Origin of the sequence: Bernardetia aquimarina (genome assembly GCF_042180575.1) — a bacterium.
Lineage (GTDB): Bacteria > Bacteroidota > Bacteroidia > Cytophagales > Bernardetiaceae > Bernardetia.
This window is the reverse complement of the sequence record NZ_CP170094.1, coordinates 5,649,727-5,765,069: the sequence shown is the minus strand read 5'-3', so window position 1 is coordinate 5,765,069 and position 115,343 is coordinate 5,649,727. Positions and strand designations below refer to the sequence as shown.

Genomic DNA, 115,343 nt, shown 5'->3' with positions numbered 1-115,343 from the left:
ACAAATCAATTTCTAAGTTTTTTCGTCCTCCTCCTGTATGGACTTCCCATTTTCCTGCGTTATTTTTTTTAGCATCAATCGCAATAACAATACATTGATTGCCAAAACGTTTAGAAGTTTCTTCAATGAGTTTTGGATTCAGAACGGCAGCCGAATTAATAGTTACTTTATCTGCTCCAGCTTCTAGCAAAACTGAAACATCTTCAACACTACTCACACCACCACCAACTGTAAAAGGAATATTTAGGTTTTTAGCAATGCGAAGAGCTAACTCTTTGAGTGTTTTTCGTTTTTCATGAGTAGCTGTTATGTCTAAAAAGACAAGTTCGTCAGCTCCTTCTTTTGCATATTTTTCGCCAAGTTCAACTGGGTCGCCAGCAAAACGAAGTTCTTCAAACTGAACTCCTTTTACGGTCTGACCGTCTTTTATATCTAAACAGGGAATTATTCTTTTGGATAACACTAATTTAATTTTTAATGAAATAAGAAAAATATGCTATAAGATAAATTCTCATTCCGTAATTCGTAATTTTTAATTCGTAATTGGTAATATTATTCGTTCTTCATAAATTGCCTTTCCTACGATTGCACCATCAACACCTAATTTATCAAGTTCTATTAAATCGTCTTGACTGGTTACACCACCACTTGCAATTACTGTAAGAGTAGGAAATTTAGTTTTTAATTCTCCATAAAAATCAGTATTTAAACCTTCTAATGCGCCATCTTTTGTAATATCAGTACAGAAAAACTGCGTAAGTCCTTTTTGTTTCCAATTTTCAATAAATTCAAAAATAGTAAACTCACTTTCATTTTTCCACGCATCGGTAAGTAGTTTTTCTCCACGAACATCAGCAGCCAATAAAATAGAGTTTCCACCAAATTCAGAAAGCCAACTTTCAAATAATTCTGGTTTTTTTACGGCTACACTTCCAGCACTTATCATCTTTGCTCCACTAGAAAGAATACTTTTAATAGAATCAGAATCACGAATACCACCCCCAAAATCAATAATTAAATCGGTCTGAGAAGCTATTTTTTCTAAAACTTGTAAATGTTGAGGTTTGCCAGCTTTTGCACCATCTAAGTCGACAATATGTAGTCTTTTTATTCCTTTGTCTTCGAAGATTTTAGCTTGGTCTAATGGATCTGAATTATATATCTTTTGTGTGTCGTAATCGCCATGGGTAAGACGAACACATTTGCCATCAATTAAATCAATGGCAGGAATGAGTTGAAGATTCATAGTTATTTTATCTAATTATAAATCGCAGCCTAAAGGCTACATTACATTTTCGCACCTTAAAAGGTATGCTACACTACAGATTTATTTTTTTGCTTTATCTACTACCAAACCTACTTCTAAAATCGGACTAAGTGGGTCAGCTTGTGGCAAAGCATGTTTAATCTTAAAAGTATAAGTTCCTTTTTCTAATTTAAAATTACTCATTACTTTTTGTTGTGTATCAAATGTATCCCCTACACCTTGTCCTAATGGTGCATTTTGTGCATCACGAAGTGCAAAATCTACTTTCTCTTCAGTCGCTTTTCCGTCTGGTGTTTCATAAGTAAGAGTCAGCAATACGTTTTGATAAGGAATACTAATTCCGTGACGAAGTTCGATAGAAATATCATACATTCCTTCTTCTTCTACATTGACTTTATAGGTTTTCTCGTCGCTCATATTCCACTTGAAACCTACTGAATTTACATCTTCGTGATTTCTATAAATATTATTTTCATCACAAGAAGTAGATAGAAATAAGACTGCTAAAGTAAGAATTGGAAAAATAGATTTGATAAATTTCATGATAATTTTGGGGTTTAATGTAGAACAGACATCTTGTCTGTTTTTGTGATTATAATTTTGTGTAGATTAATATTCGTGAGCAAATTCCACATCTGCATATTGGATTTCGATTTCGTTTAGAATATCAAATACTTCTGTCGAACTGCTAGATTGAACCAATCGCATTCTATATTGTTTGATTCCTCTCAATCCTTTAAAGTAAGCTGCATAATGACGTTTCATTTCATTAATAGCTACAATTTCGCTTTTTTTCCATTCTAAAGAAAATAAAAAATGTTTTCTACAAATATCTAAACGTTCGGCTAATGTTGGAGGAGGTAATAATTCGCCAGTAGCTAAATAATGCTTTATCTCTCTAAAAATCCAAGGATAACCAATGGCTGCACGTCCTATCATAATTCCATCAACGCCAAAACGATTTTTGTATTCTAATGCTTTTTGAGGCGAATCAATATCACCATTTCCAAAGATAGGAATATGAATATCAGGACTATTTTTGACTTCTGCAATATACGACCAATCAGCTTCCCCTGTGTACATTTGCTTGCGAGTACGTCCATGAATTGAAAGTGCCTGAACACCAACACCTTGCAAACGCTTTGCAACTTCCAAAATTTTGATAGAATCATGATCCCAACCCAAACGAGTTTTGACTGTTACAGGAAGATTCGAACGGTTTACAATTTCTTTTGATAACAATTCCATTTTAGGAATATCTTTCAAAATCCCTGCACCTGCACCTTTACAAACTACTTTTTTGACAGGGCAACCAAAATTTATATCCAAAACTTCTGGATTTTCTCGCTCTACAATTTCGGTAGCTTTGAGCATAGAATCTAATTCAGCTCCAAAAATTTGAATACCAACAGGACGTTCATAATCAAAAATATCTAATTTTTCTACACTTTTATCAGCATCTCTTATCAATCCTTCTACCGAAATAAATTCAGTGTACATCATATCTGCGCCACAGGCTTTACAGACGGCACGAAAAGGAGGGTCGCTTACATCTTCCATCGGTGCAAGCAACAGAGGAAAATCTCCTAACTCTACATTTCCAATCTTTACCATATTATTTATTTCTATATATTTTTTTATTTTTTCTCAAAATGAACTTTGATATGTTGAATATCTTGACAAATTTACGAAAAATACTATCTTAATTATAATCTTATAGAGTTTACCTCATAAAAAAACTACTTCTAAATGAATAGAAGTAGTCTTGTATGACTAAAGTCTTTTATTTGTATTATTTGCGAGTAATGGTATATTTGCCTTCTACAGAGATATTTCTTGGTGGTGCATTAGTAGTAGATTCTTCAACAATTATTCCTTCATTAGAAAGCTGAATTTCGTTTTCTGTTCTTGAAATAATTTGAAAATTTTCAAAACTTTCTGCAAAAACATCATTAAAGAAATCTGTATCAGCATCAAGACGATTTAATAATTGCTTATAAAAGCCTTTCAACTGAATAAAATCAGCTTGAAATTCATCATCTGATCTAAATTCCCAGTTACCTGTGATTATATACATACCACCTCCAATAATTCCGTTGGTAAATTTATAAGTACCATCAGCATTTAATTCCAATTCAGAGGCATTTACCTGTCCTACTGCTCCTAGTGTAGTTTTGATATCACGATAATCTGAGTCTTCTTCTGGAGCTAATGGGGTAGTAATTGTAGAGCTTGCAAAATCCCACGTACCAACTATTTCGTTTTTTCTTTGTTCTTCTATTTGTTCGGGTGTGAGTTCATTATCGTCATCACAAGAAGCAAAGAAAGCTATACAAAGTGTTAAGGTAAATAAAAGTTTTAACCATTTTGAAAATGGTTTAGTGTTTTTCTGAGTAAACATAAAAAAATGATTTAGATTAAAAAATAAAACTACTTCAAAAAATAGAGTTGAAATAATACATATTAAAACAATATATACTTACTCTTTAAGCAGTATTGAATTACACTTAATTAACATAGAATATAAATAAATGTTTTATTTTTCTCAAAATAGATGATTTATAGTGCAACTTGAAATAAGTTATAAATGAAATCAATAATTATTATATTTACATACTAAAAATCTATACCTCAACATTTTTTATGAACCTACAACAACTAGAATATATCATTGCTATTGATAAATACCGTCATTTTGTAAAAGCTGCCGAAACGTGTTTTGTAACGCAAGCAACACTTAGTATGATGATAAAAAAATTAGAAGAAGAGTTAGAAGTCAAGATTTTTGATAGAAGTAAACAGCCTGTTGTGCCGACAGATATAGGCGAAAAAATTATTTTACAAGCCAAAATTACACTTCAACACGCTCAAAAAATAAAAGAGTTGGTTAATGAAGAACAAGATAAAGTAAGTGGAAATCTTCGAATTGGAATCATTCCAACCCTTGCTCCTTATCTTTTACCATTATTTCTACCTTCGTTTCTCAAAAATTATCCTTTAGTAAAAGTTCAGATTAGCGAACTGACTACGGAGGAAATTGTACAACGATTAGAACGAAATGAAATTGATGCAGCAATTTTGGCAACGCCTTTAGAAAATAAAATGTTGATCGAAAAACCTCTTTTTTATGAACAATTTGTGGTTTATGCTTCTTCAACTGAAAAGTTTATGAATAAAAAATATCTTTTGGCAGAAGATATTGATGTAAATAGATTATGGCTTTTGGAAGAAGGACATTGTTTGCGTTCACAAGTCATTAATTTATGCGAACTAAAAAGTAAAGAAAAAGAAATTCATCAGTTAGATTTTGCAGCAGCAAGTATCGAAACGCTCAAGAAAATTATAGAAATAAATAATGGAATTACAATTATTCCGAGTCTTGCTTTGGCTGATATGACCGAAAAACAGATGCAAAACATTCGTTATTTCAAAAGTCCTGCACCTGTTCGTGAAATTGGTTTGGTAACTTACCGTCATTTTGTCAAAGAAAAATTATTACTTTCTTTAGAAAATGAAATCTTAAAAGCCATTCCTAATGAGATGAAAACAGCTCTAAAAAAAGAAGTTTTGAGTACAGTTATTAAGAAAAAATAAATTCTATTTACAAAAACTTTGTCAGTGGTTTTTTGGTAATCCAAAATAACTCTGACAATAGTTTCATATATTTTTATCAACTATTGACAGCCTTCTGAAAGGACTGTCAAAGTTGAAAAATGTTTTAAAACTTTATACACACATTTTTATCTTCTGTAAAAAAGCGAAGTGCTTCATAGCCACCTTCTCTGCCTACTCCAGATTGTTTTGCTCCACCAAAAGGCGTTCTCAAATCACGCAATAACCACGTATTTATCCAAACAATTCCTGTTTCTAATTTACTAGCTACTCGGTGCGCTTGGGTTACATTTTGTGTCCAAACAGATGCTGAAAGTCCGTAAGGTGTACAGTTGGCAAACTCTATGGCATCATTTTCACTTTCGAATGGAATAAGTGTTGCTACTGCTCCAAAAATTTCTTCTTGATTGGTTCGGCAGTAAGCTGAAAGTCCTTCAATTACTGTTGGTTCGATAAAAAAACCTTCTTTACATCTTTCTGGAAGATTTTCGGTAGCTACTTTATTTCCTCCTGTCAAAATAATTCCTCCTTCTTGTTTGGCAATTTCAATGTAAGACAAAACTTTTTGTTGATGTACTTTCGAAACTGTTGCGCCTTGCTGAGTAGCTTCCTCTAAAGGGTCGCCTAATTGTAATTTTTTTACTTTTTCTATAAATTTGGTTTTGAATTTCTCATAAATTTTATCTTCTATCAAAATCCTAGAACCACACAAACAAATTTGTCCTTGATTGGTAAAAGATGCTTTTACAGCAGTTTCAGCAGCTTCTTCTAAGTCTGAATCTGCAAAAACTATTGTTGCATTTTTTCCTCCTAATTCTAAAGAAAGTTTTTTAAACATCGGTGCAGCTACTGAAGCAATCGTTTTGCCTGTCTGTGTTCCTCCTGTAAAAGAAATCGCTTTTATATCTTCGTGTGCAACAATTTGCTCGCCTACTCTATGTCCATATCCGTGTACAATATTCAAAACTCCATCAGGAAAACCTATTGCATGACAGGCTTCTGAAAGCAAATAAGCCGTATAAGGAGTAAGTTCGGAAGGTTTGGCGACTACACAATTACCAGCAGCAAGCGCAGGCGCAATTTTCCAAGTGAATAAATACAAAGGCAAATTCCAAGGCGAAATACATCCTACGACACCCAAAGGCTGACGTAATGTGTAATTCAAAACACTTGTAGAAGTATGGTGTGCTTCATCTTTGTCATGTAGAATAGCTGTGGCAAAAAATGATAGATTTTGAATAGCACGAGGAATATCCATCGAACGAGAAAGTGAAATAGGCTTTCCGTTATCTTCAGTTTCTGCTTGTGCAAACTTTTCTAAATTTTCTTCTATATAATTAGCTAGTTTTAAAAGCCATTTCGAACGGTGTTCTGCCCCCTTAGAAGACCACTCTGGAAAAGCAGCTTTTGCAGCCTCAACGGCTAGATGTACATCATTTTCGTCAGAGTTAGCAGTTAGTGAAAATGCCTTTCCTGTTGCAGGATTTAAGTTTTCGATGTATTTATCTAAAAAAGGATTAATAAAATCTCCTCCTATGTAGTTGTTTAGTTTTTTCATGAATGCAAGATAATAATACGGATTTGTTTAGAAAAATAAATTAGTATTATTATCTGTGGTTTTGCAAATTTTGATATTAAAATCTTAAATTTGTACGAGTTTAGAATTATAAAATACACGACTGGAAACCGAATACATATTGCCCAATCGGCAAAGTCAAGCGATGGCAATCTTACGAGCCACAGCAGGGGATAATTTCTGACTATACAGTCCCTATAATTATTAACCAAACTTTAGAAGAAAAAAGAAAGAATCAAATAGGTAATATTATTCAAGGTATCAAGAACGTTATAAAAGGTACTATAGGAAAAGTATCTAATTAAATTTTACATCTGATGAAATTATCGAGCATCTTATTTTTATTAGTTTTATTCTCATGCAATAATGAGGAAACTAAAACAGAAGATCAACATGTTGTTGATAGTGGATATGAAAAATCTGTGAAAGATTATTCAATGCTCACTAAGAAAGTTTTTGATGGAGACACATCTGCATATAACGAACTAAAGTTTTTGTATGGGGAACAAAGCCCAAAAGACTTTTTGTACTGGGCAATGTTAATGGCTAATAAAAACAATTATGCTCAAGCTAATTTAGATGTCTTTGACATAATAGTTACTTCGTATGTTGGAAAGATTGAATATTTCAGAGAAATAGATAAAGAAACTCAAAAATTAGCTTTAGGTTTTTTGAAAAGAGCTATCAAATTAAAAGTACATGGTGCAAGAGATATTTTAAAAAAAATAGAGAATTTACCAAGTGAGATTCCAGATTCAGTTGGCTAAACATAAGAAATTTTTGGTTTTCTGTTTTCAGTAAAAGAGGTAATTTGTTTTTTACTTGATTTATCAAAAACATTAAACCAACGCTTTTGTTCCTGTGAAAAAAGAAACTCTAAAAGAGCTTTTACCAAAAGTAAATAATGTGAAATTGAAGAAGAAAAAGGTTAGAGTTTCAGTGGTTTAGAATATTTTCATTAATTGGATAACTTTAAAGTCTATCCAATTAATGAAAATCAAGTTTTATTTTTTTCTACTTACCTTCAATCTTCTCAATCATTTTTTCTGCATTCGAATTATTAGGATTTAATTCTAATGATTTTTTGTAGTTGAGAAGAGCCAAATCATTATTTCCATTGAGATAATAGGCTTCTCCCATACTGTCATACGGATTCGCTGAGTTTGGAAATTCAGAAATGAGTAGTTGAAATATTTTTATAGCATCTTCTATTTGTTCTTTTTCAATTAATTTATAGCCTAGTTGATTCAGCTCATTTTCATCAGAGAAATTATACGTTTCAAAATCATTCTTTTTTAAATCATTGTATAATTTGATTCCTTCCTCTACATTTTCATAACTTTTCTGACGTATAGCCAAATAAATTGATTTTTTAGGAATTTCAAAACTCTCACCTTTTGAAATATTTTCAACTGCTTGAGTAATGTCTTGTAATTTAGAATTCTTATTATTTGTCATCAAAATGACGATTAAATTCTCTTTTTTGTTGTAATGAACAAATGCTTCATAGTTGGACGATGAGCCGTGGTGTCGATGAATTACTACATCATTATTCTCAACCATTGCGTTTCCTAAAGCTGACTGACTATTTTCTGAATAAGATTCTGATAACGTAATTAGAGATTCTTTACTAATCAGTTTTTCTGAGTGCAAACTAACTATCCATTTTTGCATATCATTTATCGTAGGACAAACCCAGCCTGTAAATTCAATATCCATAGGTTCATCATTTACAAAATCATTACTAAATGAATTTACAAATTGAGAGTTTTGAGAGTTAGGGTCAATAATAGAATTATTCATCTCAATTGGAATCAGAATATTCTTCTTTACAAAGTCATTAAAACTCATTCCTGCTACTTTCTCAACAATTCTTCTTTGAAGAAAAACATTATTATTGTTATAAAAATAATCTGTTCCTGCTTCAAAATTTAATTTTTCAAAGTTTTTCAAGTCATTAAGAATATCTTGGTCATTTTTGACAGTTTTCCAATTTAGTCTTGGCAATCCACTTGTGTATTGTAGCAAATGACGAACAGTAACTGTTTCTGCCCATTTTGGTAATCCTAAGTCAAATTTTGAGATTTTATCATCCAAACTTAGCTTTTCTTGTTCCTTTAACATCATTATAGCAACAGCATTAAATTCTTTTGCAATAGAACCAATATTAAATACAGAATTTGGATTTAGTTTGGTTGTTTTAGAGGCATCTGTATATCCAAATTCATTCTGATAGAGTATTTCATCATTTTTAACAACCAAAATATTTCCATTGAAAATAGCACGTTCATAAGATATTTTCATTAAGGAGTCTATCTGAGGGCGATAAATATCTTCTTTTTTTACAATAGTGGCATCATTACTTTTGGAATCTGTATTTTTAGTGCAAGCAGTTTGAAAAAAAGCAAAAACAATTAAGAAAAGGATTGATTTATACATGTTTTTATTTATGAGAGTTTCAAATGAGTTAGGAGTTATTATACAAAGACAAGTCTATAATTCAATTAGTTGCATTTAGTGTTATTTAACATATATTTTTCATTGCTTAATTTCATTCTTAAATCTACTCATTTTTGAAATCTCAAATCCAATTGCAAGCTACTATTGAATGTTTTTCTATGAAATTCTGTCAATCCATGTTCTGCAATTCCTAATTTGTGTTTTTTGGTTGGATATCCAACATTTGTTTCCCAACCATAATGAGGATATTTTTCAGCTAATTGTATCATAAAATCATCTCTATAATTTTTTGCCAAAATAGAAGCTGCTGCAATGGATAGATATTTTGAATCGCCTTTTATGATACATTCAAAAGGAATTTTGAGGTCAGTTTTGAATCTATTTCCATCAATAATCAAAAATTCAGGCACAGGATTTAATTGAATAATAGCTCGTTGCATTGCTAAGAAAGAAGCATTGAGAATATTTATTTTATCAATTTCGGCAGGACTAGCTTCTGCAATAGCAAAAGAAAGGGCACTTTCTCGTATTTCAATATCTAATTCTTGTCTATCTTTTTTTGATAGTTTTTTAGAATCATTTAGAAATGAATTTTTGTAATCTTTTGGAAAAATAACGGCAGCAGCCACAACACTTCCAGCCAAACAACCACGTCCTACTTCATCAACACCAGCTTCTAAGGCAAATTCTGAAAAATAAAAAGAAAGAGGAGTTTTCATAAATAGTGATTAATTGTTAGTAATAAATGAATTAAATTTGTAAAAAACATCAAAACTTTGTCAGTAGTTTTTTGGTAATCTAAAATAACTCATAAAATAGTTAAGTATAAAAATTAAAACAAAATGAATCAAGATATAATTACTTCAAAAAATATAGAATCAAAATCAAATTTTGATTTACAAAAACTTATTCGTCCTAATATTCTGACTTTGAAAGCCTATTCTTCGGCAAGAGATGAATATAAAAAAAGTGATATAGAAGTTACAAAAATAGATGAAAATTTTGAAACACCTGCACCTATTTTTTTAGATGCCAATGAAAACGCACTTGGTTCGCCACTTTCAGAGATGGTTCAGATAGATTATAATCGCTACCCAGACCCACACCAAAGAGATATAAAAAAACAGCTTTCAAAGCTAAAAAATATAGATAAAAATCAGATTTTTGTAGGAAATGGAAGTGATGAAGCGATTGATTTATTGTTTAGAATTTTCTGTATCCCTCAAAAAAATAATATTATTGTTTGTCCTCCAACGTATGGAATGTATTCGGTTTCTGCAATGATAAACGATGTAGAAGTCAGAAAAACACTATTGACAGCAGACTTTCAATTAGATGTAGAAGGAATAAAAAAGCAGATTGATACAAATACAAAACTCATTTTTGTTTGTAGTCCAAATAATCCAACAGGAAATCTAATTGATAAAGATGATATTAAAGAATTATGTCAGTTTTTTGATGGAATTGTGGTAGTGGATGAAGCATATATTGATTTTGCTAAAAATTCAAAGGAAGCTAGTTTTATTAATGAACTTGATAAGTTCCCAAATCTTGTAGTTTTGCAAACACTTTCAAAGGCGTGGGGAATGGCTGGTATTCGTTTGGGAATGGCTTTTTCTTCTGCCGAAATTATGGAGTATTACAAAAGGACAAAACCACCCTATAATGTAAATATGCTTACTCAAAAAATTGCTTTGAAGGCGTTAAGTCTTCCTCAAAAAGTAAAACAGACTATTCAAGTTTTGAATTTTGAGCGTGAGAAATTGATTGAAGAACTAAAACAAGAAAACAAATTTAGTTTTATTGAAAAAGTATATCCATCTGATACAAACTTCATTTTAGTCAAATTAAAAGACCATTCTAAAGTAGAAGAGTTATATAATTTCTTGATAAGTCAGAATGAAATTGTGGTCAGAAATCGCTCAAAAGAACCTCTGTGTGAAGGCTGTTTAAGAATTACAATCGGAACACCAGAAGAAAACGAGTTGCTTTTAGCAACTTTGACTAGGTACAATAAATAATCATGAAAAGAATCGTCAGTGGGACACTGACAATGGATAAGCATTTATTGTAAAGTCACTTTTTTGCCACTTTTGGTGTCTCCACCATAACCGTACGGCTATGATGTTCCACCGACAACTCCCAGACAAAATAATTTAACAGAACATCAATAAATATCATAGAAGCTGTTTAAGAATGTTCATTTTTCCATAGAATTGGGTTTGCAAACCCCAATTCTATGGAAAAATAACACTGCCTTTGTTGGTGTTTTATGTATAGCGACACCAATAAAAATACATACAAAACTCATTCTTAAACAACCTCATACTTTGTATAATTACTACCAAATTTTCTATTTTAATATTAAATATTTTTTATCTCTAAACTTTTCAATCAAAGTTTTTACCTTTGCAGTTAAATTTATAATTCACTAGCTTAAAATTATAGCTCAACAAATGAATTCTGAAAAATCAACCATTTACTGGCTTTCTAAGGTAAAGATTATTGATACTAATTATAATCCAAATACAGAGTTTTGTATCGGAATTAATAATGGAAAAATTACTCATATTCAAGAGTATAACTCAGATATAATAATTCCTACAAATTACACAAAATTAGATTGTCAAGGTGCTTTTGTTTCAGTAGGTTGGTGTGATATGCGTGCTTTTGTTCCCGAACCAGGTATGGAACACAGGGAAACTTTAATAAGTGCAGGTAGAGCAGCTAGTTTGGGAGGTTTTACACAAGTAGCTATTTTACCAAATACACAACCGACAATAGAAAACAAAGAAAATGTTTATTTTTTGCAACAAGAAAATAAAAAAACGAATACAAAGGTAGAATTTTTAGCCATCGCAGCCCTTACTTACAAAGCAGAAGGAAAAGAGATGACACAAATGTATGACCTTCACAAAGCTGGTGCAGTTGCTTTTTCGGATGGATTAAAAAACGTTTCTCATACAGGCGTTTTGATGCGTGCTTTGCAATATACACAGGCATTTGATGGATTAGTCATGCAACTTCCTTCTGATGAAAATCTTTCAAATGGACACATGCACGAAGGAATCACTTCGACAAAACTTGGTTTAAAAGGATTGCCTTCTATTGCAGAAGAAATGATGATTCAAAGAGATTTGGAGGTTTTGCGTTATACAGGAGGCAAAATTCATTTTTCCACTATTTCTACAGCTCGTAGTGTTGAGCTTATTAGAAAAGCAAAGCAAGAAGGTTTGAATGTCACTTGTGACATAGCAGCTTATCAACTTTCTTTTTTAGATGAGGATTTGGCAAAAGAAAATTTTATTTTTGATACTTTTTTAAAGGTATTTCCTCCACTACGTACTCAACATGATAGAAATGCTCTTTTAGAAGGATTGAAAGATAATACGATTGATGTAATTGTTTCTAATCATATTCCACACGATGAAGAAGCCAAAAAATTAGAATTTGATTTGGCAGACTTTGGAATGATAAATTTCCAAACAGCTTTTGCAGCTATAAGAAAACAAACAGAAAGTATTTTGAGCTTAGAAGAGTTAATTCAAAAAATTACAGTTAATCCAAGACAAATTTTAAAATTAAAACAGCCCCAAATCAAAGAAGAAGAAAAAGCTAACTTGACCGTTTTTTACCCTAATGAATCATGGGAATTTGAGAAAAAAATGAATGCTTCAAAATCTAAAAACTCCCCTTTTATTGATTTAGAGAATAGTTTGAAAGGAAAAGTTTTTAGAACTTTTTCCTAATTACTAGACATTTTACTAATTGTAGTATAGGTCATCTTATAGAGCAGACTGTTTGTAGTCATTTCTCTTATTTTTAGTAGTAATGGTCTGCCTTTTGGGACTGACCTATTTATTTTACAAGTGTCTAGTAGTATCATTTTTTTCTTAAAATTATTCTATAACTGAATCCTGTTCATAAAAATAAAAAACTTCCTCAGAAATGTTATTCATGCAAACATCACGCTTCAGAGGGAACTTCAAAGTTCTTTTCCTCAGAAATAAACACACAAAGACAAAAAACTAAAACATAATTTCTTTCTATAATACCCCTTTTGTAGAAGGCAATTCAGACGAACCTGTATGCGTTTTTGCCATTTTTAGAGCTTTTGCAAAGGCTTTAAAAATAGCTTCAATTTTATGATGTTCATTTGCGCCATCCATTGGTTCGGCTTTGATATTTATATTTGATTTTGAGGTATCACTAAGCGATTTGAAAAAGTGCATAAACATTTCGGTAGGCATATCTCCAATTTTCTCCCTTTTAAAATCTGCGTCCCAAACTAACCAAGGTCGTCCACCAAAATCAATCGCCACTTGTGCCAAAACTTCATCCATTGGCAAACAAAAACCATAACGCTCAATACCACGTTTGTCTCCAAAGGCTTTCAAAAGTGCTTCTCCAAGTGCTAGAGCCGTATCTTCGATAGTATGATGCTCGTCGATATGCAAATCTCCTTTTGTCAAAATTTTTAAATCCACTTCTCCGTGTCTTGCAATTTGTTCTAACATGTGGTCAAAAAAAGCAATTCCTGTACTTATTTCAGCTTTTCCTGTTCCATCTAAATCTATTTCTATATCAATATCTGTTTCTTTGGTGGTACGTTTTACCTTTCCGATTCTTGAACCAAATTTTGATTGAGGAGTAGAAAGAAATTTTTTAATTTCTGTCCAATCATCACTTACCAAAGCACAAATAGAAGCTAATTCAGGATTTTTTAAATTAATTGCTTTGTCATTTTCTGCAATCAAAATTCCTTTACAACCCAAGTTTTTTGCTAGTTGTATATCACTAAACCTATCTCCAATTACGAAAGAATTTTGAATGTCAAAATTAGGGTTGTTTAAGTAATGTTTTACTAATCCAATTTCAGGCTTACGGTTGGGCGATTTTTCGTGAGGAAATGTTTTGTCAATCAAAATCTCATCAAAAATGATTCCTTCACCCTCTAATATATTGAGCATTTTATTGTGTGCAGGATGAAAGGTATGCTCTGGAAAACTTACTGTTCCGAGTCCATCTTGATTGGTTACCATAACAAACTCATATTCTTTACTGGCTGCAAGCTCATACAAATTTCTCAAAACAGCAGGCAGAAATTCTAATTTTTCTAGTGAGTCAATTTGTTCGTCTGCTGGTTCTTTTATAATTGTTCCGTCACGGTCTATAAAAAGTATTTTTTTCATGTTTTATTAATATATTTTATTTGTAGGTCAAAGGCAAGCCTTTGACTTGTTAGGTAGTCATTTTTTAGTTTGAAAAGAATACAAATGCAATCAAAGGCAAGCCTTTAACCTACGAAATTCAACTTTTTCATGGTTTGGAAAACAATGAAAAATTCAATTTAAAAATTAAGTTTCTACAAAAATCGTAAAAATTCTATCAAACTAAAAAATCTTTTCTCATTCTAAAGAATGATTTATACAAATACATTCTCACGCTAAAGCGTAAACTACAAGAACACACTACATTTCTACAAAATTGTTTAGATTAATTCTAAACAATACTTGCTTTTTTGAAAATAGACTTCTACATTTGCAACTCTATTAAGAATTAGTCTAAATTAATATAGCAAATTAATTCTTATCATTTTATCAAAAATAATATTCATAGCCATGAAAAAATCAAGTCAAAAATTATCGTTCTCTTTTCTCTTAGTTCTTATTTTATTTTGTAGTGCATTTTTAGTTTCTTCTTGCAAAGATGATGAAGATGAAAACCAAGATTCAGAATTAAAATTGGATGAAAATCAAGCAAATAGCTTTCTTTCTAATTATGCAACTATCGTTTATGCTTCTTATGAAGATACTTATAATGCAGCTAAAAATTTAGATGATGCAATCAAATTATTTACCCAAAATCCTTCTCAAACTACATTAGAAGCTGCAAAAACAGCTTGGAAAGCAGCTAGAGAACCTTACGGACAAACAGAATCGTACCGTTTTTATGGAGGACCTATTGATGGCGACGAAGGAGTGGAAGGTTTTATCAATGCTTGGCCTCTTGATGAATCTTACATTGATTATGTAACTGGAAATCCAACAACAGGAATTATCAACAATCCAACAGATTTTCCTACTATAGACAAGCAAATTTTGATGAATGCAAATGAACAAGATGGTGAAACAAATATCAGTACAGGTTATCATGCCATTGAATTTTTGCTTTGGGGACAAGATGTAACTTTGGGTGCAGGTGGTGGAAACCGTTCTTTTACCGATTTCACAACAGCAGAAAATGCAGAGCGTAGAAAAACATATCTTTTGACTGTTTCTAGTCTTTTATTAGACCATCTACAAAGTGTTTTGAATGAATGGAAACCAAATACGGCAGGAAATTATAGAGCTTCTTTTGAAAATAGTTCGAATCCAAAATCTCGTTTATTAGAAGTTTTGGTAGGAATTGCTTCACTTAGTAAAGGCGAACTAGCAGGAGAACGTATTTTTGTTGCTTTAGATGAGCCAGATAGAGAAAACGAACATTCTTGTTTTAGTGATAATACAGATAGAGATGTCGTAACTAATGCTTTGGCGATTGATAATGTTTATTTTGGTAGATATACAAGAACAGATGGAACAACTGTTTCAGGTACAAGTATTTCTGATATTTTTGAGTTAGCTGATACAGAAAAAACGGCTCTTTTGGATGCAAAAATGAATGAAACAATGGTAAATGTAAATGCAGTTCAGAATCCATTCGAAACGGAAATTGTAGAAGCAGACGGACGTGCAAGACTTCAAAAATGTGTAACTTCTCTAACAGAGCAAGCTGATATGATTTTAGAAATTGCATCTTTGTATGGAATTAATGTGGTCTTAGAATAATTATTTTATAATAAAAAAGAAGCTTCAACCAGCAACTTTGTCGGTGGTCATTTTGATAATTCAAAATGACTCTGACAATAGTTGGATATAAAAATATCTGTCAAAGTTTAAAAAAACTTATTAATAATAAAAATATGCGTCTTTATTTACTCTTTTTCTCATTTTCTATTTTATTTTTTTCTTCTTGTAATAATGAGGAAACCGAACCTCTTTTTGAAGAAAACGAAATATATGCAGGAGGAAATGCCACTACTTTTGACCAATCTCAAAATGCTTTTGGACATGCTGCAAATAAACTTACAACTGAAGAAAATGGAAAATTTGTAACTGGAAATTCATTCTTTAAAGCAAATTGGGTAGCTGCACCTTCTTCTACAGTTGGTCTTGATGGTTTGGGTGGTTTTTTTAGCGCACGTTCATGTTCGGGCTGTCATGCTTTTGATGGACGTGGAAATTTACCTCAAAATCAAGGCGATGATATTGTTGCTTTAGTGATAAAATTGAGTGTTAGGAATGGTGTAAACTATGAAAATGAGCCTACGTATGGCAGTCAGTTGTCTAGTCAAGCTATTTTTGGAATGGAAGCAGAAGGAAATATTTCTATTTCACACCAAACTATTACAGGAAGTTTTGCAGATGGAACAACTTACACTTTACAAAAACCGATTTATAATTTTGAGAGAATGAATTATGGAAATGTTCATCAAAACACTGTTCTTTCTCCTCGTCTTGCTCCACATATTGCAGGTTTGGGGCTTTTGGAAGCTGTTTCAGAACAAACTCTCCTTTCTTTTGCCGACGAAAGTGATGCTAATAATGACGGAATTTCTGGAAAACCAAATTATGTTTTGGAAGTCGAAACAGGACAAACAAAAATTGGTCGTTTTGGATTGAAATCAAATCAAGCAACTATTAGAGAACAAGTGGCAGGAGCTTTTAATGGAGATATGGGAATTACTTCGACTATTCATCCAATAGAAAACTGTACCGATGCACAACAAAATTGTAAAGATGCTATTTCGGGAAGTACAGATGAAGAAATGGAAGTAAGTGAATCAAAATTGGCAAAAGTAATTTTGTATTGTCAAACACTTGCCGTTCCTGCTCGTCGTGATGCTGATAATGAACAGGTGTTGAGAGGAAAACAGCTTTTTTCTAAACTAAATTGTAATAAGTGCCATATTCCAAAAATGAAAACGGATTTTCATGAAGTAGAAGCTCTTTCAAATCAAACTATTTATCCTTATACAGATTTGCTGTTGCACGACATGGGAAACGAACTAGCTGATAACCATCCAGATTTTGAAGCAAATGGAAATGAATGGCGAACGACTCCTTTGTGGGGATTAGGAATGGTTCAGCGTGTAAATCCATTAGCTACTTTTATGCATGACGGAAGAGCAAAAACGATAGAAGAAGCAATTTTATGGCACGATGGAGAAGCAAAGAATAGTCAAGAAGAATATAAAAAATTATCAAAAAATGAAAGAACTAATTTACTTGCTTTTCTAAATTCTTTGTAGAAAACAAACCTTTAAAATTAATTAGTCTTTAGAATAAATCATATTAAAATTCTGATAATGTGAGAGTAATTTTAAAAATTTAATTTGTGCGTATTGTAGTTCATTTTTTAATAGAAAGGTGTTTTTTTATCTTCAAAATTATTACAGACATTGCAACTATAAACCCTACCTCTAAGAAACTAAACACAGTTATTATAATCTTCAAATCTTGTGTTCCTAATCTCCAACTGAATAACTCAGATATAAAAAACCAAAAAAAAAGAAGACTAAAAATGATAAGGTAAGATAATATAAATAAAGTTTTACGCCCTTTTCTATGTTTAGCAATCTCAAAGAGTAAAGCATTTCTCTTCTTAGCTTTAATTTTTTCTGCTTGAACAGGGACAAAAGCCAATGTTTCAGTCTGACTGCAATGCTTCTTGTCCATATACTCCCAACTTTCCTTCAAAAAAACAGACTGACAAGCACCACAAAAAACAACTCCGTCATTTGCTTTGATAGTGTCTCCTGTAACAGAGTCTTGTCTGCCAATAATGTGAGAGTAATTTTGAAAATTTAATTTGTGAGTGTTGTAGTTCATTTTTTAATAAAAAGGTGTTTTTTAGTCAAGATTATATTTCCCTCATACTCTTCTTTTTGATCTTCCAAAAACTGATATTCCTTTTTGTCTTCTGTATAAAAATCAACTTTTGTATGCTCTGAAATCTGCATCAATTTAGTTAGAAATTTAGTATTATGAGGATATTTTGAAGGTAAATTAATAGCTAGGATTTCATTTTTTACATAAATTTCAAGTTTGTTAGGAACATTTGTTTTATCAACAATAGTGTCAATATTCGCCTTATAAGCTATACCTTCTAGTTCTTCCCATTTATACAACTTATCGAATACAATAACTTTCTTTTGATAAAGTTGAAGTGGAATCATTCCTATATGGCATCCCTTCTTTGCATTCTTGTTAAAATTTCTGAGTCCGAGTATAGTTCCTATTTCATAGAGTGGAATAAGGCTCAATCCAATTATTTTTTCTGTAATTTCCAAGTTTTCATTTGTGAGAAGTTTAAATGCAACAACTATTGCTGCTAGAGTACAAAAAAATAAGCAAACGTAAGAAAAGATAATTGATTGACGATATTTTTTTATATTAGGGGTAATCTCAAAAAGCAAATATTCTTTCTTTTCAGCCTTAATTTCCTTTTCTTGAATAGGAACAAAAGCCAATGTTTCAGTCTGACTGCAATGCTTCTTGTCCATATACTCCCAACTTTCCTTCAAAAAAACAGACTGACAAGCACCACAAAAAACAACTTCGTCATTTGCTTTGATAGTATCTTCTGTAAAAGAATCTTGTTTGTCGATAATGTGGGAGTGATTTTGGGTATTTAATTTGTTGGTGTTGTAGTTCATTGAAGTTATAAATTACGAAGCTATTGTTTTTTTGAAATAAAGATACTGCAAACTTCTTTTTTCACGTTAAAATCCATAAAAAGATTTCTAATTTCTATTTTTTATAACGAAATTTGTAAAAAACACTTCTAAACATCCACTCAAATCAGCCTTTGAAAAAACTTCTACCTTTTTTTATTCTTGTAATGGCATCGCTTATATTTTTCAATCAATTAGGTTATTGGTTGGCTTTTGAGGTTATGCACACACAAATAAAAAGAGAAGTTAGAAAACAGTTAGAATATAAAAATAAATTAGAAACTATAATAATTCCTACAAATGTAGCAAACAATAGTAGGGAAAAGATACGCCTTGTTCACAATGAAAATAAAAATTTCGTTTGGGTAAAACCTCAAAAAGAATTTAAGTACAATAATAACATGTACGATGTTTCTTCTTCTTATCAAAAAGGAGATAACACGTATTTTTTGGTTTATAATGACAAAGATGAAAAACGACTTTATCAAACCTTTGCCTTCCAACTCAAAGAAAATCAAAATCCTTTTCATCAAAATAAACCTGCTTATCCTCTCAAAAACTTTATAAAAGAAGCTCTCATTTTATCTGAAACAAAATTACATCAATCTTCTGATAGTAACTTTATTTCTATTTCTCCAAAAAGCAAATGGCATTTTTCTATCAAAGAATTTGTTTTTGCGCCAAACTCTCCTCCTCCAATAGTTTAGTTTTCTAATCGTATCACAGATTTATTAATCTGTGTAAAAATATTCTCTCATTGTTGTTGGTATTCTTACCATAGCCATAAGACTAAAAATTTATTTGCCTTTCTGTTCCGTAGGAACTTTATATTGGTGGCAAAATAAAAGGTAGAAACTGTATTCTGTTCCGTTAGGAACTACATATTGGTAGCGTTTCAATAGTAAGTAACTAAGCAAAATAAAACAGATCTAAAAAAGAATTAGAAAATGGAAATTTAAACTGTCAAGACACCTTTGAGGTGTCAGACAGATTTCATTAACCTATAAATAATTTTGCCCAGTTACTTATTGAATAAAAAATACGACCAATATGAAACTCCTAACGGAGTAAAAATCAAAATTTCTTATAGCCTTACAGCTATGGTGTCCTTACCAATGAAATAATTATAAAAAAATGAAAACAAATTATTTAAAAATAATAATTGTGCTACTTTTTAGTGCTTTTTATTGTACTCAAAATACTGTACAGGCTCAATTTATAGAGGTTTTAGATGCCTCAGTTCTTCAACCTTTGGAGGGTGTTTCTATTTATAATCAAGACCAACAATCTGTCATCACAAACTCTCGTGGCAAAGCAAATCTTGATATTTTTGCAGAAACGGATACACTTTACTTTCGTTATTATGGTTATGACAATAAAAAAATAGTCAAATCGGCTGCTGCTGGAATGATTCTTTTGTCTGAAAAAGTTTTTGAAACTCAACAAGTTGTTGTTTCGGCAAACAAATGGGAACAAGATAAAAAAGAAATTCCGAATGAGATTGTAAAAGTTTCTCAAAAGGAAATTGCTTTTAATAACCCTCAAACTTCGGCTGATTTGTTAGCCCAAACAGGACAAGTATATGTTCAGAAAAGTCAAATGGGTGGAGGAAGTCCCATGTTTAGAGGCTTTAATGCAAATTCGGTTTTGATTGTTGTTGATGGAGTTCGTATGAATAATGCCATTTATCGCTCTGGAAATCTTCAAAATGTAATTAATCTTGATGCAAGTGCAATGGAAGAAGTAGAAATCATCTTTGGTCCTGGTTCGGTAATGTATGGAAGCGATGCGCTTGGTGGTGTAATGGATTTTCATACCAAAAAAGCAAGTTTTGCAACTGAAAAAAAATTACTTGTTGGTGGAAGTGGTTTTATGCGTTACGGTTCTGCTAATCAAGAAAAAACAGCAAATTTAACATTAAATATTGCAGGAAAAAGACTTGCCAGTCTGACTTCTTTTACATTTACAGATTTTGATGATTTGCGTGTTGGTGGCGTTCGTCCAAATGGAGAAGCCTATCAAGATTGGGGAAAACGCAATGAATATGTAGAAAGAGTAAATGGAAAAGACAGCATTCTGACAAATTCAAACCCACTTATTCAAAAACAATCTGGGTACTCGCAATGGAATTTAATGCAAAAATTAACATATCAAATTTCAGATAATCTACAAGCAGAATATGCACTTCATTATACTTCTTCGTCTGATATTCCTCGTTATGACCGTTTAATACAAAAGCGTGATGGCAGTTTGCGTTATGGAGAATGGTATTATGGTCGTCAGCTTTGGGCAATGAATTATGGAAAACTGACTTGGTATGCAAAAAATAAAGCCTTTGATGCAATGCGTGTACTTGTTTCGAATCAGAAAGTCGAAGAATCTCGTCATAACAGAACAAGAGGTAAAGATTGGCGTAATGACCGAACTGAAAATGTCAGTATGACTTCTTTCAATATCGATTTTGATAAAGATTTAAAAGACAACAAAAAACACCAAATTTTCTATGGTCTTGATTTTAATTATAATGTTGTAAACTCAAGAGCAGTAGAAACAAACATAACTAATAATTTGGAGCGTCCTTTAGATACTCGTTATCCAGATGGAGGAAGTACAATGGCAATGGCAGCAGCCTATTTCAATTATAAATGGAATATTTCTAAAAAAATGACAGCTACGGCAGGCACACGTTATACACAGATTTGGACAGAAGCAAAGTTTGATAGTAAAGAGTTTTTTGATTTTCCTTTTGATGAAGCAAAAGTAAATACAGGAGCATTGAACGGAAGTTTGGGACTTACTTTTCGTCCAACGGATTCTTGGCAACTCAATGCAAATCTTTCATCAGGTTTTCGTGCGCCAAATGTAGATGACTTAGGAAAAGTATTTGATTCTGCACCTGGCTCTGTGGTTGTTCCTAACCCAAGTCTTTCCCCAGCTTATACTTACAATGCCGAAATTGGAATTTCGAAAACGTTTATCAATCGCATAAGAGTTTCTGCGACAGGATATTACACCATTTTGAATGATGCTATGGTATTACGTAACTCTACATTTAATGGTCAAGATTCTATCGTTTATGATGGTGTAATGAGTCAAGTAGTTTCTTATCAAAATACAGATGTAGGTTATATTTATGGAGTCAGTTCACAACTAGAAGCTGCCATTACAGATAAATTCAAATTCAAAACTACCTTTAATTATGTCTATGGATTTGATGATGTAGCAGAGATACGTCTTCCTGATACACCTCCTGCTTTTGGTTTGATTTCCTTGAAATATCAAAATAAGCGTTTTAGAGTAGAAAGTTTTGTAAATTATCAATTAAAAAGCGTTGATTTTGATGAAATGTCGCCAGAAGACCAAGGAGATACTATTTTTTATCCTGAAAATTTTATTCCTTCGTGGTGGACTCTGAATCTTCGTTCTAGTTATCAAATCAATAAAACATTTAGTGCTAATCTAAGTGCAGAAAATATTTTAGACCATTATTATCAGTCGTATGGTTCTGGAATTGGTGGAGCAGGACGTAATTTTGTTGTTGCTTTGAGAGCTAATTTTTAAGTAATATTCTGGTTCAAGCGTCGACGCTTGAACCAGATATTTTAATACCCACGAAAATAATTTTTGAAAAAATAGAAAATCCGATAAAATATATTTGTATTGATTCGTCTTTGTTCTAACTCTAATTTTTCATAAAACTCCTTTGCTTCTTTTCGACGTTCTTCTTTTCTCTCTTTTTCATTGGGAATAGCAATTCCGTATTTTAAATCCATATATCTATCTACTGTATTAATTCCTATAATAATATCTTCTACAGAAAGTAAAACTTCAATTAAACTACCATCATATCTATTAACTACTAACGCTCCATTTCCTAAAAGGAAGTTCATTGATTTTCTATTAAGGAAAAATTCTTCTGTATTATATCCGTATATCCAGCCAAACTCTTTTTCTTCTCGTAACTTAGCTATCACTTTACTTTTGTGAGATTTAGTTTCTTGTTTCATGCGTTCTTCTATTATTCTATTCGCTTCCTCAATATCAATCATTTTATTTTTGTTAGTTTTAAAGAAATTGTTAGTGTTAGTCAGAAGCAAGATAAAAAAATTAAATTGAGGAAGACATTAAGTTTAAAAACATTTTTAACCAAAATAATGATAAAAAATATAATTATATTACTCGTAGTAATTCTCTGTAACATACAGTCAGTAACTGCACAAACTAAAGTAGAAAAAAAAGTAACTTCGGATAGCTTAAAGAATTATGTTCAAAATATCATCAAAGCTCATAATATGGTGGGCGTTCAAGTTGCTGTTGTTTCTTCTACTGAAACAATAAATTTGGGAGCTTTTGGACGTAAAAAATTAGATGGAGATTCTTTAGAAATTTCTGATAAAATGCACTTGGGTTCTTGTGGAAAAGCAATGACGGGATATTTAGCAGGAATTTTGGTCGAAAAGAAGATTTTAAGATGGGATTCTACATTAGAAGAAATTTTTCCAGAATTAGTACAGACAATGAATAAAAAGTTTAGAAAAGTTACGTTGAGTGACTTACTTTCTCATCAAAGTAAACTACCTCAATTTTTTACAGATGAAGAATGGAAAATACTAAGCCGTTTTACAGAAAAAAATCCTCAAAAAAGAAGATATAATTTTACAAAATGGGTGCTTTCTCAAAAACCAATACCTTTTAAAAAGGAAAATAGAAAAGCAGGCTTTAGGTATTCGAATGCAGGTTATGGTGTAGCTGCTGCAATGATAGAAAAAGCAACAAATAAAGAATGGGAGAAGTTGATGCAAGAAGAAGTTTTTTTACCTTTGCAAATGAATGTTACTTTTGGCTGGGCTGCTAGAGAAGATATACAACAACCTTGGGGACATATTTTTGATAAAGAAAAAAATATACTTATTGCTCATAATCCAAATTCTGAATATCAAGTAGATTCTATTTTGTCACCTGCTGGAAATATGAGTATGTCAGTTGTAGATTATTCAAAATTCATTCAAAAGAATTTATTAGGTTTGAATGGTTTGGACAAAGAATACAATAAAGAATTTTATGACTATTTACATTATGTCAATATCAAAAAATCTGAATATTCAATAGGTTGGTATTCGATACATCAATCAGATAAAAATAATCCTTTTGATGATATGGTAAGTACACACTCGGGAAGTGCAGATACTTTTTTTTGTATCAATTTCTTGCTTCCAAAACACAATATTGCCATCTTATTAATTGCTAATTCAGCAAATGAAGAAACACAGATAGGATTGAAGAAAATTAGAAATTATCTTTTGCGTAATTACGTAGAAATGAAATAAAAATAGCTTTTGATTTTGTTTCTACCATAGCTATCAAGTTATGGTGTAGCTCGTGGGACACCATGTCCGTCAAGCTATTAATAAATTTTGATTTTTACTCCGTTAGGAGTTTGATATTGGTAGAATTTTAATATAAAATGCTACCAATATGTAGTTCCTAACGGAACAGAATTCAATTTCGAACATCATGTAGCTACCAATATTAAGTTCCTACGGAACAAAAGGACAACTAAATTTATAACTTGACGGCTATGGTAGGGACACGAACAACGGTAGTATTTTCAATTAAAAGTAAAAAAAATACATTTTATTGTAATCATTAATTCAATTTTTAGAATAAAAAATCAACCTTACCGTTGCTTGTGTCCTCACAAGCGACACAAAAAAAAATAAAAAAATGCAAAATTATCATACACTCTTAAAAACAATTTTAGAAGAAGGAACAGACAAATCTGACCGAACAGGAACAGGAACACGCTCTATTTTTGGTTATCAAATGCGTTTCAATCTTCAAAAAGGGTTTCCATTACTAACAACTAAAAAAGTCCATTTAAAAAGTATTGTTCATGAGCTAATTTGGTTTTTGAAAGGGGATACAAATATTAAATATCTAAAAGATAATGGCGTTTCAATTTGGGATGAATGGGCAGATGAAAATGGAAATTTAGGAAGAGTTTATGGCGCACAATGGAGAGATTTTGGTGGCATAGACCAAATCAATGACCTTCTAAACTCTCTAAAAAACAACCCAGATTCTCGTCGTATGATTGTTTCAGCTTGGAATCCTGTTGATGTTCCTCAGATGGCTTTACCTCCTTGTCATACGCTTTGGCAATGTTATGTAGCTGATGGAAAACTTTCTTTACAACTTTATCAACGTAGTGCAGATGTATTTTTGGGTTTGCCGTTCAATATTGCTTCTTATGCACTTCTTACGCACATGTTGGCGCAAGTAAGTGGTTTAGAAGTAGGTGATTTGATTATGACTTTGGGAGATGCACATTTGTATAAAAATCATTTCGAACAAGCAAATCTACAACTTACAAGAGAAGAACGAGAGCTTCCAACTTTAGAACTCAATAAAGAAATAAATTCTATTTTTGACTTTAAATTTGAAGATATCATAGTCCAAAACTATAATCCACATCCTGCAATAAAAGCTCCTGTGGCTGTTTAGTTTTTTTTGGTGGTGTTAAATTAAAAGTACATGTTTTTGTTGTGGAGTAAGAATACCAACAACAATTTAACTCACAAAAAGAGCATAAATAATATAATGCTTTGTATAACACCACCTATTTTTAACGTGAACTTGGGATTACAAGCAGCCTTTTTATTTTTAAAAACTATATAAAATCACCCTACATCATATCATCCAAATCTACTTTTATATTTGTTGGTTGGTCAATAGGAGTTTTTGTTTTGCTCAAAAATACTTCTTCAATATCACAAGTAGATTCATTTCCTATTTTATCAAAATTTTCTTTTAACCAACGGTCGGCTGCTGATTTTCCGTATTTTTTGAGTTTTAGAAGGAAATTAATATCTGCATTGAGTTTTGTTTTTGAACTCAATTTTGCCATCAAACGCTCTGGGGCAATATTATGAATAAATAAATCTCTAAATTTTCCATCAATATTTATTCCTTTATCTAACATTTTTCGTACTAAGTTTATCTGACGAATATCATGTATTAAACTAGAATTAAAAGCTATTTCGTTGATTCTATCTCTAATCTCTTCTACTGTTTTTGGTACATTCGGGATGCGAATTGGGTTTATCTGAACAATCATAATATCTGAAGTACGAGTATTATCAATAAGTGGATAAAGAGGAGGATTTCCCATATAACCACCATCCCAATAGGCTTCTCCATCAATCTCAACAGCTTGAAAAATAAATGGCAGACAAGCAGAAGCCAAAACAGCATCTAAAGACATGTTTGAATTATCAAAAACTTTTGCTTGACTGGTTCTTACATTAGTAGCACAAATAAATAATTTATTATAACGAGTAACTTTTAGCTTTTCAAAATCTACCATGTCAGCCAAAATATAACGCAACGGATTGATATTTATAGGATTAAATTGGTAAGGCGAATACATCATCGTAAAAATTTCCATCATGTTGTAGATGGGTGAGAGTTTTAATGTTCCATTTCCCCACAATTTATCAAAAGCACTTGGCTGCATCATTCCAAAACTTTGAAGGTGTGCTACTCTTCTCCAAAAATCATTCAGATGTTCAATAGCTCCCAAACGTCCTCCTTTTTGCAAGCCTGCTGCCGTAATGACTGCATTCATAGCACCTGCTGAAGTTCCACAAATGCCATCGATAATAATTCGTCGGTCTTCTAAAAGGCGTTCTAAAATCCCCCATGTGTAAGCTCCATGAGAACCTCCACCTTGTAGTGCTAAATCTATTTTTTTGCGTTGCATAAACTGGTTGTATATTCTGTAACTGACCGTTGGAACGGCGAAGCCAAACTGTCGGTCACTTTATTTTTTAAAGAAAAAGATAATTCTACCAAAAGTACGTTTGACAAAGTTCCAAAAGAAATTAAATTGTCCAAAAATTGCACCGTAAAAAAGCAAAACTACTTGATAAATAGGCAAAATAAGAAGAATCCAAACAGTAGTTTTGATATACCAAGGCGTTGTTTCATCAAAACCAATGATTCCAAAAAACCAACGTTTGCCATACATAACTGTAAAACCTGTCAAAGCAAAGACAATTAGAATAACCAAAACCTGCCAAGCTGAATTTACTTGCCAACGAGTTTTGAGTTTGTCTATCCAATTTGAGTTTTGTTCTCCTTTATTACTATCCATTTTTTTCCCTCTTTTTTTCTGATAAGGTAAATTTACGCATAAATCAATTACAAAGTAAAATTTATTCTGTCCTAACAAATAGAGATTACAAACTGTTCTAAAATAAAGACTGATAATCTCGTTCTACTTTAGCAATTCTAGTTTTGAAGGCTTTATAAAATTCTGTTCGTCCTTTTTCTCTAGCTAAAGTATGTTCAGATTGAAATTTCCATTTTTTTATAGATTCCAAATCTTTCCAATACGAAACGGTTATTCCAATTTCTTCTCTAGCAGATTCAACTCCTAGAAAACCTTCTTGTTCTTTTGCTAGTTCTACCATTCGGATAGCTGTTTTTGAATATTCTTCTGTGTCTATTTCATCATTCAAAATAGATGTGAAAATAACGGCGTAGTAGGGAGTTTGTAGAGTTTGAGCTATCATAAATTATTTGGGTTGATAAAAAGCGAAGTTAATAAATATTTTTTCCTGCATCTCTAAAATTTGTAGCTTTGTCTTTACTTTTAAATCAATACTAATTATGAAAAAAATTTGTTTTTTTTTGGTGTTTTTTATTTTCTCTTGTAGTCAAGAAAACAAGGTTGATAGACAAGTAGATTTGGATTTAAAATATCCGTCATTTGAGTTATCATCAGTTGAGCAAATAAAGAATAAAATTGAAGGCAGTTGGGTAGGTAAAAAAAGTTTACTAACAAAAGATTCAGTAGAAGGACAATATTGAATTTATTATATGATTTCGAAGATAGTTTTACTATTTATGAATTTGATTTAAAAGGTGGAGAGCCAAATAAGAAGAAAGTAAATAGAGCATCACTTTATCAAATTGATGGCTACGTATTTGAGATTTATGATGTAGGTATATTTAGATTGCACTGTTTATCTGCTAAACAGCTAAAATTGAATAGTTTACTTTTTGAAAGAGTAGAAAAATAAAAATATTATCAGTTAAAATGGAACAAGAAAACGTAAAATTATTGAGAGAAAAGATTCCTATTTCACTCACAGAAGCTATTAACTTACTAAAAGATAATAATGAAAATATAGAGGCTTGTGAGAAATTTTTTCATACTACTAACATTGATGAAATCTGTGAAATAACAAAATGTGATAGAGCAAAAGCTGAGAGAATTTACAGAAAGTTTAATTTTAATAAGCAAAAGGCTATCAAAAGCATTCATAATGAACAAGTAGTAATAACGACGGATAGAAAAAGGATAGCTAAAAATTCAATAGGCTTTATTTTGTGGTTTGAAGATGAAAATGAAGAAATATATGAAACCGAAAGAAGACATGACATTTTTATACCAACTGACGACTTTGATTATATCTACAAAATTTTTGCTTCCAATTGTTTGGAAAGTTTTGATGCTACGGCAGAAAATTACTTTACTAAAAATGAATGTAACTCAATACTTGAAGATTTAGAGAAACTGAAAACTAACGAAAATCTCAACAAATTTATTGAACAGCTAATTGATTGGATGGAGAGCCACTTGGAACAAGCAACTACTCTTGTAGTGTATGGAAACTTATAACTGAAAAATGGTTACCTTTGTAGGTACAATTAATTTATAAGTTTTATTTTTCAAAATGGTCTATTCATTTACCATTCACAATTAATCATTTACAATTAAAAAGGTTATGACTATCAATCAAATTCAAGACGAAATTATAGAAGAATTTGCACTTTTTGACAACAAAAACGACCAATACGGTTATATTATAGAATTAGGAAAAAAGTTAGAAAATCTACCAAAAGAAGAATATAAAGATGAGAATTTAATCAAAGGATGTCAGTCAAAGGTATGGCTTACTGCCGAAAAGTCCGAACAGGATAATGAAATTCAAATAAAATACATTGCTGATAGTGATTCGACACTTGTAAAGGGTTTGGTAAGTCTTTTGATGCGTGTATTGTCAGAACAACCAGCAAAAGAAATTTTGTCATCAGAACTTTATTTTATTGATAAAATTGGCTTAGGTCAGCTTTTATCTATGAACCGTTCGAATGGACTGGCTTCTATGGTAAAACAAATGAAAATTTATGCGCTTGCTTATCAAGCTGTTTAAAAAATTACGAATTAGAAATTACGAATGAATCCATTTGTAAAGAATAATTTGATATTATATTTAATATAAAATGGAAAATACAGAAAAAAATATAACAGTATCGACCAGAGATAGAGTTATCAATGCCATTCAAAGCATCTATGACCCAGAAATTCCAGTTGATATTTATGAGCTAGGTTTGATTTACGAAATCAATACCGTTGAGCTTGTTCCAAATAATGCAAGTGTTCATATTTTGATGACACTTACTTCGCCAAATTGTCCGTCGGCAGAACAAATTCCTGCTGAGGTAAAAGAAAAAGTTGAGGCTGTTGTGGGAGTAAAAGAAGTAAATGTAGAACTTACTTTCGATCCTCCTTACGAAGCTGAAATGATGTCAGAAGCTGCTCGTTTGCAGCTAGGTTTTATGTAAAACAGTGAGTTGTTGGTGTCGCTACGCTAAAACACCAGCAACGGCAAAATGGTCTTCATAGTCCCTTAGGGTTTAATAAAAATTCTAATTTCAAAATTCTCAATCAATATAAATTATGTATCCAGAACATTTGACTACGCCAATGAAAGGCGAACTCGTAAATATAGGTTTTAAAGACTTGACAACTCCAGAAGCAGTAGAAACAACACTTGCAGAAGATGGAACTACACTTATGGTAATTAATTCTGTTTGTGGTTGTGCAGCAGGTGCAGCTCGTCCAGGGGTTCGTATGTCGTTAGAAAAGGCAAGTAAAAAACCAACTCAATTAGCAACTGTTTTTGCAGGTGTTGATAAAGAAGCTGTTGATAAAGTACGTGAACTTGCGCTACCTTTTCCTCCTTCTTCTCCTTCGATTGCACTTTTCAAAAATGGCGAAGTAATTCATTTTGTAGAGCGTCATCATATCGAAGGACGTTCGGCAGAAGCTATTTCTGAACATTTGAAAGCTGTTTTTGAGGAATATTGTTAATTAGTTGCTAACTATTTAAAATGCCTATCTCAATTCTTGTATTGAAATAGGCATTTTTCTGTGAGTCAACTCTTTAAAATGAAAATTTGTATTCGTAATTCGTAATTTTTAATTCGTAATTCGTAATTCTTCAAAGTATTCCTCCATTATTTCCACTCCAGAAGAAGTTCCGATTCGTTCTGCACCAGCTTTTACAAAACCTTGTACTTGCTGATAAGTTTTGATTCCTCCAGATGCTTTTATTCCTACCATTTCCGAAACAGTATTTCTTATCAATTTTACATCTTCTAATTTCGCACCTGCATAAAAATCATTATTTTTTGAAGAAGAAAATCCTGCACTTGCAAATCCAGTAGAAGTTTTGACAAAATCTGCTCCTGCTTCTTCACAAATTAAAGCTGTTTGTTTGATTTCTTTTTCTGATAAATAAGCCGTTTCTATAATTACTTTTAGCATTTTTTCGGTTTGATGTGCCAAATCTGCCAATCTAACAATTTCTACTTTTGCCCAAAATGGATTTGTTTTGAATCCTGTCATTGAGATTACTAAATCTAATTCGTCTGCTCCATCTTTTAATGCTACTTCTGCCTCTCTTACTTTTGTTTCAGTACGATTATATCCCAACGGAAAACCAATTACAGTAACTACTTTTGTATCTGTTTTGAGCAAATCTCGTTTTACTTTTTTGACCCAAAAAGGAGGGACACAAACGCCCATAAATTTATATTTTAGAGCTTGTTCTATTAATTTTTCAATGTCATTTCCATCAAGAGTAGGTTTGAGATTGGTTTGTTCTAGGTATTGTGCTGGGTTCATTTTTGATTTATTAGAGTTGTAAAAGAAGGATAAAATATTTTTTTGAATGATTCAAAATTAAGAAAGAAAATTTGAAACAAATAAATATGAATGTAGAAATAATTATTCTAGTAAAATCCAAAATTCTAATCCCAACAGACAAATAAAATGATTTAGCTCAACAAAAATGCTATAATTTACGTTTTTAAAACTAAATTCTTTAATTTTATACTTATATTCAAATCAATCAAACCAATTAATCACTAACTATATGGCTTTCGGATTTTTTAAAAAGAAGAAAAAAGAAGAAGATAACACTCCTCATTACGACCCAAATCACATTCGAATTACAGATATTCGTGTTGGTTTTTTCTTAGAATATGATGCAAAAACGTGGGAAGTAGCCGAAGAATATGAATACGACTGGGGTGATAACGAATTTTCATATTCTTATTTATTGCGTAGTTCAGACGATGAAATTTATTTGAGTTTAGAAAATGAAGGTGAATTAGAAATCGCAGTAACTAATAAAATTCGTCTAGTGAAATTAGGAGAAGATTTGGATGACCAAATTGCAAAAAATGAACGCCCTCCAAAAACAATTACCTACGAAGGTGTAAAATACTATCGTGATAATGAAAGCCCAGGTTATTATAGAAATACAGCCACAACAGAACGTGAAAAGTCTATTGAAATGATTACTTGGGATTATTACGATGATGATGAAGAAAAAGCTATTTTTATAGAACAATTTGGAGAAAGAGAATTTGAAGCATACATTGGCGAATATGCAGACGAATATGAATTTTCTAATATTCTACCTTCAAGCGAACCTCCTACTATTTTATAACTTTTTAGTTTATCAAAATTCAAACTAACATTTACCAAAATTTATCTCATATTATTTTAAATTAATACAATCAAAAATGAAAATTCAATATCTTCAAACTATTTTAATTGCCTGTGCAGTTGTTTTTTCGGCTGCTTTCTTAACTTCTTGTGGAAGTTCTGAAAAAGTTGTCAAAGACCCTGTCGATAATTATACTCGTGACTTGGGTAAATACAAAACCTATTCAGTCATTTTGCATGACATGGATTTAGAGGAAAATACATTCAGCAGTGATATTCACAAACATCAATACAAATTCATTTTGCCTGCAAAAGATACAACAGGTGGAAAAATAGTACGTGATTCGCTCTCTAGCTGGGTTACTGTTTCAGAAGAAACCTTCAATAAAAACCTAGATAACATGGGAATGGAACTATTATCCAAAAATGAAGATGGTAAAGTTTCAAAAATCCCTTCTCCAGCAGGTTATAATAATTATGTAGGAAACAAGCGTTATGGTTCGTGGCAAACAAACAGTAGTGGAAATAGCTTTTGGGCATTTTATGGACAATATGCTTTTATGAGTAGTATGTTTGGAATGATGAATAATCGTCCAATTTATCGAAATTCTTATAATGACTATAATCGCAATTATAGAGGTTCAAGACCTTATTATGGCACAACAACAGGAGGAAAACGTGCGTATGGAACAGGCTCAGCTACTTCACAAGCAATGAACTCAAAGAGTAAATTCAAATCAAATGTAGCTAGTAAAGTAGGTCGTAGTAGCTCGGGTTCTTATACTCGCTCTAGTAGTTCATCTTCTCGTTCTAGCAGAAGTAGTGGTTCGTCTTCTCGTTCTCGTTCGTCTTCTAGTGGTGGAAAATAAATCATTTCTTTAGATTTTTTATAACTTAATCCTTTTCTAAATTTAAAATAAATTAGAAAGGGATTTTTTTTAATGTGTATATTTGTACTTCAAAATCAGCCAAAAATATAAAAGAAAAAAGTACAATATTCAATGAATGACTCAGAAATAACAGTAATAGAAAATAGAAACTCTTCTTTACCTTCTTCTCCTAGTACGACAAAAGAAATGGGGATTTTAGACCATTTGGAAGAATTGCGTTGGCATGTTATTCGTGCTGTTTTGGCTATTTTGGTTTTTACGGCAGTTGCTTTTGTAGCTAAAGATATTGTTTTTGGTAAAATAATCTTAGGTCCTTCTAAAAGTAATTTTTTGACGTATCAATTTTTTTGTCAGTTGTCTAGTCTTACTTGTATCGATAATTTGCCTTTTATTCTACAAAATCGTGTCATGACTGGGCAGTTTACGATGCATATTGCTGCTTCAATAGCCTTTGGTTTTATGTGTGCTTTTCCGTATGTTTTTTGGGAAATTTGGCGTTTTGTTGCTCCTGCTTTGTACAATGACGAGCGTAATGTAGCACGAGGAGCAACTTTTTTTGTATCACTTTTATTTGCTATTGGTGTCTTTTTTGGTTATTTTTTGATTACTCCTTTGTCTATTAATTTTCTGTCTAACTATCAAGTTGATTCTACTATTCTCAATGAAATTGATATTTCTTCCTATGTAACAACAGTAGCAATGCTTACTTTGGGTTGTGGACTTATGTTTCAACTTCCTATTGTAGTATTTTTTCTCTCTCAAGTCGGAATTGTTACCCCTGAACTCATGAAAGCCTATCGCAAGCATTCGATTGTGGTAATTTTGTTTATTTCTGCTCTTATTACACCTCCAGATGTTATTAGCCAGTGTTTAATAGGAATTCCAATTTGGATTTTATATGAAATGAGTATTCTAATTTCGGCTTCTATTCAAAAGAAAAGAAATTTAGCCATTGCAAAAGCAGAAAAATTAAGACAGACAGAATAAAAACATTTTATTTTGTTTAACTAAAACAAAGAAAACTCAACAAAACTCAAACTATATCTACACAAATCTGTTATCTGACTGACTATCAAATTTTAAGGTTTTAATTACATACATCATAGCGTAATTATACAACCAAGAAATGGTCATTTTTTAAACTCTCTCAGATAATTCATGGTAGATTCAATTCCATTTTTACGAATTCCAAAAAAATTACCTCCTGAAAAGCACCGAGATTTTGCAATTCTTACGATTGTCGGAATACTTGGCTTTTCAGCACATCTAATTTTTTTGATATGCTTTTTAATTTTTGGTGTTTATTCTTTAGCTTACTTTAATGTAGCTAGTTGTTTTGTTTTTGCTGTTATTTTTATGGCAAATAGAAAAATTGATTCAAATGCTTCTATATTATTAACAGTTGCTATTGGGGAAATTATTCTTCACGCTATTTTTTCAGTTGTAATTATTGGCTGGGAATCTAACTTTCATTATTACTTGTTTTTGGCAATGATGACATCATTTCTGACAGGTCGTTTTGGCAAAAAATCTTATGTTACCAATGGAATTGCTTTTTTATCTTATTTAGGGCTTTATTTTTATACTTCTTATCTTCCTCCTTTACAAGAAGTTTCTGAAATAGGACTCTTTACATTTGGAATCATGAACTTGATAAGTTCAGGGATAATGGTTGTTACTATTACAGCCTATTTCAACTATGTAGCAGGAGAATCTGCAAAAAAATATATTGCTTCTAATACAGAACTCTCCCAACATACAGAAGAACTAAAAACACAATCTGAAAAACTAAGTAAAGCAAATACACATACAATGGATAGCATAAAGTATGCTTTACGTATTCAAGAGGCAATGTTACCTTCCTCAAAAGAACTAACAACAATTTTCGGAGTTGCAAATTATATGGTGTTTTATAGTCCAAAAGACATTATTTCAGGTGATTTTTATTGGTGTAAAGAAATACAAAATAAAAAAATAATTGTAGTAGGAGATTGTACAGGACACGGAGTACCAGGGGCAATGCTAACTATGATAGGAGAAAGTCTTTTGAATACTATTATAGAAAAAGGAATTGTACAACCTGCTCTGATTTTAGATGCTTTACAAAGTTATTTTTCTGAATTATTTATTAGTAGAGAAGATGTCAGAGATGGAATGGATATTTCAATTTGTACGATTGATAATGAAGAAAATAAAGTCTTATTTGCAGGAGCAAGAAATGTTCTTACCTACATTCAAAACGATAAAATTAGTGTTATAAAGGGAGATAGAATGAGTATTGGACAAACATTTACGAAAAAATTTGCAGCTAGAGACTTTACCAATCATAAAATAGATGTTCCCGTTCCCACAACTTTTTATATGTATTCAGACGGCTATCAAGACCAATTTGGAGGAAAGAATGATACAAAATTTTATAGTAAAAATCTAAGAAACCTTCTTTTAGAAATTCATCAGCAGCCTATGAGAAAACAACGTCTTATTTTGAAAAGAACACTTTTTAAATGGAGAAACCTCAAAAAACAAACTGATGATGTTACGGTAATTGGTTTTAAAATTAATCCGAATGAATCTTTAGAAAACACAAGAAGTATAGAAGAAGAAATATTTGAAACTCAATATACAAATGATGAACTAAATAATAAAGTAATACAAAAACAGTTAGAAATAGACAGTAAAAATTAAAAAAATAAGCAAAAAATTAAATAGAATTTTCCCAAACTCACTATTTTGCCCATTTTTATTTTATTGTTTTTTTGGTATTACCTTTAAGGAAATAAAGGTCAGTATCGTTTAGAACAGACAGAAAACATGAAAAGACTATTAATTAATTTTCTTAATGTTTTTTTACTTTGAAGAAATTGTGTATTTTTAGGTTACTATTATCCTATACTAAAAACGTACTAATTTTCTTGCAAGTTTATGCACTTTTTTTCCCTTCAAAAAAAGGATTGTAGATTATTCTTCTATTTCAATAATCTAGCTCATTTTCCTAGTCTTTTTCTAGCTCATTTTTTCTTTACACTTACTTTTATAGCCTGTTTTTGGGTATCTTCGTTTTCTTATGCTCAAAATGTCCGTTTTTCGGCTATTACTACGGCAGAAGGTCTTTCTCAAAATACAATTACAGCTCTCATACAAGACAAACAAGGTTTCTTATGGATAGGAACACCCGATGGTTTGCACCGTTATGATGGTTATGTATTAATGGATTACAAAAATTTACCAAATGATTCTACTTCAATAATTGATAATTCTATCACTTCATTAGTAGAAGACAAAAAAGGAGATATTTGGGTAGGAACACAAAAAGGAATTAGTAAATGGATTCGAAGTAAAAATATATTTGAACAAGTTAAATTCCAACAAACAGGAGCAATCCCACATACAGAAATACATAATTTATTTAAAGATAATAAAGATAATATTTGGGTAGGTAGTAAAGAAGGATTAAGTTTTTATAAGGATAATAAGAATGAATGGGTACATTTTGCTTCAAATAATCAAAAATTGACTCTCTTAAAAGATTTATCTATTTCTGTAGTTACACAAGACTCAAAAGGAACTATTTGGGTTGCTTCGGATTCTTTAGGGCTTTATAGAATAACACTCGCACAAACCAACGAACAGGTAAAGCATTTTGATACAAAAAATGGGCTTTTAGATATGCATATTACCTCACTAGCTTCTGACCCAATAGCCAATGTTCTGTGGATAGGAACAAAAAAAGGATTGCAAGCTCTTCACTTAGAACAACTTACCAATCAAGAAGTCGGAAAAAATATTGAAGAGGACACTAAAATATTTACTTCTTTTTTAAATAAATCAAACGATGAAAACTCCATTAGTGAGAATCACATTACAGGACTTTTAGTAGATAAAAGTGGCGATCTTTGGGTAGGAACAGCTTCACAAGGACTTAATAAATACCTCAACTCAAAAGCAGGGTTTATTCGTTATCAAAAAGATATATACAACCCATTTAGTTTGAGTGACAATCTAGGAATAAAAGTATTGTTTCAAGACCGTACAGGTGTTTTTTGGTTTGGAACAGCACAAGGAGGACTAAATAAATATGACCCAGAAAAAATCAAGTTTGGGTTGTATCGTTCTGTAAATGATATTCGTAAAAATGGAATTCAAGATAATAATATTACGTGTTTTTATAAAGATGATGAAGGAAAAACATGGATAGGAACAAAAAAAGCAGGTATTTTTAGATATAACCCAAATATCGCAAATGGTTGGTTTACTCAATATTCTCGTTATTCACACGGAATGCCTAGTGATGATGTAACAGGAATTACACAAGACTTGTATGGAACAACTTGGTGTAGCACTAGAGATAGAGGAGTAGGACGCTTTTCTTATAAAAATGGAAATCTAACAATTATTCAGTATAAAAAACATTGGGAAGGATTGCCTTCTAGTAGAATATCAAAACTTTTTACAGACAAAAAAGGCGAAATTTGGGTACTTACTTTTGAAGGTGATTTGTGTAAATACAATCGTTCTTTAAATGATTTTGAAGTGAAAGTAGAAGGAGAACCTTCTCTAACAGACAATGAAATTATGCTTTCTGCAAAATCTACTGATAAAAATACAATTTGGGTAGGTACTCCAACAGGAGCATATTTATATGATGTAGCAACTGAAACAATTATTTTAGATAAACGAAAAGAACTCAAAGTATGGGTAAGTGCTATCGAAGAAGTAGGTGATAGTAGTGTTTGGTTTAGTTCTAGCAAAGGTTTGATTCGTTATTTGCCCAAAAATGATTCCTTAGCTTATTTTTCTAGGAAAGATGGTTTGCCTACTGATATGATTTATTCAGTCATTTTGGGAGAAGATAATAACCTTTGGCTTTCTACAAATAAAGGAGTTTCACGCTTTTCTTTACAAACTTTAAAAGCAAAATCGTATGATGAAACCAATGGTTTGCAAGGACAAGATTTTTTGGCAGGTTCGTATTATGAAAGTGAAAAAGGAGAGATATTTTTTGGAGGAAAAGATGGTTACAATGCCTTTTTTCCTACTGAAATAAAAGATGACCCACAACCTCCTCAACTTGTTTTTACAGAAATAGAAATTTTTTCTAAATCACTTCCTTTTATAGATTTTATTACTAGAGTTGAAAATCCATTGGATAGTTATATCCTTACGGCTGACAGTCTTACCTTAGATTATGAAAAAACAGGTTTTTCTTTAGAATTTGCAGCACTTCATTTTTCAGACCCCAAAAAGAATATGTATGCTTACAAAATGGAAGGTTTAGATGATGAGTGGACGTATGTAAATTCGGGACGTAGATTTGTAAATTATCCAACTTTGCCGTATGGAAATTATGTCTTTCGTATAAAAGCTGCCAATTCTGACGAAGTTTGGAACGAAGAAGGAATTGCACTTTATATCAACGTTTCGACTCCTGTTTGGGAGCGTCTTTGGTTTAGAATACTAGGCGTTTTTATGATTGTAGGAATTATTTCTACTTTCTATATAGCTAGGATTCGAAGAAGTAAAAATCAACAAGCCTTATTAGAATTACAAGTCAAAGAACGTACAAAAGAACTTCAAGAAAAAAATAAAAACATGACGGATAGTTTGCGTTATGCCGAAACTATTCAAAAAGCTATTTTACCAACAGAAACAGATTTGAAAGAGCATTTGCCTGAGGTATTTACTGTCTATGAACCTTTAGATATTGTTTCTGGAGATTTTTATTGGTTCAAACCTTTGGGCGATATTGTCTATATTGCTGTGGCAGATTGTACAGGACACGGTGTACCAGGGGCATTTATGTCTATGATTGGAAGTTCACTTTTGAGTGATATGGTACAACAAAATCGAACATTAAAGCCATGTGAAACCTTAGAATTATTAAATCAAAAAATCAGAACTTCCCTTTCACAGCAAGACAACCGAAATAGTGACGGAATGGATATTTGTTTTTGTAAAATTAATCTCAAAACTCATCAAGTTTGGTTTTCAGGTGCAAAACGTCCTCTTTATATCACTAAAAAAGATGGTGCATTCAAAGAAATAAAAGGCGATAGAAAATCAATAGGAGGAAGAGAACGAGAAAAAGACAACGCAAAAGAATTTACCACTACCGAAATTCAGCTTGAAAGTGGAGATATGATTTATCTTACTTCTGATGGATATGCAGACCAGCCTAACTCACAAGGCAAAAAAATTGGTAGTCTTCAATTACAACATGTATTTAAAAATATTGGCTCTCTACCAGCACAAAAACAGAAGCAAGAACTTACTGATATGCTCAATGTGCATCAAGGAAATACCAAGCAACGTGATGATATTGCTATCATGGGAGTGAGAGTCTAAAGTTAAAAATCACTAATATAACTGTATAGGGTTTTCTTATAAAAAAAGAAAAATGCCGTTGTTGGTATTTTAGCGACAACTACAAATATTTAAAAGAATGAATGAAGAAATTTGATTTTTTATAGATAAAAATCAATCTTTTCAGTCAGAATTTCGATTAATTCCTCGTCCATAAACTCATATTCATCTGGAATATTCAAAACTTTAATTGTTGGAATTTCTAAGTGAGAGTAGATTTTTTTTATTTTTTGTTTGTGGTTATTTTCCATTACCAAAATCAAATCTGCCCATTCAATATCCTTTTCTGTAATTTTTCGATTACTTTTCGGACTTACACCAACAGAACGAATATCAAAACGTTCGTCATTTTTGAAGATAAATTCAGCCGTTCTGCTACGTTTTTTATTTTTACCACAGACAACTAAAAATTTTGCTCTTTCTTTCATTCGTATTTATTTGTATTTTGAAATTTAAAAAAAATCCATTTTTAACTTAAAATCATTTTTTTATGAAAAAATTATTAGAAATGAACTGTCCTTATTGTAAGGAAACTGTCTTGCCAAGTTTTTCAGATGTTTCTTATAGTTATCCTTCACATGGAGGAGATTATGAATGGAAAGAAACAGGAGGAAAAGCAACTTGCCCCACTTGCAACAAAATATCAGAAGTTAGAGTTCAAATTGATTTAGAAACAGGAAAAATTTGGGAACTTGTAAAAGTTTATCCACCAAAAAACAAATAAATAATGGTTCTTTGACAATTTTTGCACCTACTCGTTTTCGTGTATCATTTGATATTTTGAGAATTGTAGGGAAAAGACACGTCTTTTCCTACCCAGTAGGAAATTTTATAGCCCAAATTAAACTATAAACGGCTATTTTAGGAAAAGGCGTGCCTTTTCCCTACAAATAAAAATCACTAGATATGACAAAATGAATGACATTCAAATATCTCATAATTAGAACAAAGTGCAAAAATTGTCAGAGAACCTAAATAATCTGTGCATAACAAATTAATTATGCTGTTCTATCATTAGATTATTGATAGCATTTTTATCAAGTATATTAAACTACTTCAATATTCAAAAAAATACTCGTCCATTTTTCGGTTGTGTTACAAATTTGATTTTCAGAACTTTGACTAAAATCAATAAAAGACTAATTCAACTTTATGCAAATCACAGAACCCAATCAAATTGCAACTTATTACAAAGCCTTAGTAGAAAAAGATGAAAGCTTTATAGGAATTTTCTTTGTAGGTGTAAAGACAACTTCTATTTTTTGTATTGCCAACTGCCGAGCAAGAAAACCAAAGTTAGAAAATGTAATCTTTTATACCACTTTCAAAGAAGCCTTGAGTGAAGGTTTTCGTCCTTGTAAAATCTGCAAGCCTACTCAAAATGCAAATCAAGCTCCTAAAGAAGTAGAAAAAGCAATTCAGTTAGTCAAAAAAAATCCAAAAGAAAAAATAAGTGATTATTGTTTGAAAGAAAATGATATTAGTGCAAAAGTAGTTCGTAATTGGTTCAAAAAAAATTATGGAATGACTTTTCACGCCTATCAACGCATGTACAGAATAAATACAGCTTTTCAAGAATTACAAAATGGAAAACAAACCACCGAAACTGCTTTTGAAATTGGTTATGAATCATTAAGTGGTTTTGGTTATACCTTCAAAAAAATTATGGGAAATTCTCCAAAAGAAAGTAAAAAAAATAGCATAAATAAAAACGAAAAGAATACAGAAAAAGCAACCGTTTTGATAAGCAGACTCACAACCCCTTTGGGAGCAATGTTTGTTTGTGCGACCGAAAACGGAATTTGTTTATTAGAGTTTGCAGACAGAAAAATGTTAGAAACGGAATTTGCAGACATTCAAAAACGCCTAAATGCTGTTATCTTAACAGGAGAAAACAAACACATTCTTCAAGCAAAAAAAGAACTAGAAGAATATTTTGAAGGTAAACGAACTGTTTTTGAAGTAAATTTAGAACCCATCGGAACAGATTTTCAAAAAACAGTTTGGGAGGGGTTACATCACATTGAATACGGAAAAACTCGTTCCTATCAGCAGCAATCTGAACATTTAGGAAATCCAAAGGCGATTCGTGCTGTTGCTTCAGCAAATGGAATGAATAAAATATCAATTATTATTCCTTGTCATCGTGTAATCGGTAAAGATGGAAAACTAACAGGTTATGGAGGTGGGTTAGAACGCAAAAAATGGCTTTTGATGCACGAAAATAAATACAATCCAAATAAAGAAGGAAATGAAAAGGAATTACGTTTGTTTTGATTAAAAAATCAAATTGTATATTTTAAAATATATTTTTTCATAGCACAAACATAATAAATTGTGCTATAAAAAAAGATATTTAATTTTGAAAATAAATTAACAAATTTGTAGCTCACAAATCATTTAATTCAATTATCGAATAATCATAAACGAACCTGTTTTTTGAGTTTGTTTGGCTGTCTTGTCTATTGGACTTGAATAACGAATTATCCAAACATACGCACCTGTCGGAACTTGTTTTCCTTTGTATGTTCCGTCCCAAAAATCTTCTTGTTCTACATCTTCTATATTTGAAGTATTGATTTGATACATGACTTGTCCCCAACGATCAAAGATTTGCATTTCAAAATCAATCGCATGCTTTCCAAAGACTTCAAAATAATCATTCAGATTATCATTATTTGGTGTAAATGCTTCAGGAATAAATATACGAGGTTCACAAAGTTCTGTAGCCAAAACACTATCAGTCGCTTCACAATTATTGCCATAACGAGCCACTACACGCAAACGATAATTTCCACCTTCATTGATTTCTAAGTTTGGTTTTGTAGCAATTATCTGCTCATTTTCATCTGTCCAAACATACAAGTACGTTGCGCTGCTATCGTAATTTGTGATAACAGAACCAAGCGTATGACTTAAATTTCGCTCAAAACGATCTTCTGCACCTGCTTCAAAACAAAGAACAGTATCAGCCACAAGCTCAATAACTGGATTTTCTTTAATCTGAACTTCCACACTTCTTTCAAATTCACAATTCTCAACGTTTACTTTTACAGTATAAATTCCAGATTTAGAAACTTCAATAAATGGTGTTTTGTCTTTAGTTGGTGTCCATTCATAAACGGCATTCAAATCAGAAGAAAGTGTATCTCCAATCGTAATTGTTTCACCTTCGCAAAGCTGAATCAAATTAGGTAATTCAAAAGTTGGTGTAACATAGACAAAGACTGAATCTACGTTATGACAACCGTTTTCATCTGTTCCAAATACGTAATAAGTTGTAGATTTCATAGGACTAACCGAAATAGGTTCTGTTACTGTTGGGTCGTGTATCCATTCATATTCACGCCAACCAGAAGGCGAGAGTAAAATAGAATTTCCTGCACAGATATTGACAGAATCTGCTGTATGCGCTTTTACTTGTGATGCTGGATTAACGAAAACTGAAACCGTATCAAAAGTAGAATTACAACCGTTTTGATAGCTTCCTTCTACTATGAAAGTATGGAAGCCTGCTGAATCTAACCTTACCGTAACTTGGTTTGTACTATCCAAAACAACGTTTGAAGTATCGTTTAATTTTCTCCAAGAATAGGAAGTTGCACCTGTTGCTGTAAAGGTAATTTCTTCGTTGATACAAATTTTGGAAGCGTAATTTTCTGTAATTTCTACATTCGAAGAACGATTAAACTTGACAGTTACTTCATCGCTACTTTCACAATTTGTAAGTGAATCAAAGACCGTCAAACGAAGCGTAAACGGTTCATAAGAAATTGGTAAAACCTGATTGAAAGAAAGATTAATTTCTGCATCAGTTGAAAGAACTTGATTATTTTCTATATGTGTCCAAATGTAACGACTGGTAGCTGAATGTTGTGGTAAGAATCCATTCAATTCTAAATTCTCATTCTGACAGAGAATTATACTTTCTTCTTCTATCTCTGCAACTGGAATTGGATTTACTTTTACAATAATCGTATCAAAACTAGAATTACAATCATTATCATATTTTCCTTCTACAATATACGTCCAAGTTCCGACCGAATCAGGTTGAACAGTTCTAATTGCATTTATATTTCCATCATTCCAACGATAAGAAGTTGCTCCTGTTGCTTCAAAATTAACTTCTTCGCCTAAACAAATTTGCGTTTTGTTGCTCGTTGCTATTACATTTGACTTTCTTTTGAACTGAACAAAAACCGTATCTGTAATAAAACAATTTGTAGTCGGATAACTTACTTTTACTTGATAGGCAAAAGGCATTAAACCTAAAGTTTCTTCGTAAGTTAGTGTCAGTTTTGAAGAAGTAGAAAGCGTTTGAGTGGCAGCATTTCTATTTGACAAACGTACCCATTCATAAGTTGCGTTTGGTTCATGTGTCGCATCAAAAGCATCTAAAACTACTGAATCTCCTTGACAAGCTACTAATGGATTTTGAATAGAAGATTGAGGCAAAGAACCTAAAATCGGTATTTGATTAATGATTACTTCTTGCGTTTTGGTCGTGCTACAACCTGTTTCTGTATCAGTTACGACAACTGTATAAATTCCACTTCTATTAATAACAATAGATTGATTTTGAGTCGTAGAAACCGTCGAAACAATTCCATTTCCAAACCATTCTACACTATAATCTTGAAGATTTGTAGCTTCAATGAAAAGTGTATCATTTCTATCACAAAGAGGGTTTTCATAGCCAAGAATTTCGAAATTAGGTGTCGTATGGAAAAATGCTTTTGCTGTATCCAAAACGCTACAACCTGTACTTGTATTAGTTACTTTTACTTGATAGAAATCTTCATTAGTTACAAATAGAATACTATCACTTCCTACATTTTGTCCTGTATTTAGGTTTTTCCATTCATAAGAAATCATATTTCCATGACTAATATCAGAAGCCGAAAGTCTTGCGCTCTGTGCAGTATCGCAAACATGAACATCTTCCACCAAAACAACTGGCAAATCATAAGCATTTACTGTAACAGTATCGCTTGTTCTGCTACAAGAAACATTATTATCAGAATTTGAAATAATTACAAAATACTTTCCTGTTTGGGTTACATTCAAAGTTTCTCTTCCATTTCCGACTCGTGTGCCTGCCGTTTGATTTGGCTCAATTCTATACCAATCAAAAACATATTGATTAGAAGTATTGGACGGATTTAGGTTTGCAGTAAGCTGTAATGTATCATTCGGACAGAAATATTGGTCATTCAATCCTAAATCTATTTGAGGAATTGACTTTGTACTGATTGTAATTGGAATAGAGCTATTGATACAATTATCACTTGTTCGTGTTCCTTCTACATAAAAACTATCGCCATTTTGAGCATCTAAAACAGTAAGGAAATTTCCTGTACCGATTGGATTATTATTTTTGAAATAAGTATAAGAATCAGCACCAAAACCACGCAACTCAATAAGCGAGCCTTCACAAACTAACGTGTCATTTTGAATATTCATCAACACTTCTAAAGGTGCAACAGTTAAGTTTACCTCATCAGTAGCTTGACAATTTTGAGAAGTGAAAGCAATTATTTTGTATGTTCCACTTTCATCAACTTCTAGGGCTTGATTTTCTTCTCCAGTTATCAAAACATTGTCTTTGTACCATTCAAAACGAGCAAAACCATTTCCTTCATTATTTCCTGCATCAAGCGTAATAATTTGACAACTATTTTGGTCTTCTCCCAAATCTGTAAAAGCTGTTTGCGTTTGAATACGAACTCCGTCTTGTGTTGTAAAGCTATTTTCAGTAGCATCAAGAACTAAAAAAGCATTTCCATTTGAAAAACTAAGTGTTGTTCCATTTCCTAAATTCTGTCCGTTTTGTGTCCAGTCAAAATCTGTACTGGTGTGATTTTGTGCCAAAACATCTAATCCACAACCCATCAAAACAGGCTGAAAACGAGTAAAGACAGCAGCACGACCAGTATTAGAAAGTGAAATACTATTATCCAAAGTAGATATAGTCATTGCATTTTCATAAAAACCAGTTGTATAAAGATTTCCTAATTCATCAAAAGAAACTCCATTTATTCTATCGTTTTGAGTTCCTCCTTGTGTTTTTGTGTCTAAAAGAGTTCCGTTAGGTAAGAAATAACTTACAAAACCCTCTTCATTTCCAGTAGCTGCACTTCCATTTAATGTTCCTGTAAAATGACCAGAAATAGCAATTTTACCAGAACGACCTACGGCAATGTTTGAAACACTAGCATTTGAAGGGAATATTTCTTCAAATCTTGATTGACCATTTGGCAAAAAACTATATAGAAATTCTTGTCCTACAATAAATACATTACCAAAATCATCTGTATCAATTCCTTTTGCAGCTTTTGGAAGAGATTTGAGCCATAACAAACGACCATATTCGTCATATTTTGCTACAAAACCGAGTTCTGCTGTTGTTCCGTTTAGGTTTAGAGTTGTTCCATTTTCATCTGTTGCATCTAGGCTAGTTTTGAACGAACCAGCGACAAACACATCTCCAAAAATATCAGTTGCAACAGTTGTGCTTTTTGCAGAAACTGGCGAAATAAGTTGATTTGCCCAAAGTAACTTTCCATTAGGTTGGTAACGAACGACAAAGGCATTTTCTCCTGTTTGAGTAAAAGTTGTGTCTGTACGAAGTGTCGAAACGGTAGCTGTATTTGTTGTAAAACCTGCTGCAATGGCGTGTCCTCCTAAGTCTGTTGCTACGCTTGTAATTTGGTCGTTTTGTTCTCCTGCTGTACTGACTGCCCAAAGAAAATCTCCATTGGCTGCATATTTTGCCAAAATTCCGTCGGTTTGTCCTTTTGAAATAAGGGTTGTATCTCCAATAGTTGCAGTTTGATTAAATAATCCTCCTACGATTGCTTCTCCTTCAGTTGTTGTGGCGATTGAATTTGTTTGGTCATCTCCACTACTTCCCCAAGAGCGATTCCAAAGGATATTTCCTGTTGTATCTCGTTTTACTAAGTAACCATCTCTCAAACCTCTTGAAGTTAAAGAATTTGAGCCAAAAGTAAGATTATTTGAGAATACTCCTCCTTCAAAGATAAATGCTCCGTTTACATCGACATCTAACCCTTCTGAAAAAGTGGAAGTGGCAGAACTTGCACGGTCTGAAACTAAAGTCAAGTTATCATTTATAATAGTTGCTCGTCCGTTTCGTGTACGGATTTGAACTTCTTTTACATCTGAAATAACTTCACAAGCATCTTCTGAAACTACTTTTACTTGATAATTTCCAGATTCATTGGCTATCAAAATTGGACTTGTAGCATTCGGAATATCCACTCCATTAAATTGCCATTGGTATTCATAATCTCTTCCTAGTGGCGTTGCTAAAGCTCCAATAACGGCAGAACCATAACCAATAACAGGGTTTTGTTGTGGCAAAATCTGTACTTCTGGAAAAATAGAAAAATGAGTTCCTGTACTTGACTGACGACAACCATATTGATTTTCTGCTTCTACATGATATGTTCCTTCTTCTATGATTGTTATTGAAGTTCCATTATTTCCTGTATCTATTCCGTCTTTAAACCATGTATAAGTAGTGTTTGGTTGTGTATTTTGGATAGAAATAGTTCTTCCTTCATCTATACAAGTATTATTACCAAAAGAAGCAAAGTAATTTGTTATAGAACTTGTATTCAAGGAATTATTTTGAGTAGAAAGAAAAATTCTATTTAAGCCGTCAAAAACAATGTTTTCTTTATCCGATTCTAAATTATTGGCGAAAGGAATTGATTTAATTACATTACCTAAAGAATTATCAAGCGCAAGAATATTTGTTTGAGTAGCATCAAAAGCAATTCCGTTTCCATTAAAAACTCCGTTTGAGGTAACTTGATTAAATAAAATATGAGGATTATTTGCTTTATCTACTGCAATCGTTCTTGGCTTTAATCCTTCTTTTGTTCCTAGATTTTTATTCCACAAAATCTGTCCATTGTTATCATATTTGATAACAATAGTTTCTAATTTTTGCTGATTTGCTGTACTGTTTATATCAAATTTTTGGTGTGAAATAATTTTTTGATTGTTCAGAAGACTATACACTTCGCCAACTGTTTGAAAAGAAGCAATTAGATTATTTTGATTATCTAAAGTAAATTTCAAATCATTGACAAGAGATAAACCTTCGTGAAAAATAATATTTCCATTTGCATCTAGTTTCAGAAGATTTCCCATTCGAAGTCCTCTATTTGTCCAGTCCTGATTATCATAACTTCTAATACACGGAGGAACAGAACTCACACCAGAAATAGTAACACTATCTGCTGCAATAAGAGAGAAAAATAGATTTCCATTTTCATCAGTTTCGAAGCTGCGAATACTATTATCATTTGTTTGAGAGCCTGCTAAAGTAGAATTGATATGTTGAGAATAAACACTACTTTTTATTTCTTTTGACCAATTTACAGTTCCGTCGGTATTGTATTTTATTAAAGCAAAATCATCATTTATAGAAATAGAATTATTATTTGTTCCAAAAAATGACCCTCCACTTTTAGCAATTAGATAAATATTATCTTGATTTGCTGTAAGGAAAATATTGTCATTATCAGTAAAAAGAACAAATTTAGTATTCCAAATCAAATCTCCATTTTCATTGTATTTTATCAAAAATCTATCTCCAGTAGTTGCATTTATAGAAATGACTTGACTTCTGCCTGTTAAAGTAACAGAATTAGAAAGAGCTTTACCAATCAGATAAATATTTCCTTGCTTATCATTTTTGATGTCTGTGATATTTATATTGTCTAATGTAAAAAGAAACTTATTTTGTTCTTTTGCATTCATTTTCAAAAACACAGAATTTGTAGCTCGGTTCAAAGCTCTAAATGTATTCTTTTGATAAGCAGTAGCTAAAATGTTTTGAAAATTATGTCCAGTAGCAACAGAAGAAAAAGAATTGGTAAAATTCCAGTTTTGTGGCGTAGTAGAAAAAATAGAGCCATTCGGCAATGGACGAACTGTAACTGTTTCATCTAATGAAAATGTTCCATCTTGATAAGAAACCGTTTTTGTTCCTGCATTCAAGAAAGAACCATTTTGAGTAATTGTTCCTTCTCTATTACTAAAAGCATTTACCAAATTAGGCGAAGCATCTAATCCAAAATTCCATTCTGTATTTGTTCCTAATAAATCAGTTGTTTCTAAAATAATAGGTTCGCCTACACAAACATCATTATCTGACACCGAAAAAGTAGCAGGTTCGCTCAAATACTGTCCTACACTTCTACGAGAACAGCCTTGTGTCGTCGTGGTTTCTACTTGATAAAAACCTATTTGATTAGCCGAATATAAAGAAGAAGTTGCTCCATTTATGATATTTCCATCTTTATACCATTGATAAGAAACCGAAGGCGCACCTGTTTGCAAAGTGGCTTGTAGGTCTATACTTCCGTTTTGTGGTAGGGTTTGGTTGTAATTGTATTTGGCTATTAGTCCAAAGTAATAATTATTGCTTGTTCTGGTATCTGTAACTGTATTTGAGCCAATAGAATAAGGTGGAAAAGAACTAGCCACCATTCCTCCTACATACAAAACACCATTTTTGGCAGCTATTACGTCTTCTATGTTAGAATAAGATCCTGTAGGAAGAATAGGAATAGGCTTTCTAAGAGGAAGACCATTTTGAGTATCATAAAAGTGAATACTTCCACCTGAAAAAACAAATAGTTGATTGTTATCTGTTTCAAAACCATCTATAAAACTTACACCAACAGGTTTTATCCATACTAAGCCCCCATTCGGATTTAATTTGATTAAATAGTTACTTGTAACTTTTGAATAAGATTGTCCAAGAATATTCCAACTTACATTCGAACCTGCAAGCGCAAAAAATGTCCAATATATATTTCCTTCACCATCTGTAACATGTCTTGAAGGAAGCCAGTTAGCAAAACCATTCTCTAAATAAATGGCTTTAGTAAATATTACAGCATCATTTTTATATTTAATGAGCGACAAAACATTGTCATATATAGATAATGTTGAATTATCTAGTACAACATTACCATCATAATTTACTGTCCGTCCAGTAAGAGCCGTAATAACTAAATTTCCATCATAATCTACTGAAATCCCTCTTTTCTTTGCATCATTATGTGTTCCTCCCATACTAAAATGTAAGGTTGAGAAAGTATGTAAATTTTGATGTAATTCTCCATTAGAAGGATTGTATTCTGCTAAAAATGTAGAATTATTTCCTCTAGCTAAAGTTTGATTTGAACCGTTTGTACTTGTTGCTAATATATTATCAGCTTGCCAAAACTGTCCTAAAATATAGAGTTTGTTTCCTCCTGTTGCTAGTAAAAAATTTGCACTTGCATTATCAGTTTCTATTACATTTGACCAAAGTAATTCTCCAGAAGAAGAATATTTCACAACAAACCAACTATGAGAGTACGTATTTGGAGTTAGTGTAATACCAGCACAACCATTAGACGGCAAAGTGATAGTATTGGTAAACTGTCCGACTGCAAAAACATTATCAAAATCATCAATAGCTACTTGTGCAGCATTTGGTATTTTCCATTGTACATTTCCTTGTTTGTCTATTTTTGTAACATTTGGAGGAAATACACGTAAAAAAGGACTTGTTTCTTCTAAATATTGACCTTCTGTCCATTGTCCACCCACATACAAATTTCCTTTGCTGTCAATATCTGCATTGGTAATATTTGTACGATACCCATCACCTAGTGATATAGTAGGAGCTTTCGAATTTGTATGCACCCATTCCCAAGGGTTATTTTGAAGTGAAGAAACAGGGTTTGGATTAACAGTTACATAATCTGTACGAGTAACATTATCATTTTGATAAGTAAGAGAAGGAGAATAAACACCTGCATCTTCAAAGACATAATTAAGAGGATTATAACTCGCATTTATATCTTGTCCATCAAAATTCCAAGTAATATTTTGAAATTGACTTGGGTTAGGAACAATAGTAGGCGTAAAAGTAACTGATTCATCTTCACAGATTTCTGTGGTATTGGCTGTGAAGTCTATTGTTTCTACTTGTAGATAAACACCATAATTTGTACTAGAACAGCCAAATTGATTGGTAGCTCTAAGTTGATAAAAACCTTCTTGTGTAGGTGTAAAAGTAGCAGAAGTAGCTCCACTAATATCTTGACCATCTTTTATCCATTGATAAGTAAGGGTTTGTCCAGCAGTAGGAGCTTCTGCTTGTAACGTAAAATTTGCTGGAAATGTTCCTAGATTAGCTTTATAGTTTGCAATTATGCTTGTATTGAGAGGTATATTCTGACCTATAAAAGTAGTTCCTCCAGACACTTGAACAAGAGTAGCAAGCGTAATATCTTGTTTGTCATCTATAACAAAATAATTTCCTCCAAAAGGAACATTAATTTCAAAAGCCGTTTTACCTGTTTGCTTATTTAATTTTATTATAAAATCATCCCTTTGAATATTAGTAGGAAAAACAAATGAAAGACCATAAAAATCCAACAAATAAAAATAAGGATTATCAAAATTATCTAATTGGAGAGAATGTATGTAGGTACTAAGGTCATATAAATTTGACCATAATTTTTGTCCATTAGCAGCAACTTTTATGATATAGCTCTTATTTCCATCATAAGGGAGAGAATGCTGATTGTCTTCTATCAAAAGCGAACTAAGCAATTCTCCTTCATATTTAATTTTTCCATTGTATCTACCTGTAAAATAAATATTTTCTTGTGTATCAATCTCTATATTTATTATTTCAAGAGGTTTTGGGCTATTATCTTGGTTATTATAACTATTTATTTTTTTAGCCCAAATAGTAGTACCTAGAGAGTTGTATTTTACTAAGTAAGAAGGAAAATTAGGAACATTAAACCCATTAAAAACTCCAGCGACAGAATTGAAATTTGACACTCCTACAATAATATTTCCATTAGAACTAACTGCCAAATCTTGTATCTCTCCAGTATTTGTTGTAGTCCAAATAATATTTCCTTGTGAATTTAGTTTTGCTACAAAAAAACCTGTCGTACTAATTAAAGTCGTTCCATCAATAGATTCTGTACCAGAACTATTACCAGCCATTATCAAATTATCATTAATTACATCTATACTTACAGCTCCTGTATTGGCACTTTCAAATTTCTTTGCCCAAATAACTGTTCCATTTGTATTATATTTTACAATACACCTTCCTTGTCCTACTGTAGTTAGATTAAAACCTTGTCCAAAATCTATTTGATTATGAAAAACGAAAGATAAATATATGTTCCCTGTCCTATTATCTACACTCATATCCAAAACCCTATTTTGATGAGTAGAAGAAGATAACAAAGTATAAGATATAATTTTGCTCCAAATAGCTTGATTAGTTTCATTGTATTTTATCAATTCTAAAACTTTACTAGTAGAACCATAAACATTATTTTCAAATAATCCATATTTATTATTCTGGTTATCAATTTTTATATCTAGTGGAGTACCTAAAGTAGCATTTGCAACTCCTGTAGTACTTACAGAAACCCAACCTGTAGGGTAAGAGGTATTCACAGTAGGATAGGTATTGGGAGGACGTGGATTAACTGTAATAAAATTAGGTTTATTTACTACACTATTAGTAATTAAATTTTTCAGATTTACATCAAATGTTCCTATATTATTATAAATAGCTTGCCCGGCTCCATTATTATCCGAAGCAGGAACAGTAGTAGCACTAAAATTTGATGCCATATAGCTATTATCTTGTAAATACTGTATTCCAGCAGGATATGTATTTGGATATTCGAATCCTATAAGAACATTCGGATCATACCCCACAGGCGTAAACTCCACCACATCGCCCTCACAAATAGTCGTCTGACTAGCCGTAAAATCAGTAGGATATTGAGCAAATAAAGAAGTAGTATTTCCTGTTCCAAAAAGAAGAATAAACAGAAATAGAGAAAAATAAGTAGGTAATAAAACTCTCATGCAAGAATTGAAATTTGATAGAAAACTATGAGTAAGTGTGTTTTTAAATCTAAAAACTACCTTTCTAAAGTCTTTTTTTGATTAAAAGACACAATTTTTTTTATAAAAAATGAGGAAGGAATACAAAGGTAATTTTTTTATTTTACATAACATAGAAAAATTACATTGTTTTTTTTTATAAAATACTTCTCAATTTCTTTAAGAAAATAGGATTACTATGAATATTTGCGTGTCCTTGATTAGGTAAAGTAACAAAATCAATCTTATTAACTTTGTCTTTCAAATTATACTCAACCTCTTTTTTATATAGGTATTCTTTTATTAATAATGAAGATTGATAAGGAATTACTCGGTCACCTGTTCCATGAAAAATAAATGTAGGTACTTTGTTTTGCGATAAAAAATGCGCTGTATTAAATTCATATTTCAATAAAAAAGTAGGAATAAAAGGATAGGTTCTTTTTGTCATATCTGTAAGGCTAAAATAAGGAGCTTGGAGAATAAGTGCTTTTGGATTATTTTTGCTGGCAAGCATCGCAGCCGAAGCCGTTCCGACCGAATAGCCTACAATAATTATATTTTCTTCCTTATATTTTTTACTTTTTCTTATGGTAGAATAAGCCGTCTGCACGTCATCAAAAAACTGTTCTTGACTGTGTATTTCGCCCTCACTTTTTCCATAACCACGATAATCCAAAATAAATAAATCATAACCTAAGTCTGTATAAACATCAGCCAAATCGCCCCAAAACTGTACTTGTCCTACATTTCCATGAAGATAAAAGACAAGTTTTTTATCTTTAGAAACATTTTTAGAATGAAATAAAATACCATGAAGATTTATGTGGTCATTTGTGGGAATTGTTATTTCTTGATAGTCTTTATCAAATCTAAAAACATAGTTTTGTTCTAACTTTTGAGGAAAGAAAATTAGTTTTTCTTGGAAAAAATAAAGTGTAACACACAACAAAAGATACAGACTAGCCAAAATTCCGACTAGCCAAAGAACAATTTTTTTAAGTTTTTTCATTTTTATTTTGAATTGTAGAGTTTCTTTGCATTTTCTATTTGTTCGGCTTCTGTTAGGTGTGGAAAAAGCATATAACTAGGCGCAATTATTTTCTTTGATTTTTCTATTTTGATTTTGGTAATTGTAGAAAAAGGATATTTGCCTTTGGTCATCTTTGTCAAAATATGTTCTAATTCTTCAAACTCCGAATCAGTTTTTTTAATAATTCTTGCTTTTCCTTTCAGTTGAAACCCTTTTTGCACAAAAATATCAATAAAACTTACACATACATTTGAATTGTACATCATATTATGAATACTTTGAGGAGAAGCAATATTTGCAATAATAATAGAATCCTCTTGATAAAAAGTAAATATTTCTTTAGGAGAAACATTGGGCATATTTTCAGTATCGACTGTGGCAAGCCAACAAAGAATACTGTTTTTGATAGAATTTTTGATTTCTTGAGTAAGCATAAGAAAAGTTACAGATTAGAAATTATGAACTAAAAGCCAGTATAATTAATCAATGTTTTAATTTAATGATTATAAATGAATTGGTAACTTATATAAAGCCTTTTTTATGCTATTTTGTTGTTGGTGTTACTACACGAAAACACCAAAAACGGCACTAAGCCTTAAACTACAAACTTTCATCAATCGCTTTTCCTAAATCTGGATATTCAAACTCAAACCCTTCATTTTGCAAACGCTCTGGAATTACCCAACGACTTTTCAAAAGTAATTCCGTTTCTGTACGAATCATAAAAGCACCAATTTCTAATAAAAATTTAGGCGTAGGAATACCAAAAGGTATATTCATTTTTTCTCTAAAAACTTGCATTAATTCTCTGTTTTTGACAGGATTAGGCGACGAACAATTAAAAACGCCTTCTAAAGTTGAATTTTCTTGTAAAAACAAAATCATTCTATACAAATCGTGAATGTGCAGCCAACTAAACATTTGATTGCCATTTCCTTGTTTTCCTCCCAAACCAAAACGAACAATATTTTTGAAGGGTGGAATTACGCCTCCACCTTTTCCCAAAACAATCGCCATTCGAAGTGCAATTTGTCTTGTTTTTTCTAACTCAAAACTAAAAAATTTTTTTTCCCAAGCTGTTGCAATTCCAACAGAAAAACCTGTTCCGATTTCGCCATTTTTTTCTGTCATTGCTCGGTCTTCTGCATGTCTGTAAATAGTGGCTGTGCTAGAATTAAACCATATTTTGGGTGGAAATTTACAGTTTTGGATAGCTTCTCCCAGTATTTTTGTTGTTTCTGTTCTTGAAAGCAAAATTTCGGTTTTATTTTTTTCATTGTAACGACAATCGACAGACTTTCCTGCTAAGTTTATCAACATTTCAGAATGTTCTAAGGCTTCTGTTATTTCATCTGGATTTTTCCAGTTTACAGGTGTGTTTCTAGCAATTATAATGACTTCATAACCTAATTCTGAAAACTTTTTTTGAAGATATTTTCCTACAAAACCAGTTCCTCCTGCCAAAACCACTTTTTTGTATAATGATGTATTTTCCATTTTTTTGAATTGATTTTAGTAAGATAATTTATATTTTTTGACTCCAATTAATCCTAGAATTCCGATAGGTAATAATAAAATCCATTGAGGAGCAAGTAGTTGATTCATAAAACTTACTGCAATAAAAGAAATAGAAAACAAAAAATACCCATAACTAATAAACTGAATTATTGCTCTACATTCTACTTTGGGTGCAAAATAATTCTTTATAAAAACGGCAGAAGTAAAAAATAAAAACAAAGTTACCATGTGCCAAACTCCAAGCAATTCGGTCTGAATTTGATTATCAAGACTACTTGAAAGTAAAGGATTCATCAGACTGACTTGCCCTGCAAAAGTATGAACAAAGGCTGAAAATAAATTCAAAATTCCTGCTAAAAGCCAAAATATATTTTTGTTTTTCATCGTATAATTAATAAAATTGTTCCCTAAAACTCAATCTAATTGAAACAAATATACACAAAAAAACAAAACTTTCAAATTAAATTGAAAGTTTTGAAAGTTAATCATTATGATTTAATTTTACCCCTAATCATCTTCATCTAATTCAAAGATTTCATTGACTGGTTTTTGGAATAATTGAGAGAGTTTGAGAGCCAAAACCGTAGAGGGAACATATTTATTCTTTTCTATCGAACTAATAGTCTGCCTAGAAACGCCTATTTTTTCAGCTAACTCTTCTTGTGTGATATTCAAAATAGCTCTTTGTACTTTTATGGTATTTTTCATGTCTGCATCTAGTTGTAATTCCATTTTTTTTAGAGATTTAGGATTAGTTTTTTTTGAGAACATGAAAATAAGCTATCTGAACAAATAACATAAACCAAAGCAGAATAGCAGAACTCATTTCTGAATAATCACTTGCTTTCATCTCTACAACAGAGTCAAACAAAAAATCTATTACAGGCATAGCTAAAGCATATATTACTCCTGTCACAAAAGCAAAAGAATAAGATTGCACTCTTAATTTACTTATCATTTCATCTTCTATTTTTTCTCTAGAAATAGAAATAAGTAACATAAAAACTAAAACTAACTTTGCAGAAACAGACAATAAAGTGGCAGCATCCTCCATTGCAAAACGAAAAAACGAAACAGCTAAAACAGAAAGTATAAGTCCTGCAAAACCAATTTTTTTGAAAGCATGAGGAAACAACTTTAAACGATTAAAGCCTTTTTGTTCGTTTTCACAGATTTCAGTAAGATTCATAATTTTTGAGTTTTTGAGTTTTTGAGTTTTTGAATTATTAAAATAAATTTAGTTACTATCTGAAATGAATATTCAGTGTAGCTAATTGTAAAGTTATAACGACAAAAAGTAAAATTCAGTTGTCTTTTTGTAAAGTTTATTTTACATTTTATTCAAATACACTTAAAAAAATTAAATCCTAGTTATTTCAGTTGCTTATCTGTCTTTAAAATAGTAATTTGCTTAGGGCTTGAATTAATCCTTCCAATAACAAAATAGTTATATTCTATAAACAACAAATCCTACAAAAGCAACCTTATAGTAAAAAATTATATCTAAAAAAAACAGGAAAATAATATTGATACTAAAAAAATGATTCTATGAAAAACTTATTTCTCTTTCTTATTCTACTGATTAGTTGTTGCTTTTGGCAGCCTTCTAATTTATTTGCACAACAGTACCTATTTCGAAATTACGGATTAGATCACGGCTTACCACAATCAGAATTACCTACTCCACAAGCTGGAATGGTAGATTCAAGAGGTCGAATCTGGATAGCAACAAACGGAGGAGGACTTGCACTCCTAGAACAAGAAAAATATAGAGTTTTTGGAATAAAAGATGGCTTAAATAGCAACTTACTCAGTAGCATAGTAGAAGACAGTGAAGGAAATATTTGGATTCTTTCTCAAAATAAAAATATCTCAAAATATGACGGCAAAACGTTTACTTCCTTTCCAGAACTCAACGGAACAATGTCTTTGGGAGGAACTTTATCAATAGACAAATGGCAAAATGTATGGGTTTTAACGAATGGAGCAGGAGTAAATAATATATTGTATTGGAAACCAAAAAATGAAGAGAAGTTTAGAGAATACAAACAAGCTAATTTAGGAAATCTTCCTTCTACAACACTTTTTTTGAGACATACTTCTCAATTTGAAACCTATCTTGTTCATCAAGGAAAAATACTTCAATTTAATGGAAAAAAATTTGAAGAAATAATCTATCCCCAAACATTTGTAGTTGATTCTCTTTCTCAACGTAAAAATTTATTTTTAGCGCATCAAGACCAAAATAAAAATCATTGGCTTTGGGCAACAGACCCCAATACAGGAGTTGCAGACTTAGTTTTCTTTAATACTACAACTAGAAGTTATGATAAAATTGATTTTTCTAAGTGTCCAATTCCAACAGGTACTCCTCTTCCTAACAGAGGTTGGCTGGTTCATGTAGCATCAGATAACAAACTTTATGTGATAGCCTTTGGTATTAATACCATTTTTGTCTTCGATAAAAATCATAACTATATAAAATCTTATGGTACTGCAAATGGTTTTACTGGAATCATGGGAGGTAGTGGGGTTATTTTTGAGGATAAATATGGAATTTTATGGGTGGGAACTCGTGGAAATGGACTCGTTCAGCTACCCAATGAACGCTTTACCAATTTTACACCACAAGATGGCTTACAAGGAAAAATGATTTTTGGTTTTGGTGAGGATGAAAAAAATAGAGTTTGGTTAGGTAGCTCAGTAGGAGGAATTACTCTTTATAAAGACAAAGTGTTTCAAAGTGTAATTTCTTCTAACACTACTTTTGGTAGAATTTCTACATTTTGGTATAAAAACAAAGATACAGTATATGCTGGAACTGGAACTGGAGTTTTAGAAATTGCAGAAAACACATCAAAAAATACATTTACTACAAAAGCTATCAATCAAAAATTTGGAATACCTGTTGGTGCATTTGTCCGAAATTTGGTAGAAATTGATAATATTCTTTGGGTTTGTACACAATTTAATGGAACAGTTGCTTATGATTTGCAAGGAGATAGTATAAAATACACATTCGCTAAAAATGAATTGGACGCAACAGCTGTAATTGATGTCAAAAAAGATTCAAAAGGTAATTATTGGTTTGCTACTTTTGCAGGACTTGTAAAATGGGATGCAAACGGAACAGAAGCATCTAACTTCAAACGATTTACGCAAAAAGATGGATTGGGAGATAACTTACTTCTTCAACTGTATATTGATAAAAAAGATATTATTTGGATTATTGCATACTCTGGAGGATTGAATCGTTTTGATGGAAAAGAATTTACGGTTTATCAAACTCCTCAAGGTCTTTCTTCAGATATTATTTATTCTATTCTTCCTGTAAAAAATAAGCTAGACCAATTTTGGATAGGAACACAAAGGGGACTTAATAAAGCCTATTTTAGAAATGACGGAAAATTGATGCGAGTAGAAAAATATGGAAAAGAGGAAGGTTTTTTTGGAGATGAATCAAATGGAAAAGCTATTTTTGAAGATAGTAAAGGAAATATTTGGGTAGGACATCTAAATGGAGTTACAAAATGTGATTTTTCACAAGAGCAAAAAGCAATTCCTCCCAAAACATTTATCAGTGAAACAAATTTATCTCTAACCCAAACCAACTGGACAGATTCGGTCTATATAAATAATTTTGATTCGTTGTCTGCTTGGCATAATCTACCTCAAAACTTAGAATTAAGTGCTGACCAAAATACACTCAACTTTAATTTTTATTCGGCTAATTTTTCTAATCCAAATGATATTCAGTATCAATGGTGGCTAGAAGGCTTGAATAAGGATTGGCTTATTCCGACAGAAAAAATGGAAGCTACATATTCCAACCTTTCGCCAAAAAAATATATTTTTCATGTTCGTTCTAGGATTGGAGAAGGTGGAGAGTGGGGCGAAGAATCTACTTTTGAGTTTCGTATTCGTCCTTATTGGCATCAAACATGGGCTGCTCGTATTTTAGGTTTATTTTTGTTACTCGGAGTTGTATTTGGCTTGATAAAATGGCGTACCAGTAGTTTGGAAGCGAGTAGAAAACGCCTTTCTCGCTTAGTAGAAGAGCGAACTGTAGAAGTCGTAAAAAGGAATAATGAAATCTTAGATAAAAATCAAGAATTAGAAGCTCAGCAAACTCAACTTGCCAATGCCTACAATGATATTCAAGAAAAAAACAAAAATATTACAGCCAGTATCAATTATGCAAAACGCATTCAAGATGCCATGTTGCCTTCTGATGAGCGCATCAAAACTGTCTTAGAAGAGTGTTTTGTCTTTTATAAACCTCGTGATATTGTAAGTGGAGATTTTTATTGGATAGCTGAGGTAGAAAATAAAACTATTATTGCTGCCGTAGATTGTACAGGACACGGTGTTCCAGGGGCATTTATGTCAGTTATTGGAAGTAATCTTTTGTATGAAATAATAGAAAGTCAGCGCATTCTTTCTCCTGCCAAAATCCTTGATGCACTCAATGAAAATGTTCGTCGTCACCTCAATCAAGACCAAACTAATAATCGTGATGGAATGGATATGTCGATTTGTGTAATCGATAAAGCTACTCAAGTTTTGACTTTTGCAGGTGCAAAAAATCCACTTCTTCATATTCATGACAATAAAGTAGAAATCATAAAAGGCGACCGTTTTCCAATAGGTGGATTTGATAAACATGGACAAAAAGCATTTAAAGAACATACCATTATTCCACGAGAAGATAGTGTTTTTTATATTTATTCAGACGGTTTTCAAGACCAATTTGGAGGATTAGAAGGACGAAAATATATGTCTAGGCGTTTTCAAAACTATCTACAAAGTATTTCATCATTATCTATCAAAAAACAAAAAAATAAATTAGCACAAGAATTTCAAGACTGGAAAGAATCTGGAAAAGAGCATCAAATAGATGATGTTCTTGTGATTGGATTTAGAATCTAGAGATTATTATACCACAATAAATATTAAACTTCACTAACAAAACAAATTATACTGATGCAAGATAGAATGCTTGAACGAGAAACCTAAAGGAAAAAATAGATTTTATTTTGGTATTAGATTATTATTCAATCAAAAACCACCTCCAAAACTCAAATAAAGTTTCAGAGGTGGTTTTCTATTTTTATAAAAAGAATTACAAAATTAGTCTGTTTTCTTTTTAGTAGTTGTCTTTTTGGCAGCAGGTTTTTTAGCTGTTGTTTTCTTAGTTGTCGTTTTTTTGGCTGCTGGCTTTTTGGCTGTTGTTTTCTTTGTTGTAGCCTTTTTTGCAGGAGCTTTTTTAGTTGTGGTTGTTTTTTTGGCGTATCTACCTTTTTTCTCTGGTGCAGCTTCGGCAAGCTCTAAACACTTTTCTAATGTCAAGTCAGCAGGTTCGATATCTAAATCTTTAGGAATCTTTACATTCTGCTTTCCAACAGCAATATAAGGTCCCCAACGACCATTCAAAACACGCACTTCTTCGTTTTCAGGAAAAACTTTAATGAGTTTTTTAGCATCTTTTTCTCTTTTTTCTTTGATAAGTTCGATAGCTCGTTCCTCATTTATGGTAAGTGGGTCTTCTTCTTTTGGAATAGAAACAAATTTGCTATCGTGTCGTATGTAAGGACCAAAACGCCCAATGGCAGCCACTACTTTTTTATTCTCAAACATTCCGACATCACGAGGTAACTTGAAGAGTTCTAGGGCATCTTCTAGCGTAATTTTATCCAAATATTGCCCTTTTAAAAGAGAAGCAAATTCAGGTTTTTGTTCTGGATCATCTGGATCTAAAGGCAGTTTTTCTACCAATGCGCCATAACGCCCCATTCTAGTTTGTATTGTTCTTCCTGTTTTTGGGTCTTTTCCTAATTCTCTTGCTGTACTTGCATATTCGCCATCTTCTCCTACTTTTACTACTTGTGGATGAAATTGCCCATAGAAAGAACCTAACATCTTTTCCCAATTCAGATTTCCATCAGCAATTTTATCAAATTCGGCTTCTACTTGTGCTGTAAAACTAAGTTCGACGATATCTGGAAAATTCCCAACCAAAAAATCATTTACAACCATTCCCATATTGGTCGGAAAGAGTTTATTTTTTTCTGCTCCTGTAGTTTCTGTTTTTGTCTTGCTAGTAACTTTATCGCTCTTCAAAGTCAGTACAGAATATTCTCTCTGAATGCCATCTCTAGCTTCTTTCACTACATATTCTCGCTTCTGAATCGTTGAGATAGTTGGCGCATACGTAGAAGGACGACCAATTCCCAACTCTTCCAATTCTTTTACTAAAGATGCCTCTGTAAAACGAGCTTTCGGACGTGTAAAACGCTCAGTAGCTGTCATGACTTCCAAAGCCAAATCTTGTCCTACTTTTAGAGGAGGCAAAACGCCTTTTATTTCGCTGCTTTCCTCGTCATCATCGTCATCTTTTGACTCCAAATAGACTTTCAAAAATCCTTCAAAAGTAATTATCTCGCCTGTTGCTTTGAGTGTTTCACCTAGTTTTTTGTTGTCTTTTGTTATTCCTATTGTTACAATCGTTCTTTCTAGCTTTGCATCTGACATTTGAGAAGCAATGGCACGTTTCCAAATAAGGTCATATAATCTTTGTTGTTGATTATCTGAAACAGGCTGACGATTTGCAAAATTAGTGGGTTTGATGGCTTCGTGAGCTTCTTGTGCAGAATTTGATTTTGTCTTATAGACACGATTTTTAGCATATTCTTTTCCATAAGAAGCTATTATTTCAGTTGCTGCATTCTGACGAGATTCTTCTGAAAGATTGACCGAATCAGTACGCATATACGAAATATGACCAGCTTCGTATAATCTCTGAGCAACCATCATGGTTTGAGAAACCGAAAAACCTAATTTCCTACTTGCTTCTTGTTGTAATGTCGATGTTGTAAATGGAGGAGCAGGCGATTTTTTGGCTGGTTTTTTCTCTAAGTTATCAATTTTGAAAGTGGCAGCTACACAGCTTTCTAAAAATTGTTGAGCTTTTGTTTTTTCATCTAAACGCTTTGAAAGCTCTGCATTTAGTTTTTTACCATCTTCTACATCAAAAACAGCATCTACTTTATAAAATCCTTTTGCATTAAATTCATCTATTTGTCTTTCTCTTTCTACTACTACACGAACGGCTGCTGATTGCACACGTCCTGCTGAGAGTCCGTATTTTACTTTTTTCCAAAGCACTGGAGAAAGCTCAAAACCTACCAATCTATCCAAAATACGTCTTGCTTGTTGAGCGTTTACCAAATCATCATCAATCGTTCTCGGATTTTGAATAGCATTGAGGATAGCTGTCTTGGTAATTTCTCTAAAAATAATACGTTTTATGTTTTTCTCATCCAAATTCAAAGCCTCTTTTAAGTGCCAAGAAATAGCTTCTCCTTCTCGGTCATCATCCGTTGCGAGCCATACTGTTTCTACACCTTTTGCAAGTTTGCGAAGAGAACGAATGACTTCTTCCTTATCTTTTGAAACCACATAAGTAGGGTGAAAATTATTTTCAATATCAATGGCATCATTCGACTTAGGCAAATCCCGAACGTGTCCGAAACTAGAAGTAACAATAAAGTCTTTTCCAAGATAACTTTCAATGGTTTTGGCTTTGGCTGGAGATTCTACAATGACGAGATTTTTTGACATATTATTATATAAAATTGACTATGTTAAATGGATGTGGCAAATTCAATTCGTATAAAAAATAAGAAGTGATGCCAATTTTGAGTTGCTATATTTAATTAAGTAGAAAAAGCAGAATTATAAATGGCTAACGCATAAACACAAAAAAATGTTAGGCTATTTTATCGAATAGAGCTTTATTTGTACTATTGAGTCTAGCAAAAAAGATGTTTTATAAAGACAAAGTTACCTATTTTTTGATATTTGCCTAATTTGTATGCTTATTTTTATTAATTCTATAATAGAAGTTATACAGATTATCAACATAAAATCACAATGCTGATTAGATGATATAAAGACTCCTACTTCAAATTCTCATAAAAATAAAGTTCTTTATTCTTCATTAATTCTGGATGTAAAATTTTTATAAAATCTTCCAAAATTCTGTCTGGAAAAGCTACACCACTCTCAAAATAATCATTTCCTCCACTTTTTAGCTGTCTTTTATTGTGATTAAAAATGGTTGCGTTTTTGACAGATTTAAAAGAAACAAAACGTCTATCTGAACTAATAAGCTGATTCATGTTCTTCCAATCACTTGCATGAAACCAATAATCTGCTTGTTCTGCCTTATCATAAACCGACTCTATGGCTAACGGAGAAGCTCCTGTTCCTTCCAAGTCATTCCATAAATAAATTGCTCCTGCATCTTTGGCAAATTGTGCTACATAGCTATTTCCATTGGGCATAAACCAAGTTTCATTGTACCACGCATTAAAAAAAAGTGTTGGCTTATTCTCTTCTTTTATAGTTGCTGTTAGATTTTTTAGAGAATCATAATTTGATTTTACTTGATTAAAAATTTCCGTTGCTTTTTCTTCTTCTTCAAACAAAACACCAAAGAATTTTATCCATTCTGCTTGTGCAAGTGGCGAACTCTCCAACGTTTCATTACAAATAATAACTGGCAAACCAAGTTCTTTCATTTTTTGTTGTGTATCGCTTGTTCCTCCATATAAAGAAGCATCATACGTAAAAATTGCGTCAGGTTCTAAGCTAACCAAACCTTCAAAATTAACTCCAGAGCCATCATCATTTCCTACTTCTTTGATTTTTCCATTATCAATATTCTTTCTAATTTCTTCATTCGAAACATACTTTGCACCTACAAAACCAACCAAATTATCTACATTTTCCAAAAGAGAGATAAAAGTAGCATATTTTGTAGAACGTGAAACGATACGTTTTAACGGAATTTGAAGAGCAATATCATACTCTAAATCTGTTTTTGGTTTGGTTTCTCCTTTATAAAGTAGATATCGCTGTTGTACAGTTGCATTTTTATCATAAACCTCTAAAATTTTGAAATTTGGATACGAGTAAGAATTAAATTGAGTCGCATGAGCAAGAAAAAGAGAATCAGTAGAAATCTGTGTGCTTTGCCATTCAATAATTGATTCATCTTCTTTTTCTTTGTCTGTCATTTTATCAGAAGTACAAGAAAAAAGAAGTAGAAAAAGGATAGAATAATAAAAAAGATGAGTTTTCATGATGTTGTTTATGGAGTTTTTGTCTTTTAAAAAACTCAAATAACGGAAAATTTCACTAGAAAAAACACCTAATATAATCACAAACTAAGAATCAATTAGGCTTTTTGAAACTTTTTTTTCAATTTTGAAGTAATGTAATTCATTGTCGTTGGTGGCAAGGTAAATTTCGTAATTCGTAATTTTTAATTCGTAATTGATTATGTCCCGTATTCTCACAGGTATTCAGGCCTCTGGTCGTCCACATTTAGGAAATCTTTTGGGCGCAATCTTACCAGCTATTGAGCTTTCAAAAAAAGCAGGTAATGATTCTTATTTTTTTATTGCTGACTTGCATTCTCTCACAACGGTAAAAGATGCCGAAACGAGAATCCAAAACATAAATGCTGTTGCTGCTGCGTGGCTGGCTTTTGGTTTTGATATAGAAAAAAATACGTTCTATCGTCAGTCAAGAATCCCAGAAGTAACCGAACTTGCGTGGCATTTGTCTTGTTTTACACCTTATCCAATGCTTGCAAATGCACATTCATTCAAAGATAAATCAGATAATTTATCAGATGTAAATGCAGGACTTTTTACCTATCCTGTTTTGATGGCTGCTGATATTTTGATGTATGATGCTAATTTTGTTCCTGTTGGAAAAGACCAAATTCAACACTTAGAAATCACTAGAGATATTGCTTCGGCTTTTAATAATAAGTACGGAGAAATTTTTGTAATGCCAGAAGTAAAAGTAGATGAGCAAATCATGACAATTCCAGGGACGGACGGACGCAAAATGAGTAAGTCTTACGGAAATACGATTGATATTTTCTTACCTGAAAAGCAGCTCAAAAAGCAAGTTATGTCTATCGTAACAGACAGCACACCTTTAGAAGAACCAAAAGACACAGAAACTTGTAATGTTTTTGGTTTGTATAAATTATTAGCTTCTGACAGTGATTTGAAGACAATGAAACAAAATTATGCAGGTGGAAATTATGGCTATGGACACGCAAAAAAAGCTCTTTTAGAACTTATTTTGGATAAATATAAAACCGAAAGAATTACTTTTGATAAACTAATGGCAGATGAAAAAGAACTTGACAACAAACTCAGAATAGGAGAAGAAAAAGCTAGAAAAGTAGCTTTTGAAGTCTTGCAGAAAGTGAGGAAGCAGTTGGGTTTTGCGTAATATCTTTAAGAAAAAGTGAACTAATAACAGTTATAATTAGTTATTTTATATATCATTCAATAAAGTATTTATCAAAAATTTGAATTGGCATTTGCGTTTCGCAATGTATTCGACTAAGGTTATCGATTGATTGAGTCATTATTCCTTTTGACGTGGAAAAAGAAAAATAAAGTTTCGCCAAAAGAAATAATTACTCTAACGATTTAAGCACAAAGAGAGAAGCATTATATATAGAATCCTCTAGTCTAGGTTATCTTATCTATAATTTACTTAATTTCTTTGATATTATGTTAATAGAACATTTTCATACAAAAGTGAAATTGACTTGATAAATACTTTTTTTTTTATGAACTTTGATAATATAAATATTGAATCTATTAAAGATAGTTTTTCTAAATTAGATAATATAGATGATTTGGTTAATTTTCTATCTGATATATCGTCTAATTTATATGATGATCCTAAGGTAAAAATAACTAAAAAAAATATTTCTTATTTTGCTTTTCACAAAAAAGAGCGATATAATAGAATTTTAATACCTAAAAAAAATGGAACAGATAGAGTATTAAATGCTCCTGTTCCATTTTTAAAAATGTTACAACGTTGTTTGAATACAGCGTTAAACATTGTATTTACGCCTCATTATTCTGCTTATGGCTTTGTTCCCAACAAAAATATTGCTCAAAATGCACAGCAACATATTAATAGGAATTTTGTTTTTAATGTAGATTTACTAGATTTTTTTAGTAATATTCAGTTTAAAAGAGTAAAAACTGTTTTAGAACTCTCTCCTTTTAACCTAAACGATGAATTAGCTTTTTTAATAGCTAATCTTTGTTGCTATAATAATACTCTTCCACAAGGCGCACCAACTTCTCCTACTTTAAGTAATGTAGTTTGTCAAAAGCTAGATAGAAGATTGACTAAACTATCAAAAAAATACTATGCTCGTTATTCTCGTTATGCTGATGATATAACTTTTTCTTCAAGAAAAGATGTCTTCGATGAAAAATTTGTAAACGAGCTATGTAAAATTATAGAAGATGAGAATTTCAAAATAAACCCTGCCAAAACTAGGCTACAAGATTATACAGAAAGACAAGTAGTTACAGGACTTACAGTAAACGAAAAAGTCAATGTATCTCAAAGTTATGTACGAGAAATACGTGCTATGTTGCATAATTGGTCTAAATACGGATATAAAGAAGCAGACAGACAGTACAAAACAAGTTGTATTGAAAAAGGCAATCTCTCTAATACTGACTTTATAAAATATATAGTAGGAAAACTTAATTTTTTAAAACAAGTAAAAGGAGAGGAAGATAAAGTTTATCAAAAATATAAAAATGAGTTTGATAAATTAGTAGGAGTAAAAGATTGGATAGAAATTGAAATAAATCCTAAACAGGTAAAACCTTATACCCCAACATTTCTACAGGATATAAGAAATTTTTGCCAACATAGACCATTAAATACTCTACAATTTTTAAGTGTCTTTTCTTCTTCTAGAAAATTTAGTTTAAGAAAACTTGTACATGGGGATGAAGACATAGATTTAGTAGAAGAACTAAAGCGTATTGATCAAGAATATCAACCAAATAGTGTCCAATTTCCTAAGCATAAATTTCAGATACCACAAACTTTATACGCTCATATAAGAAAAAATTTGATTGGCTTGTATACCAAAGAGGGATTGGATATTTATAAAAAAACTGCAAAGCACCCATTTCTTAACGACAAACACTTTACTGAAAAAGTTTTTGAGTTTAAAAAAACATATCGTTTTGGAACTAATAAACAAGAAGAAACTTTATTACTAGATGTAATTCAAAATGCTTTTTCAAGAGCTAAAAATGGTAATTTAAATATCAAAAATAAATTTGATTATTATCAAATTTTACCAAAGAAAGTAGAGGAATTCAATAGTCTTGCTTCATTTATAACAGATGTAACAAGAATAGAGTACGCTATATGGATAGTTTTAAACATGTGCCTTAAACATAGTAATGGTTCTAGAGGAATCAGTTTTGAATTAGAAGAACATGGAAATATTTTAATTTTTAATATCATAGATATAAATTCTGTTTCAAAAAAGGTTGTAGAGCAATTTAAAGGAGGAGACATTGAAGCAATTATACAAAAACTGTGGTCTATATGTGATTTTAATATAATAGCTACATTTAATGACAATAAATCTTATAAGGTTAGTGTTCTTCCTGAAAGTAATAATATACAGCCTCTTAATAAAAAACCTAAAGGGTTTACATATCAACTTATGTTTTACAAATCTTTACCTAAAGTACTTTTAATAGATGATAAATTTGAAGAAAGAAAATACGAAATATCAAATGATAATTTGATAAGATGGTCATCTTTAGAAGATATGGCAAGTTTAAAAAAATATCAAGCAATCATTGTGCATAAAAGTTACGCTAATTCAGATACAATAATTAATGAATGTAAAAAAAATAATATTCCTATCATTGTATTTAGTGGAGGATCTGATGATGGTTATTATGACAATCTGATTTACCTTAATGCTAAAACTTTATATAATAATCTTCCATCTTTTCTTGAGGAAATACGAGTTAATTTTAAAGTAAACGAGAAAATGTTGCTCTATAAAAATGTTTCTTACCAAGAGAAGATACAAAAAAAAGTAGATTTAATGGATGAAATGAGAGAAAAGAAAGTTAATTATTCAAATCTGTCTTCACAAGTGATAATTAAAATTTCTGAATTGCTAGAAATTTCTAGTGAGAAAATTCCTATATTTAAAGAGAAAAAAGAGTTAAATAACTTTTTAAATAAACATCTTCAAAAATTCGATAAATAAATGATACAAGGGTTATATTTTACTTCTAACTCTATACAACTAGAGAATAAAGAAGAAATCACATGGCTTGAGCTAACTCCTCCTATAAATAATAGTGATATATATTATCACGATTTTGTAGCTGAGAAATCTTTTATAGATACTAAAGTATTTATAATTGAATGTGAGCTAAATGACGAACAAAAAGGATTATCTTTTGCTACACATTTACGATTTGAAGGATTCAAACAACCTATTTACCTTGTAGGGCGATTATCTAAAGATAATTTACGCTCTGGAAATCCAAATAGTCTGTTAAATACGAAATTAATACATTATGAAGATATAGGTGATATTGATGATTTGTCGATAGATTATACAAATACTACTGACCTAAAAATAAGAACTGCAATAGAAGATGGCTTAATAATAATTAGTAAACCAGAAACAACTACTAACCATACTATTTCCAATGAATGGGGAGCATTTAAGTTAGCTCAATATACTAATACATTGTATGCTGTAAATAACAATACTCTAGTAAAAGAAAAAGCAAAAACTCTTTATTTTAAATATTTATGCTTGAAAGACAATGTAGATTTTTCTGCCACACAAAGCGACGAGCCTATTAAAATAGATTGTGAAGATAAAAATGTACTACTTATTGATGACCAAGCTGATAAGGGTTGGGAAGATATTTTCAAAATCATATTAGATACAAATAATTTTACCTCAGTTCCTATATCATTTTTAGGTAGTGGCAAAGATGAAAATAAAATATTTACTGATGCTGAAAATTTGATAAGTACAAATGAGTATGATGTTGTCTTACTAGATTTAAGATTAAAATCTTCTGATAAGTCTAATACAGCAGGTTTTAATGATATAACTAATTTCTCAGGTTATCAACTTCTTAAAAAAATAAAAGAAAAAAACAAAGGAATACAAGTAGTAATATTTACAGCATCAAATAAGGCTTGGAATATGAAGGCATTATTAGAAACTGGCGCAGACGGTTATTATATAAAACAAAGCCCAGATTTTAATTATGGAAATGACTATGCGAAACAAAATTTTGAAGCTTTCCACGAAGAAATGAAAATAGCTCTTGAAAGATCTAGTTTTCTAAAGTGGTTTTGGAAACATACAGACGAGCTTATTAATCATTTAGATAGTGAATATTCACATGAATCTATTGATGATAATTTTGTAGAATCTGTAAAATTAAGTCTTAATTATGCGTATGATACTATTGAGAATTACCATTCTTATGTATCTGATAATCAAAAATTCTTAAATTATGCCTTTATTTCTTATTGTAATTTAATTGAATTTGTTGTTGTAGGATTATTTGATGTACATGATACTGATGAACAAGATCCTAGTAGGAGTTACTATCTAAAAAAGATTAATAATGAAGCTCCCCAAATAGAAATAATTACTAATGTAAATCAACCACCTAATACTCCTAGTTATGAAACATTGTTAATGTTTGAGAAGAAACAGACAGATCCCAATGATAAAAGTATAATACTACAACATCCATATTATAAACTTCAAACTAATAAATCTGAACAAACTATAAAAAATTTTGAAGACCGTAACAGCTTAAAAATACTAGCTGGCTATGCTGCAATTTTACTTTTAAGGTATAATCTTTTTTCTCATCAAGATATTCAAGATTATGAAACGCTAAAAGAGAAAAGACATAAATTTATGCACTCAAATGAAAATCAGCCAAACAATATTTCTCTAACAGATTGTAAAAATATGTTTAGAATGGTTTATGCTGTCTTGAAAGGAGAAAAAATATAATAATAGCCTTTCTAATTAGTCTATATTAACTTAAAACTTAATAGAAATTTCAAACAAAAACGGCTTAGAATAGGTCTGTATTTCCAAAATTGCCTTATTCGCACTATATTTGCATATTATTTTTTCGGCTTTTAATAAAAAATGGAGAATCTTATTTTCATAATTTCTATTTTTAGTTTGCTCCTTAAAAAGAAATTGAACTATAATTTTAAGATTGAAAATTACAAAAAAAGTAATAATTTAAAATTATTAATTTATTAAATTAGTAATTAAATAGAATTGATTAAAAAGTCGCTACATCAACCATTAACTAAAAGATATAACGTGGATTTATTCGAAAAATTAAAAACAAATCGTGGCCCTTTAGGTCAATTTTCTTCTATTGCACATGGCTATTTTGCTTTTCCAAAACTGGAAGGAGAATTAAAGCCTCGCATGAAATTTAGAGGAAAAGAAGTATTGACATGGAGTTTGAATAATTACTTAGGACTTGCCAATCATCCAGAGGTTCGTAAAGCAGATACAGAAGCTACTCAAGAATGGGGACTTGCTTATCCAATGGGTTCACGTATGATGTCTGGAAACTCAAATACAATAGAAGAGTTTGAATCACAACTTTCAGATTTTGTACAAAAAGAAGATACTTTTATATTAAATTATGGCTATCAAGGAATTATGTCTGTTGTAGATGCTCTCCTTGACCGTAAAGATGTAGTAGTTTATGATTCTGAATCACATGCTTGTATTCTTGATGGACTTCGAATGAGTCTTGCTAAACGTTACGTTTTTCCTCATAATAATATCGAAAACTGTGAAAAACAATTAGAGAGAGCAACTAAATATGTAGAAAATACAGGAGGAGCAATTTTAGTAATCACAGAGGGTGTTTTTGGAATGCTTGGTGACCAAGGAAAACTAAAAGAAATTGTTGCACTTAGAGAAAAATATAACTTCCGTTTATTAGTAGATGATGCTCATGGCTTTGGTACAATGGGTGAAACAGGAATCGGAACAGGAGAAGCACAAGGAATTCAAGACGAAATTGATATTTATTTCTCTACATTTGCCAAATCTATGGCAAGTATTGGAGCTTTTGTTTCAGGTCCTGAAGACGTAATTAATTATTTACGTTATAATATGCGCTCTCAAATTTATGCCAAAACACTACCAATGCCTCTTGTTGTTGGTAATATGAAACGTTTGGAAATGCTTCGTACTATGCCAGAACTAAAGGCTAATCTTTGGAAGGTAGTACGTGCGCTTCAAGATGGTCTTCGTGAAAATGGATTCAATATTGGAGAAACAGATTCTCCAGTTACACCCGTATTTTTGAGTGGTGGAAATAATGAAGCTGGTAATCTTATCATTGACCTTCGTGAAAATTACTTTATTTTCTGTTCGGTTGTGATTTATCCTGTTGTTCCTAAAGATGTAATTATGTTGCGTCTTATTCCAACGGCAGCACATACACTAGAAGACGTAAATCAAACTATTGAAGCATTTAAAGCTGTTTCGGATAAGCTCAAAAATGGAGTTTATGCAAATAATGAAATTAGTGCTGCTATATAGATTAATACTCGTTTTATTTTCTATTTTCTATTTATCCTTTTTAAATTAGAAATTTAAGATTTGCATCAAAAAACAGACTAACTAATTGTTTTTCAGTTTGTTAAGTTAGTATTGAATCAAATAAAATAAAAATTGATATTTCCGTATTTTAAAAATATATAATAAAATTAAAAAAAAGTGGCTCAAAACGCTGTTTTTGATAGTTTTGTTAGTATATTGTCGTTCAAATAGGGCATCATAGAGCTATTAAGGCATTTTGTCTTATATTCTTTTTGCTTCTAAAAGCATTTTTTTTAATTTAATTTATAACCTTCAATTTACTTTTCACTATGGGTCGTTATCAAGAAGTCGAAGACTTAATCACAGAACTAAAAGAGGATTTTTCTAAATTTTACGATAAAGAAAATCAAGCAGCAGGAACTCGTATCCGTAAAGGAATGCAAGACCTCAAAAAATTAGCACAAGAAATCCGTACTGAAGTACAGGAAACTAAAAACAAACGTACTGAAGCTGCAAAGAAGTAATTTTTACTTTAAATCTTTTTTAGTGTGCTATAAAAGAAAACCATTTCTATTTTTATAGAAATGGTTTTTTATTTTGTAGAAAGAATATTTTAAGAATAACCTTAATGCACTTTCTCATCTTCCAAACTATCATCTGCATCAAGTTCTAAAGTTGCATGATGAACAGAATGATGTAAAAGTTTATGACGAATAACTAACTTTAGACGCTCCCAACATTGTAAAGTTGTTTCTTTACTTTGATTCTCAAAAATATTTTTTTTCAAAACGATATGAACAGTTAGTGCATTTTCTGTGCTACTCAATGCCCAAACATGCATGTGATGAACAGTTTCTATTTCTTCTATTTCTAAAAGAGATTTTTTTATTTCTTTTATTTTTATACTACGAGGAACGCCATCTAAAACCAAATGAATGCTTTCATTAAATAAATTCCAAGTTGAAATCAAAACAACAACTGCAATGACAAGACTAATAATTGGGTCAATTACTGTCCAACCTGTAAAATAAATAATCGTTCCTGCAATCACTACTCCCACCGAAACAAGTGCATCAACAAGCAAATGTAAAAAAGCTCCTTTTACATTAATATCATCTTTCTGTCCTTTAAAAAATAAAAAAGCAGAAATAGTATTTATCAAAACACCAATCGCAGAAACCACAATAATTGTTATACCAGCCAAAGAAGAAGGGTTTGTAAAGCGTTCAATCGCCTCATAAATAATCCCTCCAGCCACAGCTACAAGTAAAACCGAATTGATAAGAGAAGCCAACAAAGAAGCCTTTTTGAATCCGTATGTATAACTCAAAGTAGCCGTTTTTTTGGCAAGTTTCATTCCTATAAGAGCCAAAATAAGACTACCCACATCGCTCAAATTATGAGTAGCATCTGATAAAAGAGCCAAAGAATTGGTAGAATATCCATAAATAAACTCAATGGCTGTAAAAATTATATTGAGAACAATACCGATATAAAAAGCTGAATTGATATTTTCTAAACTTTTGGGAGCATGTTCGTGACTATGTCCTGCATGATTATGGTCGTGAGAATGTAACATAGATTAAAAATGGTAAATTATTAATTATCAGATTTCATGAGGTTATTTATTTCTTATTCCTTAAAGGTTAAAAAATAAATATAGTGTATTTGTAGGTCAAAAGGCTTGCCTTTGACTTGTTAGATAGTCTTTTTTATAGTCATAAAAAACAGTTAAAGGCAAGCCTTTAACCTACTAATTTCAAAATTAGAATTTATTTGTGGAAAAAACCGTTTACATCCGTAATCTTTAATTGGCTTCGCTGCTTTGGCAGCTCATAATCATTCCTTAATATTTCAAAAATAAAAAATAAGTAGCGCAATTTTGTTGCATCCGCATTATATCAATAGAATTTGGCTTAATTTTGTTGATTATTTAACTTTGCCTTTAGCATTACATGTTTTCTTATAATTCTTTATTAATGACTATTTTTTTACGTATAAATTCTATTTTTAGAAATACTGCTTTCAAAAACTCTATTTTCAGTCTTCTTTTTTTATTTTTCTCATTTTTTACTTTTGAAGTATTCGCTCAATTTTCTACGATTTTAGAAGGAAAAATACTTCCTGCTTCTTCATATCAATTAATCATAGAATATCAGCATCAATATTTGACATATCAACCCAAAAGACAACTCGTAACGACAAATGAAAAAGGAGAGTTTAATTTGGCTATTCCTCTAAAAAAATCAACTTGGCTTTTGTGGAAATGTAAGGACAAACAAGGACAAGTTTATCTACATGTGGGCGACAGTTTGAATATGCAATTAGAATTAGGAGCTTTACCTTATGGAACAAAATTTTTTGGACTGGGAGCAACCGAAAACAATTTTTTACAACAATGGGAAATAGAATTTGGTAATCACTCCAAAAATGCGCTATATCCAAAAAAATATAAAACCTCAAATGAGAAGAGTTTTAAAAGTGAGGTAGAAAAATTACGTAAAAATCAATTCAGACTTTTAGAAGAAACAATAGGAAGAAAACCTCTTTCTGATGATTTTATTTTGGCAATGGAACAACGAATTGCTTATGAGAATGCAAATCATTTGGCAGAATATCCTGTTTTACATGCTTTTTTGAATGACAAATCACCACAAATTTTATCTAAAGAGTATTATTCTTTTTTTGAAGAAACAATTATTCAAAGTCCGTCTGCGCTCAATCAACCTGCTTATTTGCGATTTTTGAGAAATTATTTAGAATTTCGTTATACTCAATATCATCAAGAAACATCTCTTAAAGCCTATTCTGATTTGTATTATCCACTTTTATTTAAGATTACAGAAAAAGAACTTTTAGGAAGTGTACAGGCTCATGCACAGGCTATTTTGATTATGGAATTAGTTCAACATAACAATAGTCAAGTAAATGAAAAGTTGTATAAAAGTTATTACAAAAAATATCTCGCCAATCACAAAGACGATAAATCAGCTTCTATTTTGAAAGAATTTATAGAAAATAGTCAAAAAATCAAAATAGGAAAAGTAGCTCCTAATTTTTCTTTGCAAGATGCTACTGGACAAAATGTACAACTATCTGATTTTAGAGGGAAAATTGTCTATTTATTTTTTAGTTCATTAGAAAGCGAATTTATAGAAAATCATTTGAAAGGGTTTGAATACTTAAATAACCAACTAGATAATCAAACTGAAAAAAAATCAAATGAAGTTATATTTCTTTGGATTCAGACTGCAAAATTAAATTCTACTATTTCAAAGAACACACATATAGAAAATAAATTTAAAGAATTGAATATTAAGTCTTTATCGTGTTACTTTTCTGATACCTTAGGATATAATTTGAATGGTTTGCCAACAGCCTTTTTGATTGATAAAAAAGGGAAATTAGTCTATTCTGCTACAAAACTTCCATCTGAAGAAGGACTTTTGGAAGATATTAGTTATTTATTAGAGGAGTAGAAAAATTTGATAAAATCTATTGTATTTTCTGCTTACGTCCTATTTTATAATAAAGAATATTTGCCACAAGATTAAATAAAAACAGAAAATTACTAGCTATGATTAGAATTACCCAAATTAACTTGTCATTATTTTCAAATTTATTTTTTAAAATATCAACTAAAGAGAAAATAGAAAAAATGCCCCCTATAAAATATACAAGAATTAGAAAATTGTAATAAATCATATTGTGTTTTATAAATATTTTTCTTTTGTAAGTATTTCTGACTGGTCACTACTTTACTGATTACTGACTGACTTACCCTCTAGTATTTGGGTCATACGCATCTCTCAAACCATTACCCAAAAGATTAAAAGCAAGAACAAGAATACTAATACAAAGACTTGGAAAGACAATCAAATGCCAACTATTACTCGTTCCGATAACAGAATATCCTTCTGAAACCATCATTCCCCAAGAAGGTGTAGGAGGCTGAACGCCTAATCCTAAAAAACTCAAACCAGCTTCTATCAAAATAGCTGCTGCAAAATTGGAAGTCGTAACCACCACAATTTCACCCAACATATTAGGCAAAATATGTCTAAAAATAATCCTCCAATGACTCATTCCAAAAGCATGTGTAGCTTCAATAAATGGTTTTCTTTTAATTGTTTTGATTTTTCCTCTTACAATACGAGCAATTTCTACCCACATCGTCAGACCAACAGCCACAAATGCCACCCAAATTCCTTTACTTTGAAGTACAATGGTAATTGCAATGACAAGCATAATACTAGGAATAGACCAAACGACTGTCATAAACCAATGAATGACACTATCTATCCAACCACCAAAATAACCAGAAATAGCACCCAAACTCACTCCCAAAACAAGTGAAATCAAAACAGCAATAGCTCCAATAGTAAGAGAAATTCGTGTTCCATACATCAGACGACTCAAAATATCTCTACCCGAACGGTCAGTTCCGAGCCAATAAGTACGAGTTTCTATATTTTCTTTTTGGAATTCTTCAGCTAGTTCAAATAAAGTGGTCGTTCTGACACGTTTTTGAATATCGACATAGCGCACTGTATCACCTTTTATTTGATAGTTATAATTGAGAGAATCATCTGAAAGCAAACCCGAAACACCTGAAAAAACAGGCTTTGTGGCATAAATAAGTGAGTAAGAAAGTTCTTTTTTTTCTCTGCCATAAATTTTAAAAAATACTGTATCTCCTACAATCCGAAAAGTATCTATAGGTGTAATGGTATAATCTGTTTCATCTCCATTATAAATACTTTCAAAAAAACCTGTATGTTCGGTAGAAATTCGCTTTCTAAATTTCAACATTTTTGTTTCAAAAACAGGTAATTCTTTACTTATCTGCACAGCTCCATCGTTTGCATTTGGTGTTTTGTCAGGCATAATAGTATGTCCTGCAAGAGCCACAAAGACAGCAAACAAAATCACAAAAAGCCCAAACATAGCTGGTTTGTGATTCAATAAGCGTTTGCGTATCTGTAAAGAAGGCGATATATGCTCAAATTCTGATGCCATTTAGAAAAATAAACGAATGCAGTCTAATGATTAATTATTAAAAGTAGTATTTTTTGGTAGTAATTACTAACTCATTGTAAGAAGTCTTCTTTAAGCGACTAATTTACTAAGAAAGATACATAAAAACTATTCTTATTGAAAATAAACACTTTCCATTGTCATTTTTTGAATTTTAATAACTTAGAATACAGCCAAAGGCAAGCCTTTAACCTACAAGGTACTTTATTTTGTTTTTCTTCCTTTCCATTGATAGCCTTTTTTCTGTGCTACAATTCCAAAAAAAATAGCATACACACTATAAGCAATCCACCAAAAAGGTAACGTAAAAATAGCTTTTAATTGCCTTAAAAAACATAAAACAGAATACAAAAAGAAAAATTCTATGCTCATTTTTATAAAAAAACTAATATATAGATATTTTCTTAGTTTTGAGTCTATTAGATAAAAATCTGTTGTAAATATCTCAAAAGTAATAAAAACAAACATCAATAAAGTAAAAACTTGAACCAAAAATACAAACATGCTAATTGCTGCATGACTTATTTTCTTATGTTGATTCCATTTACTTGCCCAACGTTTGCGCTGATTATAAAATTGACTCCAAGTTTGAGCTGCTTCTGTTTCGACGATTGCTTTATCTGATTTTAAGAAAAATATATTCTTAGGATAGACTTTGTGAAATTTATGTAATAAAAACTCATCATCTCCAGACGAAATTTGATAGCCATCTTGTATAGTATTATTTTTCTCTTGGTTTTCATATCCTCCCAATTCTTCAAATATCTTTTTGGAATATGCCATATTTGCACCATTGCAAGTAAATGGAAAACCCAAATTGAGAGCAGCACCTCCACAACCTATCAAGGTAGCAAATTCAGAAGCCTGTAAAGCTGCAAAAAAATCTCTTTTATAATTTAGACGAACTGCTCCAGCAATAAAAAAGGCTTTTTCATTTGTTTTTTCTTTGTAATCAATGAAATTTGAAAAAGTGGAAAGCCAACTTCTTTGAACTCTACAATCTCCGTCTGTGGTAATAATATATTCAAACTTTGCTTTCGAAACACCTAGTGTAATTGCTCGTTTTTTGTGTGCAGAATTAGCAGCAGGAACGGAAATAAGCTGCAAAGAATAAGGAACTTTTATTATCAAATCTTTTACAATTTGTGCTGTATCATCTTCTGAATTATCATCTAAAACTAAGACCTCAAAATTGTCTTTATCTAAATCTTGTAAAGCCAAATCATTCAATAAAGCTGTAATATTTTGAGCTTCATTTCTGACAGGAATTAGGACAGAAAAACGTATTTTGTTTATTTCTATATAATTTTTGCCCTTGTTAGTTTCTTCCTCGCCGTTGTTGGTATCTCCACCAACAAAATCTTCGCCGTTGTCGGTGTCCCCACCTACGACATTATTCTCCTTATGCCAACCATAGAGAACGAAAAGCAAAACGAAAATATAAATCCAAAAAATGAGTAGAGTGAGGTAAAAAATACACTTATTTGATTAGCGAGTGATTTATAGGATTTGTATGATGAAAGGCAGGATAAATGCTTTTTAAATTTCAATAAATTAATTCTCTTTTTTCTTTACTTCAATTACTCCCCCTAATACAGCATCATAACCATATTTCAAGTAGGCATCTAATCCTCTATAAATAGTTATTTTATATTTTTCACGGTTCTCTATAATATTTTTTTCAAAACCCTTCTTTTCTCTGCGACTAAAACTTTTATAATCTTTTCCATTGAACACAAAAGTTATATTATTCTTATTTTTATTAAAATCTTTTTTCTTTACATACACACGATTATCTTGTTCATCAATTATTGCCTTATCATCAACTTTCAAAACAATATCTTTTTCAAAATAATAAAACGGAATATTTTTTAGAAGCAATGTATCTTGCATTTCTATATTTGCTTTCTCTACGTGTATGATATCATCTTTTTGACTATATTTCATCTTTACATAATATCTTCCAAAACCATGATGAAATGGTACATAATTGAATTCTAGTATAGAGTCATTTTCAAATCTTAATCCATTCATCACTGATAAACTATCAGAAGAGAATCCAGTATAAGAAGTATTTAATTTTTGAGCATAAGAAGAAATAGATAGTAAACTAAAACTAATTATTAGGATTATGTTGATTAAGGTATTTTTCATTATTTCCTATTTTACATTATTATTCACACGATTCATTCTTTAGCTCTATACTCAAAAGTTTTATTTCACATTCTGAAAAAGGTAGTGTAATTGTTCTATTAGAGAAAAATTCGATAAATTCTTCAGTTTCTCGTCCTCCAGTAGCTTTTTGAAAATTCAGTAAAATAGAATCTTGTTTTAACTGATATGTTCCATTTGATTTACACCAGTAAGAACCTGTACAGTCGTGATAAGAGTCTTTTACGAGGTTAAAACTAGAATCACTTTGTAAACTTAATTTAAAAAAAACTGCTGTATTTTCATACATATACAACTCCCCTACTTTTTCTACTGTATTTTCAACAGGAGTTAAAACTTGAATTTGAACATTACTTGTCTTCGGTGGAGAAACACAAGAAAAAATAAAACTCAAGAAAACTAGACCAATGAATATTCTCATCTGTAAAAAACTAAAACTGAAAATAAATAAACGGCTGAATCCCTGCTGTTTGAAACTGAAAGAGAAGCAAAATAATAGCTACAATAATAATTGCTTTTACGACATCTGGAAGGTCTGCAAAGGTAGTTCGTGTAGCTGCTTTTATATCTTCTGGCAACCAATGGATTACAAAGCCTAAAAACATTACGGCGTAAATGGTCTTGTATGCTGCAATCCTTTCAAAAATTCCTGCAAATTCAAACTTGTAGAAAATCTGCTCCAACATTAAGTTTACAGTCGCCACATCGGCAGCACGAAAATACATCCAACAAAAACATACAAAATGAAATGTAATAATCAGCATTATGACATTATAAACCTTTGATTTTTGCCAAGATTCTGGAATATCCACAAAAGTAAGCCAAAGTTTATGAACAGCTAAAGCAACACCATGAAGTGCACCCCAAATTACAAAACGCCAAGCATTTCCGTGCCATAATCCACCCAAAAGCATTGTCAGAAATAGATTTACATAAGTTCTTGCTTTACCTTTTCTATTTCCACCTAAAGGAATATACAAATAATCTCTAAGCCAAGAAGAAAGCGAAATATGCCACCTGCGCCAAAAATCTGTAATACTCACAGACTTGTAAGGAGAATTGAAATTGATAGGCAAACGAAAACCCAAAAGCAAAGCTACACCAATCGCAATATCTGTATAACCCGAAAAATCGCAATAAATCTGAATCGCATAGCCATAAACAGCCATTAAATTTTCAAAACCTGTGTATTGAAATGGTTCGGCAAAAACTCTATCGACATAATTAGCAGAAATATAATCTGAAATCAACATTTTCTTAACCAAACCATTGATAATCAGAAAAATAGCTTCATTATATTCTGTACTTGAAAGTTTATACTTTTTATAGATTTGAGGAACAAACTCAGATGCTCTCACAATAGGTCCTGCGACAAGCTGAGGAAAAAAACTCACATAAAAACCAAAATCTACTATATTTTTGACAGGTTCTAGCTGTCTTCTATAAATATCTATTGAATAACTAATTGTTTGGAAAGTATAAAAGGAAATTCCGACAGGAAGAAAAATTGAAGTCGTATCAAAATAAGGTTTTCCTACCAACAGATTAAGAAAATAAGAAAAATAATCTGTTTTGGCAATATCCCAAGAAGTTCCTGAAAGCCATTCAGAAGTAGTATTGAGAGAATCTACAAAGAAAAAAGTATATTTAAAATAAGCTAAAACAGAGAGGTTAATGACTACACTAAGCGTAACAAGTAGTTTTCGATGTTTTTCGTCTTCGCTTTTAAAAATCCCTTCTCCAATAAAATAATCTACAATCGTAGAAAAAATTAGAAGCAAGAAAAACCAACCACTTGATAAATAATAAAAATAAAGACTAAAGAGAGCCAAAAAGGACGTTCTAGCAATTTGCTTGTCTTTTGCAAACTGATAAATGAAAAGTACGAGCGCAAAGAAAAACCAAAATAATACGTTTGTAAAAATAAGGGGTTCGTTTTCTTTGTATAAAAAAATACTTTCCATAAATGAGTCAAGAAAGGCGTAAAAATGGCAAAAGATTGAGTAATACCTACTAATTTGCAAATCAATTTCAAAACTACTAAAAAAAAGGATTCTATCTTAGAAAAACTGGAGAAATTTAGAATTTAAAATAAAAAGCTATAAAAACTTGGTTGGGCTTATCATAAATTCTCTAAAATTGATTTATTTTTTCGTATATTTTCTATCCCTAATCATAAACTATCTAACTTTACTCTTTAAAAACTCAATTTTTCTACTAAATATGAACTTACTCTATCAAAGTGCTGATAATTGTGCCAATTCTTATATTAATAATGAATCTAATTATTATCTCATTCGCTTACAAAAAAAGGTCAGTGAACAAGAGTACAAAGCAGCCTATTCTTCCATATTAGAAGAATATAAAACCAATCCTTACACAAAACTTATTCTTTCAGTAGTAGATAATGATTCAGATCCTATTTCTGTTCCATTTTCAGCTCGTAGTTGGTTTGCTTCTTATTTTGCTCCTAAATTTTATGTTGCTACAAATAAAAATGCAATGGTTGCAATAGTAAAACCTCAAACAAAATTTCAAAGCAATATGATAAACGTAATTGTAGGTGTAATTGAAAAGGCAGATATAAAAGTAAAAATAGAATATTTTGAAAGTGAAGAAGAAGCTATAAAATGGATAAAAAATATAGGTTAATTTTTGATCGAATAAAAAAGTAGATTCAAAAATAATCTTTAGGAATTACTCAAATCTGCTTTTTCAATTTTTGAGATGTTTTATGCCTTTAGTGAAATATAATATTCAAAAATCTGCTGTAACTCTTCTTGTTTTTTTTATTTTTACTTTTTAGCCTTATAACCAACAGTAATTTATAAACATTCTATCAAAACTCATTGTATGCCTTTTGATGGAAATTTTTTTTAATAAAAATAAAAGTCCATTATTTATTTTGTGTTTGAATTGCCATTTGATGAATTACTTCAAAAATATCTAAAACCAAATCAGAAGGTAAATTTAATTCCTCAGCTATTTTCTGACGAGAATCTAAAATAGCCTGCCATCGATTAGGTTGGAGAGTTTCTATTTTGTTTTGTCGTTTGTGCTGTCCTATTTTTTGGACCACTTCCATTCTTTTGGCTATCATTTGAATAAGCTGTGTATCAATTTTGTCGATTTCTTGGCGACATTCATTCAAACAAATGTCAGAAGAAGAAGTAGTAATTGGGAGTTTTTGAGAAGCATTCATAATAGAAAATAAATTTAGAATTGAGACTTATAGAAGTAATAAAAGTAAAGTAATCAAAATAATTAATTCAAAAAACAATTTCGTGATAACTGATTAAAGACTAATAGCTAAGAATTTAGTAATGTTGTTGTGATGGTCGTGAATGTTCTTCTGAATAGCTTGAAGTCCATAATAGTTAATGGCTTCAATTCCACCAATGGCAGCCGAATCTAAATTTTTATTCATTTTTTGCTGCTCGGCTATCCAACGAATTGCACCAGCCGTATCACTAAAATTGCTTGGAGAAATATGTTTATTTTTAGAAAAGAATAGTTCGCATTCGGCAAGTGCAACAGGATGAGAGTAAATATTGTGTAAATCTGGAAGTTGAGTTCCTTTTTTTGCAGCCAAGTGAAGTTGAATAGGAAGGTTTATTTCTCCTACTACTTTCAAATTCATTATATCAATTTTCTGATAGTTATCAGCAACCTTTCCAACAAGAGAATTTTCGACGGCAATCATTCCCATTTTTACATTTTTTGTGGCAACAGCCTGTAATAATTCATCAAAATTTTGACAATGTAACCAGTTATTTTTTTCTCCAAATTGCTTTTGCGCTGCTAGATGATGGAAAGAAAATAGTTTTCCTTGAATAGCGATATTTTTCATAGTTTGTTTTAGTTTATTTATGTAATGGCATAAAAAAAACCCCGACTATTTAAAGTCAGGGTTTAGAAGTTTGTAGGGTAAGTTGTTACTTAAATTTTGGCAATCAACTTTCAATCTGCTTCTTTGTCCTGACTAAAGGGCTAAAAAAGTAGAAATAATAAAAGTTGAAAGAGAAAATGTTAAGAGTCATCTGTTTTTTTACAAAGTTGAATGTTTTTGAGTTCAGTTAGTTGTCTTTAACTGACTATCGATAGGCAATTATAAACACTTATTTTGATTTTTGCAAGTATTATCTGGAATAATAATGAAATAATTTTATTTCTCTGTAATCTCAACGTTATCACATTCAATTTCTAGGAGAAAACAACTTTCACCAAAACCTTGAGTAAAGATAAATTTACCAATAAATATTTCATTCCATTTATAATCAAAGCTATTTATTTCTATACAAGAGTTTGATGTAAAATGTAATTCTGTTGTTTTGAGATTGAGAATATCAGAAAAATACAGTTCTACTCTATCATAATCATCTCTTTCTTCATTAAATGGAAGAATAACAATAGACAACTCTACTTTTGTATCATTATCTATAAAACGAATATGTTCCACACATAAATCATGAAACTCATATTGTCTAAGAAGATATAAAATATTTTCCATGTCGTTTATTCAATAACTTTTACTTATTTCCTCCTCCAATATTACTTCGAACAATCAATAAAAATAAAAGTATAGCTAAATAAATAGACAAGCCATATCCCAAAATACTTAAATAAGGAATTCCTCCATTAGTTTTGAGATAATCTGGAAAGTTTGCATTTAGGGAAAGAGTAGCCGAAATCACAAGCGCACAAATAAGCATCGTAAAAGTAAGACGATTGGTAATTGATTCTGCTTTTTTGAGAATAGGCTCGTCGGCTTGAATTTTTATATCAAAATTAAATTCTCCTTTTCGTAATTTTTTGAGAATGTATCGAAGTTCGGAAGGAAAATTATACAAAAGTCCTCCAAACTCAGTAAGTGTATAAGAAAGTTCTGAATTGACATTACTAACTGAATATTCTTCTGCCAAAATTTTGACACCATACGGACGAATATATTCCAAACTCTGAAAATCTGGGTGCAATGTATTTCCTATTCCTTCCAAAATTACCAAAGCACGTAATATCAAAAATACAACACCAGGCATTTCCAAACGATAGGTATAAATAATTTTTTGTAGTCTTTCAGTCAAATCTGCCATTCCCATATCACCAGCAGCATCCAATACCACAAATTCTTCTATTAGTTCGTGCAAATCATACTCAAAACTACGCATATCTTCTATCTCACTATCAATGGCAAGTTTGCGAAGGTTGGAAGCCATTCCACGAGCATCTTGTTTGGCTAGATTGATAAAAACACCTGCAAAAGCAAATTTTTGATGTGTCATTAACTTGCCTACCATTCCAAAATCTAATAAAACTATCTGACCATTTGGTCGTATCAAGATATTACCAGGGTGTGGATCTGCGTGAAAAAGTCCATATTCAAAAATCTGTGTCAGATAAATATCCATTCCTCTTTCAGCAATATTTTTTGGGTCAAGTCCCCATGCTTCCAGTTGTGCCACATCTGTAATTTTACATCCACTTACATATTCGATAACGAGTATTTTTGAAGTCGAAATGTCTAAATAAGGTTTTGGAACATGAAATTCTTCTTTTTTATCTTTATATAATTTTCTAAACTGTTCCATGTGCCTTGCTTCGGTCATGTAATCCAGTTCTTTTTGCATGGTTTTTTCAAAAGCAGTTACTACATCCAATGGATTTAGGATACCAGCCGAAACAAAAAAGTTTTCTGTCAAACGAACAAATTCTACTAAAAGTGCAAGGTCAGTTTTTACTTTTGCACGTACATTCGGACGCTGAACTTTCACTACTACATCTTCGCCAGTATGCAACCTAGCACGATGAACTTGTCCGATAGAAGCTGCACCAATAGGCACATCATCAAAAAATTGGAAAAGTTCATCAGTAGTTTGTCCTGTTTCTATAAAAATAATTTCTTTTGCAATCTCTGTATCAAAAGGTTGAACACTATTTTGTAGTTTTTTGAATTCATGAATAAGATCTTCAGGAATAAAATCAGGACGATTACTGAGTACTTGTGCTAATTTAACAAAAGTAGGTCCTAATTCTTCAATAACCATTCTTAGACGTTCGAAACGAGTCGAAAAAACCATCAAGGCTTCACTTTCTCCCTCTTCATTGTTTGTCCAAGTAAGTGTTGTTTTGGGTGGAATCAGTTTTTGAAGAGGAGTATTCATTACAATATCCTCAAAACCGTACTTCAATAACACTTGAATTACTTGTCTAAGACGATTTATATTTTTGACAGTGTTCTGAAAAAACATAGAGTTGATTTTTTGAGAATTTGGCTACTTCTTGCAGACTAAATAAAGTCCACATTATATTTTTTTGCATCTAATAGGATACGCTACATAAAATTACACATTCTAAATCAGAAAAGCCAAATTCTTATTCCTTTACAAAAAAAGAACAAAAATTTGGCTTTATATAGCTTATATATTTTAGCTACTTGCTAAATTGTAGAAAAGTAATACGTTTGTAAATTACTTAGAAGCTACAGGTTTAGCTTTTGCAGGGGCTTTCTTAACTGCTTTTTTTTCGCTTTGCTCTACTTCAGCAACGATACCAGCGTGAGCTTCTAATGTTTTGATACGGTCAGTAAGCTCAGACATTTCTTTGTTTGAAGCAAATTTGAAAGAACGAACGATTTTTTCTACGATAGAAGAAAGTTGTCCTTCGAATTCTTTTTTCTTTTCTTCAGTAGTGTCAAAAAATTCATCTACTAATTTTTTGCCTTCATCTGCAGACATTTTACGCTCATCAACTAATTTGTCAACAGCTTCTTGTAATTTTTCAGCAGTCATTGATACTACACCAACACCTGTATAAACGAGTTTCTTTAATAAATCTTCCATAGAATTGAATTTTAAAAGGTTTTTTGTTTGGAATAAAAAATTGTACGGCAAGTCAGTAATTTAGTTTTTGAATGTAAATGAATACTGAAAATAAAACCAAAATTGCTGATACAATCAAACTTTCTACACACACTAAGAAGAGTTTTTTTTGTTATGCTTGCATACTAACAACGACGCAAAGTAACGATATGTTACAGAGAAATACAACTTTTTTGCATAAATAATGAAAGATTTCGCCTATTTTTATCAAAAACGCAATTTCATTCCAATTTTTTTAATAAAACAAGCCTTTTTTTAAAATATTTTAAACCAATGGAAATAAAATGACCATTGGTCATTTGTTTGCTCATATCTTCTCTTTATTTTTTTGTTTTGGGATAGAAAAAATAGCTGTATTCTGTCCAATTAGATAGTTTTGGATCTGACTTTTTTTCCTCTGATATGTGATATTCTTCAAGTGCAATTAAATGATTATAACGATAAAAATATTTATTGATTTGTGTTAGTTTTCCATTTCTAAAATACTTTCTCTCTTCTACTGTATTTTGCAAATATTCTTTATCATCAGAATAGTCTGTGAAATATTTTTGTTCTTGAATATTGCTTAGTGTATCTACTTTTTTATATGAAAAGCGAACTTCATTTTTTGTAGTATCATTTTTTGTCGATATACTACTTATCCGTTTCGAAATTTTGTCTTTAAAATTTCCTTCTGTGATATAAAAAAACTCTTCTTCTAGTAGTTTTTGGGTGCTATTATTCTCAAAATACCGTTCTGTTTTGTTGAGTATTTTTTTTTCATGATAAAGAGCGTGCATTTCATATCCAAAATCTTTACCTGAATTTATGAAATGTATTTCTCCCACTTTATTTCCATATTTATCATAAGAATAACTTATATTTTTTGTATCAACTAAAAGTGTTGAATCCATCAAGTTAAAGGTAGAATCGTATTTTATTTCTCCAACAATTCTATCATTTCCATCAAAAATAAAGTCGGATTTTATGTATTTATAATAACCCATTTTCTCATGAATTTCTATTTTTTGATTTTTGGAAGGATAGTAATACTTGATTATTCCATTTTCAAAACTTTCTCCATAAAGTCCATCAATTTCTACAATTCTATCTGCTGAATCATATTTTATTTCTTCTCCTACATGATAGGTAAAATATTCCCAATCGATAAAATTTCTTCTTCTATCAAAATGGTATTCAAAGAAATTTTCTGAAATTGTATCTCCTTTATAGATAGAATGCTGAACTGCTTTTATCTTTTCTATGCTCGTAGGCAAAGGTAGAAATAATTTCAAATCTGTATAAGATTCGGCGTATTGAGCTGAAACAGAAAAAGATAGAAGTGAAAATAAGAGAAATAGGAGCTTAAAAAGTGATTGTTTCATAAGTGTTATGTTTTTTGACAAAGCCATGTTTCTACTCATTTTTTAGATAAAAATAATACTGATATTCTATTCGTCGTCCTATTTTGAAGATGTCTTCTTCAAGAAAATATTCTTCAAATGCAATTAGATTAGTATAACGATAAAAATACTTATTAATTTGACTTAATTTTCCATCATTAAAATACTTCCTCTCTTCTACTATATTTTGTGAATCTGCTTTATCATTTGGATAATCAATAAAATATTCTTTTGTCTTGAATGAATTTAATGAATCTGTTTTTTTATAAGTAAAGTGTATTTCGCCTTGATGGGTATAGTCTAGTCTTTTTATGAAATTATTTTGGATATAAATTTTACCTTTAAAATATCCTTTTTTAATATAAAAATAGTTTTGTTTTATATTAGAAAAGTCATTTTTTGGTCTGCTTCTAAAATAACTTATATTAGCTGGATGTCGATAATAAATTTCGTCTATTTTTAGTAAGTTTTTATTGTCGTACAACGCATTCATTTTATAAATTACTTTTTTTAAAGAATCATCAAATCGTACTTCTTTTACTTTATTACCATATTTGTCATACGAATAAGTTGTGCTAAACTTATAAACTAATGCTGTTGAATCTACAAAATTAAAAGTAGAATCATATCGTAATTCTTTACTGATTTTGTTTTTTGCATTAAAAGTAAAATCTGTTTTGATATATTGATGAAAATTCATTTTGTCATGAATTTCTATTTTTTGATTTTTAGAAGGATAATAATATCTAGTATTTCCATGAAAAGCATCATTTTGAGTAACTAGGTACTCCTCTTTTATTCTATCTAACGAGTCATACTTTATTTCGCTTTTCGAATAATCAAAATATTCTACACCAATTAGATTTCCTCTTCTGTCAAAACTATATTCAAAAATAGGTTGAGAGATAGTATCTCCTTTTTCAATTCCATGTTGAGTAGCAACTATTTTTTGAATATCAGTAGGAAAAGGTTTGAAGTAATCTGAATTTTCTTGAGCAAACACAGAAGAAAATGAAATTAAAAAAAGTAAAAATAAATATTCTGAAATTAATTTTTTCATAAAATTACAAATCAATAGAAGGCAATCGCACCGTAAAAATCGAACCAGCATGTTCTTCACTCTCCAGACGAATTGTTCCTTGTAGTTTTTTGATGGCATTATGAACAATATACAATCCCAAACCACTTCCTTTTGCTTGGTCACTGGCACGAATAAACATATCAAAAATAGTCGATTGATATTTTTCTGCAATTCCGATTCCGTTATCTAAAAACTCTATTTCAATTCCTTTAGATGTATCTTTTACAGTAATCTGAACCAATGAATTATCATAAAGACGTTTGGAGTATTTAATTCCATTTTCTACAAAATTTTGAATAATAGTATAAAGTAAACTCTCATCAGTAGAAAATTCTTTTTTGCTGTTTACGTGTACTCTAAACTCAATATTATCATAGTTTTCATAAAATGAAAAAGTAGCTATTATACTATTAATAAGTTGCTCAAAGTCAATCGTTTTTACATTTAATTTTCCTTGCTTGATGGAAGAAACCTTGGTCAAATCTTTAATTAGCTCACTAAGTTTTTTGACAGATACTTCTATCATATTTGTATATTGCTGTACGGTCGGGTCATCACTTTTTTCTAATCTAAAAAGATTCAAAACACCTTCTACCGAACTAATAGGTCCTTTTAGGTCATGAGAAGCACGATATAATAGCTGTTCCATTTCTTTATTGACCGAAACAATTTCGTTTTGAGCAATTTTGAGTGAGTTTACATCTGCTACTGCTAGAATTGTTCCTAAAGACTCTACATTATCTGCTTTTATTGGATTACTGCTTACCCATGCCCACAGACTATCTCCTGACTTTCTTCGAAGCTGAAGCTCATATTGTTCTGGTGTTATTTTTATTCGCTTTTGAAGTGTAAGATGTGACTCTTCATCTATCTCTTTCGAAAAAAGAAGTTTATCGATAGTTTTTCCTACAAGTTCGCCCTGTACGTGTCCTAGAAGTTCTAAAACTCGTTCATTTACATAGACAATTTCGTCTTTACTATTCAAAACAATAATTCCCTCACGCATTGTATCAATGAGCGTTCTGTATTTTTGTTCACTCTGTTTTATTTTTCTTTCTGAGCGTTTGCGTTCACTAATATCACGCATCACAACAGCAATAGAAGTAGCCTCATGTGTTTCGTTGAGCTTGATAGGAAAAAATGAAACAGCAACATCTAAAGGCATGTATTTTCTACGATTGATGATTCGAAGTTCTGTTTCCCATGATTCATGTCTAGGAAACTGAAATACTTCTAGCCGTATTTTTTCTTGTGAAGAACGAGTGAAATAATCTAAGATACTTGTATTTATTATTTTTTCTTCTTTTTGCTTTCTTTTATTGGCTTTGTCATCAATTCCTAATAGCTCTTTTCCAGCTTCATTTATAAATTTTATAATTCCATCTTTATTGGTCAGTCCGATTAATTCATGACTACTTCCAATAAGAGAAATAAGCCTTTGTTTTTCTTCTTTTGCAATTTTTTCGTGTGTAATATCTCTAGCGACTCCCAAAAAACCCATTAAATTGCCTACATTATCTACCTGTGGATTGATACGTTCTTCAAGCCATAAATATTTTTTTTCGGTATGATGCAAAATTCGGAATGTACGTGAAACCTTAGTTTGCCCCAAAATAGCTTGTTGCATTGTTTCTAGTACTCTTCTTCTATCTTCTGGGTGTACAACACGCATCCATGGAATAAAACCTTTATTAAAAAAATCAATAGGATAATTGAGAACTGATTGCAAGTGTTCGCTCACAAAGGTTAGTTCATACGTTCCTGTATTTGGATTTATTCCAACAGCATAAACAATCTCATCAATATTATTAAGTAATTGTTTGTATTCTTGTCTGTTTTTTACAATGGCTTCTTCATTGCGTTTTTGTTCTGTAATATTTCGCACAATCATGAGTACTTCTCCTTGCGTACTAAGATTCATACGAGCTTCCAAATGAAGGAGTTCATTATCTTTAGTAAGGTGATTATATTGTATAGATTGTGGTTTTTTGGTAATTAATGTTTTCTGAATTGTTCGTTCTACTTTATCCGAAACCATCAATAAAAACACATCACCTATTTTTTTATTGATAGGGTTTTTAAATTTATAATAATCTTGTTGGTCAGCCTTATAATCCAAAATTCTACCTTCTTCAGAAAGTAAGAACATTTGGTCTGGGATGGTATCTAATAAGGCTTTGTTTTTAGATTCACTTTGCCTCAACTGTTCTTGATTCTGTTTTGCTTTTGTAATATCAGAAGCAATGAGAGCAAACCCTGTTACTTCGTCGTCAGTTACCATAGGAGCAATTCTGACACTTAGCCAAGTAGTACGTGATTTGGTAACATAATTATAAAATAAACTCTCAAAACGTCCTATATTTTTGGTTTCATAGACTTGCCTTAATATTTTTTTTAATTTACTTCTCTCATTAGGCATAAGAAGTTCATATACATTTCTTCCCATCATTTCTGAAATAGAAGTTTCGTTTGGTGTACGATTGATGTATTGAATATTTCCTTCTAAATCTACATGAAGTACATAATCAGGTGCAAATTTGATAAGAGAACGCCATTTTTCTTCATTCTGCCTACTTTTTGTAATATCTGTAAATTGGAGTAGATAATGTTTTTTATCTGCAATTTGCATCATCTGAACAGCCATCTTGACCCAAAAAAACTTACCTTTATCTTTTCTTCTCATTTTCATCTCAAATGTCCTAACTACTCCTCTTCTACGTGTACGACTACGAATTTGAGATAAATCAGAATTGCTTATAAGTAGATGGATAGATTGATCCAAGATTGTATCTTTATCATACTTAAAAGATTTTAAAAAGGGTTCGTTAGCTACTTGTATTTTATTATCTGTTGCCGAAAAAATCAGTGTAGGTGAAGGCAAAAGCTCTGCACATTTGTAAATCAAGGCATCATTAGTAGAATTATCGGTAGAATCCGTATCATTTTTATTAGCCTGTTCTAAATTAATATGAGTGAGCATTCCTGCTGTTCCTATTAATTTATTTCCTGCTTTGAGAGCCGTAATTTGAAGACGATAAAAGTTATTTTTGTGATTTACGATAGAATAAAATTCTTTTCCTAAAAGAACATCAGCATGAGATTGAGCTGAAAAAATCCATTTATTATCTTCTTCCTCTTCTAACTGCCAAACTGTTTTTTGAATAATTTTGGATGTATTAATCTCAAATTCGTTTACCAAAGAACCAATAATATTTTCTACAACCAATTCAGCATTGGTTTGCCAAACTAGCACAGGCAAATGATTCAGCCAAGCAAGATGACTTGCATTGGTAGGATTTAGGTTGGATGTTGAAAGTGGATTGAATTCTGGTCTTTCCATGTAGTATTGCCTGTTCTAATAAAACTTTCTAAAATTTGCCAAAACTTTATACGAGTTCAAATTTCTATTAAAATATACTTTTATTTCTTCTGCATAGAAAGATAAACTATTCTTACATTTTATCATAATTATTCTACAAAATTAATTGATAGAAAAGAATAAATATACAAATTACGGAATTTTTTTTATTAATTTGGTTTTTTTGTAGCAAATCTATTGATGTAAAAGAATAACTTGCTTTTATATGAGCAATATAGAATTATCAAAACCTTGATTTATAAGCCATTCAAAAAAAGTTTTATCTTTTTGAATCAAAAACAAAGAAAATGGGTTATTGAGTTTATCTAAGCATTACAAAATAAAAATACTAAAACAGTTTCATAAGAATCACTCTATTTCTGACAGTTGATAAACTGTCAGTTATTTGAAATTAACTGGTTACTGTTTCACTGATTACTGATAACTGAACATGGTTTATCCACAAAATATAGAAACAAAATTAGGATTTGATAAAGTCCGAGAACTTTTAGCTGATGAGTGTCAAGGCATTTTGGGAAGACAGCTTATAGATAAAATGGAATTTCATAATGATTATGATACCATTGCCAGCCTAACAGAACAAACTGCTGAGTTCAAAAAACTGATAGAAACATCACAAAGTCCACCTGAAAGTTATTATTTTGATGTAACAGCATATCTTGCTAAGGCTTCTATTGTCAATAACTTTCTGACAGAAAGTGAATTTTATGATGTCAAACGCTCTTTAGATACATTATATCAAACGTTGAGAGTAATCCGACGACAGCCAAAAGAAGAATTTCCACGCCTTCAGTCTATGTGTCAAGATATAGAAGTTCCTTATGAAGTCATTCAAGACATAGAAAGAGTCATTGATGATAAAGGACAAATGAGAAGTAATGCCTCTCCAGAATTACAAAAAATCCGTCAAGCGATTGTCAGAACACAGGTTACGCTTCGTAAAAAACTAATTTCAATAGTAGAAGAACTCCGAAAAAATGATTATTTGCGTTCCGATGTCGACACAACAGTTAGAGAAGGGAGAATGGTCGTTCCTATCAAAACAGAATATCGCAAACAGTTAAAAGGAATTGTTCATGATACTTCTTCAACAGGGCAAACTATTTTTATAGAACCCGAAGCAATCGTAGATTTGAATAATGATATTAAGCAGTTTATGCACCAAGAGCGATTCGAAATTGTGCGTATTCTGACTGACTTAACGACTTTTTTACGTCCTCATTTATATACTTTAAAGTATGCGTATGAATTTTTGGCTCAAGTAGATTTTATTCGTGCAAAAGCTCGTTTTGCTGTAAAATTAAATGCCATTAATCCAGATTTTGAAAAACGTGCTTTAATAGATTGGCAAAATGCGTATCATCCTCTACTTTATTTATCGCATAAAAAACAAGGAAAAACAGTTCTTCCAAATACATTGTTTTTAGATGGAAATCAACGAATTTTACTTATTTCAGGACCTAATGCAGGGGGTAAATCAGTTCTTCTCAAAACGGTTGGTTTGCTTCAATATATGTTTCAAAGTGGTTTACTTATTCCAGTACAAGAAGGCTCAAAAATTGGAATTTTCGACCAGCTTTTTATAGATATAGGCGACGAACAATCCATTGATAATGACCTAAGTACGTATAGTTCGCATCTTTATAATATGAAAAAATTCCTCATTGCAGGAAACAAACGAACACTTGCTTTAATAGATGAGTTTGGAACAGGAACAGAACCACAAGTAGGTGCATCGATAGCAGAAGCCATTTTAGAAGAGTTTGAAAAACAGAGAATGTATGCCGTAATCACTACGCACTATGCGAATTTGAAATTTATGGCAGAAAAATCACAGTTTATTGTCAATGGAGCAATGCGCTATGATGTTGATAAATTAGAACCTCTCTTTAAATTAGAAATAGGAAAACCTGGAAGTTCGTTTGCACTAGAAATTGCTAAAAAAATAGGTTTACCTTCCGATGTTATCAAATCAGCTCGCTCAAAAATAGGAGGTGAACAAGTAGAAGTAGAACGTCTTTTAAGACAACTAGAAAAACAGCGTTCGAATTTAGATAGAGAACAAACTTCCCTCAGAAAACAAGGTTTAGAAGTAGATAAATTGCTTAGAGAGAATCAAGCTTTAAAAGATGACTTAAAGAAAAACAAACAAAAATACATGCTTGAAGCCAAAAAAGAAGCACAGGCATTACTCCAAAAAGCAAATCAGCGCATCGAAAACACTATTCGAACCATCAAAGAACAACAAGCCGATAAACAAACTACAAAAGTAGCTAGAAAAGATTTGGATATTCTTCAAGATGAACTCAACCGAATAGAATATGAAACCACAGAAAAAGAAATGCCTAAAAGCGATGAAGAAATGATTCGTTATGTAGATTCTGAGATAAAAGAAGGCGATTTTGTACAGATAAAAGGACAAACGGCAGTTGCTGAGGTTCTTTCTATCAAAAATAAAGATGCTTTACTTCGTATTGGTTCACTTAAAACAACCGTCAAAATAAGTCGTTTGCAAAAAGTAGATGAAACTATATTACCGACTTCGATTACAGGAACTAGAAATACAAATTCGTCTAATTCTGGTGCTACACTTCATAGTAAAGTTTTAGATTTTAGTCCTGATTTGGATGTACGTGGAAAACGTGCTGAAGAAGTAAATCCGATAGTAACTTCATTTATGGATGATGCTGTCATGCTTTCTCAAAAAAATCTTCGAATATTGCACGGAAAAGGGGAAGGTGTTTTGCGTCAAGTAGTTAGAGATGCGTTGCGTCAGTATTCGCAAGTGAAGAACATCAAAGATGAACACGCAGACAGAGGTGGAGCAGGTATTACACTTGTCGAATTGAAGTAATGAGTTCTACAAGGCTGACCTTATTTTATACTTAGGTCAGCTTAATAGGGCAATAAGCAGCTATATAGTTAATTTGACTAATTATAATATTCAAAACTTAAATTGTATTTCTTAAATAGAATGCTTATTTTAGGTACAGAGAATATAACTATTCTCTTCCCCCTTAATTTTTATTCGTAATTTTATTTTTTTCCCTTGAAAAAATTATTTTTTTTATTAACTATAAAACGAGTCAAAAAGTGTCCCAAGACAATGCAAATTGCTTTTTCTTGTTTTATTTTTCTGCTTTTTTTGGTTTCTTTTTCTTTAAAAGCCCAAGTAGGAAAACCATTTATACATAATTATACCTCCAAGGAATACAAAGCACATGTTCAAAACTGGAGTTTGACACAGGATAATCGTGGAGTTATATATATTGGAAATGGTGATGGTATTTTAGAGTTTGATGGAAATAGTTGGCAAATAATTCCTATTACTAAAAATAAAGGCACAGGCTTTTCCATGTTTTATTCCGATTTTTCAAATAAAAATCAGCAAAAAGTATATGTAGGAGCTACAAATGAATTTGGTTATTTACATCCTACCACTCAAGGATATTTAGAATACACATCTCTAACTGAATTATTAGATAGCATTCCTCAATTTGATAGAATTTTAAAAATTGTTCAACAAAAAACAGAAACAAATAACGAAGTTATCTTTTATGCTCCAACGCTAAGAAAAATATTTATTTTAGAAGATGATGGTCAGAGTACAAAATTAGATACTCTTTCTTATAATGCCTATCAAGTCATTTTTAATGTAAATCAAAAAGCTTATTTTTGGGATTTTACGAAAGGAATGCATAAAATAGAAAATAAAAAATTTATTCCTGTTTTAGCTAATTCATTTTATCAAAATCATATTATTGATTTTGTATTAGAAGAAACCGAAAATTCACTTCTCATTTGTGCAAGAGAATACACTCGTTCAGAAGAAGGAAGACTACTAATTATTAATAGAAAATTATATCGTGTTTCTACTTCTCAATTCGAAACCAGCCAACCAAAAGATATATCAGAAGAATATACCGAGTTTTTAAATCTTTTACAAAAAATAAATTATTCGTATGGAATTTATAATAAGGTAGTACGTTTACCTTCCAATGAAATTGCCATTTTAGATGTAAGAAGTGGTATTTATATTCTAAATGAAAAAGGAGTGCTTCAACAAAAAGTAGTTGAAAGTACAGGGCTTCTAACAAATGCCATTTATGATATGACTGTTACAGATAAAGGAAATTTATTTGTAGCCATGAATAAGGGTGTTGCACACGTAGAAACGGCATCTCCTATTTCTTTTTGGGATAAAAATTCAGGATTAGATGGTGTTGTCGAAGCTATGTATTATTTTGAAGGTAGAATATATGTTGCTACACATCAAGGTTTGTATTATTTAGATGGAGATAAAGCCAAAAGAGTAATAGGAGATACACCACTAAGTACTCAAACATGGGCATTTACTCGTTTTACTCCTGTTTCTGAAGAGAAAGTAGCACAAAAAGAAATCTTATTAGTAAGTGATAATAATGGATTACATCAACTTATAGATTCGACAGCAAAACGAATATTTATAAATCAAGATAATGTATTTGATTTTTATCAATCTCCCAAAAGCCCCAATCGTATTTTCTTACTAACTGGAAGTGGTGTAAATGCTATACGATACGAAAATGGAAAATGGAAAAATGAAGGACAAATAAAAGAGCTAAATGATGATGTCAGAATGATGGCAGAAGATAAAAATGGTAATCTTTGGTTAGGTACATTTAGAAATGGTGCTATCAAAATTCCATATTATGAAAATCCTGAAGAGATTACAGCTAATAAAATAAAATACTATACAGAAGAGCAAGGGTTTTTATCTCTCAAAAATGTATTGGTGTATCCTTTTGGAGATGATGTAGTTTTTGCTACTGAAAAAGGACTTTATAAATATGATGAGACTACTGATAAAATGATTCTTGCACCAGAGTTAGAAAACACAAGTCTTACAGATGCAAGTAGAGATATTTTTTCATTTACAGAATCTTCCAATGGAGATTTGTGGTATGCAGGTTTGCAAAGTGCAACAGGTTCTATCGGAATAGCAAAAAAACAAGCTGACGGAAGTTATCAGCTTTATGAAACCCCATTCAAAAAAATACATGAAATGATGGTTTTGGCTCATTATTTAGCTCCTGACGGAACGATGTGGTTTGGTGGTTCGGAGGGTGTTTTTAGATACGACCCAAAACGAGATACAGATTATTATAAAGCAAGGAATATATTGATTCGGAAAGTACAAGTTGGAAAAGATTCTGTTGTTTATGGTGGATTTACACAAAAATATCTTATCAATAAAAACCCTTCCTATCAAATTATTTCATTAGATGAAGATTTACCTTATGATTTGAACTCAATTACCTTTGAATTTTCATTACCTAATTTTGGAGAAGGAAAAAGCAAATACCGTTATCGTTTGAAGGGATTTAGTGATGAGTGGAGCGAATGGACAACAGATAGTAAGGCGATTTATACCAATCTTTTTGAAGGAGAATACACTTTTGAAGTAGAAGGAAAGAATAGCTATGAGAGAATAAGTAATATCGCTGGATATTCTTTTCATATAGAACCTCCTATTTATCGTACTTGGTTTGCTTTTATTCTGTATGCTTTGTTGGCTATTGGTGTCGTTTGGTTTGCTGTAAAGTGGAATGGTCGTCGTTTGGAAAAAGAAAAAGAAAACTTGGAAGCTATTGTACAACAAAGGACTGCCGAAATACAACAACAAAAAGAAGAAATTGAACAACAAGCCAATAATGTAATGCTCGCTAATGCAGAAATCAATCAACAAAAAGAAGAGATTGAAGCACAAGCTGAAAGTTTAAGAGAAGCAAATCTTTCTATTACAGAACAAAATCAAGAAATTTCACTTCAAAAAGATGAAGTAGAAAAGTCGTATAAAAATATTCAAATTCTTTCTGAAATTGGGCAAAAAATTACTCAAATTTTAAATCAAAACGATTTAGTAAAAACTGTTTATAGCAATGTAAATGCACTTATGCCTGCTGAGTTTTTTGGAATTGGTCTTTACAACCCACAGCTACAACGCATTGAGTTTTCTGGTTTTATAGAAAATAATGAAGAAATGCCTTTTCATTATGATAGACTAGAAGAAAAGGATAGTAAATCTGTTATTTGTTTTACTCAACAGAAAGAACTCATCGAAAATAATTTCTTGACTGATTTACAAAAAATGCAAGAAGAAAAAGGAGAAAAGTTTGTAACCAAAGTAGGACAAATCCCTCAATCTTTTGTGTATCTTCCTTTGTTTGTGGAAAATAAACCTGTTGGAGTAATTACAGTACAAAGCCTAGAAAAAGATGCTTATAAAGAACAACAACTCACTATTCTTAGGACTCTTGCTGCTTATACTTCTATTGCTTTAGATAACGTTTCAGCGTATCAAATGATTGAAGAAAAAAATAGAAATATTACGGATTCTATTCGTTATGCAAATACAATTCAAGGTGCAGTTTTGCCTCATCAAAACGAATTTGCAAAGTTATTTACAGAACATTTTATACTCTACAATCCAAAAGATATTGTAAGTGGAGATTTTTATTGGTTAGCTCAAAGAGAAGGTATTACCTATCTTGCTGCGATTGATTGTACAGGACATGGAGTTCCAGGAGCATTTATGTCTATGATAGGACACTCTATTCTGACAGAAATAATTAATGAAATTCCGAATGCCAAACCTTCTGAAGTTTTGGAAGAAATGAATAAACGTTTGGTAGCTGCTCTTCATCAAAATCAAGAATCAAACTCTGATGGAATGGATATGTGTTTATGTGCATTTCATTTTAAAGAATCAGAAAATAATTCTACTGTAAAAATAGAATACGCAGGTGCAAAACGAGCTTTGTATTATGCATTACCAAACTTAAATTCTAACACAGAGAAAGTTGAATTAGAAATTATCCCAGCAACAAGACGTTCGATTGGAGGAAAGCAATATCTTGAAAAACCGTTTGAAAATAATGAAATTCAAGTACCAAAAGGTACAACTCTCTATCTTACCACAGATGGTTATGTTGATCAAAACAATCCAAATGGAAATAAAATAGGTACACTCAAATTTTTGGATATGATACGCCAAATTTCTGACAAATTACTCGCTGAACAATATTTACATTTGGTAGATTATTTGGATAATTTTCAAGAAACAACAAATCAACGTGATGATATTACCATTATTGGAATTAGAATATAACCTTTAGGAACAATTACGAATATAATACATTGAATAACAATGATTTATTATTTCGAAATGAGTAGTTTATTTAATTTCTATTCCTTAGTAAAATAGAATCAATAAAAAACGAGTTGAATAATATATCCAACTCGTTTTTTATGAATTATTTTTTGTCCAATCTACTAGTTCTTGTTCAATTTTTTCTACTAGACTCAAATCTGTTTTTGAAATAGTAATAAAAAACTGTTTCCCTTCTATCACCCCTGTAATTTCTAAAATATCTTCTAGTTTTAGTTTGAAGGAATCTTTTGCCAAAGGAGAAAAAGAAGAAAAATTTTGAATTTCTAAATAACCGTAATTTTCTAATTGAATTAATAATTTTTTATCAATCGGTTTCAAAAGTGTATAACAATTTCGTATAAATCTACGGCAATTTTTGATTTGTTTTATTTCAAAATAAGTATTCATTTTAAATGTGACTTAACTCTGTTAGATTTCAGTTCATAATTAGGCAAACGCACGAAATTTTATTTTATTTTTTAAATTGGTTCAAGCGAGGACGCTTAAACCAGCTTTTGTCTAATTCAAGCGTCCTCGCCCTCGCTTGAATTTTAAAACTAAAAAAATAGACCAAAAAGAGTATAATACTGCATATTTTATTTTCGTGCGTTTGCCCTAGTACATAATCAACTCATAACTGTAATTTGGTCAAACTGACTACCTTCTTTTACTCTACAAATATGTTTTTGAGTTTCGAAAAGAGACGGGTTCTGAATCATTTTTTTATACTCATTTTCATCTAAAGTAATAAACTCTTCTGTTAAAGAGGTGTTATAAATCAAATTCATAATTCCTGCTATTCCTCCAGAGGCTAAAAACGAAATAGGCAATTCATTATTTGCATCAAAATGAGCTAGATAATTATTCGGTTCATAACCACTTACTACTTTCATTTGGAGTTCTTGATTGGGTTTTAGCTCTTCTATTTCCCAAAAGCCCCAACCAAAAGCATTTACAACAGCAGTAATTCCGTGTGTCCAATCTTCTTTATTATGAATCATTGGTTTTATCATGGCATTCCATTCGGTAGATTGCATCACTCCACCAAAGGTATTATACGCACACACATGACCAGCCTCTGTGAGTAGTTGTGCAGCTAAAGGAAGTCCATCATTACCCATTTCATCTTCAAAAAGCTGTAATAACTTATAAGAAATTAAACAGTAATAATTGGCATACATACGAGTAAGCAAAACTCCAAAAGCATCAATCAAACCTGTTTTTGAATCTCCTTGCAAATCCATATTTGTAAGAGCCTGGCGTATTCCATCATAATCAATAGATGTATTTGAAGGTTGCTTGAGCTGATAGGTTTGATATTTTCCTTCTTGTGGAGAAGCCACTAAATTCGTATTTTCTGTATCATTCTTTCTTAACAAAACTTCAAAAACACTTTCTTTATTTCCCTGTGAAATACATGTTTTTTGTTGGGTAAAAAGTGTTCCTAATGGCAAATCAAAAATAGCTTCGGTTGCACCTGCAATATAACCTGCAGCAAAAAAAGCAACTCCTTTTTTATTTTTTTCCCTAAGACCAAATTTAGTCTTCCAGCCAATACCATAATGTTCGGATGGTGAAGTTACTGTTCCTCCTTCTTTTGTGAGATTTGTTAAATTAATAATCCCAAAACCACAAAAACGGAAATAATCTTGACAGATGTATTTTTTATCTTCTAGTGATAGTTTTTTATTTATTTCTTCCTTAAAAAAATTAGAAAACTGTGTGTAAACAATCTCTTGTGCGCTATCTGAAAGCATCGGATATACATTAAGATACGAACTTGTATCTTCAATGACAGCTTGTAAATACGCATTATAATGATGGCAATGAAAAATCATCGGTTCGCCAGCAGCTACATAAACATTTCTATCATAATGATAACTTCCTCTCAAAAGTTGAGTAGTCTGTTGCATAATTTTATAAATAATAGTTAGTAGGGAAATAGAAATAAGATAAAGAAATGTGTTTTCTATTGAAAAGAATCATCTGAGTCTTCTGTATCATTGTTTGGAAAATCAATCTCATCTGTTTCTGCCATTTTGTTCTGACTTACTTCTTTTTTTTGCTCTTCACTTTCAGGAATTGTATTTGTTTTTTGAACAGGTTTTTTAAAAAAATCTCTTGAAAGCTCTAATTTATAGGCATCAAAAAGAGCCTCTGATATTTTTTCTAATAGAGTAGGCGAAAGCTGACTATCATCTGTTATTGTATGAAAGAAAAAACCTTCTTTTTTGAATTCTGGTAAGAGTTTGAACAAAATACGTTGCCAAGCAAAAGGGCTTGCATGAACATTTATCCAAGATTTAATAGTAGCTACTTCTTGCATATTTTGAGGAGTTATATGAAAAGATAGTTTAAAACTATATACTTTTTGCTAAAAAAATAAGGAAAACTAAAGTATAAAGTCTTTATCCTAATTAACATATTTTTAGCTTAAAAAACAAATATTTTTCTACGAAATAGCATTTTTATCTGACCAAAATATCATTAAGATATTTAGAAAATCAATTTAACATGCTGTTGTTGGTGTCGCTAAAACACCAACAACAGCACAAAGAAACTGAGGGTTCTTAAAATATAGTGGGGTTGAGCCTATCCAATTTTTTAACTATAAAGTTCACTTTTATCAATTTCTGCAATTTCTTCTTTAAAGATAATTCCATGATTTTCTAATTCTGCCAAAACAGGTTCATAAATTTCCCTATGAATTGGAATCTGAACACCTTTTAAATGCAGATTTCCTGTTAAATATAATTTTGCTGCAATCGCTAATGGAAGTCCTACTGTTTTTGCCATAGCTGTATGTTTGCTGTCATCTCCAAAAACAACAAGCGAAGACGTTAGTTCTTTTGCTTTTCCTTGATATGTATATTTAATTCTGTGTTGCATCAAAATCATGTCTTTATCTTGTGGGTCTAATGTCCATTTTTCCTCTAAAAGATGTTGCAATATTTGAGCAGGAGAAGCATTTTGAAGTGTTATTTTTTTATCCTCAAAGAATCCTAAAAACTCCCATTGTTTGAGTTTTGAATCAGAGAAATTATAGATTGTTTTTAGTTTTTCCTCTAACGATAAAAAAGGGTCATATTTGAAAAACATATTGGCAAACTGTCTATAAGTCAATTTATCTGAGTTTTCAATTTTATAAGAATCGTCTGTCATTCCTAATTGAACAAATGTATCCCACGAATTACAAAAACCATTTCTTCGAATCGTTCCTCTAAGCATTGTCGGAATAGTATCCAAACCATAAGTAGAGCGATATTGCAATGAATCTCTATTTGGATAACCTTCAAATTTATACTCTTCATCGTGTTGATTTATTTGAGCAAATTCTTTTGATTCAATCGGCTCACAATAAGAAAAAAGACGATGATAAGGTGCATATTTATATTGATGGTTTTGAATGAATTTTGCTGTTCCTTGTCCTGCCAAAACTACATTTCTAGGATTCCATGTAAATTTATAATTCCAAGGATTGTTGTCAGACTCAGGTGCTAAAAGTCCACCTGTAAACGAACGAAAAGCTGTAATCTCTGCTTTTTCATCTTCTGATTGATTATGAAAACGTATTTTATCCAAAACTTGCATCGCCGAAAGGTGGTCAATTCCAGGGTCAAGACCGATTTCATTTAAAAGCAAAAGTCCTTTTTGTTTTGCCTCTGCATCTAACTTTTGCATTTGAGGAGAAACGTAAGAAGCCGTAAAAATAGATGTTGATTCTTGAACACAAACTTCTGCCACAGGCGCATGTAAAAATGCAGGTAAAAGAGAAATTACCAAATCAGCACGCCTAGCAATTTTTCTACACTCTTCTAAATCAGAAACATCAAACTGAAAAGCTGGTGCTCTTTCGTGGTTTTTTATTTTTTCTTGAGCCAACGAAATATCTAAATCTCCTACTTCAATTTGCCAATCATTTTCTTTGCTATGTTCTACTAAATAATCGATGAGTGCATAGGATGAGCGTCCTGCACCAAGTATTACCACGTTTTTCATTGTTTTTGACTTTATGTGTGTTGTGTGTTATTGTTTTTTGGTAGCCAATTCTTTTCAAATGTCGTACCATACAACAAAGTAAACATGGTTTGGATTCTCTTGCAAAAAAAACTTAGAAATGTTTTAATAGGTTTTTTTAGAACGATTCTAAAATTGTCAATAAAAAAGGCTCAAAAGCAAAGTTTGAACCTTTTTTTAAAACAAAAAAACAAATATTTCCTATCCACCACAACCTCCACAGCCTCCACCACAGCCACTTCCACATGAAGAACCACATGAGCTTCCACACGAAGAGCCACAACTACTTCCACACGAACCTCCATCACTACTGGATGATGAACTATTTTTGTCTGTATAAGCTATGAGAGGTATAAATGAAGCATCAAAAGCAGCACTATCTACATACATATAACTCCAATCGTGATTCGTATCATTACTAATTTTTTGACCATACTTTTGAGGAAGAACTGTATGTTTGTAGAAATTTGGAATAACACTTCTTGCCATTTTGTTAGACAAACCATATAAATGAATAATAGCCACAATAAGCAAAACAAATAATAGAATTGCTATATATGCAAAAGGTCTATTGTTTGACATTCCCATAAAAAGACGAATACAACCAATCATCATGAGAATGGAAATAGTTACATAATTTATCAAAAATAATTTCATAAAAGAAGCAGAAGCCTTTACTGTTTCGATAAACTTATCCATTGCTTGATAGGTGTTTTTGAATATTTCTTTATTCATGAGTTCCCTCAAAAGTGCTGGATAAAATACTTGTTCAGACTTAGCTGAAAGAATGGTAAAAGAATCAAGAATTACAAAATCCTCTACTGATTTAAGGGTTATGTGTTTATTAAATTTTATTTCATTCTGGCTACTAATTTTTAATCCTTTATTTTTTACCAAATTATTGGTGGCATGATGCACAACATCATTTTTCTTTCCTGTTTTTAAATAAATGACTTCAGAAATAGATAAATCATTAATAAACCCCTCTTTAGACCAACCTTTCACAACACCTTTTAAATAAGAACTATTAAAAGTATTTAGAGCAATTAGAGCAACTATAATCAAAGGAATATAAAGCAAGAAAAAATCTGAACCATTTATTTGGCTATAAAAAGGTTGCATCAAAAAATGCACAGGAATAAGAACTATCAAAGAAATGACAGAACCCAAAACAACAACTTTCTCTTTTGTAGTTGTAGATGCTTTTAGATGTAAAGACTGATACATGGTAGTATATTCCCAAATATCTTTAGGTTGCTTTCCAAAGTTTTGTTCGTAAAGTTTGGTTGTATTATCTTTTGCAGATTTAAACTTTTCAAATTCGGCTTTATTATGTGTAGAAGGAATATGTTGAATTTTCTTTCCTAATAAATTACAAAACTCATTGTACGATTCCGTAAAAATCAAATGTTGATGCCAAACAATATCCACTATTTCGGAAGGAGAAACCATTGTACCAGCCGTTGCAGCCAAATACATGAATTTTTTGTATTCCAAAATAGCTTTTTCTGTAAAATTTTTTGTCCATTTGTTTTCATCAGCCAAACGAGTTACAAATCCATAATCTGTAAGAGGTTTATTGAAATCAAATCTTTTTATGTTATTCCAAGACACTAGACTTTTTTCATTTTCATTGCTTTTTTGAGTGTCTTTTTGTCGTGATTTTTCTATATTCATGTGTATAAAATTTGGATGATTCGCTCTAAGACATATAGTTTGTTCTTCTAAAATACGTAAAAACCATTAAAAAAGGTTTTTATTTCTAATAAATAATTGGTCGTAGAGTCATCTAATTTATTACAAATTCTTAAAACTATTCATTACATCTAACAGAAATGGACTTATTTAGTTGTTCTTTCTATCTAAATAATAAGTTACCTTTGAAAATAACTAAATAAAGTCTTAATTAAAGATTAGTTATTTTTATAAGACATTTTTAATCAAAAGCATTCTATCCAATATTTATGAAATTTCAATCTACAATAATTACTTTATTTTTTAATTTAATTATTTTATTATTTCTATTTTCCTCTACAAATTGTATTTCACAAAAATCTGATAATCAAGATACATCTACAACTCAAACCAGTAGAAGAAATACAAATATAGATACAATACAAAACTATCTCTCAGCACTTCAACAAAGTACACAAACTTATTATGCAGACAATATAGAAGCCATTAATCTAAAAAATCATATTGAATTACTTGCATCAGAAAGTTTTGAAGGGCGAAAAGTAGGAGAACGAGGGCAAAAAATGGCAGGGTTATATATTCAAGATTTTTTTATAAAAAATGACCTTGAGCCAGCCGTTCCTACAGAAGTGGGCAAACGTTATTTACAAGAGTTTGAGATAGAAAAAAGCACAACTCCTATCGTAACCATAAAAACACAAAAAGAAGGCAAAGAAAATATATATAAAAATAAAGCAGATTTTTTGGCAAATCCATTGACTTATCTTCACAATGAAAATGAATTAAATGTCGTTTTGACAGGTTATTCTATTCTACCCAACGAACAAATGAATGGACGTGGAGTAGCTTTATTTTTGAATACGTATGACAAAGAAGATATTTTTTATTCAAATCAAGATTGGAATGAAAAAACAGAAAAACAAGTCCTTGAAGCTCAAAAAGCAGGTGCAAAAGCTATATTTTTTATTCTCACAAATTCAGATAATTTTAAAATAAATACCAAAAGACTTCAAAAAAATAAATACCTAAATGAAGATATTTATACACTGAAAACAGAAAAAAGCAGTGGTGTTTATTTTCTTTCTATGCAAACAGCAGCCGAATTATTTGATTATTCAGACTCAGAATGGGAAAGCATAGAAGAACAATTTAAAGAAAACAAAATCCCTTCGAATCTTCCTTATACAACAATTTCTATTGATGTAAAAAAAGAAAATGCAACAACTTTGAATACAGAAAATATAATTGGTTTTGTAGAGGGAACAAGTGCAAAAGAAGAATTAATTATTATTTCGGCTCATTATGACCACTTAGGAAAAGATAAAACTACTTATTACGCAGGTGCAGATGATAACGCTTCTGGTGTAGCTGCATTGATGGAACTTGCAAAAGTATTTGCTTTAGCCAAAAAAGATGGTTTTGCACCAAGAAGAAGTATTTTATTTATGACAACGACTGCCGAAGAGGTAGGTATGTTGGGCTCTTCTTATTATGCTGATATTGCACCACTTTTTCCTATTTCAAATGTGGTTGCAAACTTAAATATTGATATGATTGGAAGAGAATATCTACCAAAAAATAAATATCCAGCAAATGATTATGTAAGCATTGTGGGTTCAGACTGGTTATCGCCTGTTTTACATCAAACTCATGAGCAAGCAAATAGTGTTTTTACAAAAATCAATTTAGATTATACGTATAATTCTAAAAAACATCCAGAAGAATTTTTTTATCGTTCTGACCAATATAGTTTTGCTAAATATGATATTCCTGTCATTTTTTATACTAGTCCAGACCATAAAGATTACCACAAAACAAGCGATACAGCCGAAAAAATAGATTATCAACGAGTAGAAAAAGTAACTAAACTTATTTTTTATACTACTTGGCAACTTGCCAATCAAGAAGAAAGTCCTAAAAAAATAGAAAAAAATACTTTTGAAGACCAAAATTAATCCTTTATCTATTTTTTTATTATCTCAAATAGAAAGTGTATAAATTATTATTTAATTTTGTGCAATTAAAAAAATAATGAATTGTGTAGTCAGAGTTTTTAAATAACACTACGCAAATTTTGCAACTTGTATTTTATAAAAACAAAAAAAATAATTTTATGAAAAAAATATATAACACTCTATTTGGTTTATTATCTTTTTGTGTGCTTTTTTCTTCGTGTAGAGAAGGTAGAGTAGAACCTGTTCGTTTGTTAGAATTGTATGTGGTTGATACGCTTGGTCAGCCTGTTGATAATGCAAAAGTGGAATTTTACTTTGATGAAATGGCATTAAATACAAGAAAATCTCAAATTATAGAAACTCTTTATACAAATGAAGAGGGATTGATTCAAGTAGCCTTAGACGTAGAAATTTTTGATTATTATGTAAATATTGAAAAAAATGAACTTAATAATTGGTACACAGAAACATTTGTCAGTTTGCCTAATCTTGCACAAGAAAATACAACTACAATTACAATAAATACTCCTTTTGAAGCAAAACTAACAGGAATATACAAAAAACGATGGCAACAAACAGCTGCTCTTATTAATGGAAATCCTGCTTTTCCGAACTGTTCTAATCAACTCTATCATGATTTTATTCGTCGTACAGAGACAGCAAAAGAGGACAGAGATGGGCAAGTTGAAAGGTATCAAACAGATATTTGTCCATTTCCAGGAAACCCTGAAGGAACTAATCAATGGGTTTATGACAAGCAAAACAATACAATTACCTTTGGAATAGATGCTTTTGCAGAAACATATAAAATAATAGAATTTACAGGTAATAAAATGTCTTTAATTTATACGACTCCTGATGGAGTTTTTACAAAAGAACAAAGGTACAAACTTGTAAAGTAAACACACAGACAAAGAATATTTCTATTTAATTTATTATAATTAATAAAAAAAATGACAAAAGAAGTAAAAATAAAAGTAAGAGGATACCATTTAGATGGCTATCAACATGTTAATAATGCTCGTTATTTAGAGTTTTTTGAAGAAGCTAGATGGGCATTTTTTGAAGAAAGTGATGCACTAAAAACACTTCAAGAGAAAAATATTATGTTTGTAGTGGTAAATGTAAATATTAACTACCGTTATCCTGCTTCTGTAGGTCAGACGATTGTCATAAAAAGTAAATTAGATAATCTTGCAGAAGTAGGAAGTAAAAAAAGTACTTTTCAACAAACTATTTATTTAGAAAATACAGATACAGTAGTTTGTGATGCTATCATTACTTTTGTTTTGTTTGATGCAAAAACACAAAGGGCTGTTGCAACTACGGAAGAAATAAGAGAAATGTTTGTGGGAGAGTTAAGTAACTAATTTTATTTTTTCTTAAATCAAAAAAACTTCTATGTTGTTTATCACAATATAGAAGTTTTTTTGTGAGCATAATTACAAACAATACAATAATGGAAGCAATCATTTTTATAGGAATACAAGGAAGTGGAAAATCAACTTTTTATAAAAAAAGATATTTTAATTCGCACCTACGAATTAGTTTAGATTTACTCAATACAAGAAATAAAGAATCCAAGCTTTTAGATTTTTGTTTAGAATTTCAGCAGCGTTTGGTCATTGATAATACCAATCCAACAAAAAAAGAACGTACAAAATATATTCAAAAGTTAAAAAAAAGAGGTTTTAAAATTATTGGAATTTTGTTTGAAATCCCCATACAAACAGCCTTAAAAAGAAATGAGTTGAGAGAAGGAAAAGCCAAAATTGCTGAAATTGGAATTTTATCTACATATAAAAAAATGGAACTTCCTACCTATGAAGAGGGTTTTGATGAAATATATATACTCAATACAGAAGAAAAAAATGCTCAACTTAAAAAACTAAAAAATGAAATTTGATGATTTAGACAAACGTATGCGAATCTATGAAACCAATAGTGATATATGCGTACTCCCCCAAATTTATATGGTTGCTAGAATTGATGGCAGAAATTTTACCACCCTAACCAAACAGAAACACAATTTTGAAACTCCATTTGATATTCGTTTTAGAGATTATATGGTAGAGACTGTAAAACACTTAATGAATGTAGGTTTCAATGTTGTTTATGGGTACACAGAAAGTGATGAAATTTCATTGCTTTTTAATCAAAATGAAACAGCTTTTAACCGAAAAACTAGAAAGTACAATTCTATTCTTGCAGGAGAAGCAAGTGCCAAATTTTCACTTTTATTGAATGATTTAGCTGCTTTTGATTGCCGTATTTCTCAACTTCCCACTAAAGAAGATGTTGTAGATTATTTTCGTTGGCGTAATGAAGATGCCTTTAGAAATGCACTCAATGCACACTGTTATTGGATATTAAGAAAAGATGGATTTACAGCTAAAAAAGCCACACAAAGGCTTGAAACTGTTTCGGTAGCTGATAAAAACGAACTTCTTTTTAGTTATGGTATCAATTTTAATGATTTACCAAGTTGGCAAAAGAGAGGAATTGGAATTTATTGGAAAGAATATCAAAAAAGAGGTGTAAATCCTATCACGAAAGAAATAAAAATAACAGAAAGGAAACAGTTATTCGTTGATATGGATTTAGAAATGAAAGATGCTTATAGTAACTTTATAAAAGAATTTCTAGTCTAACAACACATACTTACTCCTCTACTTGTATGACCTTTACACCAAAATAAACAGCTTGTGATTTATTTTTCCAATCTTCTGGATTGGTACTCAAGTCTAGTGAAGGTTCATAAATAGTATGAGGAGGATTTTTGATTTTCGGAACAACGCAAGTATCTGATTCACAATACATTAGCAATTCTTTTCTTTCTTCTAATTGCAGAGCATAATTATATGCTTTTCCCTTTAAAATATCTGCATACGCTAAACGAATAGCATTATTTTCTTTATACAAAAATAAAAAAACAACTAAAGGAGCAATCAATTTTGTAAAAACAGAAGGTTTTGTTAAAATAGAAAATTCGTCATTCATTTCATTAGAATAAAAACAAACAAATACACTTACTACATAAAACCAACCTGTCAAAAATAAAAAATAAACAATATTATTGATACGCATCGGAAGTTCACCACCAATAGAAATATAACCAATAGAAAAACTACCAAAAACAACTCCTATCCAAACTACCAAAACCCAAAAACGATTTATTTTAAAAATAAAATTATAACTAGAATTAGAAACAATTTTTTGAGCAAAAGGAAGATAAAATAAAGTAAAAATCAGAATAGGTGTTTCGAAAAACCAATAAAAAATATAATTTAAAGAATTAGGAATGAGTTTGGGTAAAATAACCATAGGATTGGAAAGACCTGAAAAACTAGAAGCTCTAACAGAATTTCCTTCTGCAAAAATGGAAAAGCAAAAGCAAATACAAGAAAAAAGAAGTAACAAACTATAAAACTTATCTATTTTCTTAATGGTTATGACTTTTGTAAGCCAAATTACGGCTATAAAACCTACCACAAAAGAAGATATAAGTTCTATACTTCCACAGAGTGCAAAAGTAGAAAAAAAGATAAATAGATTTTCTTTAGCAGAAGATTTTGAGTCCTTAATTTTAGCTTCTCGTTCAATTAAAAATCCAACCCAAAAAAGAACAAAACAATTAGCTAATATATAGCCTAAAGCACAAATAAACCAATAAAACCCCTCTGCAAAACTTGGCATTCCATATATATATAAAACAAAAATACTTGCTGTAAGTAGTAATTTCTCTTTAATAGAGTTTGTAAAATTGAGTTTATTTATAACCCAATAATAACTTAAAAAATTAATTATAAGTATAAAAAAAATAAATATAGAATAAAGTATAGGATGGTACGATATAGCCTTTAAAAAAAAATAGCTAAAAAAAACAGAAAAATATCGTCCTGACCACCCCATATACATAGAATAGACAAACTCCCATATACTCATAGAAGAGAGAGAGTTAAAAAAATTATATTCATCAGCTACTGGGCGAGCAAAAAAAGCCAAGACAAAAAAAGGTAGAATACACAAAAAAAGAAAAATGATTTTCAAATTTAGGCTGTATGCTTTTTTAGATAGAATCATTTTTCTTTCTTTTTTTTAATAAAATGATTAACTATTATTCTTCAATACGTTTGATTTTTGCCCCTAAAGCATTCAGACGCTTATCAATAAACTGGTATCCTCTATCAATTTGTTCTGCATTGTGAATAGTACTTTTTCCTTGTGCCGAAAGAGCTGCCAAAAGAAGAGAAACACCTGCACGAATATCAGGAGAAGTCATCGTAATACCTCTCAAATCTTGTTGTCTTCCTAGTCCTAAAACAGTAGCACGGTGTGGGTCGCAAAGAATAATTTTTGCCCCCATATCAATCAATTTATCTACAAAAAACAAACGACTTTCAAACATTTTTTGATGAATCATGAGCGTTCCATGTGCCTGTGTAGCCACCACCAAAACAATGGAAATCAAATCAGGTGTAAAACCAGGCCAAGGCGCATCTGAAATAGTCATTATCGAACCATCAATAAAAGAATCTATGTGATAATGTTCTTGAGCAGGAATAATAATATCATCATCTTCAAAAACCATCTGAACTCCTAGTTTTTTGAATGTATTCGGAATACAACCTAGTTTATCTATACGAGCATTTTTGATACGAATTTCGGAAGCAGTCAGCGCAGCAAGACCAATAAAGCTACCTATTTCTATCATATCTGGAAGCATGGTATGTTCTGTTCCTCCTAATGTTTCGACACCTTCAATAATCAGAAGATTCGAACCAATACCTTCTATTTTTGCGCCCATTCTACAAAGCATATCACAAAGCTGTTGAATATAAGGCTCACAAGCTGCATTATAAAGAGTTGTTTTTCCTTTAGCAAGTACAGCAGCCATCAAAATATTTGCTGTTCCTGTTACTGATGCTTCTTCTAATAAAATATACTTTCCTTTCAAATCAGTTGCATCGACATTATAATATTTATTTTCAGAATCATAACTAAAGCGTGCGCCTAATTCTTCAAATCCTTTAAAATGAGTATCTAATCTTCGTCTTCCAATTTTATCTCCTCCTGGTTGTCCTAGACGGCACTTTCCAAAACGAGCCAAAAGAGGTCCCATTATCATAACAGAACCACGCAATGCACCTCCCTTTTGAATAAAATCAGAGCTATACAAAAATTCTAAATTTATATCTTTTGCTTCAAATTTATAGGAATGGTCGCTTATTTTCTCTGTTTTTACTCCTAAATGTCCTAATAAATCAATAAGTTTTAATACATCACGAATCAGAGGAATATTATGTACAATGACAGGTTCGGCAGTCAGTAAAACAGCACAAAGTATTTGTAATGCTTCATTTTTTGCCCCTTGTGGTGTGATTTCTCCCTTTAATGGTGTTCCCCCTTCTACTTCAAAGGTTACAGATTCTTTTAGTTTTGTCATTTTTGCTAATTCTTGTTTTAGTTTTTTAGTCTTATTTTTAAAAGTAGCAGAAATTTAAGGGTTTTGATTACCAATTACAAAACGAATGCTAAGAAAAGAATTATTAATTTAATTGAGTACGAAATAAGAACATTGAATAAGGACAAGTTCATAAAAACTTTGTCAGTCGTTTTTTGGTAATCCAAAATAACTCTGACAAGAGTTTAGGTTGCATAAACTATTGACAGCCTTGTGAAAGGACTGTCAAAGTTGAAAAAATTTCACTTAATTTATCAAGCTGAACAATCAAATTTTGCTAAATTAAACCAAAGCATATACCACTTTCCATCAACATTAGTAAATCCAATTTCAAGATAATCATCTGTCAAAACAACAATACGACTTATTTTTTTGTCTGTATTTTTGGCAAATTCTTTCTCTTCCTTTGAATGCACTTTCTCAATTATTTTTTCATTTATTTCTATTCCTTTTTCTATTTCATTGAAAGAAGAAGTTGTTTGATAAAATGTACCTTGTTTTGAAAATGACTCACAATCAAATCTAGGCATTTCCTCTTTTTTTGGATTTTTTCCATTGAATTTTTTGAAATAGGATTCTAAATGAGGTAGTTGTTCATATACTTCATCTAAATCTTGGAAATGTTCGACAATAGACACAGCCCCTGGTTTGTGATTGATATAAAAACCAAGTTTGGGATGAATATATTCTTTTAGTTCATTATCAGAAGGGATAGCTAAAAATTTTGTAAGAACTCTCTCAAATTCATTTTTTTGTAAAGAATTTGACGAAGAAGCTGCCAATAATACTTTTTCAGAATCTACTTGCTCCCAACTATCAATAGTATCAGAGCAGCTAGATAAACTTAAAGTACTAATAGCACAAAAAATAAAGAAGGAAGACCTAATAAAAGATCTTAATTTAGAAAAGTAAGTATTCATAATTGTTTATTTAGGATAGTTTTTTATAATGAACGTAAATGATAAAAAAAAGTTTATAGGATTTTACAAAGAAAAAATTTCTTTATACATATTTACTCATAAATAGTAAAAAAGAAAAAAGATATTCCTAAATAAATAAGAATATCTTTCTTTTAATAATTACTTCTGAACGTATTTTTTTGAGTTTAATTACACGCATTCAAATTACATCGCATACTCAGACAAAAACTTAATACGCATGAGTCGGAGTTCGTCTTCGCCATATTCGTCTTCTTCGAATTCATCTAAAGCATCTTGAATACTATCTGTTTCTGCATTCATAAAGTAGTCATAGATTTCATCTTGACGATCATAATCCATTATTTTATCAATATAATAATCAAGATTTAATTTTGTTCCTGAATAACAAATATGTTCTATTTCAGAAATTAAATCTCCTACTTTCATATTTTTTGCATCAGCAATTTCTTCTAAATCAATCATTCTATCAATCTGTTGGATAATAAAAATCTTAACTTTTGATTTATTAGCTGTTTGTTTTACTAAAACTTCTGCATCTGTTTCGATATCATTATCTTCCACATATTTGTTGATGGCATCTAAGAATACTTTACCAAATTTATCCACTTTTGCCATTCCGACACCATTTATTTGTGCCAGTTCGTCATTTGTAGTCGGATAAACGGTTGCCATTTCTTCCAAACTTGGGTCTTGAAAGATTACATAAGGAGGAAATCCTTTATCTTTTGCTAATTTTTTACGTAATTTTTTGAGTAAATCAAATAAAACAGGGTCGTGTCCTTTGTCTTGTGCTGTTCCTCCAATTTCTTTTTCTTCGTCTTCAGCCGTAATTTTGCTAAAATCATGGTCTTCTGTTAGCATTACTTTATGTGCTTTTGGGTCTTCCAAAAACTTACGTCCTTTATCATTGAGTTTTACCACACCATGATTATCAAAGTCTTTATTGAGATAATTGAATAATAAAACTTGACGAATTACAGAACGCCAATACTGAACTGTTTGGTCTTTTCCTTTTCCAAAAACACTTACTTTATTATGACTATAACTTTTGACATAATCTGTTTCTTTTCCCATTAGTACATCAGCAATATGACTAATCGTAAAACGTTCTTCTGTTTCTTTGACAGCTTTCAAAACCCATTCAGCATGTTCATTAGCTTCAAATTTTGGTCTTGGTTTGTCAGTATTATCATTAAAGCCTCCATCTTTTTCTACATTTTCACCAAAATAATGAAGTAATTGTCTTCTTCTACAAACTCCAGAAGTAGCATAATCCATCATTTCTTGTAGTAAATAACGGGCATTATCTCGCTCTGTAACAGGTTTGTCTTTATTAAATTTTTCTAGTTTGTGAATATCTTCTGGACTATAAAACATGATACAATCAGCATTGAGTCCATCTCTTCCTGCTCGTCCTGTTTCTTGATAATATCCTTCTAATGATTTTGGAGCATCATAATGAATCACACAACGAACATCTGGCTTATCAATTCCCATTCCGAAGGCGATTGTAGCTACAATAATATCTACTTCTTCATTGAGAAATGCATCTTGATTTTGCATTCGGATACTAGAATCCAAACCTGCATGATAAGGACGTGATTTTATATCATTAACTTTTAAAAACTCGTGTATTTCTTCTACTTTTTTTCTACTCAAACAATAGATAATTCCTGATTGTCCTTTCTTTCCTTTTAAATATTTTATGAGTTGCTTTTTTACATTTGTTTTCGGACGCACTTCATAATACAAATTCTGACGATTAAATGAAGTTTTGAAAACATTTGCATCTTCCATGTGAAGATTTTTCTGAATATCTTGTTGTACTTTTGGTGTTGCCGTTGCTGTAAGAGCAATGATAGGCAAATCCCCTAAGGCATCTACAATGAAACGAATACGACGGTATTCTGGACGAAAATCGTGTCCCCATTCTGAAATACAGTGTGCTTCATCAATAGCAATAAAAGAAATATTTGCTTTCGCTAAAAAGTCTAAGTTTTCTTGTTTGGTAAGAGATTCAGGGGCAACATAGAGTAGTTTTGTATCTCCTGCCAATACTGATTTTTTTACTTTATTACTTTCTGATTTAGAGAGCGTAGAATTGAGAAAAGAAGCATTTATTCCAACTGCATTGAGCTGATCGACTTGATTTTTCATGAGAGCTATCAAAGGCGAAATGACAATCGCTGTTCCTTCCCTTACAATAGCAGGGAGTTGATAACAAAGCGATTTGCCTGCTCCTGTTGGCATAATTACAAATGTATTTTTGCCATCAAGAAGATTTTGAATAATTGTTTCTTGATTTCCTCTAAACTGATTATATCCAAAAACTTCTTTAAGTGTTTTTTTGAGATTTATTTTTTGCTCTACCATTTTAAAACCTTTTGTAAGATAGGGTACGACTTAGGAAATAGTGTAATACGAGATTAGATGATCTGTAATTTTAATTAATTACATCTATCCATTTATTTGAATCTTATCTAAATCTTTTGTCTTCTACTATATCTTATTATTTCGTGCTGATTGAAATTTTATTTTTTTATTTATATAATAAAGTTAGCACAAAACTTTTAGAAAACAAGGCTAATTATGTGTTTTATTAGAATAGAAAGAAAAATAATTCACACTATCGTACTTTTCTATTCACTATTTAGTTATAAATTATTTGTAAAACAGTTACGAATATAATTTTTAATAAGCCCTTCGATTTACGAATTTATTCACTACCAATATACTCAATTACTGTAAAAAAACAACTATTTTGAGCAGGATATTTCTAATTTATGAAATTATTAGAGGGTATGTTTGAAGACCTTACCATTTTCAAAATGGTCTATTGTTTTGATAGGACTAAAATCTTTTAATGAAATTTGTATTCCTTTTTTATCCAAAATTCGTAAAGGCGTTTTTCCATAAAAAGAAGCCCACATAGAATACGAACTTGGCACACCCAAAATATAATCACAGGCAGCCAAGCAATACATATCTTCCAAAAAATGGTTAGTAGAAAAACAAATATCTAAATTTTGTTCTTCAAAAGGTTTTGTTTCAATTTTATCATTTGAACAAAGTAAAAAACGAACTTTTTGGTTTACATTTTTAACATCATTTTCTATTTCGTCTTTAATTTGAACCAAAAAACTAGCATATTCTTTCCATTCAAAATAATATTTTCCTCCAAAAAAATCTTTATAATCGCCTCTTCGGATATGCACACCTATCAAAATATCAGTGTCCTGTCTTCTTTTTTCTATTAATTCATTTACATTATCCAAATACTTTTGTTGAGGCTTGAAAATGATTCGAAGTTTATTCGCATGTTTTTCAAAGTTTTGATAATCTCTAAAGTTCCAACCCTGTACGAAAAGAATT

General features: G+C 31.0%; 88 protein-coding genes (2 of these 88 only partly in view). 38 read left to right on the top strand and 50 right to left on the bottom strand.

Annotated elements, in window-relative coordinates; genetic code table 11:
* The 5 genes from hisF to ACE193_RS24750 form a co-directional block, all read right to left on the bottom strand.
* A protein-coding gene (gene hisF / locus ACE193_RS24770) for an imidazole glycerol phosphate synthase subunit HisF (protein WP_375560872.1) crosses the window boundary here: on the bottom strand, nucleotides 1–463 show its 5' portion. It extends 296 nt beyond the left edge of the window; only the first 463 of its 759 coding nucleotides appear in the window; the start codon lies at nucleotides 461–463; its stop codon lies off the left edge, out of view.
* Nucleotides 464–532: 69 nt separating this feature from the next.
* Nucleotides 533–1,246 (bottom strand): 1-(5-phosphoribosyl)-5-[(5-phosphoribosylamino)methylideneamino]imidazole-4-carboxamide isomerase, encoded by a 714-nt coding sequence (gene hisA, locus ACE193_RS24765; protein WP_375560871.1) that lies wholly within the window; start codon nucleotides 1,244–1,246, stop codon nucleotides 533–535.
* Between the two features lie 81 nt (nucleotides 1,247–1,327).
* A complete protein-coding gene (locus tag ACE193_RS24760) occupies nucleotides 1,328–1,810 on the bottom strand; it encodes a gliding motility lipoprotein GldH (RefSeq protein ID WP_375560870.1) in 483 nt (160 codons plus the stop codon).
* Between the two features lie 66 nt (nucleotides 1,811–1,876).
* A complete protein-coding gene (dusB, locus tag ACE193_RS24755) occupies nucleotides 1,877–2,881 on the bottom strand; it encodes a tRNA dihydrouridine synthase DusB (RefSeq protein ID WP_375560869.1) in 1,005 nt (334 codons plus the stop codon).
* Between the two features lie 178 nt (nucleotides 2,882–3,059).
* Entirely contained in the window at nucleotides 3,060–3,668 is a 609-nt protein-coding gene (locus ACE193_RS24750; protein ID WP_375560868.1) for a hypothetical protein, read from the bottom strand.
* A gap of 242 nt (nucleotides 3,669–3,910) precedes the next feature.
* Here ACE193_RS24750 and ACE193_RS24745 point away from each other — a divergent pair, with 242 nt between their 5' ends.
* Nucleotides 3,911–4,861: a hydrogen peroxide-inducible genes activator gene (locus ACE193_RS24745; protein WP_375560867.1), complete on the top strand. Its 951-nt coding sequence runs from the start codon at nucleotides 3,911–3,913 to the stop codon at nucleotides 4,859–4,861.
* A gap of 124 nt (nucleotides 4,862–4,985) precedes the next feature.
* Here the strand turns inward: ACE193_RS24745 and ACE193_RS24740 are convergent, their stop codons facing one another.
* Nucleotides 4,986–6,437, bottom strand: a complete 1,452-nt coding sequence (locus ACE193_RS24740) for an aldehyde dehydrogenase (RefSeq protein WP_375560866.1) — start codon at nucleotides 6,435–6,437, stop codon at nucleotides 4,986–4,988.
* A 335-nt stretch (nucleotides 6,438–6,772) separates the two neighbouring features.
* Here ACE193_RS24740 and ACE193_RS24735 point away from each other — a divergent pair, with 335 nt between their 5' ends.
* Nucleotides 6,773–7,222 carry a hypothetical protein gene (locus ACE193_RS24735; protein WP_375560865.1) on the top strand — a complete coding sequence of 150 codons (450 nt, stop codon included), beginning with the start codon at nucleotides 6,773–6,775 and terminating at the stop codon, nucleotides 7,220–7,222.
* A 247-nt stretch (nucleotides 7,223–7,469) separates the two neighbouring features.
* On the opposite strand, the gene ACE193_RS24730 is transcribed toward ACE193_RS24735, so the two are convergent.
* A complete protein-coding gene (locus ACE193_RS24730; protein WP_375560864.1) occupies nucleotides 7,470–8,894 on the bottom strand; it encodes a serine hydrolase in 1,425 nt (474 codons plus the stop codon).
* 128 nt (nucleotides 8,895–9,022) lie between these two features.
* A complete protein-coding gene (locus ACE193_RS24725) occupies nucleotides 9,023–9,634 on the bottom strand; it encodes a ribonuclease HII (RefSeq protein WP_375560863.1) in 612 nt (203 codons plus the stop codon).
* Between the two features lie 123 nt (nucleotides 9,635–9,757).
* Here ACE193_RS24725 and hisC point away from each other — a divergent pair, with 123 nt between their 5' ends.
* Nucleotides 9,758–10,936, top strand: coding sequence for a histidinol-phosphate transaminase (hisC, locus tag ACE193_RS24720; RefSeq protein ID WP_375560862.1), 1,179 nt, complete (start codon nucleotides 9,758–9,760; stop codon nucleotides 10,934–10,936).
* Between the two features lie 435 nt (nucleotides 10,937–11,371).
* A complete protein-coding gene (locus ACE193_RS24715; protein ID WP_375560861.1) occupies nucleotides 11,372–12,664 on the top strand; it encodes a dihydroorotase in 1,293 nt (430 codons plus the stop codon).
* Between the two features lie 297 nt (nucleotides 12,665–12,961).
* Here the strand turns inward: ACE193_RS24715 and hisB are convergent, their stop codons facing one another.
* Nucleotides 12,962–14,107 (bottom strand): bifunctional histidinol-phosphatase/imidazoleglycerol-phosphate dehydratase HisB, encoded by a 1,146-nt coding sequence (gene hisB, locus ACE193_RS24710; RefSeq protein WP_375560860.1) that lies wholly within the window; start codon nucleotides 14,105–14,107, stop codon nucleotides 12,962–12,964.
* Between the two features lie 429 nt (nucleotides 14,108–14,536).
* Here hisB and ACE193_RS24705 point away from each other — a divergent pair, with 429 nt between their 5' ends.
* Together ACE193_RS24705 and ACE193_RS24700 are read left to right on the top strand one after the other, a co-directional pair.
* Entirely contained in the window at nucleotides 14,537–15,745 is a 1,209-nt protein-coding gene (locus ACE193_RS24705) for an imelysin family protein (RefSeq protein WP_375560859.1), read from the top strand.
* Between the two features lie 134 nt (nucleotides 15,746–15,879).
* Nucleotides 15,880–17,268 carry a di-heme oxidoredictase family protein gene (locus ACE193_RS24700; protein WP_375560858.1) on the top strand — a complete coding sequence of 463 codons (1,389 nt, stop codon included), beginning with the start codon at nucleotides 15,880–15,882 and terminating at the stop codon, nucleotides 17,266–17,268.
* Between the two features lie 100 nt (nucleotides 17,269–17,368).
* Here ACE193_RS24700 and ACE193_RS24695 read toward each other — a convergent pair whose 3' ends face one another.
* Both ACE193_RS24695 and ACE193_RS24690 read right to left on the bottom strand, forming a co-directional pair.
* Nucleotides 17,369–17,848: a hypothetical protein gene (locus ACE193_RS24695; protein WP_375560857.1), complete on the bottom strand. Its 480-nt coding sequence runs from the start codon at nucleotides 17,846–17,848 to the stop codon at nucleotides 17,369–17,371.
* Nucleotides 17,845–18,675 carry a hypothetical protein gene (locus ACE193_RS24690; protein WP_375560856.1) on the bottom strand — a complete coding sequence of 277 codons (831 nt, stop codon included), beginning with the start codon at nucleotides 18,673–18,675 and terminating at the stop codon, nucleotides 17,845–17,847. Before ACE193_RS24690 ends, ACE193_RS24695 begins: the two co-directional genes overlap by 4 nt.
* A 152-nt stretch (nucleotides 18,676–18,827) precedes the next feature.
* Here ACE193_RS24690 and ACE193_RS24685 point away from each other — a divergent pair, with 152 nt between their 5' ends.
* Together ACE193_RS24685 and ACE193_RS24680 are read left to right on the top strand one after the other, a co-directional pair.
* Complete coding sequence (locus tag ACE193_RS24685; protein WP_375560855.1) at nucleotides 18,828–19,400, top strand: hypothetical protein; 573 nt, start codon at nucleotides 18,828–18,830, stop codon at nucleotides 19,398–19,400.
* A gap of 427 nt (nucleotides 19,401–19,827) precedes the next feature.
* Nucleotides 19,828–22,254, top strand: a complete 2,427-nt coding sequence (locus ACE193_RS24680) for a TonB-dependent receptor domain-containing protein (RefSeq protein ID WP_375560854.1) — start codon at nucleotides 19,828–19,830, stop codon at nucleotides 22,252–22,254.
* Nucleotides 22,255–22,295: 41 nt separating this feature from the next.
* On the opposite strand, the gene ACE193_RS24675 is transcribed toward ACE193_RS24680, so the two are convergent.
* Entirely contained in the window at nucleotides 22,296–22,742 is a 447-nt protein-coding gene (locus tag ACE193_RS24675) for a YrhB domain-containing protein (protein WP_375560853.1), read from the bottom strand.
* 105 nt (nucleotides 22,743–22,847) lie between these two features.
* Here ACE193_RS24675 and ACE193_RS24670 point away from each other — a divergent pair, with 105 nt between their 5' ends.
* Both ACE193_RS24670 and ACE193_RS24665 read left to right on the top strand, forming a co-directional pair.
* Complete coding sequence (locus ACE193_RS24670) at nucleotides 22,848–24,020, top strand: serine hydrolase domain-containing protein (protein ID WP_375560852.1); 1,173 nt, start codon at nucleotides 22,848–22,850, stop codon at nucleotides 24,018–24,020.
* A gap of 397 nt (nucleotides 24,021–24,417) precedes the next feature.
* Nucleotides 24,418–25,197 (top strand): thymidylate synthase, encoded by a 780-nt coding sequence (locus ACE193_RS24665; RefSeq protein ID WP_375560851.1) that lies wholly within the window; start codon nucleotides 24,418–24,420, stop codon nucleotides 25,195–25,197.
* 181 nt (nucleotides 25,198–25,378) lie between these two features.
* On the opposite strand, the gene ACE193_RS24660 is transcribed toward ACE193_RS24665, so the two are convergent.
* From ACE193_RS24660 to ACE193_RS24650, 3 genes are all read right to left on the bottom strand, one after another.
* Nucleotides 25,379–26,455: a patatin-like phospholipase family protein gene (locus ACE193_RS24660; RefSeq protein WP_375560850.1), complete on the bottom strand. Its 1,077-nt coding sequence runs from the start codon at nucleotides 26,453–26,455 to the stop codon at nucleotides 25,379–25,381.
* Nucleotides 26,456–26,515: 60 nt separating this feature from the next.
* Complete coding sequence (locus tag ACE193_RS24655) at nucleotides 26,516–26,848, bottom strand: DUF6787 family protein (RefSeq protein ID WP_375560849.1); 333 nt, start codon at nucleotides 26,846–26,848, stop codon at nucleotides 26,516–26,518.
* A 97-nt stretch (nucleotides 26,849–26,945) separates the two neighbouring features.
* Nucleotides 26,946–27,269, bottom strand: coding sequence for an antibiotic biosynthesis monooxygenase family protein (locus ACE193_RS24650; protein WP_375560848.1), 324 nt, complete (start codon nucleotides 27,267–27,269; stop codon nucleotides 26,946–26,948).
* A gap of 97 nt (nucleotides 27,270–27,366) precedes the next feature.
* Between ACE193_RS24650 and ACE193_RS24645 the strand changes: the two genes are divergently transcribed.
* From ACE193_RS24645 to ACE193_RS24620, 6 genes are all read left to right on the top strand, one after another.
* Nucleotides 27,367–27,567, top strand: coding sequence for a hypothetical protein (locus ACE193_RS24645; protein ID WP_375560847.1), 201 nt, complete (start codon nucleotides 27,367–27,369; stop codon nucleotides 27,565–27,567).
* The gene (locus ACE193_RS24640) at nucleotides 27,564–27,779 is read left to right on the top strand and encodes a hypothetical protein (protein WP_375560846.1); all 216 of its coding nucleotides are present in this window, start codon (nucleotides 27,564–27,566) and stop codon (nucleotides 27,777–27,779) included. The genes ACE193_RS24645 and ACE193_RS24640 overlap by 4 nt, the downstream gene beginning before the upstream one ends.
* Before the next feature lie 17 nt (nucleotides 27,780–27,796).
* Nucleotides 27,797–28,381: a hypothetical protein gene (locus ACE193_RS24635; RefSeq protein ID WP_375560845.1), complete on the top strand. Its 585-nt coding sequence runs from the start codon at nucleotides 27,797–27,799 to the stop codon at nucleotides 28,379–28,381.
* A 106-nt stretch (nucleotides 28,382–28,487) separates the two neighbouring features.
* Nucleotides 28,488–28,916 carry a SufE family protein gene (locus ACE193_RS24630; RefSeq protein WP_375560844.1) on the top strand — a complete coding sequence of 143 codons (429 nt, stop codon included), beginning with the start codon at nucleotides 28,488–28,490 and terminating at the stop codon, nucleotides 28,914–28,916.
* A gap of 70 nt (nucleotides 28,917–28,986) precedes the next feature.
* Nucleotides 28,987–29,328: an iron-sulfur cluster assembly protein gene (locus ACE193_RS24625; protein ID WP_375560843.1), complete on the top strand. Its 342-nt coding sequence runs from the start codon at nucleotides 28,987–28,989 to the stop codon at nucleotides 29,326–29,328.
* Nucleotides 29,329–29,443: 115 nt separating this feature from the next.
* A complete protein-coding gene (locus ACE193_RS24620) occupies nucleotides 29,444–29,857 on the top strand; it encodes a BrxA/BrxB family bacilliredoxin (protein WP_375560842.1) in 414 nt (137 codons plus the stop codon).
* Between the two features lie 108 nt (nucleotides 29,858–29,965).
* Here ACE193_RS24620 and deoC read toward each other — a convergent pair whose 3' ends face one another.
* The gene (deoC, locus tag ACE193_RS24615; protein ID WP_375560841.1) at nucleotides 29,966–30,673 is read right to left on the bottom strand and encodes a deoxyribose-phosphate aldolase; all 708 of its coding nucleotides are present in this window, start codon (nucleotides 30,671–30,673) and stop codon (nucleotides 29,966–29,968) included.
* A 250-nt stretch (nucleotides 30,674–30,923) separates the two neighbouring features.
* Here deoC and ACE193_RS24610 point away from each other — a divergent pair, with 250 nt between their 5' ends.
* The 5 genes from ACE193_RS24610 to ACE193_RS24590 all read left to right on the top strand — a co-directional run bounded on the left by ACE193_RS24610 (nucleotide 30,924) and on the right by ACE193_RS24590 (nucleotide 38,733).
* Nucleotides 30,924–31,502, top strand: coding sequence for a DUF4178 domain-containing protein (locus ACE193_RS24610; RefSeq protein WP_375560840.1), 579 nt, complete (start codon nucleotides 30,924–30,926; stop codon nucleotides 31,500–31,502).
* Nucleotides 31,503–31,578: 76 nt separating this feature from the next.
* Nucleotides 31,579–32,370, top strand: coding sequence for a hypothetical protein (locus ACE193_RS24605; RefSeq protein WP_375560839.1), 792 nt, complete (start codon nucleotides 31,579–31,581; stop codon nucleotides 32,368–32,370).
* Nucleotides 32,371–32,502: 132 nt separating this feature from the next.
* Nucleotides 32,503–33,378, top strand: coding sequence for a twin-arginine translocase subunit TatC (tatC, locus tag ACE193_RS24600; protein WP_375560838.1), 876 nt, complete (start codon nucleotides 32,503–32,505; stop codon nucleotides 33,376–33,378).
* A gap of 171 nt (nucleotides 33,379–33,549) precedes the next feature.
* Nucleotides 33,550–35,076, top strand: coding sequence for a PP2C family protein-serine/threonine phosphatase (locus ACE193_RS24595; RefSeq protein ID WP_375560837.1), 1,527 nt, complete (start codon nucleotides 33,550–33,552; stop codon nucleotides 35,074–35,076).
* Nucleotides 35,077–35,313: 237 nt separating this feature from the next.
* On the top strand, nucleotides 35,314–38,733 hold the full coding sequence (locus ACE193_RS24590) for a two-component regulator propeller domain-containing protein (RefSeq protein WP_375560836.1): 3,420 nt from the start codon (nucleotides 35,314–35,316) through the stop codon (nucleotides 38,731–38,733).
* A 119-nt stretch (nucleotides 38,734–38,852) separates the two neighbouring features.
* On the opposite strand, the gene ACE193_RS24585 is transcribed toward ACE193_RS24590, so the two are convergent.
* Nucleotides 38,853–39,179, bottom strand: a complete 327-nt coding sequence (locus ACE193_RS24585; RefSeq protein ID WP_375560835.1) for a low molecular weight protein tyrosine phosphatase family protein — start codon at nucleotides 39,177–39,179, stop codon at nucleotides 38,853–38,855.
* A 62-nt stretch (nucleotides 39,180–39,241) separates the two neighbouring features.
* Here ACE193_RS24585 and ACE193_RS24580 point away from each other — a divergent pair, with 62 nt between their 5' ends.
* Complete coding sequence (locus ACE193_RS24580) at nucleotides 39,242–39,475, top strand: hypothetical protein (RefSeq protein ID WP_375560834.1); 234 nt, start codon at nucleotides 39,242–39,244, stop codon at nucleotides 39,473–39,475.
* Nucleotides 39,476–39,903: 428 nt separating this feature from the next.
* Nucleotides 39,904–41,028, top strand: coding sequence for a bifunctional transcriptional activator/DNA repair enzyme AdaA (locus ACE193_RS24575; protein WP_375560833.1), 1,125 nt, complete (start codon nucleotides 39,904–39,906; stop codon nucleotides 41,026–41,028).
* A 132-nt stretch (nucleotides 41,029–41,160) separates the two neighbouring features.
* On the opposite strand, the gene ACE193_RS24570 is transcribed toward ACE193_RS24575, so the two are convergent.
* From ACE193_RS24570 to ACE193_RS24540, 7 genes are all read right to left on the bottom strand, one after another.
* Nucleotides 41,161–51,693, bottom strand: a complete 10,533-nt coding sequence (locus tag ACE193_RS24570; protein WP_375560832.1) for a gliding motility-associated C-terminal domain-containing protein — start codon at nucleotides 51,691–51,693, stop codon at nucleotides 41,161–41,163.
* A 175-nt stretch (nucleotides 51,694–51,868) separates the two neighbouring features.
* On the bottom strand, nucleotides 51,869–52,723 hold the full coding sequence (locus ACE193_RS24565; RefSeq protein WP_375560831.1) for an alpha/beta hydrolase: 855 nt from the start codon (nucleotides 52,721–52,723) through the stop codon (nucleotides 51,869–51,871).
* A gap of 2 nt (nucleotides 52,724–52,725) precedes the next feature.
* Nucleotides 52,726–53,178, bottom strand: coding sequence for a pyridoxamine 5'-phosphate oxidase family protein (locus ACE193_RS24560; RefSeq protein ID WP_375560830.1), 453 nt, complete (start codon nucleotides 53,176–53,178; stop codon nucleotides 52,726–52,728).
* A gap of 166 nt (nucleotides 53,179–53,344) precedes the next feature.
* Nucleotides 53,345–54,241, bottom strand: coding sequence for a TIGR01777 family oxidoreductase (locus tag ACE193_RS24555; protein WP_375560829.1), 897 nt, complete (start codon nucleotides 54,239–54,241; stop codon nucleotides 53,345–53,347).
* A gap of 15 nt (nucleotides 54,242–54,256) precedes the next feature.
* Nucleotides 54,257–54,646 (bottom strand): hypothetical protein, encoded by a 390-nt coding sequence (locus ACE193_RS24550; RefSeq protein ID WP_375560828.1) that lies wholly within the window; start codon nucleotides 54,644–54,646, stop codon nucleotides 54,257–54,259.
* A 123-nt stretch (nucleotides 54,647–54,769) separates the two neighbouring features.
* On the bottom strand, nucleotides 54,770–54,994 hold the full coding sequence (locus ACE193_RS24545; RefSeq protein ID WP_375560827.1) for a helix-turn-helix transcriptional regulator: 225 nt from the start codon (nucleotides 54,992–54,994) through the stop codon (nucleotides 54,770–54,772).
* A gap of 19 nt (nucleotides 54,995–55,013) precedes the next feature.
* Complete coding sequence (locus tag ACE193_RS24540; protein WP_375560826.1) at nucleotides 55,014–55,451, bottom strand: hypothetical protein; 438 nt, start codon at nucleotides 55,449–55,451, stop codon at nucleotides 55,014–55,016.
* A gap of 359 nt (nucleotides 55,452–55,810) precedes the next feature.
* On the opposite strand from ACE193_RS24540, the gene ACE193_RS24535 reads away from it, so the two are divergent.
* Nucleotides 55,811–59,191 carry a SpoIIE family protein phosphatase gene (locus tag ACE193_RS24535; RefSeq protein ID WP_375560825.1) on the top strand — a complete coding sequence of 1,127 codons (3,381 nt, stop codon included), beginning with the start codon at nucleotides 55,811–55,813 and terminating at the stop codon, nucleotides 59,189–59,191.
* A 201-nt stretch (nucleotides 59,192–59,392) separates the two neighbouring features.
* Here ACE193_RS24535 and topA read toward each other — a convergent pair whose 3' ends face one another.
* Both topA and ACE193_RS24525 read right to left on the bottom strand, forming a co-directional pair.
* Entirely contained in the window at nucleotides 59,393–61,882 is a 2,490-nt protein-coding gene (gene topA / locus ACE193_RS24530) for a type I DNA topoisomerase (protein ID WP_375560824.1), read from the bottom strand.
* 338 nt (nucleotides 61,883–62,220) lie between these two features.
* Nucleotides 62,221–63,408 carry an ABC transporter substrate-binding protein gene (locus ACE193_RS24525; RefSeq protein WP_375560823.1) on the bottom strand — a complete coding sequence of 396 codons (1,188 nt, stop codon included), beginning with the start codon at nucleotides 63,406–63,408 and terminating at the stop codon, nucleotides 62,221–62,223.
* Nucleotides 63,409–63,607: 199 nt separating this feature from the next.
* Between ACE193_RS24525 and trpS the strand changes: the two genes are divergently transcribed.
* The 5 genes from trpS (at nucleotide 63,608) to ACE193_RS24500 (ending at nucleotide 71,302) form a co-directional block, all read left to right on the top strand.
* A complete protein-coding gene (gene trpS / locus ACE193_RS24520; protein ID WP_375560822.1) occupies nucleotides 63,608–64,579 on the top strand; it encodes a tryptophan--tRNA ligase in 972 nt (323 codons plus the stop codon).
* A 346-nt stretch (nucleotides 64,580–64,925) separates the two neighbouring features.
* Nucleotides 64,926–67,415 (top strand): reverse transcriptase domain-containing protein, encoded by a 2,490-nt coding sequence (locus tag ACE193_RS24515; RefSeq protein ID WP_375560821.1) that lies wholly within the window; start codon nucleotides 64,926–64,928, stop codon nucleotides 67,413–67,415.
* On the top strand, nucleotides 67,416–69,209 hold the full coding sequence (locus ACE193_RS24510; protein WP_375560820.1) for a response regulator: 1,794 nt from the start codon (nucleotides 67,416–67,418) through the stop codon (nucleotides 69,207–69,209).
* Between the two features lie 324 nt (nucleotides 69,210–69,533).
* Nucleotides 69,534–70,778 carry an aminotransferase class I/II-fold pyridoxal phosphate-dependent enzyme gene (locus ACE193_RS24505; protein WP_375560819.1) on the top strand — a complete coding sequence of 415 codons (1,245 nt, stop codon included), beginning with the start codon at nucleotides 69,534–69,536 and terminating at the stop codon, nucleotides 70,776–70,778.
* Nucleotides 70,779–71,107: 329 nt separating this feature from the next.
* A complete protein-coding gene (locus ACE193_RS24500) occupies nucleotides 71,108–71,302 on the top strand; it encodes a histone H1 (RefSeq protein ID WP_375560818.1) in 195 nt (64 codons plus the stop codon).
* A gap of 101 nt (nucleotides 71,303–71,403) precedes the next feature.
* On the opposite strand, the gene ACE193_RS24495 is transcribed toward ACE193_RS24500, so the two are convergent.
* On the bottom strand, nucleotides 71,404–72,357 hold the full coding sequence (locus ACE193_RS24495) for a cation diffusion facilitator family transporter (protein WP_375560817.1): 954 nt from the start codon (nucleotides 72,355–72,357) through the stop codon (nucleotides 71,404–71,406).
* A gap of 400 nt (nucleotides 72,358–72,757) precedes the next feature.
* Here ACE193_RS24495 and ACE193_RS24490 point away from each other — a divergent pair, with 400 nt between their 5' ends.
* Entirely contained in the window at nucleotides 72,758–74,257 is a 1,500-nt protein-coding gene (locus tag ACE193_RS24490) for a peroxiredoxin family protein (protein WP_375560816.1), read from the top strand.
* Between the two features lie 298 nt (nucleotides 74,258–74,555).
* On the opposite strand, the gene ACE193_RS24485 is transcribed toward ACE193_RS24490, so the two are convergent.
* The 5 genes from ACE193_RS24485 to ACE193_RS24465 form a co-directional block, all read right to left on the bottom strand.
* A complete protein-coding gene (locus ACE193_RS24485; protein ID WP_375560815.1) occupies nucleotides 74,556–75,797 on the bottom strand; it encodes an ABC transporter permease in 1,242 nt (413 codons plus the stop codon).
* Between the two features lie 222 nt (nucleotides 75,798–76,019).
* Nucleotides 76,020–77,246: a glycosyltransferase gene (locus tag ACE193_RS24480; protein WP_375560814.1), complete on the bottom strand. Its 1,227-nt coding sequence runs from the start codon at nucleotides 77,244–77,246 to the stop codon at nucleotides 76,020–76,022.
* 123 nt (nucleotides 77,247–77,369) lie between these two features.
* On the bottom strand, nucleotides 77,370–77,969 hold the full coding sequence (locus ACE193_RS24475; RefSeq protein WP_375560813.1) for a hypothetical protein: 600 nt from the start codon (nucleotides 77,967–77,969) through the stop codon (nucleotides 77,370–77,372).
* Nucleotides 77,970–77,988: 19 nt separating this feature from the next.
* Nucleotides 77,989–78,408: a hypothetical protein gene (locus ACE193_RS24470; protein WP_375560812.1), complete on the bottom strand. Its 420-nt coding sequence runs from the start codon at nucleotides 78,406–78,408 to the stop codon at nucleotides 77,989–77,991.
* A gap of 10 nt (nucleotides 78,409–78,418) precedes the next feature.
* Complete coding sequence (locus ACE193_RS24465; protein WP_375560811.1) at nucleotides 78,419–79,951, bottom strand: MBOAT family O-acyltransferase; 1,533 nt, start codon at nucleotides 79,949–79,951, stop codon at nucleotides 78,419–78,421.
* A gap of 259 nt (nucleotides 79,952–80,210) precedes the next feature.
* Here ACE193_RS24465 and ACE193_RS24460 point away from each other — a divergent pair, with 259 nt between their 5' ends.
* A complete protein-coding gene (locus ACE193_RS24460; RefSeq protein WP_375560810.1) occupies nucleotides 80,211–80,639 on the top strand; it encodes an STAS/SEC14 domain-containing protein in 429 nt (142 codons plus the stop codon).
* A gap of 244 nt (nucleotides 80,640–80,883) precedes the next feature.
* Here ACE193_RS24460 and ACE193_RS24455 read toward each other — a convergent pair whose 3' ends face one another.
* The 8 genes from ACE193_RS24455 to ACE193_RS24420 all read right to left on the bottom strand — a co-directional run bounded on the left by ACE193_RS24455 (nucleotide 80,884) and on the right by ACE193_RS24420 (nucleotide 90,668).
* Nucleotides 80,884–81,189, bottom strand: coding sequence for a chorismate mutase (locus ACE193_RS24455; RefSeq protein WP_375560809.1), 306 nt, complete (start codon nucleotides 81,187–81,189; stop codon nucleotides 80,884–80,886).
* A 93-nt stretch (nucleotides 81,190–81,282) separates the two neighbouring features.
* Complete coding sequence (locus tag ACE193_RS24450) at nucleotides 81,283–81,837, bottom strand: prephenate dehydratase domain-containing protein (RefSeq protein WP_375560808.1); 555 nt, start codon at nucleotides 81,835–81,837, stop codon at nucleotides 81,283–81,285.
* 315 nt (nucleotides 81,838–82,152) lie between these two features.
* The gene (locus tag ACE193_RS24445; protein ID WP_375560807.1) at nucleotides 82,153–82,497 is read right to left on the bottom strand and encodes a hypothetical protein; all 345 of its coding nucleotides are present in this window, start codon (nucleotides 82,495–82,497) and stop codon (nucleotides 82,153–82,155) included.
* A gap of 19 nt (nucleotides 82,498–82,516) precedes the next feature.
* Nucleotides 82,517–84,235 carry an ABC1 kinase family protein gene (locus ACE193_RS24440; RefSeq protein WP_375560806.1) on the bottom strand — a complete coding sequence of 573 codons (1,719 nt, stop codon included), beginning with the start codon at nucleotides 84,233–84,235 and terminating at the stop codon, nucleotides 82,517–82,519.
* Between the two features lie 219 nt (nucleotides 84,236–84,454).
* Nucleotides 84,455–84,826: a phasin family protein gene (locus tag ACE193_RS24435; RefSeq protein WP_375560805.1), complete on the bottom strand. Its 372-nt coding sequence runs from the start codon at nucleotides 84,824–84,826 to the stop codon at nucleotides 84,455–84,457.
* A gap of 359 nt (nucleotides 84,827–85,185) precedes the next feature.
* Nucleotides 85,186–86,229, bottom strand: coding sequence for a hypothetical protein (locus ACE193_RS24430; RefSeq protein ID WP_375560804.1), 1,044 nt, complete (start codon nucleotides 86,227–86,229; stop codon nucleotides 85,186–85,188).
* Between the two features lie 31 nt (nucleotides 86,230–86,260).
* The gene (locus tag ACE193_RS24425; protein WP_375560803.1) at nucleotides 86,261–87,307 is read right to left on the bottom strand and encodes a hypothetical protein; all 1,047 of its coding nucleotides are present in this window, start codon (nucleotides 87,305–87,307) and stop codon (nucleotides 86,261–86,263) included.
* A 4-nt stretch (nucleotides 87,308–87,311) separates the two neighbouring features.
* Nucleotides 87,312–90,668 carry a PAS domain S-box protein gene (locus tag ACE193_RS24420; RefSeq protein WP_375560802.1) on the bottom strand — a complete coding sequence of 1,119 codons (3,357 nt, stop codon included), beginning with the start codon at nucleotides 90,666–90,668 and terminating at the stop codon, nucleotides 87,312–87,314.
* A gap of 469 nt (nucleotides 90,669–91,137) precedes the next feature.
* On the opposite strand from ACE193_RS24420, the gene ACE193_RS24415 reads away from it, so the two are divergent.
* The gene (locus tag ACE193_RS24415) at nucleotides 91,138–93,561 is read left to right on the top strand and encodes an endonuclease MutS2 (protein ID WP_375560801.1); all 2,424 of its coding nucleotides are present in this window, start codon (nucleotides 91,138–91,140) and stop codon (nucleotides 93,559–93,561) included.
* 252 nt (nucleotides 93,562–93,813) lie between these two features.
* Nucleotides 93,814–97,857 carry a SpoIIE family protein phosphatase gene (locus ACE193_RS24410; RefSeq protein ID WP_375560800.1) on the top strand — a complete coding sequence of 1,348 codons (4,044 nt, stop codon included), beginning with the start codon at nucleotides 93,814–93,816 and terminating at the stop codon, nucleotides 97,855–97,857.
* A gap of 138 nt (nucleotides 97,858–97,995) precedes the next feature.
* Here the strand turns inward: ACE193_RS24410 and ACE193_RS24405 are convergent, their stop codons facing one another.
* The 5 genes from ACE193_RS24405 to ACE193_RS24385 form a co-directional block, all read right to left on the bottom strand.
* Entirely contained in the window at nucleotides 97,996–98,307 is a 312-nt protein-coding gene (locus ACE193_RS24405; protein WP_375560799.1) for a hypothetical protein, read from the bottom strand.
* A gap of 218 nt (nucleotides 98,308–98,525) precedes the next feature.
* The gene (locus ACE193_RS24400) at nucleotides 98,526–99,812 is read right to left on the bottom strand and encodes a hypothetical protein (protein WP_375560798.1); all 1,287 of its coding nucleotides are present in this window, start codon (nucleotides 99,810–99,812) and stop codon (nucleotides 98,526–98,528) included.
* Nucleotides 99,813–99,868: 56 nt separating this feature from the next.
* Complete coding sequence (locus tag ACE193_RS24395) at nucleotides 99,869–100,225, bottom strand: hypothetical protein (RefSeq protein ID WP_375560797.1); 357 nt, start codon at nucleotides 100,223–100,225, stop codon at nucleotides 99,869–99,871.
* Between the two features lie 278 nt (nucleotides 100,226–100,503).
* Nucleotides 100,504–101,898 (bottom strand): saccharopine dehydrogenase family protein, encoded by a 1,395-nt coding sequence (locus tag ACE193_RS24390; protein WP_375560796.1) that lies wholly within the window; start codon nucleotides 101,896–101,898, stop codon nucleotides 100,504–100,506.
* Between the two features lie 219 nt (nucleotides 101,899–102,117).
* A complete protein-coding gene (locus ACE193_RS24385) occupies nucleotides 102,118–103,593 on the bottom strand; it encodes a glycine-rich domain-containing protein (protein ID WP_375560795.1) in 1,476 nt (491 codons plus the stop codon).
* Between the two features lie 287 nt (nucleotides 103,594–103,880).
* On the opposite strand from ACE193_RS24385, the gene ACE193_RS24380 reads away from it, so the two are divergent.
* From ACE193_RS24380 to ACE193_RS24360, 5 genes are all read left to right on the top strand, one after another.
* Nucleotides 103,881–105,566, top strand: a complete 1,686-nt coding sequence (locus ACE193_RS24380) for a M28 family peptidase (RefSeq protein ID WP_375560794.1) — start codon at nucleotides 103,881–103,883, stop codon at nucleotides 105,564–105,566.
* 158 nt (nucleotides 105,567–105,724) lie between these two features.
* Nucleotides 105,725–106,468 (top strand): hypothetical protein, encoded by a 744-nt coding sequence (locus tag ACE193_RS24375; RefSeq protein WP_375560793.1) that lies wholly within the window; start codon nucleotides 105,725–105,727, stop codon nucleotides 106,466–106,468.
* Between the two features lie 51 nt (nucleotides 106,469–106,519).
* Nucleotides 106,520–106,936, top strand: coding sequence for an acyl-CoA thioesterase (locus ACE193_RS24370; protein WP_375560792.1), 417 nt, complete (start codon nucleotides 106,520–106,522; stop codon nucleotides 106,934–106,936).
* 89 nt (nucleotides 106,937–107,025) lie between these two features.
* Nucleotides 107,026–107,472 (top strand): ATP-binding protein, encoded by a 447-nt coding sequence (locus ACE193_RS24365; protein WP_375560791.1) that lies wholly within the window; start codon nucleotides 107,026–107,028, stop codon nucleotides 107,470–107,472.
* Nucleotides 107,462–108,217 carry a tRNA(His) guanylyltransferase Thg1 family protein gene (locus tag ACE193_RS24360; protein WP_375560790.1) on the top strand — a complete coding sequence of 252 codons (756 nt, stop codon included), beginning with the start codon at nucleotides 107,462–107,464 and terminating at the stop codon, nucleotides 108,215–108,217. Before ACE193_RS24365 ends, ACE193_RS24360 begins: the two co-directional genes overlap by 11 nt.
* A 10-nt stretch (nucleotides 108,218–108,227) precedes the next feature.
* On the opposite strand, the gene ACE193_RS24355 is transcribed toward ACE193_RS24360, so the two are convergent.
* The 5 genes from ACE193_RS24355 to ACE193_RS24335 form a co-directional block, all read right to left on the bottom strand.
* Complete coding sequence (locus tag ACE193_RS24355; RefSeq protein WP_375560789.1) at nucleotides 108,228–109,649, bottom strand: DUF6056 family protein; 1,422 nt, start codon at nucleotides 109,647–109,649, stop codon at nucleotides 108,228–108,230.
* Between the two features lie 34 nt (nucleotides 109,650–109,683).
* The gene (murA, locus tag ACE193_RS24350) at nucleotides 109,684–111,012 is read right to left on the bottom strand and encodes a UDP-N-acetylglucosamine 1-carboxyvinyltransferase (protein ID WP_375560788.1); all 1,329 of its coding nucleotides are present in this window, start codon (nucleotides 111,010–111,012) and stop codon (nucleotides 109,684–109,686) included.
* A gap of 272 nt (nucleotides 111,013–111,284) precedes the next feature.
* A complete protein-coding gene (locus ACE193_RS24345) occupies nucleotides 111,285–111,950 on the bottom strand; it encodes a hypothetical protein (protein ID WP_375560787.1) in 666 nt (221 codons plus the stop codon).
* A gap of 204 nt (nucleotides 111,951–112,154) precedes the next feature.
* Entirely contained in the window at nucleotides 112,155–114,344 is a 2,190-nt protein-coding gene (gene recQ, locus ACE193_RS24340) for a DNA helicase RecQ (RefSeq protein ID WP_375560786.1), read from the bottom strand.
* A gap of 419 nt (nucleotides 114,345–114,763) precedes the next feature.
* Nucleotides 114,764–115,343, bottom strand: partial view of an alpha-1,2-fucosyltransferase gene (locus ACE193_RS24335; RefSeq protein ID WP_375560785.1) — the 3' portion only. It continues 359 nt past the right edge of the window; 580 of the gene's 939 nt are visible here — the last part of the coding sequence; its start codon lies off the right edge, out of view — the gene reads right to left on this strand; the stop codon is at nucleotides 114,764–114,766.

Excerpts from the sequence above, each read along its gene's own strand:
- ACE193_RS24405 (WP_375560799.1), bottom strand. The coding sequence starts at position 98,307 with ATGAATACTTATTTTGAAATAAAACAAATCAAAAATTGCCGTAGATTT.
- ACE193_RS24345 (WP_375560787.1), bottom strand. The coding sequence starts at position 111,950 with ATGAATACTTACTTTTCTAAATTAAGATCTTTTATTAGGTCTTCCTTC.
- ACE193_RS24430 (WP_375560804.1), bottom strand. The coding sequence starts at position 86,229 with ATGAAACAATCACTTTTTAAGCTCCTATTTCTCTTATTTTCACTTCTA.
- ACE193_RS24555 (WP_375560829.1), bottom strand. The coding sequence starts at position 54,241 with ATGGAAAATACATCATTATACAAAAAAGTGGTTTTGGCAGGAGGAACT.
- ACE193_RS24490 (WP_375560816.1), top strand. The coding sequence starts at position 72,758 with ATGACTATTTTTTTACGTATAAATTCTATTTTTAGAAATACTGCTTTC.
- deoC (WP_375560841.1), bottom strand. The coding sequence starts at position 30,673 with ATGAACCCAGCACAATACCTAGAACAAACCAATCTCAAACCTACTCTT.
- ACE193_RS24730 (WP_375560864.1), bottom strand. The coding sequence starts at position 8,894 with ATGTATAAATCAATCCTTTTCTTAATTGTTTTTGCTTTTTTTCAAACT.
- recQ (WP_375560786.1), bottom strand. The coding sequence starts at position 114,344 with ATGGTAGAGCAAAAAATAAATCTCAAAAAAACACTTAAAGAAGTTTTT.
- ACE193_RS24575 (WP_375560833.1), top strand. The coding sequence starts at position 39,904 with ATGCAAATCACAGAACCCAATCAAATTGCAACTTATTACAAAGCCTTA.
- ACE193_RS24500 (WP_375560818.1), top strand. The coding sequence starts at position 71,108 with ATGGGTCGTTATCAAGAAGTCGAAGACTTAATCACAGAACTAAAAGAG.
- ACE193_RS24535 (WP_375560825.1), top strand. The coding sequence starts at position 55,811 with ATGAAAAACTTATTTCTCTTTCTTATTCTACTGATTAGTTGTTGCTTT.
- ACE193_RS24385 (WP_375560795.1), bottom strand. The coding sequence starts at position 103,593 with ATGAATATAGAAAAATCACGACAAAAAGACACTCAAAAAAGCAATGAA.
- ACE193_RS24455 (WP_375560809.1), bottom strand. The coding sequence starts at position 81,189 with ATGAATGCTTCTCAAAAACTCCCAATTACTACTTCTTCTTCTGACATT.
- ACE193_RS24475 (WP_375560813.1), bottom strand. The coding sequence starts at position 77,969 with ATGAAAAATACCTTAATCAACATAATCCTAATAATTAGTTTTAGTTTA.
- ACE193_RS24365 (WP_375560791.1), top strand. The coding sequence starts at position 107,026 with ATGGAAGCAATCATTTTTATAGGAATACAAGGAAGTGGAAAATCAACT.
- ACE193_RS24565 (WP_375560831.1), bottom strand. The coding sequence starts at position 52,723 with ATGAAAAAACTTAAAAAAATTGTTCTTTGGCTAGTCGGAATTTTGGCT.
- ACE193_RS24380 (WP_375560794.1), top strand. The coding sequence starts at position 103,881 with ATGAAATTTCAATCTACAATAATTACTTTATTTTTTAATTTAATTATT.
- ACE193_RS24675 (WP_375560853.1), bottom strand. The coding sequence starts at position 22,742 with ATGATTGATATTGAGGAAGCGAATAGAATAATAGAAGAACGCATGAAA.
- ACE193_RS24740 (WP_375560866.1), bottom strand. The coding sequence starts at position 6,437 with ATGAAAAAACTAAACAACTACATAGGAGGAGATTTTATTAATCCTTTT.
- ACE193_RS24495 (WP_375560817.1), bottom strand. The coding sequence starts at position 72,357 with ATGTTACATTCTCACGACCATAATCATGCAGGACATAGTCACGAACAT.
- ACE193_RS24660 (WP_375560850.1), bottom strand. The coding sequence starts at position 26,455 with ATGCAACGCAAAAAAATAGATTTAGCACTACAAGGTGGAGGTTCTCAT.
- tatC (WP_375560838.1), top strand. The coding sequence starts at position 32,503 with ATGAATGACTCAGAAATAACAGTAATAGAAAATAGAAACTCTTCTTTA.
- ACE193_RS24420 (WP_375560802.1), bottom strand. The coding sequence starts at position 90,668 with ATGGAAAGACCAGAATTCAATCCACTTTCAACATCCAACCTAAATCCT.
- ACE193_RS24435 (WP_375560805.1), bottom strand. The coding sequence starts at position 84,826 with ATGGAAGATTTATTAAAGAAACTCGTTTATACAGGTGTTGGTGTAGTA.
- ACE193_RS24605 (WP_375560839.1), top strand. The coding sequence starts at position 31,579 with ATGAAAATTCAATATCTTCAAACTATTTTAATTGCCTGTGCAGTTGTT.
- hisB (WP_375560860.1), bottom strand. The coding sequence starts at position 14,107 with ATGAAAAAAATACTTTTTATAGACCGTGACGGAACAATTATAAAAGAA.
- ACE193_RS24590 (WP_375560836.1), top strand. The coding sequence starts at position 35,314 with ATGCACTTTTTTTCCCTTCAAAAAAAGGATTGTAGATTATTCTTCTAT.
- ACE193_RS24395 (WP_375560797.1), bottom strand. The coding sequence starts at position 100,225 with ATGCAAGAAGTAGCTACTATTAAATCTTGGATAAATGTTCATGCAAGC.
- ACE193_RS24540 (WP_375560826.1), bottom strand. The coding sequence starts at position 55,451 with ATGAATCTTACTGAAATCTGTGAAAACGAACAAAAAGGCTTTAATCGT.
- ACE193_RS24355 (WP_375560789.1), bottom strand. The coding sequence starts at position 109,649 with ATGATTCTATCTAAAAAAGCATACAGCCTAAATTTGAAAATCATTTTT.
- ACE193_RS24680 (WP_375560854.1), top strand. The coding sequence starts at position 19,828 with ATGAAAACAAATTATTTAAAAATAATAATTGTGCTACTTTTTAGTGCT.
- ACE193_RS24630 (WP_375560844.1), top strand. The coding sequence starts at position 28,488 with ATGACTATCAATCAAATTCAAGACGAAATTATAGAAGAATTTGCACTT.
- ACE193_RS24650 (WP_375560848.1), bottom strand. The coding sequence starts at position 27,269 with ATGATAGCTCAAACTCTACAAACTCCCTACTACGCCGTTATTTTCACA.
- ACE193_RS24715 (WP_375560861.1), top strand. The coding sequence starts at position 11,372 with ATGAATTCTGAAAAATCAACCATTTACTGGCTTTCTAAGGTAAAGATT.
- ACE193_RS24470 (WP_375560812.1), bottom strand. The coding sequence starts at position 78,408 with ATGAGAATATTCATTGGTCTAGTTTTCTTGAGTTTTATTTTTTCTTGT.
- ACE193_RS24400 (WP_375560798.1), bottom strand. The coding sequence starts at position 99,812 with ATGCAACAGACTACTCAACTTTTGAGAGGAAGTTATCATTATGATAGA.
- ACE193_RS24760 (WP_375560870.1), bottom strand. The coding sequence starts at position 1,810 with ATGAAATTTATCAAATCTATTTTTCCAATTCTTACTTTAGCAGTCTTA.
- ACE193_RS24625 (WP_375560843.1), top strand. The coding sequence starts at position 28,987 with ATGGAAAATACAGAAAAAAATATAACAGTATCGACCAGAGATAGAGTT.
- ACE193_RS24690 (WP_375560856.1), bottom strand. The coding sequence starts at position 18,675 with ATGAACTACAACACCAACAAATTAAATACCCAAAATCACTCCCACATT.
- ACE193_RS24445 (WP_375560807.1), bottom strand. The coding sequence starts at position 82,497 with ATGGAAAATATTTTATATCTTCTTAGACAATATGAGTTTCATGATTTA.
- topA (WP_375560824.1), bottom strand. The coding sequence starts at position 61,882 with ATGTCAAAAAATCTCGTCATTGTAGAATCTCCAGCCAAAGCCAAAACC.
- ACE193_RS24655 (WP_375560849.1), bottom strand. The coding sequence starts at position 26,848 with ATGGATAGTAATAAAGGAGAACAAAACTCAAATTGGATAGACAAACTC.
- hisC (WP_375560862.1), top strand. The coding sequence starts at position 9,758 with ATGAATCAAGATATAATTACTTCAAAAAATATAGAATCAAAATCAAAT.
- ACE193_RS24610 (WP_375560840.1), top strand. The coding sequence starts at position 30,924 with ATGGCTTTCGGATTTTTTAAAAAGAAGAAAAAAGAAGAAGATAACACT.
- ACE193_RS24560 (WP_375560830.1), bottom strand. The coding sequence starts at position 53,178 with ATGCTTACTCAAGAAATCAAAAATTCTATCAAAAACAGTATTCTTTGT.
- murA (WP_375560788.1), bottom strand. The coding sequence starts at position 111,012 with ATGACAAAACTAAAAGAATCTGTAACCTTTGAAGTAGAAGGGGGAACA.
- ACE193_RS24635 (WP_375560845.1), top strand. The coding sequence starts at position 27,797 with ATGGAACAAGAAAACGTAAAATTATTGAGAGAAAAGATTCCTATTTCA.
- ACE193_RS24375 (WP_375560793.1), top strand. The coding sequence starts at position 105,725 with ATGAAAAAAATATATAACACTCTATTTGGTTTATTATCTTTTTGTGTG.
- ACE193_RS24585 (WP_375560835.1), bottom strand. The coding sequence starts at position 39,179 with ATGAAAGAAAGAGCAAAATTTTTAGTTGTCTGTGGTAAAAATAAAAAA.
- ACE193_RS24750 (WP_375560868.1), bottom strand. The coding sequence starts at position 3,668 with ATGTTTACTCAGAAAAACACTAAACCATTTTCAAAATGGTTAAAACTT.
- ACE193_RS24510 (WP_375560820.1), top strand. The coding sequence starts at position 67,416 with ATGATACAAGGGTTATATTTTACTTCTAACTCTATACAACTAGAGAAT.
- ACE193_RS24705 (WP_375560859.1), top strand. The coding sequence starts at position 14,537 with ATGAAAAAATCAAGTCAAAAATTATCGTTCTCTTTTCTCTTAGTTCTT.
- ACE193_RS24580 (WP_375560834.1), top strand. The coding sequence starts at position 39,242 with ATGAAAAAATTATTAGAAATGAACTGTCCTTATTGTAAGGAAACTGTC.
- ACE193_RS24460 (WP_375560810.1), top strand. The coding sequence starts at position 80,211 with ATGAACTTACTCTATCAAAGTGCTGATAATTGTGCCAATTCTTATATT.
- ACE193_RS24485 (WP_375560815.1), bottom strand. The coding sequence starts at position 75,797 with ATGGCATCAGAATTTGAGCATATATCGCCTTCTTTACAGATACGCAAA.
- ACE193_RS24735 (WP_375560865.1), top strand. The coding sequence starts at position 6,773 with ATGAAATTATCGAGCATCTTATTTTTATTAGTTTTATTCTCATGCAAT.
- ACE193_RS24745 (WP_375560867.1), top strand. The coding sequence starts at position 3,911 with ATGAACCTACAACAACTAGAATATATCATTGCTATTGATAAATACCGT.
- ACE193_RS24545 (WP_375560827.1), bottom strand. The coding sequence starts at position 54,994 with ATGGAATTACAACTAGATGCAGACATGAAAAATACCATAAAAGTACAA.
- dusB (WP_375560869.1), bottom strand. The coding sequence starts at position 2,881 with ATGGTAAAGATTGGAAATGTAGAGTTAGGAGATTTTCCTCTGTTGCTT.
- ACE193_RS24695 (WP_375560857.1), bottom strand. The coding sequence starts at position 17,848 with ATGAACTACAACACTCACAAATTAAATTTTCAAAATTACTCTCACATT.
- ACE193_RS24525 (WP_375560823.1), bottom strand. The coding sequence starts at position 63,408 with ATGAAAACTCATCTTTTTTATTATTCTATCCTTTTTCTACTTCTTTTT.
- ACE193_RS24515 (WP_375560821.1), top strand. The coding sequence starts at position 64,926 with ATGAACTTTGATAATATAAATATTGAATCTATTAAAGATAGTTTTTCT.
- ACE193_RS24670 (WP_375560852.1), top strand. The coding sequence starts at position 22,848 with ATGATAAAAAATATAATTATATTACTCGTAGTAATTCTCTGTAACATA.
- trpS (WP_375560822.1), top strand. The coding sequence starts at position 63,608 with ATGTCCCGTATTCTCACAGGTATTCAGGCCTCTGGTCGTCCACATTTA.
- ACE193_RS24425 (WP_375560803.1), bottom strand. The coding sequence starts at position 87,307 with ATGAAAAAATTAATTTCAGAATATTTATTTTTACTTTTTTTAATTTCA.
- ACE193_RS24415 (WP_375560801.1), top strand. The coding sequence starts at position 91,138 with ATGGTTTATCCACAAAATATAGAAACAAAATTAGGATTTGATAAAGTC.
- ACE193_RS24700 (WP_375560858.1), top strand. The coding sequence starts at position 15,880 with ATGCGTCTTTATTTACTCTTTTTCTCATTTTCTATTTTATTTTTTTCT.
- ACE193_RS24550 (WP_375560828.1), bottom strand. The coding sequence starts at position 54,646 with ATGAAAAACAAAAATATATTTTGGCTTTTAGCAGGAATTTTGAATTTA.
- ACE193_RS24370 (WP_375560792.1), top strand. The coding sequence starts at position 106,520 with ATGACAAAAGAAGTAAAAATAAAAGTAAGAGGATACCATTTAGATGGC.
- ACE193_RS24725 (WP_375560863.1), bottom strand. The coding sequence starts at position 9,634 with ATGAAAACTCCTCTTTCTTTTTATTTTTCAGAATTTGCCTTAGAAGCT.
- ACE193_RS24410 (WP_375560800.1), top strand. The coding sequence starts at position 93,814 with ATGCAAATTGCTTTTTCTTGTTTTATTTTTCTGCTTTTTTTGGTTTCT.
- ACE193_RS24645 (WP_375560847.1), top strand. The coding sequence starts at position 27,367 with ATGAAAAAAATTTGTTTTTTTTTGGTGTTTTTTATTTTCTCTTGTAGT.
- ACE193_RS24620 (WP_375560842.1), top strand. The coding sequence starts at position 29,444 with ATGTATCCAGAACATTTGACTACGCCAATGAAAGGCGAACTCGTAAAT.
- hisA (WP_375560871.1), bottom strand. The coding sequence starts at position 1,246 with ATGAATCTTCAACTCATTCCTGCCATTGATTTAATTGATGGCAAATGT.
- ACE193_RS24665 (WP_375560851.1), top strand. The coding sequence starts at position 24,418 with ATGCAAAATTATCATACACTCTTAAAAACAATTTTAGAAGAAGGAACA.
- ACE193_RS24465 (WP_375560811.1), bottom strand. The coding sequence starts at position 79,951 with ATGGAAAGTATTTTTTTATACAAAGAAAACGAACCCCTTATTTTTACA.
- ACE193_RS24360 (WP_375560790.1), top strand. The coding sequence starts at position 107,462 with ATGAAATTTGATGATTTAGACAAACGTATGCGAATCTATGAAACCAAT.
- ACE193_RS24570 (WP_375560832.1), bottom strand. The coding sequence starts at position 51,693 with ATGAGAGTTTTATTACCTACTTATTTTTCTCTATTTCTGTTTATTCTT.
- ACE193_RS24440 (WP_375560806.1), bottom strand. The coding sequence starts at position 84,235 with ATGTTTTTTCAGAACACTGTCAAAAATATAAATCGTCTTAGACAAGTA.
- ACE193_RS24450 (WP_375560808.1), bottom strand. The coding sequence starts at position 81,837 with ATGAAAAATATCGCTATTCAAGGAAAACTATTTTCTTTCCATCATCTA.
- ACE193_RS24595 (WP_375560837.1), top strand. The coding sequence starts at position 33,550 with ATGGTAGATTCAATTCCATTTTTACGAATTCCAAAAAAATTACCTCCT.
- ACE193_RS24390 (WP_375560796.1), bottom strand. The coding sequence starts at position 101,898 with ATGAAAAACGTGGTAATACTTGGTGCAGGACGCTCATCCTATGCACTC.